A 115,343-nucleotide genomic window follows, 5' to 3' on the forward strand; every position below is an offset into this window, starting at 1 on the left:
GTCAGGCGTCCTGGCGCTTGAAGGTTCCGGATGTCATGAAAGGGTCGTTCAGGACAAAAGATGTCCTGAACGACCCTTTCATGACATTGAAGTGAGCGCCGGTCAGGCGTCCTGGCGCTTGACCAGATGCCGCCCGGCCCACCAGGCGATCTCCACCAGCACGATCCCCACCCCGGCACAGGCGAAGGCCGACAGCGTGTACGCGCTCACACTCGGGTCCAACGCGAAGAACTTCTGCGTGAACGGGATCAGGAACAGCGCGAGGGTCAGCACGACCATCCCGCCGATCAACAGGATCTTCCACCACCGGTACGGCCGTGCGACGATCCCGAGCACCCACAGCGCGATCGTGATGAGGGTGATCAGCGCCGTCGTCCCCGCCTGGATCTTGTCCAGTTCGGACTGCCCGGATCCCTTGTACACCAGCAGATAACTCACGAACGTCGCGGTGGCGATGACCAGCCCGGCCGGCACGGCCATCCGCATCACCCGGCCGACGAAACCGGTGCGGGCGCGTTCGTTGTTCGGCGCCAGCGAGAGCACGAAGGCGGGCAGGCCGATCGTGAACCACGCGGTGATCGTGATGTGCCGCGGCAGGAACGGGAACGGCACCTGCGCGATGCCGACCATCAGCGCCAGCAGCACCGAGTAGACCGTCTTGGTGAGGAACAGGTTCGAGACGCGCTCGATGTTGCCGATCACCCGCCGTCCCTCGGCGACGACGTGCGGCAGGGTGGCGAACTTGTCGTCCAGCAGCACGATCTGCGCGACCGCGCGGGTGGCCGGGCTGCCGGCGCCCATGGCGACGCCGATGTCCGCGTCCTTCAGCGCGAGGACGTCGTTCACGCCGTCGCCGGTCATCGCGACGGTGTGCCCCTTCGACTGCAGCGCACCGACCATCGCGCGTTTCTGCAGCGGCGTCACGCGGCCGAAGACGGCGCGATCCTCCACGGTGTCGGCCAGCTTTTCGGCGTCGTCCGGCAGTTTCCGCGCGTCGATGGGCTTGTCCGCGCCCGGCAGGTCCAAGGTGCCCGCGACGGCGCCCACCGAGATGGCGTTGTCACCGGAGATGACCTTGACCGCGACGTCCTGGTGCGCGAAGAAGTCCAAAGTGTCCTTCGCGTCTGGGCGGACTTTTTGCTCCAGCACCACGAGCGCGACCGGTTCGATGTCGCCGGGGCCCTCGGCCGCGTCGACGGCCCGTTCGGCACGGCCCAGCAACAGGACCCGCAGGCCGCGCGAACCGATCTTCTCGGCCTCCGCCCGGTGCTCGCCCTCGGGCAGGAGGACGTCGGCCGCGCCGAGCACCCAGTCGCCGTCGCCGCCGAAGGAGGCACCGCTCCACTTGCGCGCCGAGGAGAACGGCATCGTCGTGGTGACCCGCCAGCCCGGATCGGTCCGGTACGCCTCCGCGATCGCCTGGAGGCTCGCGTTCGGGCGGGGATCGGTGGCGGCGAGCGCGGCCAGCGCGTCGTCCACCGGGTGGCCCGGCGTGATCTCCCGGACCTCGGAAAGCCGCATCGCGTTCTCGGTGAGCGTGCCGGTCTTGTCCGCGCACACCACGTCGACCCGGGCGAGACCTTCGATCGCCGGGAGTTCCTGCACCAGGCACTGGCGCTTGCCCAGCCGGATGACGCCGACCGCCAGCGCGACACTGGTCATCAGCACCAGGCCCTCGGGCACCATGGGCACGAGCGCCGCGACCATGCCGCGCAGCGCGTCCGGCCACGCCTGATCGCCCGCGAGCTGGTTGTAGATGGTCAGCGCGCCCGCCGGGATGAGCAGGTACGTGATGAACTTGAGGATCTTGTCGATGCCTTGGCGCAGCTCCGACTTCACCAGGGTGAACTTGCTGGCCTCCGCGGCCAGCTTCGCCGCGTAGGACTCGTCGCCGATGATGTCCGCGCGGTACGTGCCGCTGCCCGCGACGACGAAGCTGCCGGAGAGCACCTTGTCACCGGGCTGCTTGACCACCGGATCGGATTCACCGGTCAGCAGCGACTCGTCGACCTCCAGTGCGTCGGCCGTCAGCGCCGGGCCGTCGACGACGATCTTGTCGCCCGGCCCCAGCTCGACGAGATCGCCGAGCACGACGTCTTCCGGGGCGATCTCGGTGCTCTGCCCGTCGCGGCGCACGGTCGGCTTCGCCTGCCCGACGATCGCGAGCCGTTCCAGTGTCCGTTTCGCCCGGAGCTCCTGGATGATGCCGACCGCGCTGTTGACGATGATCAGCCCGCCGAACAGCCCGTCGATGAAGTACCCCGTCGACAGGATGAGCACGAACAGCACGCCGTAGATCGCGTTGATCCGGGTGAAGACGTTCGCACGGATGATCTCGCCGGTGGTCCGGCTGGTCTTCGTCGAGACCGTGTTGGTCTGGCCCGCGGCCACCCGCTGGGCGACCTCTTCGCTGGTGAGCCCCCTCGAGGCGTCGGTCAGCAGGGCCGGCTGGTCGATTGCCATGCCCGCGACTCTATTCCGCCCGGCCCGCTCCCGCGTCAGCCTCGGGGACCATGTCGCCCCTTACTTCAGCATCTTTCGTGTTCGGGGTTGGTGCCGCCGTCGGTCGTGTCGACGCGCCACGATCCGCTCTCCAGCAGCAGCGGCAGCACCAACCGCCAGCGGATGCACCCCTCCGGCAGGTACACCGGCGCGTCTTCGACGTCCTGCGTGCTGGTGAAGGCGACGAGCACCCGGAGCGTGTTCGGCGAGCCCGGCTCGATGCGATAGACGAGGATGCTGCCGTCCCGAGTGGACTGGAAATCCTTCTTCCACTCCGCCGCGGTCTTGGTCTTGGCCCGCTCACGGCTGACCACCGAAGTCCACTTCGGATAGTCACGCTCGTTGATGGAGTCGAAATATCCCTGCAGCACCTGCCGGACGCTCTGGTACTGGGGATGCGCGAAGACGTCGGGGGTCACCTCGACGACCGGGGAACCTGGCTGCTGCTCCGGGGCGACCGACGTCGGCGACTCGCTGACGACCGGCTGGGTGGGCTCGGCCTCCGGACGCGTGTAGAGATCGCGTGCCAGCAACCCCACGCCGACGGTCAGGGAGATCACGACCACGAGGACGGGGATCAGCCACCGCTGGCGAGAGAGGGGGCGAGGCTGGGCGGTCACCCTGAAAGGTTAGCCGCCCGCCTCTTCCGTCATCACCGGCGTCTACCCGACCTGGTGCAGCCAGGTGACCGGGGCGCCGTCACCGGCGTGCCGGTACGGTTCGAGCGCTTCGTCCCAATTGGCGGCGAGGAGCTCGTCGAGCTTGTGCGCCAGCGATTCGCCGGAGCGGACCTTGCTCACCAGGGCGCGCAACTGGTCCTCGCCCACGACGATGTCGCCGTTGGCACTGGTCCTGCCGTGCCACAGGCCGAGGCCCGGAGCGAAACAGAACCTCTCGCCGTCGACCCCCGCACTGGGCTCTTCGGTGACTTCGAACCGGATCATCGGCCACGCCTTGAGCGCGGACGCCAGCTTTCCGCCGGTGCCCGAAGGCGCACGCCATCCACATTCGGCGCGGAGCTGTCCTGGACTGGCGGGCTGCGCCGTCCACTTCAACTCGACTCGGGCACCCAGGGTGCCCGAAATGGCCCACTCGACGTGCGGACACACCGCAGACGGCGACGAGTGGACGTACACCACGCCACGGGTGTTGCCACGGGTGCTCACTGCTGACCTCCGCTACTCGACGAGGGGCGTCTTCCCCTACGACCTCGCGAGCTGCGCTGGTCAGGTGGCTCGTGCCGCCTCCCGGTACGCGTGAGCACATTGTGCACCCCAACTGTGCTGTTTGGCCACATGAACACCACAAGTCGCACCTGATTGGGACGCGAGACTCCTGCGAAGGCCCTCTTCTTTCGGCTGAGCCGAAGAAAAGATCCCTTCACGCGGGTTAACCCGGGGACGGCAATTGTGCCCCCATGCCGTGAAGGCCTCCTTCCCTACTTTGAGGGTAGGGAAGGAGGCCTTCACGGACTTGGCTCAGCCCTGGGCGCCCAGGGACTTCGCCGCGGCGAAGGTGTCCACCAGACCGGTGCCCTTGTCGAAGCTCGACGTGTACGGCCCGGCCGCCACGTACGGCGAGCCGTCGGCGAACTTGTACGCGGTGCCCTTGATCGCGGCCTCGATTTCGGCGGGGCTGGCGTTCGGCGCGACCTGGAACAGCTGCGCGACGATCCCGGTGATCTGCGGCGCCGCCATCGAGGTCCCGCTGATCACGTTGTAGGTGGCGAGATCCAGGAGTCCCGGGCCGTTCTTCGGCTGGAGGCCCTGCGTGCAGATCGGCTGTGTCGGACGGCAGGACGACAGGATGTTCTCCCCCGGCGCGGAAACGTCGGGCCAGCTCGACTGGCTGCTCTTGAGACCGCGCGAGGAGAAGTCGGAGACCGTGCCGTCACGGGTTTCGGTCCCCTGATCGTTGAACGACGCCACCGAAAGCACGCCCGGCGTCTGGTCCTGCCCCGGCGGGTTGGAGAGGTTCGCCGAACCGTCGCCGCCGTCGTTCCCGTTCGCCCACACCGTGACGACGCCTTCCGCGGCGAGCGCGCGCTGCAGCTTCACCGTCGCCGAGTTCGGGTCGAAGGCGCCACCGCCGCTGGGACCGTAGGAGTTGTTGGTCACCTTGATCGGCGGGCACACCGACGCCGCGACACCCGCGCCGCAGGGCGCCTTGTGGTTCTCCAGCACCCAGTTCAGCGCCGCGTCCGTGCCGAGGACGAGCAGCGCGGCCCCGGTCGAGACCGAGACGATCTTCGAGCCCGGCGCCGAGCCGCCGACCTTGGTGCCGTCGGTCAGCGTCAGCCGGTTGCCCGCGGCGATGCCGGTGACGTGCGTGCCGTGGCCGCCCAGCGAGAGAGTGTCGGTGTCGACGGAGGTGGGGACGTCGACGATGCAGTTCGTCGCCGTGCCGTTGAGGCAGAGGCTCTTGAGGTTGCGTACCACCCGTGTCTTGCCGTCGGCGCCCTTGAAGGCCGGATGCGTCGGGTCGACCCCGGTGTCGATGATCGCGACGGAGACTCCCCTGCCGTCCACGGGAGCGCCACCGGCGTCCTTGAGCTGCGTTTGCGTCTGGAGGCTCCGCGTCGCCGTGGTGCCGGCGCTGCCGTGCGCCTTGAGCTTCTCGTTGCCTTCGACGTAGGTGACCCCGGCGGCGTTGCGCACCGCGCGCACCTGGTCGGCGGTGCCCCGGACGGCGACGACGCCGATCTTCCCGAACGACGTGATCTTCGTGAGCCCGGCCGAGCGGGCGGCGCGTTCGGCGGTGGCGACGTCGTCGGCGTGCACGAGCGCGGTCACCCCCGCGGTGCCGGTGACGGCCGAAAGGAGGCGGGCGAGCCCGGGGGCGACGGGTGCCGACGGTCCCGCGGCCTGCGCGGGGACCATCCCCGCGGCCGGGACGGCGAGCAGGGCGACGACGAGGGCGGCGCGTCGACGCCAGGGTCCAGATACGGCCATTGCGTTTCTCCTGGTGACAGGGGGCAAGGAACTGTCACCTACCAACGAGTACCACCCGGACGGGTGACGGTGCTCACGCGCATTACAACTTTTCGGAGCAACGTCACGGCGCCTACCTGGGACGTGTCTGTCCATTAGTCCGGATGGAGGCGCTAGTTTGTGCACCGAGACCGACGAGATGGGGAGGGGTTCGGTGCGACTCGTTCGCCTCGCTCAACAGCCGTCCCGGGTGGCCGAGGACGTCCGCGCCGCGCTGGCTTCACTCGGCCGGGGCAGCAACGTCGTCGGCGGGGTCGCCCTGATCGGCGCCAGCCCGGTCGAGGGGCGGCCCGTCGAAGCCGTCGTGGTCATGCCGAAGGGTGTCCTCATCGTCATCGGTGTCGACCTGCCGGACCCGGCCCTGAAACTCGAAGCCCCGCTCGGCGGACCGTGGAAGGCCGACGGCTGGCCGCTGGTCCACGGCGACACCTCGATCAACCCGGCCACGGACGCGCTCTCGCTGTCCGCCGCCTGCACGCACAAGATCGCGGACGTCGCCCCCGGCGCCGGGCCGATCGGCACGATCATCGCCGTCGGCCCCTACGTGGAGACGGTCGACCAGCCCGCCGCCGATCTCGCCGGTTCGGTCCGCGTCCTCTATCCGACGGCGACGACGATGCTCGCCGCGACGGTCTCCCTCGCCACCGCGCCCCGCCCCCGCTCGGTCCAGCAGGCGCGGGACCTGATCGCCGCGCTCGCCCCGGACGCGCCGCCGATGCCCGAGGAAATGTTGCTCGGGGAAGGGTTCAGCGCCTTCTCCGACGACGAGCCGACGGTGATCCGCGAGAACCCGCTCGTCGCGATCGCGCCGACGGTTCCGGTCCAGCATCCGGGGAAGGGGAAGAGACCGGCGAAACCGGCCGTGCCGCCCGCTCCTCCCGCCAAGCCCGCTCCGCCCGTTCAGCAGGCCGCTCCCGCGAAGCCCGCTCCCCCGGTCCGGCAGACCCCGCCGCCGGCGGCGGCCGCCGCTCCCTCGCCCGCCGAGCCCGCCCCGAAGCCTTCGCGCCAGTCCAAGACGGTGAAGTGGCTTCCGGTCGCCGCGATCGGTTTGCTCATCGTGTTGCTGGTGGCGGCCATCAGCGTGGCTTCCGGCGGTGACGACACCGCGTCCACGCAGACTCCGCCGCCGCCGACCGCGGCGACCAGTCCCCCGCCGCCGAGCAGCAGCGCGGTGGAGAACATCCAGTTCACCTCGCGGGCGTCGGCCGCGGACCAGAAATGCGCGTCCCACGCGTACGGCGACGTCCAGTCGAGCCTCCAGCAGACGAGTTGCTCGGCGGTGAAACGCGCCAGCTTCGCCAGTTCCATCGACGGCCGGGCCGCGGCGGTGACGATCGCCGTCGTGGAATTCCCGAACACCGCGCAGGCGAGCGCGTTCAAGGCCATCGCCGACAATCCCGGCGGTGGCGGCATCCTCGATCTCGCCACCGAGACCAACCAGTGGCAGGGCGAAGTTCCCGTGTTCGAAGGCGCCGCCTACCAGAGCAGCCTGGACGGGAAATCGGTCCGGTTGATCCAGGTCGTATGGCTGCCGGGACCGTCCACTCCGGACGATCCCGGCCTCGTCCGCGGCGCGAAGGCCGCGCTCGAACTGCCTGTGAACGGCTAGAGCCCGTACGCCTCCAGCAGGCGCAACCACACCTCGCTGATCGTGGGGAACGACGGGACCGCGTGCCACAGCCTCGGCAGCGGCACCTCCCCGACGATCGCGATCGTCGCCGAATGCAGGAGCTCGGCCACGTCCTGCCCGACGAAGGTCGCGCCGACCAGGACGTCGCGTTCGGTGTCGACGACGATGCGCGCCTTGCCCGCGTAACCGTCCGCGTGCAGCGACGAACCGGCCACCGCGATGTCGATGTCGACGACGCGATGCGGCTTGCCCTCCTCGGGTCCGGCGAGCCCGACCGAAGCGACCTCCGGGTCGGTGAACACGACCTGCGGGATGGCGTGGTGATCGGCGGTGGCGCTGTGCGCGCTCCACGCGGAGGAGTCGACGGGCTTGCCCGCCGCCTGCGCGGCCACCGAGTCGCCCGTGGCCCTGGCGGCGTACTTGCCCTGATGGGTCAGCGGCGCGCGGCCGGTCACGTCCCCGACGGCGAACAGCCAGTCACCGTCCACAGCGGACACACGGCCGTTGTCGTCGGTCGTGAGCGGCGCGCCCGCTTCGAGCCCCACCGTCTCCACGCCGAGCCCGTCGGTCGCCGGGCGGCGGCCGGTGGCGACGAGCAGCTCGTCGACGACCAACCGGTCGCCGCCCTTCAACGCCAGTTCCTTACCACCGTCCACAGCGGACACGGAGTCGAGTCCGGAGCCGGTGTGCACGGTGACGCCGGCTTCGCGAAGCCCCGCGATGACAGCGTCGCCCGCGAATTCCGGCAGCCGCGGCAAGGGCCGCTCGCCCGAGATGATCAAGTGGACTTCGGCGCCGAGCGTGGCGAAGGCCTGCGCCATTTCGACTCCGACGACCCCACCGCCGAGTACGCCGAGGCGGCGCGGGACCGCTTCCGCCGAGGTCGCCTCACGCGATCCCCACGGCGAAATCGTGTCCAGCCCGGGGATCGACGGCGTCCGCGGGACACTGCCCGTGGCGATGATCACGGCGTGCCGGGCGGTCAACTCGTCACCCCCGTCGACCGTGACCTTCCGCTCACCGGTGATCCGGCCGTGCCCGCGGATCGGGACGATCCCGGCTCCTTCGGCCCACTTGACCTGTCCGGTGTCGTCTCCCTTGCCGGTGAACCAGTCCCGGCGCGCGAACACCTCGGCCGGGTCGACCTTGTCGCCCACCGGGACACCGGGGACCCGTTTGGCGGCGGCGAGGAGGTTCCCCGGCCGCAGCAGCGCCTTGCTCGGAATGCAGGCCCAGTAAGAACATTCGCCGCCGAAGCGTTCGTGTTCGACGAGCGCGACCTGAAGGCCGCCTCGTGCCGCCCGTTCGGCGGCGACCTCGCCGACGGGGCCGCCTCCGATCACGATCACGTCAAAAGTCTGTGCTGACATGCATTCAGCGCACACCACCGCGCAGCTTCGCGCAACCTGCCGCTATCCTCGTGTCGCTGCGTGAGTCATAGCCGCGGGTCAGGTTTCACCGTGCCGGTTACGCAGTAGAACGATCGAGCGCGGGAGGTTTTTTCATGGCCAGGAACACTGCTGTGCATTTGCTGGACGATCTGACCGGCGAGGCGGCCGAGGAAACGGTCGCTTTCGGTTTGGACGGAATCGCTTACGACATCGACCTTTCGGCCGACAACGCCATCGCACTCCGGGAAATCCTGCGTGCCTATGTGGAGAACGGCCGCCGGATCGGCGGACGCAAACTGCGGCCGCGGGTCGTGCAGCGCCCCAAGGGCACGCGGGTGTCGAAGTCGACCCCGAAGACCGCGGCCACCGCGGCGAAGGCCGAAGCGAAGACGGCCGCGAAGCCGGGCCGCAAGCCCGCCGCCAAGGGTGTCGCCGGCCGCAAGCCCGCCGCCGCCAAGAAGGCCGCCGCTCCCAAGACGGAGGCCAAGGCTCCCGCCAAGACCACGGCGAAAGCCACCGCGGCCAAGGCCAAGACCACCCGCGGCGCGGCGGCGAAGACCACGGCGACCAAGGCTCCGGCCGGCCGCGCGAAGGCCGCGGCCGCGGCGAAGACCCCGGCCAAGACGACGGCGAAGGCCACCACCAAGACGACGGCCACGAAGGCCGCTCCGAAGGCAGCCGCCGCGAAGACGACCGCCGCCAAGGCCGCGCCGAAGGCCTCGGCAAAGGCTCCGGCGAAGAAGGCCGCCGAGCCGAAGAAGACCACGCGCGCCACTCGCAAGGTGCCCGCCGTCACTTTCTCGGCCACCGAAAAGTAATTCATCGAAAAGGCCCTTTCGCGATATCCGCGAAAGGGCCTTTTCGTTTTTCGGGCTCAGTTACGCTGAGCGCCCTCGGCGTGCCATTTCGGGTAGTGGTACCGCGTGTGCCGGAGCGAGCGGTGCCACTCCAGCTCCTCGTCCGAGGGCTTCCGGGTGGCGAGTTCACCCAGTTGCGCGGCCGCCGCCACGCGGACGGCGGCCGTGACGTCGGCAACACCTTTACGCAGGCCATGCTCGGCGAGCGACGCGACCCGGCTCCGATGCGAGTCGAGCGGACGGGGATCCGCGGGTGCCGCGGTGAGGTACCGGCCGACCCGTTCGGCGGCGGTCGAAACGAGCAGGGTGGAATGCGCGAGCAAGCCCGTTCTCGTCCGGAACACGGCGAAACCGCACAGCTTCGCGTCACCGACGAACAGACCTCGATCACCGAGCCGCGACGGCAGCCCGAGTTCGGCCACCGTCGCGGTCATCAGTTCCCCGAGTGCTTCGAGCGGTCTGTCCGACGGCCCCGGCAGGACGAGCGTGATGTTGAGATTGCCGGGATCGTGGAACACGGTGCCGCCACCGCTGGCCCGGCGCAGCACCGGGACGCCGTCGCTCGCGCAGACGTCGGCCTTGACCTCGCGTTCGATCTTCTGCCCCCGACCCACGACCACACAGTCGGTGTTGCGCCAGATCCACAGGACCGGCGCCTGGGGTGCGGCGCGCAGGAGGGCTTCGTCGAACGCGAGGTTGTCGGCCGGGTCGTCGAACGAGGCGACGACTTCCGAGGGACCGATCACAGTGCTTTGAGTTCCTCCACGATCTCGCCCACCGACGATTTGGCGTCGCCGAAGAGCATGCTTGTCTTCGCATCGTAGAAGAGCTCGTTGTCGATGCCGGCGAAGCCCGAGCTCATCCCGCGTTTGAGCACGATCACCGACCGGCTGTGGTTCACCTTGAGGATCGGCATCCCGTAGATGGGCGAGCCCGGATCGGTCTCCGCGGCCGGGTTCGTTACGTCGTTCGCGCCGATCACCAGCGCGACGTCGGTCTGGGCGAACTCGGAGTTGATCTCGTCCATTTCCTTGAGCTGCTCGTACGGGACGTCGGCCTCGGCGAGGAGCACGTTCATATGCCCCGGCATCCGGCCCGCCACCGGGTGGATGGCGTACGCGACCGTGATCCCCTTGGCCTCCAGCAACTTCGCCATCTCGCGGACGACGTGCTGCGCCTGCGCGACGGCCATCCCGTACCCGGGCACCACCACGACCTTGTTGGCGTACGCCATCTGGATCGCGGTGTCGGACGCGCTGGTGCTGCGGACCGGCCGGGCCTCGCCGGATCCGCCGCTCGCGACCGCCGTGCCGCCGCCGAACCCGCCGGCGACGATCGCCGGGATCGACCGGTTCATCGCCTTCGCCATCAGGTTCGTCAGGATGGAACCCGAGGCGCCGACGATCATGCCCGCCACGATCAACGCGGTGTTGTCGAGCGCGAGACCCATGGCCGCCGCCGACAAACCGGTGAGCGCGTTGAGCAACGAGATGACGACCGGCATGTCCGCGCCGCCGATCGGCAGCACGACCACCACGCCGAGGATGCCCGCCGCGACCAGCAGGCCGATCATCAGCAGTTCGGCGTCGCCGCCGCTCGCGATGACGACCGCGAGCACGATCGCGGCGATCAGAACCAGCGCGTTCACCGGCTGCTGCAGTTTGCCCAGGGTGATCGGGCGGCCGGAGATGAGTTCCTGCAGTTTCCCGAACGCGATGTTCGAGCCCCAGAAGGACACCGAGCCGACGATCGCGGCGAACAACGACGCGATCGCGACGTACGCAGGCTCGTGCGCGTAGCCCTCGGTGGTGCGGAACTCGACCCACGCGATGAGCGCGACCGCCCCGCCGCCGACGCCGTTGAACAGCGCCACCATCTGCGGCATCGCGGTCATCTTCACCTTGCGCGCGGACGGCACGCCGACGACGACACCGATCGCCACGCCGAGCGCGATGAGCAGCCAGTTGCCCATGCCCGGCGTCAGCAGCGTCGCGATCACCGCGATGCCCATGCCGACGGCGGCGATCCAGTTGCCGCGCACCGCGGTGCGCGGACCGGTCAGGCCCATGAGGCCGTAGATGAACAGGGCGAAGGAAATGATGTAGAGGACGGCGATGAAGGTCGTCACTTGTCACCACCGTCTTCCGGCTTCTTCGCCTTGAACATCGAGAGCATCCGGTCGGTGACGAGGAAGCCGCCGACCACGTTGATCGTGCCGAAGGCGATCGCGATCACCAGCAGGATCTTGTTCAGCACGCCGTCCACCCCGAGGCCGAGCACGATCAGCCCGCCGAGCAGGACGATGCCGTGGATGGCGTTGGTCCCCGACATGAGCGGGGTGTGCAGGGTGTTGGGCACCTTCGAAATGACGGTGAAACCCACGAATCCGGCGAGTACGAGGATCGCCAGGCTGCCTACGAGCATCACTCGCCTCCTTCTTCTTTTCCGGCGACGCAGGCCCCGGCGACGATCTCGTCGGAGAAGTCGAGCGCGAGCTTGCCTTCGGAGTCGACGAGCAGTTCCAGCAACTCGGTGACGTTGCGCGCGTAGAGCTCGCTGGAATGCGCGGGCATCTCCGCGGCGAGGTTGAGCGGCGAGCAGATCGTGACGTCGTGCTCGACGACCTCCTCGCCCGGCTTCGTCAGCTCGCAGTTGCCGCCGGACTCACCCGCGAGGTCGACCACGACCCCGCCGGCGGGCATCCCCTTCACCGCGTCGGCGGTGACGAGGACCGGCGCCTTGCGGCCGGGGACGAGCGCGGTGGTGATCACGGCGTCGAACTTCGTGATCGCCTCGGTGAGCCTGCGTTGCTGCTCGGCCTTTTCCTCGTCGGTCAGCTCGCGGGCGTACCCGCCTTCGCCGACCGCCTCGATGCCGAGGTCGAGGAATTTCGCGCCGAGCGACTTCACCTGCTCGCCGACCTCGGGCCGGACGTCGTATCCGGTGGTCTGCGCGCCGAGCCGTTTCGCCGTCGCCAACGCCTGCAACCCCGCGACCCCGGCGCCGAGCACGAGCACCTTGGCCGGTGGCACGGTTCCGGCGGCGGTGGTGAGCATCGGGAAGAACCGGGTGAGCTTCTCCGCGGCGAGGAGTACGGCGCGATAGCCCGCGACACTGCTCTGCGACGACAACGCGTCCATCGCCTGCGCGCGGGAGATCCGCGGGATCGCCTCGACGGCGAAGGCGCGGACGCCCGCCGCTTCGAGCGCGGCGATCCCCTCGGGATCACCCCTCGGATTCAGGAAGCCGATGAGGATGGTGCCCTGTTTGAGCTTCGCGACTTCGGCCGCGCTCGGAGGCGCCACCTTCACCACGATGTCGGCATCCCACGGATCGCCGATCACCGCGCCCGCCTGCTCGAAGGTCTCGTCGGCGAGCAGCGCGCCGTCGCCCGCGCCGGGCTCGACCACCACCCGCAGTCCGCGTCCGGAGACGCGCTCGATGAGTTTCGGTACCAGCGCGATGCGACGTTCACCTTGTCCGGTTTCCCGGACCACGCCGACCGTGAGCTGCTCGTTCTCTGCCGCCACAGGCGACCTCCTCGCTGGAGAGGACCACACGAACCCGCACTGTTTACCACGTCCGGCCGACAACTTTCCTGGCTGAACGTATCCGGACGGCATCTTTCCGTGACATCACTCATCACGATCGATCCAGCCATCGATCCAGGTGCGCGACGTCATATGCGCGCTATGGCAACGGTTTCCGCATCATGGAACGCTGCGCCAGTTCGGCACGCCCAGGAAGATCAGCCGCAGCCGCCGTTCGGCCGTGCGCACGATCTCGTCGTCACGCGAAGGTGTTTCGAGCAGCTCCAGCACCGTCGTGAGCATGGTCGTCACGATCAGGTCGGCGAGCAGATGCAGATCTTCGGTGCTCCAGTCGCGAAGGAAGTCGAAGCGCGCCAGGTCGACGGCGAGTTCGCTGACGAAGAGCTTGAGTTCGAAGCCGATCGCCTGCCGGACCGGGCCGGTGCCGCCGTAACGCTCCCTGGTCAGGAAGTGGAAATGGTCCTCGTGCGCCCGCACGTGCTCGCGCAGGATGCGCACCGACGAGCGGATCATGTCGTTGTACGCCGACGGCCTCGTGCGCGCGGAGCGGATCATCGTGCGCAGGGTGCGCATCGACTCCTCGACCAGCGCCACGCCGAGCTCGTCCATCGACGCGAAATGGCGGTAGAACGCCGTCGGCACGATGCCGGCCTGTTTCGCGACCTCCCGCAGGCTGAGCCCGGAGAACCCGCGCTCCGCGACCAGGTCGAGCGCCGCGTCCAGCAGTGCCTGCCGGGTGCGTTGCTTGCGTTCCTGCCGGGAAACGGGCTCGGTTGTCACGACGGACAGCGTAATCGCCTCCGCGCTATCACCCACGTCACATCGCCGTCCTCTCGCGTTGACAAGCGGGATCTTCACCACTTCACTATTCAGTGTACAAGCGTTCACTGAATTTGGGAGAAGTGATGACGGCACTGGTACCACGCAGGGCCAGGCGGCTGGCCTCGCTGGCCGAGGCCCTGCTCACGCCCCACGGCATGGACCGCTACCTCGAACTCGTCGACCCGATGCTGGTCCGCCGCGAGATCCGCGGCCAGGTCACCGGCGTCCGGCGGCAGACACCCGACACGGTCACGCTGACCATCCGGCCGAGCCGGGCCTGGCGCGGCCACCTCGCGGGCCAGTACGTGCGGGTGACCGTCGAGATCGACGGCGTCCGTCGCACCCGTTGCTACTCGCCCGCCGGTTCGGAGCACGACGGCACACTGGAACTGACCATCAAGGCCGACCCGCAGGGGCTCGTCTCGCGCCACCTGAACCGCACGGTCACCGTCGGTTCGGTGCTCGGACTGTCCACTGCGGACGGTGAGTTCACCCTGCCTTCGCCGAGGCCGCGGCGGATCCTGCTGCTGAGCGGCGGAAGCGGGATCACGCCCGTCCTGTCGATGCTGCGCACGCTGGCCGACGAGAAGTACGAGGGCGATCTCGCCTTCCTGCACTACTCCAACGGCGCCGAAGACGCCCTCTACCGCGCCGAACTCGCCGACCTCGCCCGCCGCCTTCCCGGCCTGCGGGTGGTACACGCGTTCACTCACGCGAAAACCGGCGGCGACCTGCACGGGTTCTTCTCGAAGGAGCACCTCGCGGAGGCCGCTCCGTGGTACCCCGACGCCGAGACCTTCCTGTGCGGCCCGAAGCCGCTGATGGACTCGGTCCGCGAGGTCTTCGAGGCCGACGGCCTCGGTGCACATCTGCACACCGAGGAGTTCACGCCGCCCGCGCTCACCTTCGACACCGAGAACGCCGAAGGGCAGGTGCGTTTCGCGCGGAGTGGCCGCGAGTTCGCCAACTCCGGGAAACCGTTGCTGGAGCAGGCCGAAGAGGCCGGGCTGAGCCCGGAACACGGCTGCCGTATGGGCATCTGCTTCTCCTGCACGCAGATCAAGACCTCCGGCTGCGTGCGCAACGCCAAGACCGGCGAGACCTCCAGCGAAGAGAACGAAGAGATCCAGCTCTGCATCTCCGTCCCGGTCGGGGACGTCGAGATCAACGCTTAGAAAGGAACGGGCCATGACCGGCTTGCAGGACAAGCTGACCCCGGCACAGGTCGAGGAGTTCGGCCGCGAGATGGACGCGATCCGGCAGCGGATCGTCGCCGACCTCGGGCAGGTGGACGTCGACTACATCCACAACGTCATCAAGACCCAGCGCGCGCTCGAGGTCGCCGGCCGCGGGCTGCTGTTCGCCGGCTTCTTCCCGCCCGCCTGGGTCGCCGGCGTCGCCGCGCTCTCGGTGGCGAAGATCCTCGACAACATGGAGATCGGCCACAACGTCATGCACGGCCAGTACGACTGGACGCGCGACCCGGCACTGAGCTCCCAGCAGTTCGAGTGGGACACCGTCGCGCCTTCGGAGAACTGGCGCCATTCCCACAACTACATCCACCACACCTACACCAACATCCTCGACAAGGACCGCGACATCGGTTACGGCATCCTGCGGATGGACCCGGCGCAGAAGTGGAACCCGTACTACCTCGGCAACCCGGTGTACGCGACGCTGCTCGCGCTGTTCTTCCAGTGGGGCGTCATGCTGCACGACCTCGAGGTCGACCGGGTCGCGAAGGGCGAACGCACCTGGGCCGAGAACAAGCCGGTGCTGCGGAAGATCGTGCGCAAGGCCGGGCGCCAGGTCGGCAAGGACTACGTGCTCTTCCCGCTGCTGACCGGTCCGCTCGCGCCGCTGACCTTCCTCGGCAACGCCACCGCGAACCTGACGCGCAACCTGTGGGCGTTCTCGATCATCTTCTGCGGGCACTTCCCCGCCGACGTCGAGAGCTTCACCGAGGAGGAGACCGAGAACGAGTCGCGCGGCCAGTGGTACCTGCGGCAGATCCTCGGCTCGGCGAACATCACCGGCGGCAAGCTCTTCCATATCATGACCGGGAACCTCTCGCACCAGATCGAGCACCACCTCTTCCCGGACATCCCGGCGCGCCGCTACCCGGAGATCGCGGGCGAGGTGCGGGCGATCTGCGAGAAGTACGGCCTGCCGTACAACACCGGTCCCCTGCACAAGCAGCTGTTCTCGGTGGCCAAGAAGATCGTGAAACTGGCCCTTCCGTGGAACGGCGAACCCCGGACTGCGGCTACCGTGGAGAGCGACAAGACCCTCCGAGCGGCTTAAGGTGTCTGACATGGTCGGTCAGTTCGAAAGCACCAAGGACGTGGTCCAAGAGGTCACCGAGTCCGCGGCCACCCATATCGGCAACATCGCGACGATCATCACCGGCGCGATCCGGGACATCGCCCGCGAGACCGGCGACTGGCTGACGGACGTCATCGAGATGCGTGAGGCGTCCCAGCGGGCGCAGGCGGACGAGAGCCGGGTCGTGAACGGCGATTCGGATTAGAGGTACCCACCGCGTCTGAGCCGGTCCCGAGTGCGTCGGGGTGGTCGTGAGTGGCGATTCGGGTTCTAACCCGAATCGCCACTCACGACCACCTGTACCGAGTCCCGGTATCGAGGGCCGCGAAGACTAGGGAAACCTGGATGGGCACGAGGCGGGTGGCCACGGCAAGCTGAAGCCGTGATCACCCGCCTCGCCCTGCCTGGACGCGTCCTCAGCGCGCAGCTGAACCGCGCGTACTGGGGCGAGCTGGTCTGGGTGATCATCGGCGCGCCGCTGACGCTGGCGTTCGTGGCGCTCGTGGCTGTCGGGCTGCTCCTCGGTGCGGGCCTGAGCCTGCTGACCATCGGGGTTCCGGTGCTCATCGGCGTCCTGGCGGGCGCGAGGCTGATCGGCATCGCCCACATCGGTCTGGCGCGCGCCCTGCTCGGGACGACGGTCACCCCACCCGCCCGGCCCGAACTGCGGCCGGGCCTCTGGAACGGCGTCAAAGGCAGGCTCGGGGATCCGCTCGGCTGGCGGTCGGTCGCCTATCTGGTGATCCGGCTGCCGCTGTCGTTGATCGAGTTCTTCCTGGTCGCGAGCCTGTTCGTGTACGCGGTGAGCACGCTGAGCTATCCGCTGTTCTGGTTCACCCTGAACGGCGAGGCCATGCCGACGTTCGACCTGCGCGTCGACACCTGGCCCCTCACCCTGCCGCTCGCCGTCACCGGGCTGGCCGTGTTGCTGGCGATGCCGTGGGTGGTCCGCGGTCTCACCGAGTTCGACCGGCTGCTGGTGCGCGGCGTCCTCGGCGCCGAGGACCTTTCGAAGCGGGTGCGCGACCTCGAACGCAGCCGCGCGACCGCGGTCGACGACGCGACGCGGCGGCTGCGCCGGATCGAACGCGACCTGCACGACGGCGCGCAGGCGCAGCTGGTCGCGCTGGCGATGAAGCTCGGCATCGCGAAGGACGAACTGGCGGGCGACGGCGACATCGAGCAGGTCACCGCCCTGATCACCGCCGCGCACGCCAACGCGAAACAGGCACTTGTCGAGCTTCGTGACCTCGCCCGCGGCATCCATCCCGCCGCGCTCGACGCCGGCCTCGACGTCGCGCTGTCCACTTTGGCCGCGGGCTCGGGCATCGACGCGCGGATCACCGTGGACCTGCCGAGCAGGCCGTCCCCGTCGATCGAGACCATCGCCTACTTCACCGTCGCGGAACTGCTGACGAATGCCGCCAAGCACACTTCCTCCGCGATCGAGGTCGACGTCGGTATCGTCGGCGACGACCTGCGGCTCGTGGTGCGCGACGGCGGTGAAGGCGGGGCCCGGCCGGTACGCGGCGGAGGGCTCGCCGGGATCGCCGAGCGGCTCGCGACGGTGGACGGCGGGCTCGACATCGACAGCCCTGTCGGAGGGCCTACGGTGATCAGCGCGGGAATACCATTACGGAAATAGGGGGCGGCGTGCGCGTCGTGATCGCGGAGGATTCGGCCATCCTCCGGGCGGGGCTCGTCGAACTGCTGAACCTTCGGGGGCACGAGGTCGTCGCGGCCGTCGCCGACGGAGACAGTCTGTGCGCAGCGGTTCGCGAACATCGGCCGGACGTGTCCATTGTGGATATCCGGATGCCGCCGACGCACACGGACGAAGGGTTGCGCGCGTCCATCGCGCTGCGCGCGGAGCTGCCGGGGTGCGCGATCCTGCTGTTCTCGCAGTACGTCGAGACGCAGTACGCGACGGAACTCCTGGCCGATCGCGCGGGCGGCGTCGGTTATCTGCTGAAGGACCGCGTCGCGGAGGTGTCGGACTTCCTCGACGCGCTTCGCCGGGTGGCCGAGGGTGAGACCGTGCTCGACCCGGAAGTGGTCAGCCAGCTGTTCACCGCCACCCGGAAGACGGACGCGCTCGCGGGGCTGACGCCGCGGGAGCGTGAGGTGCTGGGCCTGATGGCCGAGGGCCGGTCGAACTCGGCCATCGCGGCGGCGCTGTTCCTTTCGGCGGGCTCGGTGGAGAAGTACGTGTCGAGCATCTTCGGGAAGCTGGCGCTGCCACAGTCCGAAGGGGACAACCGGCGGGTTCTGGCCGTGCTGCGGTACTTGGAGTCCTAGACCAGGCTTTCCAGTTCCGCGACGACGTCGGCGAGGGGGCGCGTGGTGTCGATCTCGACGGTGGCCGACTCCCTCAGCAAAGGCTCGATCTCTTCGGTGTCGGCGATGATTCGCGCGCGCTCTTCGGGGGTTTTGCCGAAGGGATTGGTGCCGCGGGTCGCGACGCGGCCGAGGATGACGCCCAGCGGGGCACTGAGCAGGACGATGTGGTCGAAGCGCGGATAGAAGTCCTGCTGGTTCCAGACGGTCCCGGCGAGGAAGAGCGGCTCCCGGGAACGTTCGTGCTCGGTGATGAGGGCGTCGATGCGGCCGGGATGCCATTGAGGTTCCCCGCCCGGCTCCTCCGCGATCCAACCGCCGACGTCGGTGTCGACGGTGCGGAAACCTCTGTGGGACAAGGCTTCGAGGACTGTCGACTTACCGGTGCCGGACATACCGGTCACCAGGATCACTGTCACGTCGGCGAGTTTACTGCGCGAAAGGCCACTACCGCGGCTCCACCGGCACCCCGTCCAGCTCGGGCAGGCAAAGCTGCACCCACGCGACATCCCGCCAGGCCCCGTGCTTGTACCCGATCCGCCGGTACGTCCCCACCGGCTCGAAGCCCAGCGCGCGGTGCAGCCCGGCGCTCGCGTCGTTCGGCAGCACCATGCCCGCACAGAAGTTCCGGAAACCGCGCGACGTCAGCTCGTCCAGCAGCGCCTGATAGAGCGCGCGCCCGCCGCCGGTCCTCCGTCGGCCGAGCTCCAAATAGATACTGACCTCGCAAGACCAGCGATACGACGGCCGGCCGCTGAAGGGGCCTCCGTAGGCGTAGCCGACGACGCGACCTTCGTCGTCTTCGAGCACAAGCCAGGTATGCGATTTCTGCGCCTTGGCGATGCGTTCGGCCATCTCGTCCGGCTTGGGCGGCTCGGTCTCGAACGAGATCACCGTGTCGGTGACATACGGCGCGTAGATCTCCGCGCACGCCGTCGCGTCGGCTTCCGTCGCTTCCCTGATCACCATGGCGACCATAGTAGCCGAGGCTGCCACTATAGTGAGCAGCATGTCGGATCCCTTGTCCGCGTCGCTCGCCGCGACGCTCCAGGCCGCGAGACTCGATCAGAACCTTTCGGCCAACGCCCTCGCCGAATCCTCGGGTGTGTCCAGGGCGATGATCGGCAAGATCGAACGCGGCGAGGCGCAGCCGACGGCGGTCCTGCTCAGCAGGCTTTCCGCCGCGCTCGGCATGACGTTGTCCGAGCTGATCGCGCGCGCCGAACACGGTGACCGGCGGCTGGTGCGCGCCGCCGATCAGCCGACCTGGACCGACCCTGACACCGGGTACGTGCGCCGCGCGGTCTCGCCTTCGCTCGGCGGGCCGCTGGAGCTGGTCGAGGTCGTACTGCCCGCGGGCACCGAGGTCGCCTTCCCCGCCCACACCTACGTGCTAACCCATCACCAGATCTGGGTGCTCGACGGGCATCTGCGGTTCCGCGAGGGCGACGTCGAGCACGAACTCGACGCGGGCGATTGCCTGCAGCTCGGCACCCCGCAGCCCTGCGCCTACGTCAATCCGACCGGGGAACCGGTCCGATATCTGGTCGCGCTCGCCCGGCGCCACGCCTGATACTCGGACGATGCGGTCCCGGGCCCTCGCCTACGTCGCGGCGAAAGCACGCGGCGGGCATGAGCGCGGCTTGCCGGTGACGCTGCACTTCCATCCCGACAGATCCACAGTGGACGGACGTCCGATGCTCGACGCGATGGCCGAAGACGGCTTCTACCGCAATCAGTTCGAAACGGGGACGAGCAACGGCGGGCTCACCGCACGTCCCGGCGGAGACCGCTGGCACTGGGAGAGCCGGATGTTCGGTGGCGCCTACGACGACGCGCCCGCGGCCGAACGGCCGAAGTACGGCGCGTTGAACTTCCGCCACCGGCCGACCGGCGGCGCACCGAGATTCGGCTCCGCCCATTTCCGCATGGCCGCGCACACCCTCGGCAGGACGACGTTCTGCTATCCCGACAGCGTGTTGAATCCGGCGGATTTCGGCTACGGCACAAGGGTTTCCGCACTGATCGAGCTGGCGGCTCGTGACGACACCGATCTGCTCGACGACTACATCGAGGCGCACGTCCACGGCCCGGTCGACCTCACGACGGACGTCGAAGCGCTGGTTCTCGACCCGAGCCACCGCGGCACCGACGTGGAGAAGGCCGCTTCACGCCTCGGCTGTCCGGTCGAATGGCATCCGGGTTTCCGCCTGTCCACCGAGGAACTCCACCGGCACCCGGCGTACCGCGGCGCCGAATTCGTCGAACTCGGCCGGTCGCTGGCCGAAGACGGCCACCTCGACCCACGCGTCCTCGGCGAAGCCCGGCACGTCGACCCTCAAGCCCTCAAACGCGTCTGGCACTACGTCGCGCGCTTCGGGGCACTACCGTGAAGAGCATGTACTCCACGGAGATCGAGGTGCGCACCGGCAGCGTGGCCGTGGTGCACGACCTGACCAAGGACGCCGAGGCCTTCCTGCGCGACGCGGACGCCGAGGACGGGATCCTGCACGTCTTCGTCCCGCACGCGACGTCCGGGCTGGCGATCCTCGAGACCGGCGCCGGCAGCGACGAAGACCTGCTCACGGCGCTCGACGACCTGCTTCCCCGCGACGGCCGCTGGCGGCACCAGCACGGCAGTCCCGGTCACGGCCGTGACCACGTCCTGCCCGCGCTGCTGCCGCCGTTCGCGACGATCCCGGTGATCGGCGGGGTGATGACACTCGGCACCTGGCAGTCGGTCTGCCTAGTGGACACCAACCTGGACAACCCGGTCCGGCGTGTCCGCTTCAGCCTGCTGGAGGGCTGACCGGCCCGGCCACAGCGCGAGCACCAGTCCTGCCACGAGCAACCCGGCGAGCACCCACACCCCGGTCGCGACGTCCGGTGCGCCGGGCACGCCCTGCAACAGGCTCCGGAGCCCTTCCGCCGCGAACCGGAACGGCGTCCACGACCACAGCACCGCGCGGTATGCGGGGTTCAGCAGTTCCGGTACCTGGCCCGCGACCGCGGGCGCGATCAGGTACAGCGGGCCGAGGATCGCCATCGCCCGCACCCCCAGCAACCTCAGCAGCCCGGTCTGCAGGGCGGCGAATCCGGTGGAGGCCAGGAAAAGGAAACCGAGGACGTCCCAGCCGAGCGGGAGCGCGGAGTCCCACAGTTTCAGGAACCCGGCCAGCACGGCGGTGACCAGCACACCCGCCGAAACGATCTGCGTGAGACGCGCGGCGGCTCCCGCGTCCCGGCCGATCCGCCGTCCGGCCAGCACCAGCACGGCGCCCGCGATCAGGCAGCCGACCCACGCCAGCGCGCTGAGTGCGAGCGGCGCGACCCGGCCGGCCGCGCTCGCCGGATGGAGCGTTTCGATCTTCGACGTCCCGCCGAGCGCCTGCGCGGCGCCGGTCAGCGCCTGCTGCGCGATCTGCGTCCCGGACGGGTTCACCGCCCCGGAGAGCACGACCGTCGACGGAAGTTCGAGGACGCCGTAGACCTCCTTGTCCTCCAGCAGTTTCCGGGCTTCCTCGGGTGAGGTCACCCGCCACGAAACCTGGCCTCCGCCATGGGAGGCGATCCCGTTCGCGGCCGCCTGGAGCGGTCCCGGGGGCGCGGCCACGGCGAGAGGCAGACCGTCGGGAGCGACGGTGGCCTGCGCTCCGAAGGTGAGAAAGCCGAGTACGGCGGCGACCAGCGCACCGGCCACAGCGGCTAGCAAGGCGAAGGCCCCGGCGGGGCGACGGTTCGGCATGACCGTCCTCCATTTATTCGTCACTTGTTGAATTAGCTGCCAAGGTAGGCCTCGGCCGCGAAGAAGTCAACAGACGTTGAATAAGCTCACCGGTACCGTCGATCGCGTGACTACTCCGCATCGGCTCGTGCTGTGGGACATCGACCAGACCCTCGTGGACCTGCGCGGCGTGGGCGCCGCCTGGTACACGACCGCGCTCGCCGAGGTCGCCGGCGTCGAACTGCGGGCCTTGCCGAATTTCGGCGGCCGCACCGAACGCGCCATCAGCGCGGACATCCTGACCTCGCACGGCGTCGAGCCCACCGAGGAGAACGTGCGCAAGCTGTGGCTCGCGCTGATCGCGGTCTCGGAAAGCCACGCCCCGACCCTGTCTTCGAGCGGCCGGGCGCTCCCCGGCGCCAAAGACGCGCTGAACGCCTTCGCCACGCACGGTGGCATCGTCCAGACACTGGTCACCGGGAATCTGCCGGAGATCTCCGTGCACAAGCTGACCGCGTTCGATCTGCACGAGCACGTCGACTTCGAGATCGGCGGCTACGGCTCGCTCTCGGCGCATCGGCCCGATCTGGTGCCCGCCGCCGTCGGCCACGCCTCGGCGAAACACGGCACCGAGTTCGCGCCCGAGTCGGTCGTGGTCATCGGCGACACCCCGGACGACGTGCGTGCGGCGCTCGACAACGGCGCCGTCGCGGTGGCCGTGGCGACGGGGCAGTTCAGCGCCGAGGAACTGGCCGACGCGGGCGCGCACACCGTGCTCGGCGACCTGTCCGACCTGGTAGCGGTACGTGCGGCCGTGCTCGGGGGCGCCAACTAAGCTCGTTTCATGGCATACCCAGGCGGCGGCAACGGCTGGCCGGAGCAGCAACCGCAGCAGCCCTATCAGCAGTACCCACCGCAGCAGGGATACCCGCAGGATCCCCAGCAGCAGTACCAGGGTTACCAGCAGCAGGGGTTCCAGCAGTTCCCGCAGCAGACGTACCAGGGTTTCGCGCCGGAGCCGCCGAAGGGCGGCAAGAAGGGCCTGTGGATCGGCCTCGGCGCGCTCGTGCTGGTCATCGCCGTCGGCGCCACGCTCTTCTTCGTCCTGCGTGACGGCGAAGAGCCGCAACCCCAGGCGGCACCGCCGTCCTCCTCCGCGCCCGCGCCGCCGCCGTCGTCGTCCTCGGCGACGAAACCGCCGTCGACGAGCAGCGGCGCGCCGAAAGACAACAAAGTGCCCTCGACGACGCCCGGCTGGCAGGGGATCCTGTCGGTCAAGGACAAAACCGCCTACGACCTGCCCGCGTCGGGCTGGGAGACCGAGCCGGGCCAGATCGTCGGCTACAACGAGGGCGAATTCAAGATGGTCATCCACGAGGCGTCGACGTACAAACTCGGCGCCTGCCCGGAGGTCCGCGGGTCGAACCGCGGTGTCGTCGGCTTCGCCACCGCGGACCAGATCCCGGTCGAGAACGCCGCCCGTGGCGCCGTCCGGCTCTGGATCCAGGCCGCCACCGGCAAGCCCGAAGTCCCGCTGCCCGACATCACGCAGGTGCCGATCGCGGGCGGCTCGATCCAGGCGGTCAGCTCGACGGGGACGTTCACCCCGGCCGAAACCGAGGAATGCCGCGCCCCGAGCGTGAAGGTCACCTCCGCCGCGTTCAAATCCGGCGACCAGACCATCTGCTTCGTCATGGCCATCGACCAGGGCACCCCGGACGCGCTGACCGAGCCGGACGCCCAGAAGATCCTCGCGAGTCTGAGGCCTCAGCAATGACCGGCCCCGGTGAGCGGATCGACGAANNTTCGTCGATCCGCTCACCGGGCAACCGCTCGAAACCGAAGCCGAACAGACGATGCCGCTCCCGGTCGTCCGGGACACCGTTCCGCCGCGCCGCCGCCTGCGTCTCAGGCCGACGCTGGGAATCCTCGGGCTGGTACTCGTCCTCGCCGTCGGCACCACCGCCACGTATCAGGCCAAGACCGCGCCGCCGCCGTCCGCCCACGATCTCGTCCTGCCCGACCCCGTGCCCGTCACCCGGATCGAGCCGGTGATCGCGGGCTGGCAACCGGTGCTGTCCGACGATCACCCGCTCGTCTACGACGTCCCGCCGGACTGGAAGCTCGAAGAGCCCGACGTCGCCATCGGCTACGAAACCCCGTCCGGCGACCTCCTCACCTTGCAGGGCGTCGCGCGGTACCGGCACGCCTTCTGTCCCGGCTCCGATCTCTCGGCGCGCGCGATGGCGGGGTTCACCACCATCGACGAGGGCGAGGTCGGCGGCCTCGCCCAGGCCGCCGAGGAGACGACGATCCGCTGGGCCGAAGCGGCGTACGGACACGGCCCGAAGACGGAGATCGGCAAGGCAGGGCCGGTGCCCGTCCTGGACGGCGGGACGACCGCCACCGCCGTGACCACCACCGTCGTCCCCGCCCCGGACGGGCCGTGCCCGGCGCCTTCGGTCGCGATCACCGCGATCGCCCTCCCGCTGCGCGCGCTGCCCGGATCGGGCCGCTACCACGTCCTTCTGGTACTGGCGGACCAGGGGATCCCCGGTGCGATAGCCAGCAGCGTCGTCCTCAAGATGGGTGAGAGCATCCGTCGCGAGTAGCACTCCCCTAAGGGAAATATGGGTCCCGTGCCGGATGTGTCCAGGCACCTCCCGCCCTTAATTTGAATTCCATGCCAAAAGGGGGAAGCGGGACGGCCGCGCCGGGCCGGATGCGCAAGATCACCACGGTGCTGAGGCACCGGCTGCCTTTCACGAGCCTCGTCACGTTGACCATGCTCGCGCTCGCCTTGGCCACGGGCGCGCTCTGGTCGGCGGCCGAGGACCGCGCGGTGTACCCGTACATCGCGTATGGGCTGCCGTCGCTCGAAACAGGCCGGTGGTGGACCTTGTTCACCGGACCGCTGTTCGCGGTCGTCCCGCTGTACTACCTGCCGATGGTGCTCAGCTTCGCGTTGTTCGCCGGGTTCGCGGAATGGCGGCTCGGCACGCGCCGGGCGATGACCGTCGCCATCGGCGGCCAGTTCGTCAGCGTGCTGGTGGCGGTCCAGTTCCTGGCCCTGAGCCGCAATTCCGGCTGGGAATGGGCGGAACGCGTCGCGGGCAGCCTCGACGTCGGGTTCTCCGGCGGCGCGCTCGCCGCGGTCGCGGTCGCCAGCGCCACCCTGCGCCCGCCATGGCGTCTGCGCCTGCGCGCCGGGCTGTGCGTCTACGCCGGCGTCGCGATCATCTTCGTCGGCACGCTGGCCGACCTCGTGCATTTCTTCGCCCTCGTCCTCGCGCTGCCGTTCGGGCGGAAGTTCGTCGGTGCCAAGGAATCCTCGCGCGAACGGCGGCCGAGCCTGCGCGAGTGGCGGTTCTACGTGATGGCCGGTCTGCTGGTGCTGACGGTCGCCGAACTGGTGATGTCCTTCGTGCCGGGCAACGGTCCCTTCGGTTCGTCCGAAGAACTTTCGCTGTCCACCTGGGAAGTCGTCGTCCTGTGCCTGATCGTGGTGCCGATCATGAACGGCCTGCGCAAGGGCAGCCAGGTCGCCTGGTGGTGCGCGATGATCCTGACGTCGTTCGTCATCCTCCAGGTGATGGTCTACGGCGGGGTGCTGACGCTCGCGGAGATCTTCGGCGAGGACGCCGGAGTGGTGGACCCGCCGCTGTTCTTCGTGGACAACCTGCTGTGGACGGTCGAATTCGCGCTGCTGGTCTCCTCGCGCGGCGCTTTCCGCGTGCCGTCGCGGCGGAAGCGCCGCCGTCTCGGCCGGATGGGCAACCCCGCGCTGGCGCGCACGCTTCTCAGCCGTCACGGTGGAAGCACACTTTCGTGGATGACGACCTGGCCGCAGAACTCGTACTTCGTGGCCGCGGACGGCAAGTCCTACCTCGCCTACCGGCGCCACGCCGGGGTGGCCATCGCCCTCGGCGACCCGATCGCCCCGGACGGCGCCGCCGACCGGACGATCGCCGAGTTCATCGCGATGTGCGAGAACACCGGTCTCGTCCCGTGTCTGTTCTCCGCCACCGGCGACACCACCGCCAAGACCGAAGAGCTCGGCTGGAAGCAGGTCCAGGTCGCCGAAGACACCCTGATCGAGCTGGAAACGCTGGAATTCCGCGGCAAGCGCTGGCAGGACGTGCGGACCGCGCTCAACCGCGCCAAGAAGGACGGCATCGAGTTCCGGCTCGTCCGGCTGGCCGACCAGCCGCGCGCGGTGATCTCCCAGGTCCGCGCGATCTCCGAGGAGTGGATCGGCGACAAGGGCATGCCGGAAATGGGCTTCACCCTCGGCGGCGTCGACGAGGCGATGGATCCCGAGACCCGGGTCGGTCTCGCGGTGGACGCCGACGGCGTGGTCCACGGCGTGACGTCGTGGCTGCCGGTGTACACCGGTGCGGGCGCGATCGGCGGCTGGACGCTCGACGTCATGCGCAAACGCGCGGACGGTTTCCGTCCGTCGATGGAGTTTCTGATCGCGTCGTCGTGCCTGGCCTTCCGCGAAGAAGGCGCGAAGTTCGTTTCGCTGTCCGGCGCTCCCCTGGCGAGCTCCGGCGAACCGGCGCACGCCGTCGAGCGGGTGCTCGACGCGCTCGGCACGATGATGGAGCCGTTCTACGGCTTCCGTTCACTGCACGCGTTCAAGGCGAAGTTCCAGCCGCGCCACGTGCCGCTGTACCTCGCGTTCCGCGACGAGGCGGATCTGCCGCGGATCGGGATCGCGCTCGGCCGGGCGTACCTGCCGAACACCGGCCTGCTGCGGCTGGCGAAGCTCGCGAGGTCGGGCAAGAAGCCTCAGCGCAGGGTCGAAGGCGGCGGCGTGATGGTCTTGCGGTCGGCTTCCGGGACACCCCGGTAGGTCTTGAGGATCTTCAGGATCAGCTCCCGATCCGCTCCGCCCGGCGCGTCCTGGCCCGAATAGACGGCCAGGGCCGCCGAGGCTTCGCCGAGCTGGGGCGCGATCACGCCGACCAAGGCGCGGTGGGCGCCGCACGCTCCCGGCGGGGTGACGACCTCCGCGAGGACGATGCTCGCGGGGACCTTCTTGCCGGTACCGAGCGTGAACTCGGTCGTCTGGGGCGGTTCCGCGGTGATCTTGGCCGTCAGCGGGCCGTTCTCGGGGTTGTAGGCGCTGACGGCGAGGTCGTCGGCCGCCTTCTTCGCCGCGGCGGCGGGGTCGGCGAGCTTGATGTTCGCCACGCCACTGCCGCCGAGCCTGCTTCGCTTCTCCTGCGGGCAATAGCCTTCCCCGACGAAGGCGCTGGCGACCATGGTGATGCCCGGGACCTGGGTGCCCTTCTCCCAGCCGTGGATCGTGCCGGGTTTCGGCGTCCAGTTCGGCGGGACGTCGTAGGCGTAGACGCCGTCCTTCCCGGCCACCGACTGCCAGCCCGCGGTCACCGGCGGCGCGACGACCCGAGGCGAAGGCGTGTAGACGATCGGGGCCCTGGTCGTGGGCGCGCTGCTCTCCGACGACCGGTCACCGTTGTTCGCGAGCGCGGCCACCGCGATGACGCCGATCGTCGCGAAGAAGCCGTACATGGCCCTTCGCCCGCTCCGCGACATCGGCTGCTTCGCGGGCTTCTCCGGCTCTGGCTCAGGCGCCGGGGTCTCGGACGCGGGCGTGTAGCCGGACGAGTCCGAGGGCTGATAGCCCCCGAACCCGTCCAGCGCCGCGTTGTCCTCGTAGCCCGGGGAGTCCCCGCGCTTTTTGCCGAACATTACGAACGGACGAGCTTGACCAGGTGCTCCACGACCGCGTCGACGGCGATCTCCTCGCGGTCGCCGGTGCGGCGGTCCTTGACCTCGACGACCCCGTTCGCCAGGCCGCGCCCGACGACGAGGATCGTCGGCACACCGACGAGTTCGGCGTCCGCGAACTTCACGCCCGGGGTGGCCTTGCGGTCGTCGAGGACGACCTCGATCCCGGCGGCGTCCAGTTCGGCGGCGAGCTTCTCCGCACCGGCGGCGACCGTCTCGTCCTTGCCCGCGATGACGACGTGCACGTCGAACGGCGAGACCTCGCGCGGCCAGACGATGCCGAGGTCGTCGTGGTTCTGCTCGGCGAGCACGCCGACCAGCCGTGAGACGCCGACACCGTACGAACCCATCGTGATGCGGATGGGCTTGGAGTCGGGGCCCAGCGCGTCGAGCTCGAACGCGTCCGCGTACTTGCGGCCCAGCTGGAAGATGTGCCCGATCTCGATACCGCGCGCGGCGACCAGGGTGCCCTTGCCGTCGGGCGACGCGTCGCCCTCGCGGACCTCGGCGGCCTCGATCGTGCCGTCACCGGTGAAGTCGCGGCCCGCGACCAGGTCGACCACGTGGTGGTCGCGCTCGTCGGCGCCGGTGACCCAGGCGGTGCCGTCGACGACACGGGGGTCGAGCAGGTAGCGGACACCGTTGTCCTTCAGCGCCTTCGGGCCGATGTAGCCCTTGACGAGGAAGGGGTTCTTCGCGAAGTCGGCCTCGTCGAGCAGCTCGAACTCGGCGGGCTCGAGCGACGCTTCGAGACGCTTCGGGTCGACCTCGCGGTCGCCGGGGAGGCCGATGGCCAGCAGCTCCCACTCCTTCGCGCCCGGCTGGCGGGTCTTCACCAGGACGTTCTTGAGCGTGTCCGCGGCGGTGAAGGTGCGGCCGAGATCGGCGTTGTTGAGGAACGCGACCAGGGACTCGATGGTCGGGGTGTCCGGCGTGTGGTGGACCTTCGCCTCGGGCAGGCCCTCGATCGGCTTCGCCTCGGGAGCGGGCGTGGTGACCGCTTCGACGTTGGCCGCGTAACCCGATTCGGTGCTGCGGACGTAGGTGTCCTCACCCGTCTCGGCGACGGCGAGGAACTCCTCGGAGGCCGAGCCGCCCATCGCGCCGGAGGTCGCCTTCACGACGACGTACTCGATGCCGAGCCGGTCGAACAGCTTGGTGTAGGCCTGGCGGTGCAGCTCGTACGACTTGCTCAGGCCCTCGTCGTCGAGGTCGAAGGAGTAGGAGTCCTTCATGACGAACTCGCGCCCGCGCAGGATGCCGGCGCGGGGGCGCGCCTCGTCGCGGTACTTCGTCTGGATTTGGTACAGGACGACCGGGTAGTCCTTGTACGAGCTGTATTCACCCTTCACGGTGAGCGCGAAGAGCTCTTCGTGCGTCGGGCCGAGGAGATAGTCCGCGCCCTTGCGGTCCTTGAGGCGGAACAGGGCGTCGCCGTACTCGGTCCAACGGCCGGTGGCCTCGTAAGGCTCCTTCGGCAGCAGCGCGGGGAACTGGATCTCCTGCGCGCCGATCGCGTTCATCTCGTCGCGGACGACGTTCTCGATCCGGCGCAGCACCCGCAGGCCCAGCGGCAGCCAGGAGTAGCCACCCGGGGCCACCCGGCGGACGTAGCCGGCGCGTACCAGGAGCCGGTGGCTCGGTACCTCGGCGTCCGCCGGATCCTCACGCAGGGTGCGAAGGAACAACGACGACATCCTGGTGATCACTTCTGGGCTCCTCGCTGGAATTACGTGCTTAGACGTTCTGCGCAGCGTAGTCACCCCGCCCCGGGCCGGTTCAACCGGTTATCGCGGGCGCCCGGTTTTGTCGGTGGGCGCCGCTAGCGTGCCGTCATGGGCATCGAACTGGGCATGATCACGATCGACTGCGCGGATCCGCGCGGGCTCGCGGCGTTCTGGACGAAGGCGCTGGAGGTCGAGGTGGATCAGGACCACGGCGGCGAGTTCCTGATCCTGCACGCCAAGAAGGAGAACGGGCCGGTGTTCGCCTTCCAGCGGGTGCCGGAGGAGCGGGCCGGCAAGAACCGGGTCCACGTGGACTTCGGGACCGACGACATGGAGAAGGAGGTGGGACGCCTGATCGGACTGGGCGCGAAGAAGCTCGACGAGCACAAGATGCCGGGTTTCGCCTGGACGGTGCTGGCCGATCCCGTCGGCAACGAATTCTGCGTCGCGACCCACGAGGGCTGACGGAGGTCGCGATGGCCAGAATGGCGGCATGACGGAGCGAGCCATCCTGCCCTGGTCCGACATCGAGCTGCCCGAAGGGCTGAGCGCGCGGCTCTACGACGGCTTGGGCCCGCTGCCGGACGAGGGTCTCGATGACGTCGAGGTCTACGTGCTGCCGTACGACACCGGCGCCGAGCCGATGAAGCTGCTCTCCCGGCTTCCGTCGTTGAAGCTCGTGCAGTCGTTGTCGGCCGGGGTGGAGAAGCTGATCCCGCTGGTGCCGGCGGGTGTGAAGCTGGCCAACGGCCGCGGCCTGCACGACCTGAGCGTGGCCGAGCACGCGCTGGCGCTGATCCACGCTTCGCAGCGGGATCTGCCGCGCTGGTTCGCGCAGCAGGCGACGGCGTCGTGGGATCGCGAGCACACGCGCTCGCTCGCCGACAGCCGGGTGCTGCTGGTCGGCCACGGCTCGATCGGCCAGGCCGTCGAGCGGCAGCTGGTCGCGGCCGAGGCGATCGTGACCAGGGTGGCGAGCACGGCCCGGCCCGCGGAGCGGGTGCACGGCGTCGGCGAGCTGGCCGAGCTGCTGCCGTCCGCCGACATCGTGGTGCTGATCCTGCCCGAAACGCCCGCGACGATGGGTCTGTTCGGCGCCGCGGAACTCGCCGCGCTGCCGGACGGCGCGCTGGTGGTGAACGTCGGGCGGGGCTCGGCGATCGACACCTCGGCGCTCACGGCCGAGACCGTCTCCGGGCGGTTGCGCGCCGCGCTCGACGTCGTCGACCCGGAACCGCTGCCCGCCGGGCATCCGCTGTGGAGTTCGCCGGGCGTGATCATCACGCCGCATATCGCGGGCGGGTCGGCGTCGTTCTACCCGCGCGCGAAGCGGCTGGTCGCCGAGCAGCTGCGCCGATACGCCGCCGGGGAAGAGCCGCTGAACCTCGTGAGTGGTTAGAAACCGCCCCGCAGTGCCGCCACCCGCGCTCGAAGCGTTGCGAAAGCCACTTTCGCAACGTTGAAGGTTGCGAAAGTGGCTTTCGCAACGTGATCGGTGCCCCGATGCCTCGCCAGATCCGGGGCGGTAAGGCGAACAGAGCGCCAAGTCGCGAAGGGGCCTTTCGCCGCATCGGACGCAGTGAAAGCTCCCTTCAGCCCAGCTGACGACCACGGATTGCTCGGGTCGAGGAGCTTGATCAAGGTCCAGAACCGCCGCCGAGCCGCTCACGAGCCGCCCAGGCGCTACTGCCAGTGGGTCCGGTAAGCGAGCCACTCCCGCATCGCACCCGCGAGACGGCGCTGCGCCGCACGCACCCCCGTCGTCGCGGGCGGTTCCGGCAACCGGCAAGCGCGTTCGGCGTGCCCGGCCAGTGCGACACCGAAAGCGGTGACCGCCCAGACCGGGATACCGGTCAGCACCGGGCGGCGCCGGAGCAGCCGGTCGACGTCGGCGGGCTCGTGCCCGGCGTCGAGCAGGTACGGGACGAGCGCGACCAGATCGAGCCAGCCCGCGCCCCTCGCCGGATAGCGCCAGTTCGTGACGAGCACCCGGCCCGGCCCGGTCCGCACCAGGTATTCGGGCTGGATGTCGTTGTGCAGCAACGTGTCCCCGGCCGACCAGGGATGCCACGACGTCTCCAGCTGGACGAGCCGGTCGAGATTGCGGACGGCCCATTCGTCGAGGTCGCCGGGGCGTTCCTTCGCGAGTTCGTGCCAGCCGCGCAGGAGCGGGCCGAGATCGTCGAGCGCGTCCGGCACGTCGGGCAGCGGGCACGGGGTGAGCGTGCGCCCGAGCGCGCCGAAGGTGGCCAGCACCGCGGAGAGGTCCGGCGATCCTGGGCGCAGGTTCGGCCTGGTGCCGTCGAAGTCGGCGAACACGAGCACCAGCCATTCACCGTCCACAAAGGACAGTAGCTTCGGCGTCGGCGCTTCCGGGGGAAGCCGTCGCGCGATGGCGGCCTCCGTCCGGTAGCCGCCCGCGCGCGGGCTGCCCGCCGGGATCGCCTTCAGGAAGACCCAGCGGTGACCGCGTTCGAGTTCGAGCCGCGCCGAGACACCGCCGTCGAATTCCGGGGTCTGCCACAACGAACGACGGACCATCGACCCGAGCTCACGCTCGACGGCGTCACGCGTCGCCGAGGGGAGGTCGTGCCAGCCGAGGCGTGCGGAAACCGGCAACGCCCTACCACCCCCAGCGATCTCTCCGAGAAGATCGACTGTACCGAAATCCACCCTTTCGGGTGGCAACCGGTCAGGTCGGAACGGGCTTCACGTACCCGGCCCAGCGCTGGAACTCGCTGAACCCGACCCGTTCGTAAACCCCGAGAGCGCGGTGCGTGTTGTCCTGGTCGACGTTGAGCGAAGCCCGCTGGAAACCCTTGGCCTTGGCCTGGACGAGCGTGTGCCCGAGCAGCGCACCCGCGATCCCGCGCCCGCGAAGGCTCGCGTCGGTCGCGACGTGGCTGACGTACAGATCCTTCACGCCGGTGGCCGCCGTATCGGAGGCGAAGTGGGCGCTCAGCACCATCGCGACCACCCGGTCCCTGTCCGGGCTCAGCAGCAGGAACGACAGGTGCGGCTGGAAGTCCTTCGCACCGACGACCAGATGCCGCCAGGCCTCCGGGGACTGCTCCGTGCTCCCCCAATGGTCGGCGAAGGTCTCGTTACGGGACCGCAGCGTGAGGGCTTCGTACTTCTGCTCGTACGCGACGAGCGGGAACTCCTCGGGCAGCGGTTTCGCCGGCGGGATCGAGCCGAGGTCGGCTCGCATGTCGACGAACCACCGGGCGTGCGCGTACCCGCCCTTCACGAGTACCTCGGAGAGCCAGCGCTGTTTGGTGTTGGCCGCGGCGTGCAGTTCCAGTGGCACGTCCGGATGGGACTTCGCGTGGAGTTCCTTGCCCGCTTCCTCGAACCAGCCGATGAGGTGCGCGGCGATCGCGTCGTCCCGGTGAGCGGGGTGGACGAGCGTCTCGACCCGCATCATGTGCACCGGATCCGCCGCGTCGCGCTTGCGGAGCAGACCGTAGGCGACCAGCGTGTCGCCGTCCCACGCGCTCGTGGACGCGGTCGGCAGGTCGACGGTCGGCGTACCGATCTCTTCGGCGAGATCCTCCGCGCTGTAGTGCTCCTCGATCGGCTCGACACGCTCCGCCTCGGCGAAGGTCTCGGCCAGTCGCGGCATGTCGTCCATGGTCAGCGGGCGCCAGGTCAGGCTCATGCGGACGAGGCTAAGCCCGCGCCTCGGGGTGACGCACCCCATTTAGTTACGCTTCCGTGGTGCTCGTGCTCCTCCCCCCTTCCGAGACCAAGGCCGCCGGCGGCACCGGCGCGCCGCTGGACCTCGACGCGCTGTCGTTCCCGGAACTGAACCCGGTCCGGGCAAAGCTGGCCGACGCGCTGGCAGAGCTGGCGGGTGACGTCCCGGCCAGTGTCGCCGCGCTCGGTATCACGCCGCGGCAGGCCGACGAGGTCGCGCGCAACGCCGAACTGTGGACCTCGCCCACGATGCCCGCGCTGCGCCGCTACACCGGAGTCCTTTACGACGCGCTCGACGTGAAGTCCTTCACCAAGGCGACGCTGGCGAAAGCCGAGAAGCGCCTCGCCGTCGCTTCGGCACTGTTCGGAGTGGTCGCGGCCACCGACCCGATCCCCGCGTACCGGCTTTCCGGCGGCAACGCCCTGCCGTCGCTGGGGACCGTCCGCAGCGTGTGGAAACCGATCCTCGAACCGGTGCTCCAGGGCATCGACGGTCTCGTCGTCGACCTGCGTTCCGGCACCTACTCGGCGCTGGCGAAGCTCCGCCCGGACGCGGTGACCGTGCGCGTCGTGACCGAGGACGCGAAGGGCAACCGGACCACGGTGAGTCACTTCAACAAGGCGTACAAGGGACGGCTGGCGGCCGAGCTGGTGAAGTCCCGCAGCGAACCGTCCACTGTGGAACAACTGATGCGCGTGCTGTCGAAGGCCGGTCTCGACGTCGAACGCACCGGTGACCACAGTATCGAGCTGCTGACCGGCGACGGAGCGCATTAGTTCCGTACCCCTACGGGCTTCTTCCTCGGTTGTTCCTCCAGGCGCGGATGCGGAAAGTGATTTCCAGCCACCTGGAAAGGAACCACCGTGAACAGAAGACAACGGCTACTGGGGATCGCCACCGCCACCCTCGGCTGCCTCTCGGTCCTCCTGCCCGCTCCGGCGGCCGCCGCGAACCTGCCCGCCGTCACCCCGACTGATCAAGCGGTCGTCCCCGGTGGACTGCACACGAACTCCATCGGCGGCACCCCCGCCTCGGTCAAGGACCACCCGTTCATCATCGCGGGCCTGCGCGAGGGCGGGACGCGACCGCAGGGGCAGACCTGCACGGGCTCGGTCGTCGCGCCGCGCAAGATCCTGATCGCCGCGCACTGCAAGGACGCGGCCGGTGAGAAGTCGTTCCTCTACGGGCTCGACGACCTGAACGCCGGTGGCGGAACGCGGATCGGCGTCGTCAGCTACGAAAAGCACCCGAAGTACGTCAACTTCGACCAGGGCTACGACGTCGCGGTGGTCACCACCGACGCCGACATCCCGGTGCCGGGCGGCCAGTACGCGAAGGTCGCGACGTCGGCCGACACGGGCCTGAACCAGCCGGGCAAGTCCGGGCTGGGCCTCGGTTACGGCAAGAAGGACCACAACGACGACACCCGCAACGTCGAACTGCACAAATTCACCCTGCCGATCGTGCAGGGCAGCAACTGCAACGGCGTCGGCGCGGGCTTCAAAGACGCCACGATGATCTGCAGCGGCTACAGCGACGGCCGCGTCACGATCCTTCCGGGTGACAGCGGCGGGCCGCTCATCGTGGACGGCAAGATCGTCGGCGTCGCGTCGTGGAGCCGTAGCGACTTCAAGTGGTACAGCGTGTACGGCAGGCTCAACAACGAGATGGGCGACTGGGTCAAGCAGCAGATCGGCGAGCCGCAGAACCCGGAGAAGTTCTCGCTCGGGGTGACGCCCTCCTCGCTCAAGGTCGAGCCTGGCAAGTACGTTTCGGCCACGGTGACCAGCAAGCCGGGCAAGAACGGCGCGGAGAAGGTGGACCTCAGCGCATCGGGGCTCCCGGAAGGTGCGACGGCGACGTTCCAGCCCTCGTCCATCACCTCGGGTGAATCCGCGAAGGTGAGCATCGAGGTTCCGGCCGGGACGGCCGAAAAGGATTACGCGGTCACGATCTCGGGCAAGGGAACCACCGACACCGCGACCACGAACCTGACCCTGACCGTCGGCGACGGCGCGCCGCAGCCCGGTGACCTGAAGGTGGGCTTGAGCCCCACCAGCGGAACCTCGCAACCCGGTTTCTTCAGCAACGTCATGGTTTCCGCCACCGGAGGCACGGGCACGATCACGCTGTCGGCGTCCGGGCAGGGGTTGCCGTTCGCCCCGTTCTTCAACCCGAAGACGATCTCGAGCGGCGGCAGTTCGACCATGCAGGTCGTCGCGCCCTTCCAACGGGGCACGTATCCGGTGACCGTCACCGCGACGGACTCGACGGGCAAGACCGCCACCGCCACCTACACCCTCACCGTCCAGTAGCGAGTGTCATGAAAGGGTCGTTCAGGACATGTTTCGTCCTGAACGACCCTTTCATGACGTTTCAGGATCGGGCCAGCACCGCCATCGCGGCGTTGTGCCCGGGAATACCCGAGACGCCACCGCCCCGCACGGCCCCGGCGCCGCAGAGCAGCACCCGCTCGTGTGCCGTCTCGACGCCCCAAAGCCCGACCTGAGCGTCGTCCACGGCATAGGGCCACGAGAGATCCCGATGGAAGATGTGTCCCGCGGGCAGCCCCAGCTCGGCTTCGAGATCCAGCGGCGTTTTCGCCTCGACGCACAACCGGCCGTCCGGCGCGCGCAGCACACAGTCCTCGATCGGCTCGGCCAGTACACTGTCCAAAGAGGACAAAGTCGCGCGCAAAGCCTCGTCACGCGCGGCATCGTTGCGCCCCTCGAACAGGCGGGCGGGCATGTGCAGCCCGAACAACGTCAGCGTCTGCACTCCGGCGGCCTGTTCGGCCGGGCCGAGGATCGACGGGTCGGTCAGCGAGTGACAGTAGATCTCGCACGGCGGCAACGACGGGATCCGGCCCGCGGCGGCCTCGTCGTAGGCCGTCGCCAACTGCTCGTAGCCCTCGTTGACGTGGAACGTCCCACCGAAGGCCTCCCGCGGATCGACACCCGAATCGCGCAACCGCGGCAATCGTGACAGCACCATGTTCACCTTGAGCTGCGCGCCTTCCGGTGCTTCCGGCGACTCCTCTCCCAGCAGCCGCGCGAGCGTCCGCGGCGCGACGTTGGCCAGCACGTGCCCGCCACGCACTACGAACTCGTCGTCGCCGCGCCGGTAGCGCACTGTGCCACCGGGGTCGATCGACGACACTTCGGCGCCGGTCGTCAGCCGTGCCCCGGCGGAAGACGCGGCCGACGCGAGCGCCCCGGTCACCGCGCCCATCCCGCCCACCGGCACGTCCCAGTCGCCGGTCCCGTTGCCGATCACGTGGTAGAGCAGGCAAAGGTTCTGCCGGAAATCACCGGCTCCGGCGAAGGTGCCGATCAGCGCGTCGGTCAGGACGACGCCGCGCACGGTGTCGTCGCCGAACATCCCGGTGAGCGTTTCCGAGATCGGCCGTTCGAACAGCGCGTACCACGCCTGGCGCTCGATTCCCGAGCGCAGCTCCTCCTTGGAGACCAGCGGCTCGGTCAGAGTGGGGAAAGTCCGTTTCGCGACCTGGGACGTCATCGCGTAGAACCGTTGCCACGCCTCGAAGTCCTTTGTGGACCCGGTGAGCGCGGAGAACGACGCCGCGGTCCGGCCGTCGTCGCCCGTGTCGACAAGGAGACCGCCGTCGCCGACCGGGGTGTACGACGACATCCGCCGCCGCCGGAGATCGACGCCGAGCCCGAGCTCCGCGACGATCTTGCGGGGCAGCAGGCTCACCAGGTACGAGTACCGCGACAGCCGGACGTCGACGCCGGGGAACGCCCGGAAGGAGACCGCCGCGCCGCCGACCTCGTCGCGCCGTTCCAGCACGAGCACCGAGCGGCCGGCCCTGGCCAGGTAGGCCGCGGCCACCAGTCCGTTGTGCCCGCCTCCGACGATCACGGCATCGTAGGACTCCATCAAGCCTCCCAGCGAAAACGACAGTGCGCCGCGGCCATCGTGACCGCGGCGCACCACCGTTCGCAAGGACTCAGAAGGTGATGGAGAAACCTTCGATCGTCCCGGTGTCGAACCGGTAGACGTCACGGACCCGCAGTTTCCAGGTCCCGTTCGCCGGTTCGGACGAGGCGTTCACCGTGTACGACGTGTGCACGCCGCTCGCCTCGCCGATCCCTCCCGCCTGCTTGAGGCCGAACACCGCACCGCTCGGCCCGATCAGGTCGATCGCCAGGTCACCGGTGTAAGTGTGCGCGATGTCGACCTTGACCGGCAGCGTCGCCGACGCCTTGCCGTCGCAGCCTTCCTGCGTCACCGAACTGGTCACCGCGTCACCCGCGTCCGGAATGGACACCGGTGTCGTGTTGGATTTGGCCCCGCACGTCGGGGTGGGGCCACCGCCGCCGATGAACGACACGTTCAGCAGCTTGTTGACCGTGCCGGACGGCAGTCCCTTGAGCACGCCGTCGGAGGCGTTGTTCACCAGCGCGTCCCGCGTCTGCTGCGCGGTGGCGCCGGAATTCGCGGCGAGGTACAGCGCCGCCGCCCCGGCCACGTGCGGCGTGGCCATCGACGTCCCGCTCATGTTCGCCGAACCACCGTTGGACGTGGACAGCGACGTGATGTTGCTGCCAGGGGCGAAGATGTCCACGCACGAACTGTGATTGGAGAACGAGGACTTGTTGTCGCTGCTGTCCGAGGCGCCGACCGTGATCGCCTCGGGAATCCGAGCGGGGCTGACGTTGCAGGCGTTCTGGTTCTCGTTGCCCGCCGCCACCACGTAGACGAAGCCCGCCGCGATGGACTTCTTGATGACGTCGTCGCCGAGCCCGACCTGGTCCATCCGCAGGCTCAGGTTCGCCACCGCCGGTTTGGTGCCGTTCGCGGTGATCCATTCGGCCGCGTCGACGATGGCGGAGTCGGGACCGTTGCCCGAACAGTCGTTGCCGAGCACCTTCAGCCCGACCAACTTGACCTTCTTGGCCACGCCGTAGGTCTTGCTGCCGATGGTGCCCGCCGTGTGACTGCCGTGCCCGTTGCAGTCCTTCCCGTTGCCGCCCACGAAGTCCTTGCCGATGGACGCGCGCCCCTCGTACTCCGGGTTCTCCGGGTTGATCCCGGTGTCGAGGTCGTACGCGGTGACGCCCTCGCCCGTGTTCGGATAGGTGAAGCTCTTGTCCAGCGGCAGATTCTTCTGGTCGACGCGGTCGAGGCCCCAGGTCGGATTGGTCTGCGTACCGACGGCACGCGCGGTGCCGTCCTGGTAGACCGCCTTGACCGCCGGGTCGGCCGCGAGCCGCCTGGCCTGCTGCTCGGACATGCCCTTGACGGAGAACCCGCGGAGCACGTTCCTGTACGCCGACCGGACTTCGCCGCCGTAGCGGCCGGTCAGCGCGGCCGAGGACTGCTCGACCGCCATGGTGCCGACATCGTGGAGCACGACGATGTACTGGTCGCCGTAGTGCTGCTTCGCCTGCACGACAACGCCTTCCGCCGGAGCGGCGATGGCGTTGCCCGCGGCGAGCGCGGCCAGCGCGGTGGCCGCGACGGCCACCACACCGGCCCGCACGCCGCGCCGCATCAGAGGCCCGTCACGTTCAGCAGCTTGTTGGTCGAACCGGTGCCCGGGCTCTTCACGACACCGCTGGTGGCGGCGTTGGCGAGACCGGAGGCGACGGCGGCCGGAGTGGCCGACGGGTTCGAGGTCAGATAGATCGCGGCCGCGCCGGCGACGTGCGGCGTCGCCATCGAGGTACCGCTCATCTGCTGGGTGCCGCCACCGTTGCGCAGGGAGGTGATGCTGGTGCCCGGCGCGAAGATGTCGGTGCAGCTGCCGTAGTTCGAGAACGAGGACCGGCGGTCGTCGCTCTGGGTGGCGTTGACGGTGATGGCCTCACGCACCCGGGCCGGGCTGGTGCCACAGGCGTCCGTGTTGGAATTACCGGAGGCCACGGTGTTCGTGATGCCCGCCGCGACCGCGCGGCGCACGGCGGAGTCCACCCCGGAGTCGGCCGGGCCACCGAGGCTCATGGTGAGCACCGACGGGCCCTTGGCGTTCTTCACGACCCAGTCGATCCCGGAGATGATCTGCGAGTACTGGCCGCTGCCCTGGCAGTTCAGCACGCGGACCGAGACGATCTTGGCACCCTTGGCCACGCCGTAGGTGGCGCTGCCGACCGTGCCGGCGACGTGCGTGCCGTGCCCCTGGCAGTCGCGGGCGTCGCTGTCGTTGTCGATGAAGTCGTACCCGCTGGTCGCGCGGCCGCCGAATTCGGACTGGCGGTAGTCGACCCCGGTGTCGAGGACGTAGACCGTCGCCCCGGAACCGGTGTTCGGGTAGGTGTACTTCCTGTCCAGCGGCAGGTTCTTCTGGTCGATCCGGTCCAGGCCCCAGGTCGGGTTGGTCTGGGTGCCGAGCAGATGCGCGACCGCGTCCTGCTGGACGAAGTCGACGTTCGGGTCGGCGGCGAGGCGTTTGGCCTGCGCCTCGGTCATCTTCGCCGAGAAGCCGTTCAGCGCGGCGGTGTAGGTCGCCTTCACCTGGCCGCCGTATTTGGCCGCGAGGCCCGCGTCGCCGCTCTTGAGCGAGACGATGTACCCGTCCGTGACGGCCCCCGGCACACCGGCACCGCGGATCTGTCCCTCGGCGGCCGCGGCCGGTCCGGCGAAGGCCACGGTGGCCGCCGCGCAGGCCCCGGCCAGCACCGCACCCGCGATCCGGTGACGTCGAAGTTCTCCACGCATTTCCTGAGCTCCGTTCACTCGAACAGGTGGTTCGCACCGGCGAAGGTCCTGGCCGGCGCCGTGACGTGCAGTCACGCTGAAATCACTTTCGGGTGGCGGGACCTGCGCGAACAAGCGAGGCAACGGTCCGTAGGACTACGTATCTAATGGCGAAACACACCGTCCCTACGAAAGTCGGGTGACCGTCCGAGCGGGTTCCGTGATCATCGGAACCGCGCTTAAGCTGCGTTCACTCGAACGGTGTGGTTCGTGAAGCGGGGGTGACCCGGCATGGTGATCGGTGGCTGCCGACGCAGGACGAGTTCGCCGGTACTCGTCGGCCGTGAGGCGGAATTACGCGAGCTTCTCGACGGCGCGTTGCGCTCGCCGTCGGTGATCATGCTCGAAGGCGAAGCGGGGGTGGGCAAGACCCGGCTCGCCACCGAGTTGCTGTCCTGTGCCGAATTGGCCGGGCGGCCGGTCCTCACCGCGACCTGCCAGCCGCTGCGTGAGCCTTTTCCGTACGGCGTGGTCTTCGACGCGCTGAAGGACGTCCGCCCGGCGCGTGAGCTCAACCCGGTGACCGGTGTCCTCGCGCCCTACCTGCCCGAGCTCGCGGCCTTCCTGCCTCCGCCGCCACCGCGCCCGGCCGACCCGAGGACCGAACGGCACCAGCTCTTCCGCGCCGTCCGGGAACTGCTCGGCTCGCTGGGCCCGCACGTCCTGCTCGTCGAAGACCTCCACTGGGCGGACGACGGTTCCCGCCGCCTGCTGCGATTCCTGATGACCGAGCCGCCCGCCGGCCTGACGCTCCTGCTCACCTACCGTCGCGAAGAGACTCCCGGCGGCATCCCGCTCGGCAGTGCCTACCGGCCGGCACCCGGTACGGCGCACGCGCTCGTCACCCTCCGGCCGTTGGACCGCGACGGCGTCCAGGCACTGGTTTCCGCACTGCTCGGCGAAACGAGCGTCTCCGCGGAGTTCGCCGCGCGACTGCACGAGCGGACCGCAGGGATCCCGTTCGTGGTCGAGGAGATGGTGCACGCGATCGGCGGCGTCGAAGGCGCGGTGCACGCCGACGGCGCGACCGCGCGGCGTCTGCTCGACACGGTCGAAGTCCCGGCGCTGCTCCGGGAAGCGACGGTCGAACGCCTGATGGCGCTGCCACCCGCCGCCCGCCGGATCACCGAGGCCGCCGCCGTCCTCGGCACACCGTCCACTTCGGACCTGCTGGCCGCCGCGGCCGCGCTCACCCCGGAACGAGCGCGCCGCGCGCTCGTCCTCGCGCTCGAACGCAATGTCCTCGTGGAATCCGGCGAAGGCACGTACGGCTTCCGGCACGCGTTCGCCCGGCAAGCCGCGTACCTCACCATCCCCGGGCCCGATCGCCAGGAACTGCACCGGCGGGCCGCACGGCTGCTGCGCGACCGCCTTCCCCAGTCCCTGGTGCGGCTGGCCGAACACTGCCGGAAGGCGGGCGACCGGGCCGGTGCCCTGAAGTACGGCGAAGCCGCCGCGGATCAGGCGTCGACGGTCGGCGATCTCGCCACCGCGACCGATCTGCTCCGCACCCTGCTCGACGAACCGGGCCTTCAACCGTCCGATGTGGACAGGCTCGCGGTCAAGTTCAGCTCGGTGGCGTGCAACGGGCTCGCGCAGACCGAAGTCGTCCCGGCGCTGGAACGGCTGCTCACCGACGGCAGGCTGTCCGGCCGCCTGAGCGGCGAGGTCCGGCTCGGCCTCGGGCTCCTGCTGGTGCGCCAGGCAGGCGGGCTGGAGGCGGCGAGGACCGAGATCGAGATCGCCGTCAACGACCTCTCCGACCGGCCCGATCTGGCGGGCCGCGGGATGGGCGTCCTCGCCCAGCCCTGGGTAGGCGCGACCCCGCTGCGGGAGCACCGGCGCTGGATGGACCGGGTGGACGAGCTCATCGACCGGGCCACCGACCGGCGGCTGAAGATCATCCTGCTGGCCAACAACGCAGCGTCACGGCTGCACATCGGGGACGCGCGCGGCTGGGACATGCTGGACCGGGCGCCCACCACCGTCGGGTCCGCGGACGAACAACGGCATCTGGCGCGGCTGCACTGCAACAGCGCCGACGCCTGCGCCTGGACCGGTCACCACCGGCGGGCGAGGAGCCTGCTGCGCAGCGGGATGCAGCTCGCCGCCGACTGCGGGGCGCCGTACGTCGTCAGCACCGCCCGCGCGACCGCCGTCCACACCGACTGGCTCACCGGGAACTGGGACGGCCTCGCCGAACGGGCGGACGCGCTGATCGACGAGTACCGCGACCTCCTGCCGGTGACCAGCGAACTGTGCCTGGTGCTGGGCCTGCTCGCCGCCGCCCGCGGCGAATGGGACGAGGCCGCGGCCCGGTTCGCCGGTACCGCGGCCGATCAGCCCGAGAACGCGTTCACCCCGGTCGCGATCGCCGCGCACGCCGGGATGTCGGGGATGCTGCTCGCGCAGGACCTCGGCGAGGCCGCGGTGACACAGGCCGAGAAGGGACTGGAACTCCTGCGCGCCAAGGGTGTCTGGGCCTGGGGTGCCGATCTGGTGATGGCCGCCGTCGACGCCTATTGCGCCGCTGGGCGGGACGCCGAGGCACAAGCGCTGACCGACGAGTTCGAACGCGAGGTCGGCGGCCTCGACGCACCGTCGACCCGGGCCGCGCTTGCCGCGAACCGCGGGCTCGTCGCGGCGTCGCGGGGCGACCACGCGGAGGCGATCGAGGCCTTCGAGCAGGCGCGGACCCGGTTCGAGGCACTCCCCGCGCCCTATCACGCGGCGCTGGTCGCCGAACGGGGCGCGCGCTGCCGCCTGGCCCGCAACGAGGACGTCGCCGAGACTTTCGCGGCGCTCGCGGAGACCTTCGACCATCTCGGCGCCACGCGGGACGCCGCGCGCTGCCGCCACGCCTTCCGGTCGACCGGCGCCGTCGCCCCGTCGCGGCGCGGCCGCCGGGGTTACGGCGACGAGCTGTCCCCGCGCGAGCGCGACGTCGCCCGGCTGCTGGCCGCCGGGCACACCAACCGGGAGATCGCCGAGGTGCTGTTCCTGTCCCGGCGCACGGTGGAACAGCACGTCGCGAGTGTGCTGCGGAAGCTGAAGGTGCGGTCGCGGAGTGAGCTGGCGGGATTGCGGTCGGCCTAGCCGCTTGCCGGAAGTCCGTGAAGGCCTCCTTCACTACCTTCAGGGTAGGCAAGGAGGCCTTCACGGACCTCGGAATCGCCACCCTCAGCCCAGCAACACCACCAGCCCCAGCAGTCACAGCCGCCGCGCGTGAAGGCCCCCTTCCCTCAGCTGAGCCGAGGAAACTCGACCTTCACGTACTTGCCACAACCGGAATTAAATCGGTTGCGTGGCCCGAAGGGGTCGGGGATGATCGTCCGCGATCCGGCAGGGAGCCGGTGGATGCGACTGGGAGGTGCCTCGTGCTGATGACTGTCCGGGGCCTTGGCCGCCCCCATCCACTCGCCCCTCGCGGCTGAGCGCGGAGCCACGACGCTCGCCCGGTGGGGCATCCCTGATCTAGGAGAACCCACCAGTGCGCAAGCACGATCTCGAAGAGTCTTACGAACAACGTCCTCGCCGCACCCGTCGTGCCCGTTTCGACGACGAACCCGAACCCACCCGAGGCGGACGGCTCACCGAAGCCGAACGTGTCCGCCTCGCCCGGTTGCGGGAGGACGCCTACACCGAGACCGCCATCCCCGACGGTGCCGACCGCTGGAGCACCTGGGGAGAAGCGGAGCAAGGACCGCTGCCGCGCCCGGACTGGGTGATCACCGAGCTGGCCGCGGTCGACACCGAACTCGGCATCCTCAAAACCGGCAAGGAGGCGGACGTCCATCTCGTCCGGCGCAACCTGCCCGGCACCGAAGGCACCGTGCTCGCCGCCAAGCGGTATCGCAGCGGCGAGCACCGGCTGTTCCATCGTGACGCCGGCTATCTCGAAGGCAGGCGGATGCGGCGTTCGCGGGAGATGCGGGCGATGGAGTCGCGCAGCAGCTTCGGCCGCAACCTGATCGCCGAACAATGGGCCGTGGCCGAGTTCGGCGCGCTGAGCAGGCTCTGGTCGGTCGGCGCACCCGTGCCGTACCCGGTGCAGCGCGACGGCACCGAACTGCTGCTGGAATTCCTCGGCGAGGGCGAGACGGCCGCGCCGCGGCTGGCACAGGTCCGGCCGGAGCCCGACCAGTTGCGGGAACTGTGGTTCCAGACCTCGGCGATGCTGGAACTGCTGGCGTCGCAGGGGCTCGCGCACGGTGACCTCTCGGCGTACAACCTGCTCGTGCACCACGACCGGATCATGGTGATCGACCTCCCCCAGGTGGTCGACATCGTGGCCAATCCCGGCGGGCTGGAGTTCCTCGCGCGTGACGTGCGGAACATCGCGACGTGGTTCCACTCGCGCGGATTGCCGGAGCGGCTCACGGCGGTGCCGGAACTGATCGAGGAGTTGCAGGAGATCGCCGGGCTCCGCTGACCGTCCACAGTGTCTCGAAGGGGTCTTTCCCGGCACGATCACGCCGGGGAAGACCCCGCGGTGGAGACCCTGCCCACAATCGGTCCCTCCAGTTGGGAGGCCGGATAACGGTCCGGTACAGTAGTCACAGACCGCAACCGGCGGCGTGGATGAGTTGGTGTCCGTCGCCTCCAAAGCCAACCGAATGGCTCGCGGTATCCGTATCAATCCATTGGCGCGCGGTGTCACGCAGACGCGGTGTGCCGGGTTCGTCCCTGTGAACGCCCATCTGTGCACACCATCTTGCCCTGCCTGCGTGCGGGCAGCCCGGGCCTCCTTGCGACGTGCCACGTCCGAGAGGCATTTGTGACAGTCACGTTCAACTCCGGCCACGTCTCACCGTCGGCGCGTCAGCACCGCAAGCCGCGCACCCGCCCCGCGGGTGACGCGATGCTGCGCGAAGACGCCGTCGAGACGGTCAAGGCGAAGACCTGGGCGGAACTCGGCCTCCCCGACCCGCTGCTGCGGGCGCTGGCCGACGCCGGTATCACCTCCCCGTTCCCGATCCAGTCGGCGACCATCCCGGACGCGCTCGCCGGTCGTGACGTGCTCGGCCGCGCCCAGACCGGTTCCGGCAAGACCCTGGCCTTCGGCCTCGCGATGCTGACCCGGCTCAACGGCGGCCGCGCCCGGCCGAAGCACCCCCGCGCGCTGATCCTGGTCCCGACCCGCGAGCTGGCCATGCAGGTGGCCGACTCGCTGACCCCGCTGGCCAAGGCCCTCGGCCTGTGGTGCCGCACCGCCGTCGGCGGGATGGCCTTCACCCGCCAGGCCGACGCGCTTTCCCGCGGCGTCGACCTGCTGATCGCCACCCCCGGCCGGCTGTCGGACCACGTCCGCCAGGGCACCGCGTCGCTGTCCGACGTCAACTTCGTCGCTCTCGACGAGGCCGACCAGATGGCCGACATGGGCTTCATGCCGCAGGTCCGCGAGATCCTCGACCTGACCCCGGCCCGCGGCCAGCGCCTGCTGTTCTCGGCCACCCTCGACGGTGACGTCGACCGGCTGGTCCGCGCGTACCTGACCGACCCGGTCACGCACTCGGTCGCCCCGTCGACCGCGAGCGTCACCACCATGGACCACCACGTGTTCCAGGTGTCGCACCAGGACAAGCAGGACATCATCACCGAGATCGGCGCCCGTGAGGGCCGTACGATCATGTTCGTCCGCACCAAGCACCACGTGGACCGCCTGACCGAGCGTCTGCGCGAGAAGGGCGTCCACGCGGCCGCCCTGCACGGCGGCAAGACCCAGGGCCAGCGCAACCGCGTCCTCGCGGACTTCAAGGAGGGCTACGCGCCCGTCCTCGTCGCCACGGACGTCGCCGCGCGCGGTATCCACGTCGACGACATCTCGCTGGTGCTGCACGTCGACCCGGCCGCCGACCACAAGGACTACCTGCACCGCGCCGGCCGCACCGCGCGCGCCGGGGCGTCCGGTGTCGTGGTCACGCTGGTCACCCACGACCAGCGCCGCATGGTGCGCCGGATGACCGACCGCGCCGGCGTCCGCGCCGAGCAGACCACCATCCGCCCGGGTGACGCCGAGCTCGCCCGCATCACCGGTGCGAAGCAGCCCAGCGGCGAGCCGGTCGTGGAGCGCCGTCGTGAGTCCCCGCGTCGTGGCGGCGGCCGCGGCTACCAGGGTTCGCGCGAGGGTCACGGTCACCGCGAAGGCGGCCGCCCCGGTGGCTTCCGCGGCCGCCCGCGTCGTGGCGAGGGCGGTGGCGGCAACGGCCGTCCGCAGCGTCCGGGCGGACGCCCGCGTCGCAGCTACGACAGCTGAAGTGACTGAAGCCGGTTCCTCCGGCGGCTAGTGCCATGAACGGTCCGTTCCTTGCAANNCGGACCGTTCATTGCGTTCGGAGTGGGGACCACCACGTCCATCGGGAAACGGCGGATGGGAGACTGCGGGACGTGACTTCTCCCGGCCCCGCCTCCCAGAACCTCCCGCCCGACCAGGTCTTCGACTGGCTCGACGTGGAGGCTGAGAAGCGGGCCGAGGCCGGGCTGGTGCGCAAGCTGCGCATCCGGCAGGCGCAGGAGCCGGAGCTGGACCTCGCCGGAAACGACTACCTCGGGCTCGCCAGGGACAAGCGCGTCGCCGGTGCGGCGGCCGCAGCCGCGTTGCGCTGGGGCGCGGGGGCGACCGGCTCTCGGCTCGTCACCGGCACCACCGAAGTCCACGCCGAACTCGAACACGAACTCGCCCGCTTCTGCGGGACGCAGGCCGCGCTGGTCTTCTCCTCCGGGTTCACCGCGAACCTCGGCGCCGTCACGGCCCTGTCCGGCGCGGATTCCGCGATCGTCACGGACAAGTACATCCACGCCTCGCTGATCGAGGGCTGCCGCCTGTCCCGGTCGGACATCGCCGCCGTCGCGCACAGCGAGCCGAACGCCTTCAAGCACGCGCTGGCGACCCGACGTAAACCGCGTGCCCTCGTCGTCACCGATTCCGTGTTCTCCGTCGACGGCGACATCGCCCCCTTGGAGCAGCTCGCCGGTGTCTGCCGGGAGCACGGCGCGTCGCTGCTCGTCGACGACGCGCACGGCTTCGGCGTCCTTGGCGAGGGTGGCCGCGGTGCCGTCCACGCGGCGGGGCTCTCCGGCGCACCGGACGTCGTCACCACGATCACGCTGTCGAAATCCCTTGGGGCACAAGGCGGAGCGGTGCTCGGGCCACGTCGCGTGATCAGGCACCTCGTGGACACCGCGCGCAGTTTCATCTTCGACACCGGGCTCGCGCCCGCCAGTGCCGCCGCCGCGCTCGCCGCCCTCACCGCGCTGAAGGCCGAGCCGGAGCTGGCCACCAAGGTCACCGAAGCCGCGGGAAACCTTGCGATGCAACTGAAATCGGCCGGTTTCCGGGTCGGTCTCCCGGACGCCGCGGTGATCTCGGTGCAGGCGCCGTCGCCGGAGGCCGCCGTCGCGTGGGCGGCCGCCTGCGCGGATCAGGGTGTGCGCGTCGGCTGCTTCCGGCCGCCGTCCGTGCCCGACGGCATCTCCCGCCTGCGCCTGACCGCGCGGGCCGACCTCACCGAGGCCGACGTGGACCGCGCGGTCGGGGTGATCACGGCTGCGGCGCCTCCCGGCGCCACATCGTGAGGTGCGGGATCCCGTCTTCCATGAACTCCTCGCCCTCGACGACGAAGCCGTACTTGGCGTAGAACTTCGTCGCGTACGTCTGCGCGTCGAGGACGCACGGCGCGTCCCCGATCCCCGCGAGGGCGGTCTCCATCAGCCGTCCCGCGAGCCCCTTGCCGCGTGAGCGGACGGCCGTGCACACCCGGCCGATGCGGAAGGTGCCGCCGGCGTCCTGCAACACCCGCAGATACGAGTCGACGGCGACGGAACCGCCGATCCAGAGGTGCCGCGTGCCGGGCAGGAGGTCGCGTCCGTCGATCTCGTGATAGGCGCAGTCCTGCTCGACGACGAACACGTCCACGCGCAGGCGGAGGATGCCGTGCAGCTGCGCGGCGGTGATCTCGTCACCGGCGACGGACAGCGGGAACGACGAGGTCTCGATGATCGGGGTGTCGGTGCTCACGTCCACTTGTTAGCACATCGGGCGTGCAGAAGGCACCGATCAGCCGATCAGGCCCCGGTTCTTCTGCTGGGAGATCTCGTTCGCGAAGTGGGATACGCGGGTGTACACGCCGGGTTTGCCCGCCTTCGCGCAGCCTTCACCGAACGACACGATCCCGATCAGCGTGTCGCCGACCATGAGCGGTCCGCCCGAGTCGCCCTGGCAAGCGTCGACACCGCCTTCGGGGTAGCCCGCGCACACCATGTCGCTCGGGTCGTAGCCCGAGTACGCGGTGCGGCAGGTCTTGTCGCTGACCACCGGGACGACCGCGCTGCGCAGGTATTCCGATCGCGCGCCGCCGTCGGCGACCCGGCCCCAGCCGAGGACAGTCGCCTTCGTGCCTTCCTCGTACAGGTCGGCGTTGCCGTTGTCCGCAACCTTCGCGGGCCGGTACGGCAGCTGACCGCTGACCGTCATCACCGCGATGTCGTCGCCCTTGCCGGGATCGCCGCTGTAGTCGGGGCTGACCCAGATTTTCGAGACACGCAGCTCGACGCCGTCCCGCGAACGCTTGTTGTCCCGCCCGGCCACCACCCGGACGTCGGCGCGTTTGACCGCGACCGCGCAGTGCGCCGCCGTCGCGACCGTCGTGGAGCTGACGATCACCGCGCCGCAGTACTGGTTGCCGCTCCGGTCGGCCAGGTAGACCGCGTACGGGTACTGCGAGACCGAAGCCTTGCCACCGCCCACGATCCGCGGCTGGGCGGCCTGCTCCGGGCCGCTCACCGCGCTGTCGTCCGCCGACGCGCTGTTGACCGCGACCGGCACCATCACCGCCGTCGCGAGGACCGCTCCGACCGCGAGCAGCAGCGTGCGACGTGACTTCTTGGGCATGTTCTGTCCCTTCACCGGGGCGTACGTACGGTCAAACCCTGGGAAGTCATTCGACTCCAGCGCGTACACAAGCGATCGCGAATACCCTAATCGGAGAAAGCCCGATGCGGTGTCACTGAAACGGGTGGAACTGTGCTCACCGAACGCATCTGTCATCCTGGACGTCGTGCGGGCTACGGCGACGGTTCTGGCGGCTGCGGCCCTTTTGCTCTCCTCGTGTTCGAGCCCCGTGCCGCCCGGCCCCGTCCCCTCCCGTCCCGCGGAAACCTCTTCCGCCGCAACGACTCCGGCCACGTCGGCCCCGCCGCCGGCACCGGTCTGGCAGGTCGGCGCGAAGCCGCTTCCCTTGCGCCGTGACGGTTTCGGGCGGATCCTCCCGACTCCTCCCGTGCTGGCGAACCGTTCCCTGCCGACCACCGACCTGCTTCCCCCGCCCGCCGGGAACCGGTTCGCGGGCACGGTGAATCCCGTCCCCGCCGAGGTTCTCGCGCGCAGCACCTGGCAGGCGGGGTGCCCGGTCACGGCGGGCGAACTGCGTTATCTCACGTTGTCGTTCTGGGGTTTCGACGGCCGCGCGCACACCGGGGAAATGCTCGTGAACGCGTCGGTCTCGAACGCCGTCGTCACCGTGTTCGGGCGGTTGTTCGCCGCGAAGTTCCCGATCGAGGAAATGCGCGTGACCGCTCCCGCCGAGCTCACCGCTCCCCCGACGGGTGACGGGAACAACACCACGGCCTTCGTCTGCCGTCCGGCCCGCGGCCTGACGAACTGGTCGGCGCACGCCTACGGCCTCGCGATCGACGTCGACCCGTTCTGCAACCCGTACACCAAAGGCGACGTCGTCGTGCCCGAGCTCGCGTCGGCGTACCTCGACCGGGGAAACCGGCGGCCGGGGATGATCACCGCCGGAGACCCGACGGTGGCCGCCTTCGCCGCGATCGGCTGGACCTGGGGCGGCTCCTGGACGACGCCGACGGACCGGATGCACTTCAGCTCCACCGGCCGCTAGCCCGGGAACAACCGGCCGCCGTGACAAGTTGGCTAGAGTCGGAACCACCCCCGCTCCCGCCGCAAAGGAAGACAGCGTGCCCCACTACGACCTGGTGATCGTCGGTACCGGATCGGGCAACTCGATCCTCGACCCGCGTTTCGCGGACTGGAACACGGCGATCGTGGAGAAGGGCACGTTCGGCGGCACCTGCCTGAACGTGGGCTGCATCCCGACGAAGATGTTCGTGCACGCCGCCAACGTCGCGGCCACCCCCGCCACGTCGTCGAAGTTCGGCGTCGACGAGGAGCTGACCGGGGTCCGCTGGCGCGACGTGCGCGACCGGATCTTCGGCCGGATCGACCCGATCGCCGAGGGCGGACGCGAATACCGCGTCGGGCACGAGGACAACAAGAACGTCACCGTGTACGAGGGCGAAGGCCGCTTCACCGGGCACAAGGAGCTGCGGGTCAGCTACCCCGACGGCCGCCCCGCCGAGACGATCACCGCCGACAAGTTCGTGCTCGCCGCCGGCGGGCGGCCGGTGATCCCGGACATCCCCGGCCTCGCCGACACCGGCTACCACACCTCCGACACGGTGATGCGGCTCGACGAGCTGCCGTCGAGCATCGTGATCCTCGGCGGCGGGTACATCGCGGCCGAGTTCGCGCACGTCTTCGCCTCGTTCGGGGTGAACGTGACCGTGGTCAACCGCTCCGGCGCGCTGCTGCGTTCCGAGGACGACGACGTCAGCGCCCGGTTCACCGAGCTGGCCGCGCAGCGGTTCGACGTCCGGCTCGACCGCAAGACCGTCCGCGCGCGCAAGACCGCGTCGGGTGTCGCGCTGGACCTCGAAGGCCCGCAGGGCGCCGAGACCGTCGAGGCCGACGTGCTGCTGGTCGCGACCGGCCGCACGCCGAACTCCGACCTCCTGGACGTCGCCGCCACCGGTGTGACCACGGGCGAGCGCGGGCACGTCGTGGTCGACGAGTACCAGCAGACCGTGGTCGACGGGATCTACGCGCTCGGCGACATCTCGTCGGTCTTCGAGCTGAAGCACGTCGCGAACCACGAGCAGCGCGTGGTGCAGCACAACCTGCTGCACCCGGACGAGCGGATCGAAGCCGACCACCGGTTCGTCCCGCACGCGGTGTTCACCTCGCCGCAGGTCGCCTCCGTCGGGCTGACCGAACGCGAGGCGCGCGAGCGTGGCGTGTCGTACGTGACGTCGCATCAGGACTACGCCGGTATCGCCTACGGCTGGGCGATGGAGGACACCACCGGCTTCGCGAAGCTGCTCGCCGACCCCGCCACCGGGCAGCTGCTGGGCGCGCACATCATCGGCCCGCAGGCGTCTTCGGTGATCCAGCCGCTGATCCAGGCGATGAGCTTCGGGCTCGACGCGAAGAGCATGGCGCGCGGGCAGTACTGGATCCACCCGGCGATGCCGGAACTGGTCGAGAACGCGCTGCTGAACCTGCCCCTGGACTGACCCGCCGCATTTAGTCCTCTGAACGCGTTCGCAGACGACGGCGGCAGACCGTTCGTGGCCGCTCAGTGAGCACGTCGCGAAAGCCACTTTCGCAACGTTGAAGGTTGCGAAAGTGGCTTTCACAACCCTGCCGCCCTTGCCGTCCCCGGCATTCAGTCCTCTAAATGCGTTCTCAGACGACGCGGTCGCAGGAGCGGGCCCCGTTCCGCGCCGCGAGCGCGCTCACCGCGTTCATCTCGGTGTCCGAGGCACCCATCAAGGCGGCCGAGCGGGCCCCATCCCCTGAAAACCGCTCGGCTGCCTCGACGTAGCGGCGGATCGCCACCAAGAACTCCTCCCGCGCCGTCGCCGCCCCTCCCGGCACCGCGCGGACCCCCGTCGCCCCCTTGAGGACGTCCTTGGCGTCGTCCACCTTCACCGCGACGTAGTGCTGCCACTTGCGCAGCTCCGTCGCGGTCTCCCCCTCCGGATCCGGCCAGTAGCGCTGGATCTCGGCGCCACTGTCCTTCCACACCTGCACGCACACCCGGTCCACGGCGCGGTAGAACTCCAGCGACGAGATCGCCGCGGGCGTCCGCTCCGGCACCACGGCGACGCACACCGCGGCGAAACACGCCAGCGCCGTCCCGTACGCCAGTCCCTCGACCACGCCGACCCCCAGAACCGAGTTTTTGAACAGGTTCAACTCACTCAGGCTATGGCTCCGCCCCGGGACGGGTCAAGAAGTTTTTTGAACGCGTTCAGACGAACCGGCGACGGCCCGCGAAGGCACCGAAGGTCATCTGCGCGGCGAAGACCGCGAGCATCATGATCCAGGGCACGGTCCAACCGTGCGTGAGATCGTGAAGCAGCCCGAAGAGGAACGGCCCGACGGCCGCCATCAGGTAACCGATGCCCTGCGCCATCCCCGACAGCCGCGCGGTGTCCTCGCCGGTGCGCGCCCGCAGCGCGATCACCGTCAGCGCGAGCGAGAACACGCTCATCCCGAGCCCGATGAGGAGGCACCAGAGCAGCGGCGAGGCGGCGGGCGCGACCATCATGCCGACCATGCCGACGAAGCCGGGAACGCCCAGCCCGACGATCCACGGGCTCTGGCTCTTGTGCCGGGCGGCCATCGGCGCCACGACGAGACTGATCGGGACGGCGATGAGCGAGATCAGCCCGAGCAGCAGCCCGGAATCCCCCTTGCTCACCCCCGCGTCGATCATCACCTCCGGCAGCCAGCCCATCACGACGTAGGCCAAAAAGGCCTGAGTGCCGAAGAAAAGCGTGACCATCCACGCAAGGGGGCTACGCAGGAGCGAACGCCCGCTACCCTGCTTGCCTGCCTCGGCAACGGGCGCACGTCCCGCACCGCGGGCTGCGAGAATCCAGACGAGGAGTGCGAGCACCGCCAGTACCGACCAGGCGCCGAGACCTTGGCGCCAGCCGCCGAACGCGTTCTCCAAGGGAGGGGTGAGCGCGGACCCCAGGGCGCCCCCGCCCTGCAGAGCGGCGGTGTACACGCCGGTCATCATGCCGACACGTGCCGGGAAGGAGTCCTTGATGACGACCGGGATCAGTACGTTCGCCAAGGCGATTCCCGCCGTGGCGACCAGGGTTCCCCCTAGCACGACGTACGGTCCGTCGATCACGCGCAGCACCAGGCCGACGGCCAGCACCGAAAGCGCGGACGCGATGGCCGCGCCGATCCCGAATCGGCGGGCCAGCAGCGGTGCGGCGAGGCCGGCGGCGGCGAAACAGAGGCCGGGGAGCGTGGTGAGCACGCCTGCCCAGGTCGCCGTGGCGCCGAGGTCGTCGCGCATCTCGCCGAGCATGGGGCCGATGCTGGTGATCGCGGGCCGCAGATTGAGTGCCACCAGGATCACCGCGACACCGAGCAGGACACCACCGGTGATCACTCCCGGCCGCCACTCCGTTTCGATCGAGCCTTCGAGTTCAAGGCTTTCGTCGAACGGGGCCACGGATTCTCGAGAGTCGACACGCACGTCGGCTAGTATCACATACATAGGATGATTGGATGAAGGGACAACGCTGTGCCATTGGCCACCACGCGCCGTGCCGGCCTGGTCGATCAGGTCATCGAGCAGCTGCGTGACGCCGTCACGCAGGGAGAATGGCCCATCGGTCAGCGGATTCCGACGGAACCCGAGCTGGCCGGGCAACTCGGCGTCGGGCGCAACACCGTCCGCGAGGCCGTTCGCGCGCTCGCGCACACGGGGCTGCTCGAGGTCCGCCAGGGCGACGGAACCTACGTGCGGGCGACGAGCGAGGTCTCGGGCGCCATCCGGCGGCTCTGCGGGTCCGAACTGCGCGAGGTGCTGCAGGTGCGGCGCATCCTCGAGGTCGAGGGCGCCCGGCTCGCGGCCGTGTCGCGGACCGAGGAGGAGGTCGTCGAGCTGCGGTCCCTGCTCGAACGCCGCAACGCCGAGCTGCGCGACGGCCATTGGGAGGACTTCGCCCGCCTCGACGCGGAGTTCCACTTCGCCGTCGTCCAAAGTGGACATAACACCCTGCTGACCGAGATGTACCGCGGGCTCACCGAGGTGATCACGGCCAGCGTGGCCGCCACGTCGAACGTGACGCCGGGCCGGGAGTACCTCCCGGAGATAGGGCACGAAGGCCTCGCCGAGGCCATCGCCGACCGCGACGCCGACCGGGCCGCCACCGAGGCGTGCGGTTTCCTGGACGAACTCCTGGCCAGGGTGGAGCAGGACGAGAGCTGACCCTTCAGCGCGTGAAGGCCCCTTTCNNGAAAGGGGCCTTCACGCGCTGCGAGCCGCTTAGGGCAGGGTCAGGATCTCGGCGCCGTCCTCGGTCACCACGAGGGTGTGCTCGAACTGGGCCGTCCACTTCTTGTCCTTGGTGGTGACGGTCCAGTCGTCGGCCCAGATGTCGTAGTCGATGGTGCCGAGGGTGATCATCGGCTCGATCGTGAAGGTCATGCCCTGCTCGATCACCGTCTCGACGGACGGCTCCTCGTAGTGCAGGACGGTCGGCGCGGTGTGGAACGCCGGCCCGACACCATGTCCGGTGAAGTCCCGCACGACCCCGTAGCCGAACCGCTTCGCGTAGGACTCGATGACCCGGCCGATGACGTTGAGCTGCCTGCCGGGGCGGACGGCCTTGATGGCGCGCATGGTCGCCTCACGCGTGCGCTCGACCAGCAGCCGCGCCTCCTCCGAGACGTCACCCGCCAGGAACGTCGCGTTGGTGTCGCCGTGGACGCCGCCGATGAACGCGGTGACGTCGATGTTGCAGATGTCGCCGTCCTCGATCACCGTCGAATCCGGGATGCCGTGGCAGATCACCTCGTTGAGCGAGGTGCAGCACGACTTCGGGAACGCGCGGTAGCCGAGCGTCGAGGGGTACGCGTGGTTGTCCAGGAGGAACTCGTGGATCACCTTGTCGATGTCGTCGGTGGTCGCGCCGGGTTTGACGGCCTTGCCACCCTCCTCCAGCGCCTGCGCCGCGATCCGGCTCGCGACCCGCATCGCCTCGATCACCTCGGGTGTGCGGACCCCGTTGCCCGTGTCGCGTTTCGGTGCCGGCCGGTCGACGTACTCGGGACGGGCGATGCTTGCGGGGACGACTCGCCGCGGCGTCTGGACGCCGGGCTTCAAGGGGGATCGAACGGACATGAGCCCAGCCTACGACCTGGCGGCTAACCGAGCCCCGCCAGGAAGCGCTGGGCGGCCTCGACCGCGGGCCTGGACGTCCCCGCGTCGGTCGTCAGCACCGCGAAGGCCAGGTCCCCGGTGTAGCCGACGAACCAGCCGTGCGAATGCGTGCCGTCGCCGAACTGGGCCGTCCCGGTCTTGCCCCGGACGTCCGGCAAGGGCTTGAGCAGTGTCGCCGTGCCGTCGGTGACGACCTCGCGCATCATCCCGCGCAGCGCGTCGAGCACCTCCGGCTTGATCGGTTTGCCGAGCCCGGACGAGGTGGTGGCCATCCCCCGCACCAGCGTCGGCACCGGGACCTTGCCCGACTGGACCGTGGCGGTGGCGACCGCCAGGCCGAACGGGCTCGCCACGACGGTCCCCTGGCCGAACCCGTTCTCCGCGCGCTGCGCGACGGTGTTCGCCGGCGGCGACGAACCGGTGATCGTGGTCAGGCCGGGGATGACGAAGTCGGCGCCGATGCCGAGATCGCGTGCGGCGTCGGTCAGCGCGGCGGGAGGCAGGTCTGTCGAGAGCTTCGCGAACGTCGTGTTGCAGGACTTGGCGAACGCCGTGGAGAGCGGGACCACGCCGAGGGCGAACTTGCCCTCGTTCGGCACCGTCCGGTTCTCGAAGGTGGCCGTGCCGGGGCAATCCACCGGGCTGTCCGCCCGCACCGTGCCCGCGGACAGCGCCGCGACGGCGGTGGCCATCTTGAACGTGGAGCCCGGCGGGAAACGGCCGGTGAGCGCGATCGCGCCCTGCGGGTCCGCCGTGGCGTTCTGCGCCACCGCCAGCAGTTCGCCGGTCGACGGCTGGATCGCGACCAGCGCGGACGGCGTCGGGACCGGGGCGAGCGCCCGCTCCGCCGCCCCCTGCGCCTTCACGCTGAGCGTGCTGACGACCGCGGGCGCCGGTTTGGGGTGTTCGGAGTGCAGGTCGACGATCTCGCCACCGCCCGTGTCGAGCGTGACGACGCGCCAGCCCGCCGAGCCCTCCACCTGGTCCTCGACGAGCGACCGGAGCGCGGGCAGCACCTGCTTGCCGAAGTTCTTGTCGTCCGGCAGCAGCCTTTCCTGCTGGCTGAACCGGACCCCGGGCAGGTCGTAGATCTCGGGTTTCACCTCTTGGTAGCTGTTCGCCCGCAGGCTCACCACCGGATAGCCGGAGCCGGGTTTGAGCGCCTTCACGCCGTCGCGGATCGACTGGCCGGTCACCGACGCCTCGAACCGGTTGAGCGCCGCGCCGAGTTTGTCGGTGACGGCCACCAGGTCGCCCGCCTTCGCCGGGTCGAGCACGACGCTGACGACCGTCTGCGGGCGCAGCAACGGCACCCCGTCGCGGTCCAGCACCGGCGCCAGATCCGGCGGGTCCGCCTTCAGCGCGATGCTCTGCTGCGCGGCCAGCTGCGGATGGAGCGCGGTGGGCAGCCAGCGCACCTTCCAGCCGTCCTGCGTGGAATGGACCTGAGCGTCGGCCTTGTAGGTCCAGACCCGGCCGCGCGGCAGGTTCCAGGTGAGCTGATAGGTCGCCGTCCCGTTGTCCGCGCCGGACGCGTGCCGGACCTGCTTGTCCACGATCTTGATCGACTCGGGGGAAAGCGCCTTCCGCGCCATCTCCAGCGACTCGTGCGCGGCGTCGGGCGAATCGGTGAAGGAGGCCGCGGCGGCGACGTCACCGGACGAGAGCCCGCCGAGGAAACCCGTGATGGCGTCTTCGGGCCCGGAATCGGCGAAGAGCCCGCACCCGGCGGCCGAGAGGCCCACCATCCCCGCGAGCACGACGACGGCGACACGACGACCTGCAGGCATGCCCCGGATCCTGCCAGCCCGGGCACCTTCCACCCGGATGCAACGCCGATCTAGAACAGAACCGTCGCGTACTGCCCGACCTGCTGGAAGCCGATCTTGCGATAGGCGGCGAGCGCCGGGCTGTTGTAGGCGTTGACGTACAGGCTGGCCGTGCGGCCCATCCCGCGGACGAGCCTGGTCACCACGGACGCCGTCCCGGCGGTGCCGAGACCGCCGCCGCGGCGTTCCGGATGCACCCAGACCCCCTGGATCTGGCCGACTGTGGAGGACATCGCGCCGATCTCGGCCTTGAAGACGACCTCGCCGTCTTCGAACCGCGCGAACGCCCGGCCGCCGGCGATCAGCTCCGCGACGCGGGCGCGATATCCGGCGCCACCGTCACCGTTGCGGGGGTCGACGCCGACCTCCTCGACGAACATGGCGATCGCGGCCGGGAGATAGCGGTCGAGCTCCTCCGGGCGCACCGCGCGGACCAGCGGATCGGCGGCGACGGACGGAATCCCGTCGAGCGCGAGCAACGGCTGGTCGTGCCGGACCTCCCTGGCGGGGCCCCATTCCGGCTCGAGCTCGTCCCACAGCCCCAGCACCTGCTCGGCCGGGCCGACCAGCGACGAGCAGCTCCGCTGACGGCGCAGGGCACGATCGGCGAAGGAACGCAGAGCGGAGGCGTTGCCGCGCAACGGGATCAGGTTCGGCCCGGAGAAGCACAGCCCTTGGAGCCTGCCCGCCCGCACCGGACGGGAATCGGCGGCCCAGAGCTCGCCACCGAGCCGCCAGGGGTCGAGACCCGCCGTCTCCACCCTGGCACTGACCATGCAGCTGCCGACCGGGTCTGTGGCGAGCGCGGCACGGACCGCGGGATAGTCCCGATCATCGAGCAGCCGTGCACCTGCAAGCCGCAACACCACTCCAGAGTGCCAGATCAGCGGCGTAAACGGAACGCAAGCTTGACGACACGCTGAGAGAACTTCGGCAGGTCGGGGCCACCAGATGCAAGGAACGGTCCTTTCCTCGCAAAATTTGCGAGGAAAGGACCGTTCCTAGCGTGGTCTCGACCAGTCAGCCGACCGTGACGGTGGGCTCTCCCTCACCGATCGTCTGGCCCGACTCCTCGGCGATCCGCATGGCCTCTTCGATCAGCGTCTCGACGATCGCGTGCTCCGGCACGGTCTTGATGACCTCGCCCTTGACGAAGATCTGGCCCTTGCCGTTACCCGACGCGACACCGAGGTCGGCCTCGCGCGCTTCGCCGGGGCCGTTGACGACGCAGCCCATGACCGCGACGCGCAGCGGGACCTCCATGCCCTCGAGCCCGGCGGTGACCTGCTCGGCGAGCGTGTAGACGTCCACCTGCGCGCGGCCGCACGAGGGGCAGGAGACGATCTCGAGCTTGCGCTCCTTGAGGTTCAGCGACTGCAGGATCTGGATCCCGACCTTGACCTCTTCCACCGGCGGCGCCGACAGCGAAACGCGGATCGTGTCGCCGATGCCCTGTCGCAGCAGCGCGCCGAACGCGACGGCCGACTTGATGGTGCCCTGGAACGCCGGGCCGGCCTCGGTGACCCCGAGGTGCAGCGGGTAGTCGCACTGCTCGGCGAGGATCTCGTACGCGCGCACCATGACCACCGGATCGTTGTGCTTCACGGAGATCTTCACGTCGTAGAAGTCGTGCTCGGCGAACAGCGACGCCTCCCACAGCGCGGACTCGGCCAGCGCCTCCGGGGTCGCCTTGCCGTACTTGTCCATGATCCGCTTGTCCAGCGAACCCGCGTTGACGCCGATCCGGATCGGGGTGCCGTGGTCCTTCGCGGCCTTCGCGATCTCCTTGACCTGGTCGTCGAACTTGCGGATGTTGCCCGGGTTCACCCGGACCGCCGCGCAGCCCGCCTCGATCGCGGCGAAGACGTACTTCGGCTGGAAGTGGATGTCGGCGATCACCGGGATCTGCGACTTCTTCGCGATCGCGGGCAGCGCCTCGGCGTCGTCGGCCGAAGGGCACGCGACGCGCACGATGTCACAGCCCGCAGCGGTGAGCTCGGCGATCTGCTGCAGCGTCGCGTTGACGTCGGAAGTGAGCGTGGTGGTCATCGACTGCACCGAAATCGGGTGCTCGCTGCCGACGCCCACCGGCCCGACCTGCAGCTGTCGGGTCTTGCGACGCTCGGAGAGGACGGGAGGAGGAAGCGCTGGCATACCAAGAGCGACAGTCACGCCGTCAAGCGTACCTACCCCGATCGGCGGACATCCACGACGTCAGCCGTCACGGTGAGCAGCGTTACCTGGGCAGCCCAATGATGCTGACAGCGCGCTCCGTCGCCACCCTCCCGCGTCACTGGAACAGCTTGACCGGGTTCACGATGTCGGCGGTGACGGTGAGCAGAGTCACCGCGCCGCCGATGAAGACGAGCACCATCGTGACCGCGGACAGCTTCGTGTAGTCGACCGGTCCGCCCGCCGCCTTACCTCGCAGCTTTCGGATCCAGTCACGGACCCGCTCGTACCAGACGACCGCGATGTGCCCGCCGTCGAGCGGGAGCAGCGGCAGCAGGTTGAACACGCCGATGAAGAAGTTCAGGCTCGCCAGCAGGAGCACGAAGATCTCCCACAGGCCGCGCTCTGCGGCCTCGCCACCGATCCGGCTGGCGCCGACGACGCTGACCGGAGTGTTCGGGTCGCGCTCGCCGCCGAAGATGGACTCCACCACCGCGGGGATCCGCGAGGGGAATTCGATCAGCCGCTTGCCGGTCTCGGCGAACATCGTGCCGGTGAAGTCGAGTGTCGCCCCTACCGCGTCGACCGGGCCGTAGGTCGCCACCAGCGTCTTCGGGACCGGCGAGGCGCCGATCATGCCGACTTCCTTGACCGTGGTCTTGTCGGAAAGCAGGCGCTGCACGCGGGGCACGTCGACGGTCAAGTTCACCCGCTGCCCACCACGCTCGACCACGAACGGCGTCGGGCCGCCGGCGACCTGGACGGCCGCGAGCACGTCGGTCCAGGTCGGCGTCGGCTTGCCGGCGACAGACACGATCTTGTCACCGGATTGGATCCCGGCGGTCTTCGCGGGGGTCGGCGCGCCCGCCGGGCAGGTCGTGTCGTTGAGCTGCTCCAGGGTGGTGGCCGAACGGGCGCAGGCGGTGGCGCTGATCACCGGCTCGGTCGGGGCGTTCGCCGCTTCCGGGTTCGGCAGGCCCATGGTGACGGCCATCAGGTACAGGATGACGAAACCGAGGATGAAGTGCATCGCCGAACCCGCCGACATGACGACGGTGCGCTTCCAGGTCTTGAAGCGCCACATCGCGCGCTTCGACTCTTCCGGGGTGACCTCGTCGAGCGCGGTCATGCCCGCGATGTCGCAGAACCCGCCGAGCGGGATCCACTTCACGCCGTACTCGGTCTCACCGCGGCGGAAGGAGAAGATCGTCGGCCCGAAGCCGATGAAGTAGCGCCGGACCTTCATGCCGAAGGCCTTGGCCGCCCACATGTGACCGGCTTCGTGCAGGGCGACGGACAGGCAGATACCCAGCGCGAACAGCACGATCCCGAGAATGAACCAGAGCACGCGCTACTTCCCCTTACCGATCAGCGCACCGGCACGCGCGCGAGCCCAGCGCTCGGCAGCTAGTACGTCATCCACGTCGCGAGGTTCACGACGCCATTCGTCGGCGGCTTCCACCACCTGGGCAATAGTGTCCACAATCGAGGTGAAGCCGGTGTTCTGTGCCAGGAAGGCGGCCACCAGCTCCTCGTTCGCCGCGTTGTAGACCGCCGGGACGCAACCGCCCACGGTCCCGGCGTGCCTCGCCAGCTCGACGGCCGGGAACGCCTCGTTGTCCAACGGCTCGAAAGTCCAGCTCGCGGGCTTGTCCCAGACGCACGCGGCCGCGGCGCCGGGTACGCGATCCGGCCAGTGCAGCGCCAGCGCGATCGGCAGCCGCATGTCGGGCGGGCTGGCCTGGGCGATCGTCGAACCGTCCACGAAGGTCACCATCGAGTGGATGATCGACTGCGGGTGGACGACCACGTCGATGCGGTCGGTCTCGATGTCGAACAGGAGCTTCGCCTCGATCAGCTCCAGTCCCTTGTTGACCAAAGTGGACGAATTGATCGTGATGAGCGGGCCCATGGACCAGGTCGGATGCGCCATCGCCTGCTCGACTGTGACGTCGGCCAACTCCGCGCGCTTACGCCCGCGGAACGGCCCGCCGGAGGCGGTGAGCACCAGCCGGGCGACCTCGGACTCTCGGCCGGCGCGCAGGGCCTGCGCGATCGCGGAGTGCTCGGAGTCCACCGGGACGATCTGGCCCGGCTTGGCCGCGGCCAGCACGAGCGGCCCGCCCGCGATCAGCGACTCCTTGTTGGCCAGCGCCAGCGTGGCGCCGGTGGCGAGCGCGCGCAGGGTCGGCGGGAGCCCCTGGGAGCCGGGGAGCGCGTTGAGCACGACGTCGACGGGGGTGGCGTCGATCATCTCGACGACCGCGTCGGCCCCGGCGAAGATGCGCGGGAGCTTGAAGTCGCCGCTGGAGTAGCCGCGCTTCTGCGCCTCGGCGTACAACGCGAGCTGGAGGTCTTCCACGGCCGTCGGCCTGCTGATGGCGACGGCGTCGACCTGGTGCGCCAGGGCCTGCGCGGCCAGCGCGGCGGGGTCGGAGCCGCCCGCGGCGATCCCGGCGACCCGGAACAGCTCCGGGTTGCGGGCCGCGACGTCGAGGGCCTGGGCGCCGACCGATCCGGTCGAACCGAGCACGAGCACACTTCGCGAGGTAGTCATCGGGGCTCATTGTCGCTTGGGGCCCGTCGGGCGCGTGCAGCCAGGTGTGGGATCATTCGCGGGCAAGCGAACCATCGGGTTTTGAGGAGTTGATCGTGGCGAGCAAAGCGGTCGAAAAGCGCGGCCGGGTGGGCGTCGACACCGTCGACCCGCGCGACGAGCCGTCGGCCGAGTGGGGCTGGCACGGTTCCTTCCCGAAGGCGACGCGGATCGCGGGCTGGCTGAGTGCGATCATCCTGCTGGTGATGCTGTACGGCAACCACCACGGCTGGACCGAGAACCTGTGGCTGATCGGCCTGTCGCTGCTGATGATGTTCGGGCTGGTGCTCGACATCCGCAAGCAGCGCACGGCCTGGCGCAAGTAGGTCCTTCACGGCTCAATGGCCCTTGTCCACCTTCGTGGGCAGGGGCCATTCGCCGTTCTGGGCCCACAGCTCGTTGACGATCTTGACCGCGTCACCGGCCTCGACCCCGTAGCGATGCCGGTACTTCGCGGCCGGCCGCTGGACGACCGCGGCGACCTCCCCGATGGCGACGTTGTTCCAAGTGCCGTTCGGGTAGAACTGCCGCATCACGGCGAGGAACCGGCCGGTCGCCCACACCGGGTCGGTGCGCTGTTCGAAGGAGCCCCAGCTCGCGCGCTGCTGGAAGAGCCCGACCGAGTCGCCGAGGCCGCCGTCGAGGTTGGCGATACTCGATTCGACGATCACCGTCGCGATCGCGATGGCCGCCGCGCGATCGTTGAGCCCCGATCTCTGCACGGTCTCGACGATCACTCTGGCGCACGAGGTGTTGTACGGGTTCATGTAGCCGCGCATCTTGGTGGCGAGCTGCTGGTTGAGGCTTTGGGCGGAGTCGGTGTCGTCGGCGGACGCGCCCGCCTGGGCGCACGGCAGGGCGATGTGTTCGACCTGGTCGGGCCGGATCTCGGTGGGCGGGAGCAGGACGAGGGAGAAGGCGAGGTACGCGGCGGTGAGTGAGCTCAGCATATGCGGTGACCGTTCGGTGCAGGTGGTCGTGAGTGGCGATTCGTGTTCTAACCCGAATCGCCACTCACGACCACCTGGACGGCACCCCCGCGTGAACGGCTACCCGACGACCATCCTTTTGGGTTAGGTTCCCCCTCATGAAGCTGCGCTGGGGTGTCACCGCTGTCGTTTCCGCTCTCGCCGCCGTGCTCCTGCCCGGCGTCGCCACCGCCGCGCCCGCCACGGCGTCCTTGCCGATCGTGCGCTGCGAGTTCACGCCGACACCGGAAAACCCCGCGGCCCGCCCGGTCCTGCGGCCTCTCCCCTTCGCGTTCACCCGCGGCACCGTCGACGTCACGTTCCGCTTCAACTACGGCCCGGTGACCGTGCGCCTGAACCGCGCCGGCGCTGCCCCGTGCGCCGTCCACAACCTGGCGAGCCTGGCCCTGCAGCGCTTCTACGACCGCAGCCAGTGCTGGCGCCTGACGAACTCCTCGCGCCTCGGCGTCATGCAGTGCGGCGACATCTACGAAGCCGAGAAGGGCGGGCCGGGCTACAAGTTCGCGGACGAGGTCGACGGCACCGAGACCTACGAACGCGGCACCATCGCCATGGGCAACCAGGGCCCCGGCACGAACGGCAGCGAGTTCTTCATCGTGCACTCGTTCGCGAACATCCCGAAGAACTATTCGGTGATGGGCAAGGTCGTGCGGGGCATGGAGGTGCTGGACCGGATCGTGGCGAACGGCATCATCCCGACGGATCCGAACGGGCCTCAGGACGGACTGCCCGCGAAGCCGGTGAAGATCCAGAAGGCGACCGTCGGTTTCTGACCGGAGCGCCCAAAAGACACAAAATCGTAGGCCGTTCGGCCGAACCCATTTTTTGTTCACCGATTCATGTGACGAAAACCTCCCGCCAAGCGATGCTGATCATGTTGGCCTTGAGGGGGGGTTCTGGCATGCACCTGCTTGCGTTGGGTCCGCTCGCGCTGCACGGAGACCACGGCGAGGTCGCGGTCGGCGGGCCGAAACCCAAGGCGTTGCTCACGGCTCTGGTGATACACGCACGCCAAGTCGTGTCGGTCGAGCAATTGATCGCGTTGGTCTGGGACGACGTTCCGCCGCAATCAGCCACCGCCCTCATCCACAATTACGTCTCGATCCTTCGCCGCTCTTTCGCCGCCGTGGGCGGACAAGACGTCTTGACCACCCGCACACCGGGTTACCTCCTGAACATCGCAGCCGAGGAAACGGACCTCGGAAGATTCGCGCGACATCTCGAATCGGCTCGTCAGGCGAAACAGCTGCGGCAATTCGACACGGCCGTCCAGTCATACGAGCGAGCACTGAGCCTGTGGCGAGGGCCTGCGCTCGGTGGAGTCGACTCCCGTTTCGCCCGGAGCCATGCCGCAAGGCTCGATGAAGATCGCTTGCGTGCCGACGAAGGGCTCGCCGGTTGCCTCCTCGCCGTCGGCAGAGCCGAAGAAGCGGCATCCCGGCTCACCCGTACCGTCGCCGAGAACCCACTCCACGAGGAGGCACGCGGGCTCCTGATGCATTCGCTGTACGAATGCGGCAGGCAAGCCGACGCGCTCGCCGTGTATCAGGACGGCCGACGGCACCTGATGGACGAGCTCGGCGTCGAGCCGGGCGAACGACTGCGGCGGCTGCAGCGGGAAATCCTGGCAGGTGCACTGCAACCACTCTCGCCCAAGCCCCGGACGCCGCCGTCGAACCCCGCTCGGGAAACGACCATCGAGGAATCGAAGGGAAACCGGACGTCTACCGGCTCGTCCTCCGCTCCCTGCCAGCTGCCACCGGATATCAGCGATTTCACCGGTCGTTCGGCGTCGGTCGACGCGCTGCTCCGGCTCGGCGCCCCGGATCCGGCGAGCGGTCGCACGGCCACGCCGATCGCAGTGGTGTCCGGCTTCGGTGGAGCCGGAAAATCGACGCTGGGAATCCACGCCGCCCACCTGCTTCGCGAGAGTTACCCGGACGGGCAGCTATTCGCCGATCTTCGAGGAAGAGACCACGAACTCGACGCACACGAGGTCCTCAGGCGGTTCTTGGTCGCGCTTGGTGTGGCGGCCGCCGATCTACCGGACAGCCTCGACGAGCGGGCAGAACTTTACCGATGGAAGGTTTCCGGGCGTCGCTTGGTGATTCTCCTCGACAACGCTCGCAGTGAACTCCAGGTCCGCAGCCTGCTACCCGGCAACTCCCAATGTCTGGTGATCGTCACGAGTCGCTCACGGCTGACCGGCCTCGAAGGTGCCGAGTCCATCGAGCTCGATTTCCTGGGCGACGACGACGGTGTCGCGATGTTCAGCCGGATCATCGGTGAGGAAAGGGCATCGGCCGATGCTCCGGCGACCCGGTCGATCGTGACCCTGTGCGGCGGCGTCCCCCTGGCCATCAGGACGGCCGCCGCGAAGATGCTGGCACGTCCACACTGGCCGCTCTCCGCACTCGCGTCCCGGTTGTCCAACGAACGTCGGCGCTTGGACGAACTGGCCGTGGGTGATCTGGCGATCAGGTCCAGCCTCGGACTCAACTACAGCGAGCTGAACTCCCCTCAACGGCGGGTCTTTCATCTGCTGGCCCTGCTCGACCTGCCCGATTTCGGTGCTTGGCTGGCGGCACCGCTGATCGAGACATCCATCGAAGACGCCGAAGAGATCGTCGAGCAGCTAGTCGACCTTCGGCTGCTCGAAGTGGTCGGGCTGGACACATTGGGCAGAGTCCGCTACAGGTTTCACGACCTGGTGCGGCTATTCGGCGCCGAACGTGCGGTCGAGGCCGAGCCACACGAGCTCGTCGTCACGGCTGTGACCAGAATGCTTCTCACCTGGATGGGCCTTGTCGAAGTCGCCGCGCGACAGCTTCCGCGAGTGACACTCGGTTTGAGGCCTCGTATCGACGTGCAAAGCGTGCTCGACCCGCGGCTCGCGGTCGTCGCGGAAACCCGCCCGACCGAGTGGTTCGGTTCAGAGACCGGCACCGTGGTCCGTGTCCTCGAACGAGCCCACGAATTCGGCATCGACGAAGCGACCACGACGTTCGTCGCGTCGCTGCTGTCGTCGCCGTTCGCCGCGCGCAACGAGTTCGATGGCTGGCAGAGGGTGAACGAAGTCGCGCTCGCTTCCGCGCGTTCATCGGGCCGGAAACAAGCCGAAGCCGTCGTGCTGGCCGGGGCCGGGCAACTGTTCTACGAGAAGGACGACTTCGCGGCGGCTCTGGAACACTTCGGCCAGGCGGGGGACCTGGCGGAAGCGGTCGGCGACGTCGAGACCCTCGCCATCACCTTGGCCGGAACCGGCACTGTTCATCGTGACAGAGCCGAGTTCGACCTCGCGGTGCGTGATCTCACCAAGGCCGCGGCATTGGCACAAGAAGTCGGCGCGACCGACGTCCTCGCGGCCGTCCGCTACGGGCTCGGCGCGATCCATTGCGATTGCGGAAGGTTCGATCGAGCGGCCGGATACTTCGACAGTTGCGTGGAGCTCTACCGGGTCTTGCAGGACAAGCGTGGGGAAGCCCTGTCGATCCGAGGATTGAGCCTGTGCCGTCGTGCGCGAGGCGATCTTCACGAGGCTGTCGACTTGAGCCGAACGGCCGAAGAGCTGTTGGTGGAGGCCGGCGACGATCTCGGTGCCATCTACGCGCGGCAGTCGTTCGTCAAAGCGGCGATCCGACAAGGAGCGAAGTGCGGCCTCGATGAACTGCTCGAAGCCAACTTGTCAGGCTGTGTCCAGCACGGTGACAGGTTCGGCGTGGCACTGATGACGCGGACCGCCGGCGAACTCGCGTTGGCGACAGGCGATCAGGAAAGTGCCCGGGCGCTGCTCGCCGAGGCGCTCGTGCAGTGGACCGAACTGGGGCTGCCACTGTGGCAGGCCCGAACACTGCGCGACCTCGCCGCGGCGGAAGCCGGCACACCGGGACAAGCCGACGAGCATTGGCGAAACGCGCTCGCTCTTTTCTCGACCACCGGGGCCCGCGAACTGACCGAATTGGCAGGCGAAACGCCTCAGACCTGGCAGGCGCGTGCCCGACGGCCCTACCGCGAGGCCGCTTATAGGAATCTTATAGCTCCTCCACAGCTTCCTGAGGGCGCCGTGTAGGTCTCTTGGAGGTCTACCGGCGACTATTTCCATGTGACACAGGAGAAGTCGAAGCAGACGGCATCGGACTCTCTCTTTTCAACCGCACACAGGACCGCTTCGCCGATAGTTATCGGGCACCGCACCAATCGGGATCAGGTCATCGAACGAGCCAAGAGCTGGCTCGATCCCCCCGTTCCCTACAGTCAAGAGAAGCTGCACGAAAACAAGTACGGAATCTATCGGACGGACTGCTCCGGTTTCGTTTCGATGGCATGGGGGATTCCTGGAGCACCTTCGAACAAACATGGCGGCCTGGACACGATCGGACTGGCCCAAGTCGGATTTGAAGTCGCCAAACGCCGGCTGAGAGCCGGAGACGCACTGCTCTGCATCGAAGGCACGAGGCTGACTAGACACGTCACCCTCTTCGCCGACTGGGCGGATCGAAGGTGCTCGACCTATTGGGCGTTCGAGCAGTGCGGCGGTACCGGAACAGTGTACCGGCGCGTCGTTTATCCCTACGAAAAAGCAGCTTTCCGATACATGCCGTTCAGATACTCGTTGATCGAGAATTGAGGATTGGTCTTGAGCTACCGAAGAAGAGAAAAGAGTCGTATCCTACGGACGATCACGGCGGCCACCATCGCGGCGACCATGGCATGCCTGTCGATCCCGGCCGCCGCGACAGCGGTTGAGCACGCGGCCCCCGCCGGCTTTGTCGACACACCGAACGCGACACCCGAACAACGCGGCATCGGAACAGCCACGGTGACCGCGGCGGACGTGGCCGCGAGCGCGACCATCTCCCGCAGCGAAGTGCTGCGGCGCGCCCGTAGCTGGGTCGACGTGAACGTCAAATACACCCAATACAACCACTACTCGAACCAGTACGGCGATTACCGCATGGACTGCTCCGGGTTCATCTCCATGGCGTGGGGACTGCAGCCGTCAGGCATGGCCGCCCCCACCACCAGATCACTTCCGAGTTACGGCACATTGCTCAACAGCTTGGACGATCTGTTGCCCGGTGATGCCATCAACGACTTCGACAGCCATGTGGTGCTCTTCGTGAGCTGGGCCGACGCCGGCCACACCGTCGCGAATGTGTACGAGCAGACTTCGTACGGCGGGCCCGCCGGCCCTGACCCGGGTGCCATCGCGAGTCAGTATTCGCGGACGAAGCTGATCAACAACGGATATCGACCGCTTCGCTACAACGGGATCGGAGCCGGCTCCGAGTCCGGACGCGATTTCACCGGTGACGGGCGCGCGGACCTGATGGCGATCGATTCCGGCAACAGCCTCATCCGGTTCAACGGCGATGGCGCCGGACACGTCACCTGGGGCGGCGCCGCTTGGAACGGCGCGCACTGGGCGGGTTACCGCGAACTCACCGTCGGTGACTTCAACAACGACGGCCGGGCCGACGTGATCGGCATCGACCCAGGAAACAGCCTCATCTTCTTCCCCGGCGACGGCGCCGGGAACGTCACCTGGGGCGGAGGCGCCTGGAACGGCGCCCACTGGGCCGGCTACCGGGAGCTCACCGCGGGCGACTTCAACGGCGACGGCCGCACCGACATCGCGGGCATCGATCCGGGCAACAACCTCGTCGTCTTCAACGGTGACGGGGCCGGGCATGTGACCTGGGGTGGTGCCGCCTGGAACGGCGCTCACTGGGCCGGCTACCGCGAACTCGTCGCCGGTGACTTCAACAACGACGGCCGCACCGACATCGTCGGGATCGACGCGGGTAACAACCTCATCCGGTTCAACGGCGATGGAGCCGGACACGTCACCTGGGGCGGCGGTGCCTGGAACGGCGCACATTGGGCCGGCTACCGCGAACTCGTCGCCGGTGACTTCAACAACGACGGCCGCACCGACGTGATCGGCATCGACCCAGGAAACAGCCTCATCTTCTTCCCCGGCGACGGCGCCGGGCAGGTGAGCTGGGGCGGCGGAGCGTGGAACGGCGCCCACTGGGCCGGCTACCGCGAACTCGCCTGATCCCGCACCCCGAACCTTCATCGAAAGGAAGACCATGCGTCTCAAAACGGCGCTCAGAAGTCGCCGTCTCCTGGTGACCGCGGTCCTGGCGGGCCTGTTCGCTACGTCCGTCTCCGAAGTGGCCCTCGCCGACGAGAACGAACGGCTCGCCCTCCTCGCCAGTGCGACGACCGCCCCTTGCGCCCCAGCGGGGGTCACCCCCGCGGACGAGGCCCTGTCCGCGAAGGTGCGTCCACAGATCAGCTGGTTCTCGGCCTACAACGCCTCCTGCGCACGGGCGATCGTCCGGCAGACGAAGGCCCGTGGCCTGAATCTCCGGGCGGCGAACATCGCGATCACCACGGCGATCACCGAGACCCACCTGAACAACTACGACCAGGCTGTCGATCACGACAGTCTCGGCCTGTTCCAGCAACGACCGAGCCAAGGCTGGGGCACGCCGGCCGAGCTGATCGATCCGGTGTACGCCACCAATGCCTTCCTGAACGCGATGCTGCGGAACTATCCCGACAATTCGTGGCAAAGCGGTGACATCGCGAACATTTGCCAGCGGGTTCAACGTTCAGCATTCCCGGACGGGTCGAACTACCGGGCCAATGTCGCCCAAGCCGCAGTGATCGCGGACGCGGTGTGGGGCTCCTCCGGTTCGGGACGCGACTTCACCGGTGACGGGCGGGCGGACCTGATGGCGATCGATTCCGGCAACAGCCTCATCCGGTTCAACGGGGACGGCGCCGGACATGTGAACTGGGGCGGTGCCGCCTGGAACGGCGCTCACTGGGCGGGTTACCGCGAGCTCACCGTCGGTGACTTCAACAACGACGGCCGCGCCGACGTGATCGGCATCGACCCAGGAAACAGCCTCATCTTCTTCCCCGGTGACGGGGCGGGAAACGTCACGTGGGGCGGAGCTGCCTGGAACGGTGCCCATTGGGCCGGCTACCGGGAAATCACTGCCGGTGACTTCAACGGCGACGGCCGCACCGACCTCATCGGTATCGACCCCGGAAACAACCTCGTCGTCTTCAACGGGGACGGCGCGGGCCACGTGGTCTGGGGTGGTGCCGCCTGGAACGGCGCTCACTGGGCGGGTTACCGCGAACTCGTCGCCGGTGACTTCAACGGCGACGGCCGCACCGACCTCATCGGTATCGACCCAGGAAACAGTCTCATCTTCTTCCCCGGTGACGGCGCCGGGCACGTGAACTGGGGCGGCGGAGCGTGGAACGGAGCCCACTGGGCCGGCTACCGCGAACTCGTCGCGGGCGATTTCAACAACGACGGCCGCGCCGACGTGATCGGCATCGACCCAGGAAACAGCCTCATCTTCTTCCCCGGTGACGGCGCCGGGCACGTGAACTGGGGCGGCGGAGCGTGGAACGGGGCCCACTGGGCCGGCTACCGCGAACTCGCCTAGGCAAGCCGGGGGCCGGAAGACGATTCGGCCCCCGGCTCAGGCGCGTCCTCGCCCCTCATCCCAGATTTTGGGAAGGGCGAGGCCGCGTCTTTTCGCTGCCAGAGGAGCCTGGCGTTCTTCATCGAGCGGTCTTCGGGTACGAGCCGAACCTCACCCTTGTGCGGGTCCGGTAGTCTGGTCGCCAAGGTCGAGAGGCGCTGCAACGGACCGCGGGGTCCGCCACGCTCGGCCCCGGACTTCACCGCAAGGGCGCCTCCCACGACATGGGAGGAGCGCTGGATGGAAACGACCGCCCTGCGAAAGCTGCTGGATGAGCGCATCGTGGTGCTCGACGGCGCGTGGGGGTCGATGCTCCAGAACGCCGGCCTCAAACCCGAGGACTACCGCACCGAGCGGTTCCAGGATCACCCTCGTGACATCACCGGCGACCCCGACCTGCTGAACATCACCCGGCCGGATGTCGTCCTCGACATCCACCGCCAGTATCTGGACGCCGGCGCGGACATCACGACGACGAACACGTTCACCGCCACCACCATCGGCCAGGCGGACTACGGGCTCGAGCATCTCGCGTACGAGATGAACCTCCGCGGCGCCCAGATCGCGCGCGAGGCGGCGGACGCGGCGGGCGGGAAGTTCGTCGCCGGGTCGGTCGGGCCGCTGAACGTCACGTTGTCGCTGTCGCCCAAGGTCGAGGACCCGGCGTTCCGCGCGGTGACCTTCGACGAGGTGTACGCCGCGTACGCCGACCAGATCAAGGCGCTCGCCGAGGGCGGCGTGGACCTGCTGCTCATCGAGACGATCTTCGACACCCTCAACTGCAAGGCCGCGATCGCCGCGGCCCGTGACGTCGCGCCGCATCTGCCGCTGTGGATCTCGGTGACGATCGTCGACCTGAGCGGCCGGACGCTGTCCGGGCAGACGGTCGAGGCCTTCTGGAGCTCCATCGAGCACGCGGATCCGCTGCTCGTCGGCGTCAACTGTTCGCTGGGCGCCGAGGAGATGCGCCCGCACATCGCCGAGCTGTCGCGCCTCGCGGGCACGTACACGGCCTGTCACCCCAACGCCGGCCTGCCGAACGCGTTCGGCGGGTACGACCAGACGCCCGAGGAGACCGGCGGGCTGCTCGGCGACTTCGCCACGGCCGGGATGGTCAACGTCGTCGGCGGCTGCTGCGGTACGACGCCCGCGCACATCAAGGAGATCGCCGACGCCGTCCGGGGGATGGCGCCGCGGACCGTCCCGGATCCGAAGGCGCACACCCGGTTCAGCGGGCTCGAGCCGTTCGAGATCGGCAAGGACACCGGGTTCGTCATGATCGGCGAGCGGACCAACGTCACCGGATCCGCCAAGTTCCGCAAGCTGATCGAGGCCGACGACCACCAGGCCGCCGTCGACGTCGCGCTGGAGCAGGTCCGCGGCGGGGCGAACCTGCTGGACGTCAACATGGACGCCGACCTGCTCGACAGCGAAAAGGCGATGACCACGTTCCTGAACCTCATCGCCACCGAACCCGAGGTCGCCCGCCTGCCGATCATGATCGACAGCTCGCGCTGGACGGTCCTCGAAGCCGGACTGAAATGCGTGCAGGGCAAGGGAGTCGTCAACTCCATCAGTCTCAAGGAGGGCGAGGAGCAGTTCCTCCAGCAGGCCCGCCGCATCCGCGACTACGGCGCCGGCGTGGTCGTGATGGCCTTCGACGAGGAGGGCCAGGCCGACACCGCCGACCGCAAGGTCGAGATCTGCGCCCGCGCCTACGACCTGCTGACCCAGCAAGCGGGTTTCGCCGCCGAGGACATCATCTTCGACCCGAACGTGCTCGCCGTCGCCACCGGTATCTCCGAGCACAACGGATACGCCAAGGCGTTCATCGACGCGCTGCCGCGGATCAAGGAACGCTGTCCCGGCGTGCACATCAGCGGCGGTATCTCGAACCTCTCGTTCTCCTTCCGCGGCAACAACGTCGTGCGCGAGGCGATGCACTCGGCCTTCCTGCTGCACGCCGTGCGCGCGGGGCTGGACATGGGCATCGTCAACGCCGGGCAGCTCGCGGTCTACGAGGACATTCCCAAAGATCTGCTCGAGCTGGTCGAGGACGTGCTCTTCGACCGCCGCGAGGACGCCACCGACAGGCTGGTCACGTTCGCGGAAACGGTCAGTGGCAAGGGAACCAAGCGCACGGTCGACCTCTCCTGGCGGGAGGGCCCGGTCGAGGAGCGCCTCAGCCACGCGCTGGTGCACGGCATCGTCGACTACATCGAAGAGGACACCGAGGAAGCGCGCCAGAAGCTGCCGAGGCCGCTCGAGGTCATCGAAGGCCCCCTGATGGACGGCATGAAGATCGTCGGCGATCTGTTCGGGTCCGGGAAGATGTTCCTGCCGCAGGTGGTCAAGAGCGCGCGCGTGATGAAGCGGTCGGTGGCCTACCTCGAGCCGTTCATGGAGGCCGAGAAGGAGAAGGCGCGCCTCGAAGGCCGGGTCGAAACCCGCCAGGGCAACGGAAAGGTCGTCCTGGCGACGGTCAAGGGTGACGTGCACGACATCGGCAAGAACATCGTCGGCGTCGTCCTCGGCTGCAACAACTACGAGGTGATCGACCTCGGCGTGATGGTCCCGGCTTCGGTCATCCTCGACACGGCCGTCTCCGAGGGTGCCGACGCCATCGGGCTTTCCGGCCTGATCACGCCGTCGCTGGACGAAATGGTCAACGTCGCCGCCGAAATGGAGCGGCGCGGGCTGAAGCTGCCGTTGCTGATCGGCGGCGCGACCACCTCACGCCAGCACACCGCGGTCCGCATCGCGCCGGCGTACGAACACACGACCGTGCACGTCCTCGACGCCTCCCGTGTCGTCGGCGTGGTCGGCGACCTGCTCGACGCGGATCGCGCCGAGATACTCGACAAGAAGAACCGCGAGGACCAGGAAGAGCTGCGCGTGCAGCACGCGAACAAGCAGCGCACGCCGTTGCTGACGGTCGAGCAGGCCAGGGCCAACCCGGAGAAGGTGTCCTTCGACGACATCCCGACGCCCGCGTTCACCGGCGTCCGGTACGTCTCGCCGTCGCTCACCGAGCTGCGCGAAATGATCGACTGGACCTTCCTGTTCCTGGCCTGGGAGCTGAAGGGCAAGTACCCGGCGATCCTGGACAACCCGGTGGCGCGTGAGCTGTTCGACGACGCGAACACCCTGCTGGACCAGATCATCGCGGAGGAGCGGTTCCAGGCCAAGGGCGCGTACGCGTTCTGGCCCGCGCACTCCGAGGGCGACGACATCGTCCTCGAGTCGGGCCTCAAGTTCCCGATGCTGCGCCAGCAGACCAAGAAACCGCTGTCGCGGCCCAACCGCTGCCTGGCGGACTACATCGCGCCGGCGGGTGCCGGCGACCACCTCGGTGGCTTCGCGGTCACCATCCTCGGCGCCGAGGACTTCGCCGCCGAGTTCGAGGCCAAGCAGGACGACTACCGCGCCATCATGGTGAAGGCGCTCGCGGACCGGCTCGCCGAAGCGTTCGCCGAGCATCTGCACCTCCAGGCGCGGCGGGACTGGTTCGAGCCGGACGCCGATCCGAAGCTGGAAGACCTGCACGCCGAGAAGTTCCGCGGTATCCGCCCGGCACTGGGTTACCCGGCGAGCCCGGATCACAGCGAGAAGCAGGAGCTGTTCGACCTGCTCGACGCGGGCAGCTTCGGCATGGGGCTGACGGAGTCGTTCGCGATGACGCCGGCGGCGAGTGTCAGCGGCCTGATCTTCGCCCACCCCGCTTCGCGGTACTTCACCGTCGGACGGCTGGGCAAGGACCAGATCGAGGACTACGCGGTCCGTCGCGGCCTGGAACTGTCCACTGTGGAACAGTGGCTCCGCCCGAACCTCGCCTACGACCCCGAATGACACAATGACCGCGTGACTGCCGAGGGCTCGGACTTCCTGCAGCTGGACATCGGGGACGCCCCGCCGGGGCGCCGGTCGGACTGGCTGGCGTCGCGGTTGCGGCACGCCATCTCCGACGGCCGCCTGCCGGTCGGCAGCAGGCTGCCCGCGACCAGGGCGCTGGCCGCGGACCTGCGGGTCTCCCGCGGCGTGGTCACCGAGGCCTACCAGCGGCTGGTCGAAGACGGTCACGTCGCCGGACGCGGCCGCGCGGGCACGGTGGTCGTCGCGGCGCCGGCGCGGACGAAGGAGCAGGCGCCGCCCGGTCCCCCGGCCGCGGGCACGATCTTCCGGCCCGCGCCCGGGATCGGCGTCTTCGACTCGCTGCGGTCGACCCCGGCGCGGATCGACCTGTCCCCCGGCGTGCCGGATCTGACGGCGTTCCCGCGGACCGCCTGGTTACGCGCGGAACGCACCGTGCTCAACGACCTCTCGGCCGCGGCCTTCGGCTACGGCGACCCGCGCGGCGCGCCCGCGTTGCGGCTGGCCATCGCGCACTGGATCGCCCGCACCAGGGGCATCACCGCCGACGCCGACGACGTGCTGATCGTCGCCGGTGTCGCGCAGGGACTCGGTTTGCTGGCGCAGGTGCTGCACGACAACGGGATCTCCGAGATCGCCATCGAAGATCCGAGTTCGCTGGGCGCGCGGCAGCATCTGCACGACCGGCGGCTGGCGACACCGCCGATCCGGGTCGACGAAGACGGGATCGACGTCGACGAGCTCGTACGCAGCGGCGCGCCCGCCGTGCTGCTCACACCCGCGCACCAGTTCCCGACCGGTGTCGTGCTCGGCGGGGAACGCCGTCGCGAGCTCATGCGCTGGGCCGCGGACGGCGGCTTGATCATCGAGGACGACTACGACGCCGAGCACCGCTACGACCGCCCGCCGGTCCCCGCGCTGCGCTCGATGCTCGCCGAGCAGGTCTGTTACGCGGGCAGTGTGTCGAAGTGGCTCGCGCCCGCGCTCCGGGTCGGCTGGATGCTGGTGCCGACGCGGTACCGGGACGAGGTGGTCGCGGCCAAACGGTTCGCCGACCTCGGCAACGCCGTGCTCCCGCAGCTGGTGCTCGCGCATCTCATGGAGTCCGGCGAGATGGAACGGCAGCTGCGGTTCGTGCGCAAGCGGCATCGCCGCCGCCGGGACGCGATGATCGACGCGCTCCGGACGCATCTCCCGGGCGCCGTGGTGCACGGAGCCGCCGCCGGACTGCATCTGACGATCACCTTCGACGGCGAGTTCTCCGATCTCGACTTCGCCGCCGCCGCGCTGGAGCAAGGGGTGAAGGTACAGCCGCTGTCGTGGCATTGTCAGCGGCCGATGAATCCGGGCCTCGTGCTCGGCTACGGGGCGAGCCCGGCGACCGATATCGCCGAGGGCATCGCCACCCTCGGCAAGATCAGGCGCTAGCCACCGAACTGCCCGAGGAAAGCCAGGAGCACGGCCGGGTCTTCGACGTGGGCGTTGTGGCCCAGGCCGGGAAGTTCGACGGAAGCCTCGTTGAGCGCACGAAGCTGTTCGGGGCGGCTCATGGGGTCGTGCTCACCGGCGGCGAGGGCGACCGGGCAGCACGCCGCGCCGAGCAGTCCGGGCAGGTCGGGAGCGCCGACGGCGAACGCGCGGGGATCCAGGGCCAGCCGCCAGCCGCCCTCGGTTTCGACGATGCCGTCGGGGTCCGCTTCGGCCAAACCGGTCAACCCGGCGATCTTGAGGAAGGCTCGCTCGGCGTCCTCGCGGGCCGGGAACACCCTGGGCGGTTTCGCCGCCATGTCGGCGGCCTTCGCGAGGTCGGACTCGCTCCATTCGACCTTGACGCCCACCGCGAGCAGCCCGTCGACCCGGAGCCCGAACCACCCGCTGGCCAGCGCGAGCCCGACCACCCCGCCCAGGGAGTGGCCGATCACCAGCAGCGGACCGCGTTCCGGGAGCGCGTCGGCGACCGCCGCCGCCAGGCCGCCGAAGGAGTAATGCGTCGAGTGCGGTGAAGCCCCGTGCCCGGGGAGGTCGGGCGCCAGCCAGCGGTAGCCGGGTTGCAGCATCAGACCTTCCCAGACCGCGCCCGTCGCGCCGAGGCCGTGCAGCAGGAGCACGGCGGGGCCTTCGGTTCCGGCGGTACGCATCTTCAGCTTGTCCACCGGACGGATCTTTCCTCAGGTCCCGGTGCGCGGGCTAGTGTCGACGCCGTGATCACCGATCCGGACGTATACACCCGAGGCGTGCCGTACGAGCACCTCGCGGCGCTGCGCCGGGAGTCGCCGGTCGTGCGCGTGGACGATTTCTGGGCGGTGCTGCGGCATTCGGACGTCAAGCACGTGCTGAAGAACCCGAAGCAGTTCTCGTCGCACCTCGGCGGGACACAGATCCGGGATCCGGCGACCGAGCAGGACCTCGGTTACGTCCGCCGCATGATGCTCAACATGGATCCGCCCGAGCACGCCCGGCTGCGCGGCCTGCTCACCAAGGCGTTCACGCCGCGCGCGGTCGGCAGGCTGACCGAGCGGATCCAGGGCTGGGCAAGGGAACTGGTCGAGGGAGCCCGCAAGGACGGCGAGTGCGACTTCGCCACCCTCGCCGCGGATCTCCCGTTGCTGACGCTCGCCGAGGTCTTCGGGATCCCCGAACAGGACCGGCGGTTGATGTACGACTGGAGCAATCGCGTGATCGGCTACCAGGACGCCGACTACGCGGTGAGCGCGACCGTCGAGGCGGACGACGTCACCGATCTCGCGCGGGCGGCGCTGGCGGTGCGGCCGGTTCCCGGGCCGGACGGCGCGATGCCCGATCCGCGCACGCGGGCCGGGATGCCGGATCTCTACGCGTACGCCACCGCGCTCGGCGAGTACAAGCGGCGGCATCCCGGCGACGACGTGATGAGCAACCTGATGGGTCACGTGGAAGACGGCGGACGGGTCTCGATCGCGGAGTTCGAGAACCTGTTCTGGCTGTTTTCCGTGGCGGGCAACGAAACCCTGCGCAACGGCATCCCCGGCGGGATGTTGTCGTTGCTGTCGCATCCGGATCAGTACCGGCGCCTGCTGGCCGACCGTTCACTGCTTCCCGTTGCGGTGGAAGAGATGTTGCGCTTCTGGACGCCGGTCATGCACTTCCGCCGGACCGCGACCGAGGACGTCGTCCTGTCCGATGTGGACATCCGCGCGGGCGAGAAGGTGGTCGTCTGGTTCTCCGCCGCGAATCGCGACGAGTCCGTCTTCGAAGACCCGGACCGCTTCGACATCGGCCGCACGCCCAACGATCACCTGACCTTCGGGCACGGTCCGCATTTCTGCCTCGGCGCCCAGCTGGCGCGGGTGCAGCTGCGCGCGATGTTCGAAGCGGTCCTGGATCTGCTTGGCGAGGCCGAACTGGCCGGTGAGCCGGTGCGCTTGCGGTCGAACTTCCAGAACGGGCTGAAATCCCTGCCGATCCGCTGGTAGCGCGGTGCCCCTTCCCGCCCCCGAGCGCGGGAAGGGGCACCGCACCCCCTGGTCACTCGGCGGCGGCGTACTCCGGTTCGGCGATGGCGGAGCGGGCTTCGGCCTTACGCAGGCCGACGACTCCGGACAGCGCCACCAGGACACTGACCACGGCGATGCCGGTGACGACGGTCAGCGCGGGCGCCAGACCGTTCAGCAGCGCGGCCGGACCGGTGGCGCCGCCCGAGTTGCCGGTCAGGACCGCGGTCACCACGGCGAGCCCGATCGCGCCGCCGACCTGGATCGACGTGTTCAGCAGCCCGCCGGCGAGCCCCTGCTCGTCGTCGGAGATGCCGTTGGTCGCCTGGATGTTCAGCGACGAGAAGGCCAGCATGAAGCCGATGCCCAGCAGGATCATGCTCGGCAGAACCGAACCTGCGTAGCTGGAGCTCTCGTCGATCCGCAGGAACAGCGCGTACCCGATGACGTGGGCGACGACACCGGCGAGGATCGTGCGCGGGGTGCCGAGCCGGTCGATGAGCGGCTCGATCCGAGGCGAACCGAAGGCCACGATCAGCGCGGCCGGCAGGAACCCGAGCGCGGTCTGCAGCGCGGACCAGTGCAGCACGTTCTGCAGGTACAGCATGACCACGAACTGGAAACCGATGTAGGCGCCGAAGAACGTCGCGCCACCGAGGTTGGCGCGGGCCAGTGGGCCGGAGCGCAGGATGCCGAGCCGGAGCAGCGGGTGCTTGCTGCGCTTCTCGATGAACACGAAGGTGGCGAGCAGGGCGAGCGCGAGGGCGAACGAGATCAGCGTCCGCGGCGCGGCCCAGCCGATCTCCGGCGCTTCGACCACGGCGAAGACCAGCAGGAGCGAACCGGCGGCACCGGTGATCGCGCCCGGGAAGTCGTAGCCCCCGCCCGTCTGCGGCTCGTAGGACGGGATCAGCTTGATCGCGGCGACCAGCGCGGCGATCGCGATCGGCACCGGCAGCAAGAACGTCCAGCGCCAGCCCACCTCGGTGAGCAGACCGGAGAAGACGAGGCCCGCGGAGTAACCGCTGGCACCGAAGACGGCGAAGATGCTGATCGCCCGGTTGCGGGCAGGACCTTCGTGGAAGGTCGTGGTGATGATGGACAACGCGGCCGGTGCGGTGAACGCGGCGGCCAAGCCCTTGATGAAGCGGGTGGCGATCAGCAGCGCGCCGTCGTCGACGAGGCCGCCGAGCAGGGAGGCGAGCGCGAAGACCGCGACGGCGACGAGGAAGACCCGGCGCCTGCCGAGCAGGTCGGCGGTGCGGCCGCCGAGAAGCAGCAGGCCGCCGTACCCGAGCACGTAGGCGCTGATGATCCACTGCAGGGCACCGGTGGAGAGGCCGATGTCGGCCTGGATGGACGGGAGGGCGACGGCGACCATCGACACGTCGAGCGCGTCGAGACCGACGACAACGGACACAGTGAGCAGGACACCCCAGAGGCGCGCGTCCCACCTTGTCGAGCTGGTGGACAGCTGCACGGAAGAACTCATGATCCGTACAGTACATGCACACGCATCTAATGCAAGTGCATTTAATGACTTTGCATAAAATTCATGTGCATGCTATCTTGGGCCGCGTGAGCGACGTCGCCGAAGAAGACCTGCTGCGGGAGTGGCACGACCTGTCCGCCCGCCATGCGGCGGTCTTCGGTCGGCTGGAGTGCCGCCTTCAGGAACGCCACGGGCTCGGTGTCACCGAGTTCGAAGCCCTCGAACGCCTGGTCACCTGCGTGGTCGGCAAATGCCGCGCGGCCGACCTGACCGAGGTCGTGCACCTGAGCCAGAGCGCCACTTCACGGCTCGTCGCCCGTCTCGAGCGCGAGGGCCTCGTCCAGCGCGCGCTCTGCGAATCGGACCGGCGCGGGATCTTCGTCGTCGTGACCGACGAGGGGCGTCGCCGCTACGAAGAGGCGAAGCCGACGCACCGGGCGACGCTCGAAGAGACCCTCACCGTCGACGCCTGACTCCTCGTGGTGGCGTGTCGCCAGAGCGGCACCGAGCCCGGCCACAGCCGACGTCGCGAAAGCCACTTTCGCAACGTTGAAGGTTGCGAAAGTGGCTTTCGCAACCCCGCAGCGATGGCCGAGCCCTACCGACCTAACCGTCCTTGCTACTCACGAGGCGATCGCGGTCAGCCTCGGGCCAGCTCCTCGCGCACCGCGGGGACGACCTCGTTCCCCCAGCGGCCGAGCGCGCTGTCGGTGGAGGTTCCGTCCTCGACCGGGAAGTAGATGAACCCCGCCGCGCCGTGGTCGCGCACCGCCGACACCAGTTCCCCGACCCACTGCTCCGGTGAACCACCGATCCAGCGCCCGTCGGCGTCACGCGGGGACGCCACCGGGTTTTCCGTTATGCGGCCGGGGAAGTTGTAGATGGTCGCGATCTCACCGGGGTCCCGGCCGGCGTCGACGGCCGCCTGGTCGATCACCGGACGCGACTCGGCGAACCGAGGGCTGAGCCAGTCGGCGGCATGCCCCGGGATCCAGCCGTCGGCCAGTTTTCCGGTCACCGCGAGGGATTTGGGCCCGACCGCGCCCGTCCAGACCGGCGGCGCGGCCGCGGCCGCCGGCACCAGGCCGTCGACGGAGTAGAACTCACCCTCGAACGTCACCGGCGCCCCGCCTCCGGAAAGCGCCTTGACCAGGGTGATCGCCTCGCCCATCGCCCGGACCGCTTCGGCGGGCGTGCGGTGCTCCACCCCGAGTTTGGCGATCTCCTTCCAAAGCCCGCCCGCACCGATCCCCAACGCGACACGACCGCCCGACAACGCCGAAAGCGACGTGATCGTCCTCGCCAGCATCGGCGCGGGACGGCTCGGCAGGTTGGTGACGTTGACGGCGGCTGTCACGCGCGAAGTCCTGCCGAGGATCACGCCCAACGCCGCGTAGGCGTCCAGCCGGTCGGCGAAGTACGGATGATCGGACAAGCTGACGAGGTCGAGTCCCGCGCGGTCGGCCTGCTCGGCGTGCCGCAGAAGCTCGTCGACCTCGCCGACGCCGGTTTCGAGGCCGAATCCGAACAGTGCCATCGCCACTCCTTAAGTTCGTAGTACGCACTATTTGTATCACGAACTAGTTGTTGCCCGCATCGGGCAGTCGTCCGTCGTGTCGGCGGCGTCGCGGCGCTCGTCAGGCGCCCGAACCCGTCCGATGTGAACCGAACTGTTCTTCCCCGCGTCGGTCTGCGGTCATCTCGGCGGTGTTCGGTGTCGGAGAGCGATCCGCCGAGCGCCGAGGAGACCACCGATGCCCGTGAACCGCCGGGACCTGTTGCGAGGCGCCGCCACCGCCGGTGCGCTGGGGCTGGCCTGGCCGTTGAGTTCGCGGATGACGGTCGCGCAGGCCGAGGAGGCCGCCGTCGCGCTGGGCGCGACCTGGGACGAGGCGCCGTTCACGCTCGGCGTCGCGTCCGGCGACCCGGTGCCGTACGGCGTGGCGCTCTGGACCAGGCTCGCGCCGAAGCCGATGGAGTTCGAGCAGCCGCTGGACGACACCGTCGAGGTCGGCTGGGAGGTGGCGACCGACCGCGGGTTCCGCCGCCGCGTGGCGCGCGGGACGACGGCCGCCACCGCCGGGCTCGGGCACAGCGTGCACGTCCCGGTGTCCGGGCTGGAGCCGGGCGCGCAGTACTACTACCGCTTCCACGCGCTCGGCAAGGTCAGCCGGGTCGGCCGCACCCGCACCGCGCCGGTCGGGCCGGTCCGGCGGGTGCGGTTCGCCTCGGCGAACTGCCAGGCGTTCCACGACGGGTTCTACGCGGCGCACGCCGGGATCGCGCGGGAGGACCTCGATTTCGTCGTCCACCTCGGTGACTACGTCTACGAGCACGGTCAGGTCGGCGGCAACCCGCTGCGCGACCACGAAGGTCCCGAGGTGCTGACCCTGCCGGCGTACCGGCGGCGGCACGCGCTCTACAAATCCGACCCCTCGCTGCGGGACGCCCACGCGGCCCATCCCTGGTTCATCACCTGGGACGATCACGAGGTCGTCAACGACTACAGCGGCACCACCCCATCGCTGCGGGCGCGGCGCTCGGCGGCGTACCAGGCCTGGTTCGAGCACATGCCGGTGCGCCCGGACCACCCCTCGACGCCGAGGATCCACCGGCAGCGCCGCTGGGGCGACCTCCTCGATCTGTCCATTTTGGACTTGCGACAATACCGGTCGGCACAGAACCTGCCCGACGGCACGATCCTCGGCGCGGACCAGAAGGCGTGGCTCAAGGACCAGGTGACCGGCGCGGGCGAGGCCTGGCACTGCTGGGTGAACTCGATCATGCTGAGCCAGCTGGCGAAGCCCGGCGGCGGCTACATGTTCACGGACCAGTGGGACGGCTTCCTCGCCGAACGCAAAGAGGTGCTGACCCACGTGGCACAGAGCGGCCTCGAAGATCTCGTGGTGATCACCGGCGACTGGCATTCCGCGTTCGTCGACGACATCCGCCCGGACTTCGCGGACCCCGCCACCCCGGTGATCGGCACGGAGTTCACCGCGCATTCGATCAGCTCCGGCGCCTACTCCCCCGAGTGGAACGCCACGAACGGGCCGAAGATGGGCGCGGCGAACCCGCACCTCAAGTACTTCGAAGGCGACCGGTACGGCTACGACGTCTACGAGGTCACCCCACGCCGCTGGAGCACGCACATGCGGGTGATCGGCGACCGGCGCGACCCGCGTTCCCCGGTGAGCACCCTGACGACGTTCCACGTCGACCGCGGCAGGCCCGGGTCCTATGAGGACCGCTCCACCAGCACGTCCCCGGCGCAGTACCGGCGACGCTAGGCCAAAAGGGGAGCCGGGAACTCAGAAGAGGGGCGGGCGACGCCCTTTCGGAGCAGCGCGGTTCACCGCACGCGTTCTCGTTTCACCTGCCCGATGAATTCACGACAATTCTTCCGTGCAGCTAATCTGGCCTTTCCACTGGGCACCAGACGCGGGAGAAACAATGAAGAAGAAAATCGCCGCTTTAGCCATGGCCGCCTTTTCGGCGGCCGGATTCCTGGCCGCCTCGCCGGCCGCCGCGGCGACCGAAGGCCAGTTCCCGCCCTACGGATGCGACAGCAATCGCTACGGAATCCTCTTCGGCGAGGGCATTTCGATGACCTGCTTCTCCCTGCCGAGACACTCGGAAACGTACCGGGTGGTCGCCCACTGCGCGTCCGGATCCTCCTTTTGGTACACCGTCGGACATTGGGTACCGATCGGTTTCGGCCCGTCGACCGCGGAATGTCACGGCGCCCTGCTTTCGAGCGCCTACGTGGCCGGATATCACGTAGACGACTTCTAATATCCGAATGAAACGATGTTGATCTTGGCGGCGCCTTTCAGCGTCCGCTCCCGGCTGGTCCCCACCGGCCCACTTCCGCGGTGAGCCACCGGTGCAGGGAGAAGGCCAGTTCGACCGGCGCGTCGTACTGGATCAAATGCCCCGCGCCGGGAATGACGTCGAGGAGGGCACCCGGAATCGCGCCGGCGAGCTGTTCCGCGCGATCCACCGGGATCCACGTGTCGTCCGCTCCCCAGATCACCTTCACCGGCAACGCCAGTTCCGGATAGCGGTCCTGGATCTCGTCGGTGTACCGGACGTCCGCTTCGGCGATCTGCCGGTAGAAGGCGCGTTGGCCCTCCTCGTCCAGCCAAGGCCCGGTCAGCGTGGCCAGTTGCGCGTCGGTGAGACCACGATGGGAGGCCGTCCCGATGTAGGACTCGAGCGCACCCTTGTGCACCGTCGGAGGCTGCGCCTGGAAAACCTCGGCGTTCTCGGCGACGAGCCGGAAGAACTCGGACCCCCACGGCCGCAGCGCGACGACGTCCACCAGCGCGAGCGAGGCGTATTCCGCACCGTGCAACAGATTCGCGCGCAACGAAACGGCTCCGCCGTAGTCGTGGGCGATCACGTGCGGGGCGGTCAGCCCCCAATACGTGAGCAGGTCGGCGAAAAGCTCGCCCTGCGTGCCGAGATCGACGGCGTGGCCGGGATCCTTCGACGAACCGCCGTATCCGGGCATGTCCCAGACGTGGACGGCGAACTCCTCGCTGAGCGCTCGCGCGAAAGGCGCCCACAGTTGTGCCGACCACGGTGTCCCGTGGCACAGCACGACCGGGGCGCCTTCGCCGAGGCGCTCCCACGCCACCGAACGGCCACGCCACTCGAACGTCCGCGACAACTCCAGCTCGCCGAAACCCATGATCGCGATGGTAGTGGCGGCCGCCCGGTCAGTCGGGCAATTGCAGTTCCGTATGCCGTTTGGACAGCATCTCCGCCAGTTCCCGGAGCTTGACGTTCATGTTCTGCGACGTGTGCCGCAGCACTTCGAACGCCTCCGCGGCGTCGATCCCGCGCCGCGCCATCAGGATGCCTTTGGCCTGCCCGATCGCGTCCCTGCTGTCCAGCGCCTGCTGGAGCTGCTCCTCCTGGAGCTGACCGCGCGTGACCGCGTGCGTCGTCGCCAAAGCCAGCGACGCGTGTGTCGCCAGCAGCAACAGCACGTCTCGGTCGGCCCTGGCGATGCCGTGCGGACGGCGCGAGTAGACGTTCAGCGCGCCGGAAACCTGTGAACTCGACGCTTCCGGCAGCAAGGCCGTCGAGACCAGCGAGTGGAACCCGAGCGCCGCGGCGGCGGGGCCGAAACGCGGCCACCGGGCGTCTTCCGCGAGGTTGTCGCTGAAGGCCGCCGCCGGCCCGGAAACCCGCGCCGCTTCGACGCAGGCACCCTCTCCGTACTGATACTGCAGCTGGTCCAGTTCGCCGGCGATCTCGTCGGTCGCCATCGGCGTGTGGAATCCCCCGTCGGGGTCGAGGAGGGTGACGCTGACCAGATCCGCACCCGGCACCAGGTCACGCGTCGCGAAGACCACTCGTTCGAGTACCGCGGCGATCGAACCGGAATCCAGCAACGCCCTGGTCAGGGACACGAACTGGTTGACCAGTGGCCCGGCGAGGAGCCGGGCTCCGTTTTCAGAGGTCACCGGCAGTTCGCCGTCGCCGACATCCTCGACGAATCGGTTCTTGTCCCGCTGCCAGTCGATTTCATCGTCCAAAGCCCGCCTCTCCCACTTCTGCACATCGGCGTGATGCACCACGGGAGCCACCGGCGGGAACCGGCGCCGAGCGCGCACCATCAACCGCCGCAACCAACCCGGTTACCGGCGGATCGGCGCTAACTTCTCAACGCTCAGAACCGCTTTCGGAAAACGACCTTAGCCGAATGCGATCACCCCGCCTACCGCGACCCACGTTCGGCCCGCCCCGGATCGTCTCTTCCGGCCGCGCCGTGGACGAACCGCTCGGCCACCTGGCGTAACGCGACGTCCTCCCGGCGATGTTTCATCCGGGGCCCCGGTTGGTATCCGGGCGCCGTATCGCCGAGAAACCCGGGGGTGGTCACTGTGTCCTCGCTCCACGACGAGGAGCAGCGACGGATCGTCGCGGCCTGCTTCGCGCGCACCGGGCTCACGGTGGAGCAGCTGTGGCTGAGGTACTTCGCGCTCGGCGGTGACGTCAGCGAAGTCGAACTGGAAGCGTTCCTGCAGGGGCTGCTTCCCCTGCCCAGGATCCAGCGGGACATGGTGGCCCACGCGGTCAACGAGCGCCTCGACGAGATCTCCGGCGCACGACGGGCCCCGTACAGCCGCGAGACCGGCGACGACATCCGCCCTCGCGGCCCCTTGGCCGCACTGGTGGAACTCCTCGACGGTGCCCGCCGGGTCCCCCCGGAGCGGCTGCCCGAGGTCATCGCCGCGGCGGGGCGCGCGCTGGACCTCCGGATAGCCGTGTATCTCGCGGACTACGACCAGCACCGGCTCGTCCCGTTCCCCGATCAGCCGCCCGGACGGGTACCGCTGGCCATCGAAGGCAGCACCGCCGGGCAGGCGTACCGGAACGCGGGCACCATGCTGGCCGAAGACTCCACCGGGCAGCGCCTGTGGACCACGCTGCTGGACGGCGACGAGCGCATGGGCGTGCTCGAGGTCGAAGCGGGTGCGAACACCGACCTCGACGACCCCGCGCTGCGCACGCAGTGCCACTGGCTTGCGTCGCTGTCCGGCCACCTCATCGCCGCCGCGATGCGCTACGGCGACGGTCTCGACATGACGCGCCGCAGCCGACGGCGTGATCCCACCGCCGAGTTGCTCTGGCAGCACCTACCGCCGTTGACCGCGGCGACACGCGACGTCGTGGTGGCAGGCGGTGTCGAGCCGGCCTACGACGTTCGCAGCGTCACCTTCGACTACGCCCTCTCCGAAACGACAGCGTGGCTGGCGATCTTCGACGCGGGCCGCGACACCGGGTCCGCCGGTCTGACGGTGTCGGCGGCACTCGCGGCCTACCGGTCCGCCCGCCGCGAAGGCCAGGGCCTGCACGGCCAGGAAAGCGCTGTCGACAAAGCGCTTTCGGCGCAGTTCGGGGCCGGCGCGAAGGTCCGTGGCACCCTGGCCGAAGTGGACCTCGCGCACGGGCGCCTGCGCCACCTCGAAGCGGGCGGCGAAGCACCGCTCGTGCTCGGCAGCGACCCGGGACCGGCCACAGTGGACAGTGCGCCGCGATCGCCATTCGGCGCCGGGACGCCCGGCCGTGTCTCGACGACCCGCCTCCGGCCCGGTGATCTCCTCGCCCTGCACACCGAGGGCCTCACGGAAGCGCGGTCGGCCGACGGCGCGCGGTTCTCGCTCGCCGGATGCCTGGACTCCACCGCCGGACACGTACCGCCCGAAATCGCCCGTCGTGTGTTGCAGGCGGCGAAATCCCACTGCCACAACGCTTTCGCCAGTGACGCCGGCCTGCTGCTCGCTTACTGGCCGGGAACGCCGTGAAGCGGCTCAGCCGCTGAAATCGACGTCTTCGGTCATCACCGTCCCTCCCTTACGGCCGGGCGCGGCCTGATACCGCCAGTACAGATTCGTGTGCGCGATGACCAGTTCCGGCGCGATTCCGCCCCACTCGCTCTTGTCCACCGTCGTATGCGCGTCGCCGACCAGCGTCGCGTCGTACCCGCGGACGATGGCGCCGTGCAGCGTGGAACGGATGCAGGCGTCGGTCTCGGCACCGACGACCACGAGCCGTCCGACACCACGTTCGGCCAGCACCTTCTCCAGATCGGTGTCCTCGAACGAGTCGCCGTAGGACTTTTCGACGACCGGCTCGGTGTCCTCCTGGTCCAGCTCGCCGACGATGCGCCACTCCTCGCTGCCTCGCACGAGCTCCTCGTCGGAATGCTGCACCCATACGACCGGGACGCCTTCCCGCCGTGCCCTGCCGACGAGACCGCCGATCTTCGCGACCACGGCGTCGCGCTCGTAGCCGTCTTCGACGACGGCGTTCTGGACGTCGACGACCAGGAGCGCGGTGTTCGGCCGGTTGTCGAGAGTGGTCATGACGGGTATCCCTCCAGGTCAGGCTGCTGAGGGAGACCCTAGACCGGAGCACCGACAAGAACCGGCGATCAAGCTCCCGGAACGGCCAGCGCCTTCGCGTTGCGCCGGACATCGGACCACGCGCCGTCGCCGCACAGTCCGCAGGACGGGCCGAAGAATTCCGCGCGAGCCCGCTCGTCACCGGAAAGCCAGAACCGGAACCACGCTGTGATCGCGCCGCGGAACCCGCCTCCGTCGCCGACCGGCGTGAAGTGGGTCGCCCCGCCGAGTTCGCCGTAGATCGCGGGGACCTGGTCCGCGAGGCGGTATCGCGGGACGACCAGCAACGCGGGGATGACGATGGTGTCGAACTGACCGCCGAGGAAGAACGAAGGGCCCTTGAGCGCCGTGGCGGAGCCCTGCGGTCCCGGCTCGATCGGGATCGTGGTGGTGACACGCGAGTCGGCTCCGGCGACGATCGCCCCACCGCCGCCCTGGGAATGGCCGGTGGCGCCGATGTGCGCGGTGTCGATCTTCCCCTCGTAGCGGCTGCCGGGACGGGAGTTCTCGGCGATCAAGGTCGTGGCACCGGCCAGCATTTCCTGCCCCGAACCCGCGTTCGGGGTGTCGGCCGCCGCGACGACGAACCCGTGGGAGGCCAGGTGCCGCAGCAGGCCGTCATAGATCTTCGGGTTCGCACCGGTCCCGTTCCCCCACAGGATCACCGGGTGCCTCTCCAGCCGCGAAGGCCGGTACACGGTGTGGGCGCTGTCGAGGGCTTCGACGGTCACCGCGTAGGGGCCCGGTTCGCTCCACCGGGTGTCGATGCCGGTCGCGGCCGACGCGGCGGGCGCGAGGCCGACGGTGGCGAGCGCGACCATGCCGGCGATCAGTGTCCGTGTGCGCAGTCTCCCCATGGCGGCCACCGTCCCGTTCCGCCAGGGCCCCGTTGCCCACGGCGTTCCTTCCCAGGGTGTCGGTACGGTCACCGTACGTCCATGGGGCCGATCACAAGACCGGGTGGACGAGTCTTGTGATCGGCCACAAACCTGAGGTCAGCCGACGAGCTGCCACAGATAGCTCGGGCTCTTCACCGGCGCGACGGCGTTCTTCTTCCAGAGGTACTTCACCTTGCAGGGCGGGACGATCCGGTACTTCTGCACGGTGAAGGAACGGCCTTCCTTGTACTGCTGCAGCCGCAACGTCTTCCCCGCGGGCACGGTCGCGGCATAGGACCAGGAATCGGCCTTCGAGTAACTCGCGCCGACGCTCACCGCCAGCGAGACACTCGCCTTCGCGAAGATGACGCCCGCCTCGGCGCTGGTCGTGCCGGTGATGGACGCGTTGACCGAGGAGGTCGTCGTCTTGTTGTACGTGATCGTGCCCGGCCCGCGCAGGTAATCGCTGCGCAGGTTGGTCTTCATCCAGGCCTTGGCACCGTTCGAGATCTTGTAGTCGGGCGGGTCGTTGACCTCGGGACAGGGCTGGATCGCGAGCGACGAGGGCCCCGCCCCGAGCGCCGCGGGCGCCACGCACAGCGCGCAACCGAGAAGAACAGAAGCGGCCACCGACCGGAAACGCATCGCGAACCTCCCGTTGTCGATCATGACCGAACGGTAATACGGCTCCTGGTGACGGCGGCCAAATCCAACCTGTTCGAGTTACGCCCGACTGTCCACTGTGGTCCTCACCCGAACGTCGAAAGCCCGTCCAGCAACCTGCCGACGTCTTCCGCGCTGGTGTACGGTGCCAGCCCGACCCGGAGTGCCGGGTCCTCCAGCTTCAAGGCCGCGAAAACCTCGTAGGCGTAGAAGGATCCCGCCGGCGCGACGACGTTCCTTTCGGCGAGAAGCCGTTGCGCCTCGCGCTCGCGGCCGCCGAGACTCATCAGGACGGTCGGAGTCCGGTCCGCCGCCTTGCAGTGGACGGTGACGGCGTCGCCCAGTCCGTTCTCCAGCCTGGTGCGCAACGCGCTTTCGTGCTCGTGCAACGAGTTCATCGAATGCGCGAGCCGTGCTCGCCGTGATCCGCCCGGTCCGGGGTCCAGCGCGGCGAGGAAGTCCACCGCAGCCGTGGCGCCCGCGAGCATCTCGTAGGGCAGCGTGCCGAATTCGAACCGCTCGGGCACGGTGTCGGGCGACGGCACGAGCTTGTCCGGCTCGACGGTTTCGAGCAGGGCGGGCGACGCGCCGAGCACTCCGCAGTGCGGGCCGAGGAACTTGTACGGCGAGCAGACGAAGAAGTCCGCTCCGAGCGCGGGCACGTCCACCAGTTCGTGGGCGGCGTAGTGCACTCCGTCCACGAACACCAGCGCCCCGGCGTCGTGGGCGAGATCGGCGATCCGGCGGATCGGCGGTTCGGTGCCGAGGACGTTCGAGGCCGCCGTGACCGCGACCAGCTTCGTCCGTTCGGTGAGGACCAGGGAATCGAGGTCGAGTTCCGTGGTTTCGGGGTCGATGTCGAGCCAGCGGACGGTCATCCCGGCTCGCTCGGCCGCCTGGACCCACGGCCGGACATTGGCGTCGTGATCGAGCCGGCTGACGACGATCTCGTCTCCCTCGCGCCAGTTTTTGGCCAGATGCCGGGAAAAATCGTACGTCAGCTGGGTGGCGCTGCGGCCGTGGACGACACCTTCGGCAGGTACGCCGAGGAAGTCCGCGTAGGCGTCGCGGAACCCCGAGACGGCGTTCTCCGCGTTGAGTTCGGACGGGCTGACCTTGCCGCGGTTCGACAACGGACCGGTCAGCGTCCCGGCGATGGCGTCGGCGACGGGCCGGGGTGTCTGAGTACCCGCGGGCCCGTCGAAGAAGGCGGTTCCGTCGGCGAGGGAAGGGAAGTGGAGCCGGAGGGCGGCGACATCGATGGCCATGTCCCCGACTCTGACATCCGGCGAGGCACGCGTAAACGCTTCGTGGCCGGAACTTCCTCCGGCCACGAAGCGTCTCGGACTCAGTACAACGTCAACCGGTACGCGCCGGACTGCGCGGTGCCGGCGAACAGATACCGGCCGTCCGCGCTGACCGCCAGGGAGAGCACCCTGGGATCGGGCAGCGCGCCGGGCACGGGCGACCAGGTGCGGCCGAAGTCGGTGCTGCGCAGCACCCCGCCACCGGTCGCGTTGCTCGCGAACCACACCCGGAAGTCGAACGGATGCGGCAGGATCCGGCTGATCTCACGGGGATCTTCGCCGTCGAAGACCCGGCGGAACGTCTTGCCGCCGTCCTCGCTCAGGTGGATACCCGCGCCGCCCACGAGCATGCGCCCGCCACCCCATCGGCTGATCGAGATCGAGCTGACCGGGTCGCTCGTGACGTGAGTCCAGGTCTTGCCGCCGTCGTCCGACCGGGACAGGCCGTCGGTGTCCCCGCCCCAGACGCGGTCCGGGTTCCACGGATCACCGGCGAACGCGATGAAGCCGTTGTCGACCGCGAGCTTTTCCCAGGTCTTCCCGGCATCGTCGCTGCGGTAGAGCACGTAGCCGGTCGGTGCGAAGGCCGAGACGAGCACCCGGTCCGGGTCTGCCGGGTGGACGAAGATCGTCCTCGGGAGGCCTTCCTTCGCCTTCGCCGCGAACTGCCAGGTCCGCCCGCCGTCACCGCTGCGGAGCACGTCGAGCGAGAACCCGTTGCGGGTGACCTGCCAGACGACGTCCGGACGGCTCGGCGAGACGGACAGGCGCGCGTCCTCGTGCAGCCGGTCGGTCGGGTGCGACTGCCAGACGCGGTCCGCCGCAGCGACCTTGCCACGCGGGAGCGGGGTGTTGTAGATCTCCTGCACACCCGCCGCGACTACGCTCTCGCGCAGCAGGTTCCCGGTGGTCACGAGGTCGCGGATGGATTCGCCCGGGACACCGACCTGCCGGTAGCCCCGCTTGCCCTCGTCCGCGTACACCCCGCGGTAGAGCGAGGAGATCAGCGTGGTGGCGGGTTTGCCCGGGCCGGCGGGGAGATCGATCATGTCGCTGACGCCTTCGCCCGCGGCGGGTACCGGTTTGCGGGTCCAGGTGCGGCCGAAGTCCGCGGTGACGTCTATGTCGTTATACGTCGACACGTAGAGCCGTCCGCCGAGGAAGCGCGGTTCGCGCAGGGTCTGCTCGCCGGGATCGCGGCGCAGCACCGTCCAGGTCTTGCCACCGTCGGTGGAGCCGTGCAGTTCGGGGCCGACCGTGACCACGAATCGCTTGCCGTCCGAAGCGACCTGGTTGATCTCACCGTTGGTCCGGTAGACGAGTTCGGCCTGCGGTTCCTTGCCGCTGACCCCGCGGACCACCCACAGCGCGTACTCCGGGTAGACCGTCGCGAGGTAGGCGTCGTCGCCGACCATCGTGAGTTTGAGCGCGCCGACCGGTGCGGCGTTGCCCTCGCGCGGCCAGGTCCTCGGCACGTCGTTCCAGTGCTCGCCGCCGTCGGTGCTGACGCTCAGCGAATCCATGTTCTGCACCACGACGACCCGGCCCGTCGGGTCCGTGGCCATGCCGAACGCGCCGTCGGGGTACCACTCGCGCAGGGTCTCCCAGGTCTGGCCGCGGTCGGTGGTCCGCACCAGCACGCCGCGCCATTCACCGAGGAAGCCCGCCGGTTTGTTGCCCACCGCGAGCATCCGGTCGGGGTTCGCCGGATCGACGAAGAATCCCTGGATGGAGGTGTCTTGCGGCAGTCCGCGACGCACGCTCCACGAGGCTCCGCGGTCGCCGGAGAGCCACAGGGCGGGCGGGCTCGGCTGCATCATCGCCAGCCCGGCGGGCGAAGCGGCGAGCAGCCCGCCGACGCTGTTCGGACCGATCGGTTCCCAGCCGCCACGCGGTTGCCCGGTCGCGTTGACGTCGGCGGGCGGTGACTGGGGTTCGGCGGTGGCCACCGACGTCGCCCCGGTGGTGCCGAGAACCGTCAGCAGCCCGAGAACGAACATGCGTTTGGTGATCGATCTCAGTTTCATGCCGGAGATCTTGGCGCAAGTTCCGGAAAAGAGATAGAGGATTCGTCGGATCTTTGCCTGACGATAACCCCTTCCCATCTTCACTATGCCTTGTCAAGACTTGACTTACCGGAAACTCATCGGATGACTATCGCGATCAGTGCGGCGACGAGCAGCGCGAGGTACGCGATCGCGTGCGCGCGGTCCGGGATCCGGCCGACCACCCGGCGGGTCACGGCGATGGTCGGCAGCGACCCGCACAGCAGCGCGCCCGCGGCCACCAGGTCGACGTAGCCGAGATGAGCGGTGCCCGAAGCCGTGCCCGTCGCCGCGAAGGCGTAGACGGCCGTGCCGATCACCGCCACGGGGAGGCTCAGCGGGTTCGCCAGCGCGGTCGCGTCGGCCATCGGCAGTCCCTTACGGCGCATGAGCGGCACGGTGAGGACGCTGCCCCCGACGCCGAGAAAGCTCGCCACGGCACCGATCCCGGTCCCGCCCGCGGTGGTGGTGATCCCGCCGAGCGCACGCGGCCGGTCCTCGTCCCGCCTGCTCACGAAACCCTTCCGGACGACGCTGTCGGCGATGGTCAGCGCGAGGTAGGCGACGAAGAGCCAGCGCAGGACGCTCTCGCCGGCCATGGTGGCGGCGAAGGAACCGAGCACGGCACCCAAGCCGATGAAGACGATGAGCGGCCACAGATAGTCACGGCGGAGCCGCCCCGCCCGCCACTGGGCGAGGGTCGCGCTCCCGGCGTTGACCACCATCACCGCGGTCGACGTGGCCACCGCCACGTGCATCGCGTGTTCCGGCTCGGCGAGCGCGAAGGCGTACACGACGGGCACGGTGATGAATCCGCCGCCGAATCCGAAAAGGACGGTGGTGACGCCGCTCAGGCAACCGAACCCGAGGAGCACCGAGATCTCGATCAGCACTCCCTCGACGGTAGGCCTCACCGGCACGGCGGGCATTCGAAAGGGCGCCAGTTTCTTTCGCGGATCGGACAGCCGGCGTAGCCTCGGCGGGGTGCGCGACATCCCCATCGACAAGGTCGACCACCTCGACCGCGCGGTGGTGGCGATCCGCACCGATTACCCACCGGGGCACCGGATCCTCCCGCATCGGCACCGGCGGGCGCAGTTCCTCTACAGCGCGACCGGATCGATGCGGGTCGAAACGGGCGACGGCACGTGGACCATCCCGACCCGGCGCGCGGTGCTCGTCCCGCCGGAGACCGTCCACCAGGTGTTCACGACGAACGTGAGCACCCGAAGCCTGTACATCGAGCCGAAGGCGGTGCCGTGGTTCCCGCGCCGCTGCCAGGTCGTCGAAGTGTCCGCGTTGCTCCGGGAGCTCCTGAACGAGGCCGTCGGCGTGCCGGATCTGTACGCCGCCCGGGGAAGGGACGCCGCGGTCATCGGCCTGACCCTGCACGAGATCCGCCGTTCCGCCCCGGTCCGCCTCGACCTCCCACTGCCTAAGCACGAACGGCTGCGCGCCCTGTGCGAGTCCTTTTTGGACGCTCCGGACATCCACGCCCCCGCGAGCGAGTGGGCGAAACGGCTGCACGTGAGCGAGCGGACGGTGAACCGGCTCTTCACCGCGGAGACCGGGATAGGGTTCGCCCGATGGCGGCAGCGGGCCTGCGTCCTGCATTCCCTGTCACTGCTGTCGGACGGCCTGCCCATCGCCGCGATCGCCGCTTCGCTCGGGTACGAGAGCCCCGCCGCGTTCTCGACGATGTTCACCCGGCTTCTCGGCACCTCGCCGAGGGACTATCGCGCCGCGTCCACGCTCTGAACGTCGGTGTCTCAAAGTGAGACACGACACCCCTCCCCCGGTTCCGCCGCCGCCCCTACCTTTCGGTCAAGCCCAGGCGGACAAAGGAGTTCATCGCATGAGCAAGAACGTACTCGTCACCGGTGCGGCACGAGGAATCGGAAAGGGGATCGCGCTCCGGCTCGCCGCCGACGGACACGACGTCGCGGTCAACGACGTCACCGCCAACGAGGCGGAACTCGAGGCCGTCGCCAAGGAGATCCGCGAAACGGGACGACGCTCGGCGGCGATCACCGCGGACGTCTCCGACCCGGCGTCCGTCACCGCCATGGTCGGCGAAACCGCCGCCGCCCTGGGTTCCCTCGACGTCATGGTCGCGAACGCGGGGATCGCGCAGGTTCTGCCGTTGCTCGAAGTGACCCCCGAGGACTGGGACCGGATGATGGCCGTCAACGCGCGCGGCATGTTCCTCTGTTACCAGGCTGCGGCGAAGCAGATGATCGAACAGGGGAACGGCGGGAAGATCATCGGCGCGGCGTCGATCGTCGCCCACCGTCCGTTCGCCTTGCTGGGCCACTATTCCGCGTCGAAATGGGCGGTGCGCGGGCTGACCCAGGCCGCCGCGATGGAATGGGCGCGGCACGGGATCACCGTCAACGCGTACTGCCCCGGCATCGTCGGAACCGCCATGTGGGACCTCATCGACGAGAAACTCGCGGAATCGGAAGGAATCCGGAAGGGACAGGCGATCGAGAAGTACTCCAACCTGATCCATCTCGGGCGGGTCTCCGTTCCCGAGGACGTGGCGGCGTACGTTTCATACCTCGCTTCGCCGGATTCCGACTACATGACCGGCCAGTCGGTGATGATCGACGGCGGCATCCAGTTCGCCTGACGGCGCTCACCCACGCTGCGCTCGTGCCGCCCCGACGCAGTACACACCGAAGGCCGCGACCCCCACGGCCACCACGAGGAGCAGCACCGTGCCGAACGGCTGGGCGGCCAAGGTGCGCAGGGCGGCGTCGAGCCCGCCGGAACGGGACGGATCATGCGTCAGCGCCGCGTACCCGACCAGCACCGCGACCACGCCGAAGACGAAACCCCTTGCCACATAACCGATCCTGCCCAACCTGTCCACCCATCGCCGCGTCCCCGACGGGAGCTTCGCGAGGTCGATGTCCTGCACGAAGGTCCGGCGTATCCCCTTCACCACCGAGCCCACCGCGACGCCGAACACGACGACGGCCACCACGGTCACCAGGAACGGGCCGGCGGGCAACCCGAGCAGCCACGCGGTGAACTCCTGCTGTTTCTGGTCGCCGCTGCCCTGCTCTCCCGCTCCCAAGGCGACCTTGGCCGCGTACACGCCCAGCGAGATCCCCACCAGGCAGCGCACTCCGGACGTCACCCGCTTGACGGTGCGAGTGCGCTGCTTGTCGATCCAGGTGTAGCCGACCGCGGCCAGCAATCCCTGCCACAGGCCGTAGGCCACCAGCCCGGCCGCCAGTACCCACAACAGCACCCCGCCCACCGGCGTCGAACCGACTTCGGCGATCGCGCCGCGTCCGTCGGCCTCCTGGCCGCCACCGCCGACGGCGACGCGCACCGCCAGGTACCCGATGAGCAGATACACCAGGCCGTAGCAGCCCATCCCGATCCGTCCGAACACCTGGACGGCCTTGTTGTGACGCACCTGTCTCGCCTTGGTCGTGGACATCCGGTCCACCTCCTCTTCCTCGAGTGTCGCGGCCGGCGGTGAACACCGCCGCGTGACTGGTCCGTCCGGCCCAGCGCGAGGAGGGAACTCGGCGATCGGCTAAGCGGACAGCCAGTCCTCGGTGCCGCGATGCCTGCCGAGCCCGACGGCGTCGAACTCGTCGAAGTGGTCACCCTTGAGCACGCCCAGCCGCCGAAGCGCCTGGGAGATCGGGCTGCCATCAGCCGGGTGGGGTTCGTCTTCGCCGACGTGCAGCGGGCCGAGGACGGTCTCGCCGCGCTCCCACACCTGCGCGGACTGCGTCCCGGTGCCACCGAAGTATTCGGCTTCGACGTACGCCACGGCTCCGTGCGCGGAGCACGCGGCGAGCGGCCCGGTGTCGAACCGCGTCTCGGTCACCGGCATCAGCGACAGGTTCTGCCCGAGCGACACGAGCGTTGCGCCTTCGAACGCATCGAGCAATCGGCTCCGCGCGGGCTCGGCGACGATCACGGCTTGCAGGCAATACATGCCCGCATCCTGCCATTTCGCCGTCCCGCGAAGATTTTCCGCCGTCGATGTCTATCCGCGCCGGCCGCGTTCGTAGCCAGGGTGAGAGACGAACTCACCGAAGGAGCATCATGATCGCGACCTACACGTTCGACGTCTTTTCCAGCCTCGACGGCTTCGGCTCCCACACCGGCGATTGGGGCGGCTACTGGGGCAAGCAGGGCCCCGAATTCCTCGAACACCGCCTCGCCCTGTACTCCCAGGAGCAGCGGATGGTCTTCGGCGCCACCACGTTCCGGACGAACCTGGAGATGCTCAACGCGGAGGTCCCGGACGTCGAGGCGCTCGATCCGTGGGTCTCCCGGCTGAAGCACCTGCCGGCGACGGTCGTCTCGACCACGCTGCGGGAGCCGCTCGACTGGCCGGACGCGACCGTCGTGAGCGGGGACGCGGTCGACGTCGTCGCCCGGCTCAAGGAAAAGTCCGAAGTGCCGCTGCGCTCGCACGGGAGCCTGTCGATGAACCGGGCACTGATGGCCGCCGGTCTGGTGGATCGCGTGCAGGTGACGGTTTTCCCGGTGATCACCGGAAGGACCGGGGCAGGTCCGATCTTCCTGGGTGCGGCCGACTTCGACCTGGAACTGCTCGAGAGCCGGACGTTCGACGGACGCATCCAGGAGCTCGTCTACCGGCCCACTCGGCACGAAACGAGCTGACCATCCACAAAGGACGGTCGCGTCGATCCCGCCTACGCGGTGATCGACGCGGCCGGCGTCCCGAGCCAGGGCGCCAGCAGGGCTTCGAGGTCGGCGTCCGACAGCGCGTACGGTCCGCCGTGGAACTCGTGCCACCGCGAAGCGTCCCGCGCCGCGGTGTACTCCACCTCGAACGCCCGCATCAGGACGTACATGAAGGTCACCGAGCTGAACCGCTCACCGAGCAACGTCCTGGCCTCGCGCGCGACACCGGTCGCGCCATGGCCGAGCACGTCCGCGAGCTTCAGCTCCTCCGCAGCCGGATCCAGCAGGCTGGGGGCATACATCACGACAAAATCTCCATCACTGAAAGGAAGAACTCAGTTCTCGGCGGCGAGCTGACCGCACGCCGCCGCGATCTCCTGACCACGCGTGTCACGCACCGTGCACGCCACACCGCCCGCGTTCACCAGCCGGACGAATTCCCGCTCCACCGGCTTCGGCGAGGCGTCCCACTTGCTTCCCGGCGTCGGGTTCAGCGGGATCACGTTCACGTGCACCAGCTGGCCCAAGTGCTGCCGAAGCCGCTTCGCCAGCAGCTCGGCACGCCAAGGCTGGTCGTTGACGTCCCGGATCAGCGCGTACTCGATCGACACGCGGCGGCCGGAGGTGTCCGCGTAGTACCGAGCGGCGGACAGGACCTCGTCCACCGACCAGCGCTCGTTCACCGGCACCAGCGTGTCCCGCAGTTCGTCGTCCGGCGTGTGCAGGGAAACCGCCAGGCGCACCTGCATCTTCTCGTCCGCCAGCTTCCGGATCGCCGGCGCGAGCCCCACCGTCGACACGGTCACCGAACGCTGACCGATCCCGAGCCCCTCCGGCGAGGGATCGGTGATCCGCCGGACCGCCGCCACCACCCGCTTGTAGTTCGCGAGCGGCTCGCCCATCCCCATGAAGACGATGTTCGACAGACGGCCGGGGCCGCCGGGCATCAGCCCGTCGCGCATCACGGCGGCGGCGGAGCGGACCTGGTCGACGATCTCCGCGGTCGACAGGTTCCGGTCGAGGCCGCCCTGCCCGGTCGCGCAGAAGGGGCACGCCATGCCGCAGCCCGCCTGGCTCGAGATGCACAGGGTCGCGCGGTCCGGGTAGCGCATCAGCACGCTCTCCAGCAGCGTCCCGTCGTGCGCGCGCCACAAGGTCTTGCGGGTGGTCCCGTCGTCGCAGGCGAGCGCCTTGATCTCGGTGAGCAGCGTCGGCATCAGATCGCCGACGAGCTTCTCCCGCGACGCCGCCGGGATGTCGGTCATCTCCTCCGGGTCCACCGTGAGCCGCGAGAAGTAGTGGTTCGAAAGCTGTTTCGCGCGGAACGGCTTCTCACCCAGCTCGGCGACGGCCGCGGCCCGCTCGGCGGCGGTGAGATCGGCGAGATGGCGCGGCGGGAGGCCGCGCTTGGGCGCGTCGAAGACGAGAGGGAGGGCAGTCATAGCTCACTCAGTGTCCCATGTCCACCTTTCGCACACCCGCGCCGCCCCGGATCACTGTTCCCCGGATCACGCCGACACAAGGCACTGAGACCCAACTCACGCGAACAGAGTTGCCGAGCGACCGTTTCCGATATATCGTGAACGAGTCGGAACATTACGAAGAGAGGATGCACATCATGCGACGACGACCTTTCCCTCCAGAACACGGCCGGCCCGCCTTCGGACCTTGGGCTCGCGGCGGCTTCGGCGACTTCCCGCCGGGGCCGGGCGGACCGGGCCACGGGCACCGGCACGGCCGTCGCGGTGGCCCTGGCGGACGGCGCGGCAAACGCGGTGACGTCCGCGCCGCGACCCTGGCGCTGCTTTCCGAGCAGCCGAGGCACGGCTACGAGATCATCCGCGAGATCGGCGAGCGCAGCGGCGGCTTCTGGAAGCCGAGCCCCGGCTCGGTCTACCCGACGCTGCAAATGCTGGCCGACGAAGGCCTGGTGATCAGCAAGGACGAGAACGGCAAGAAGCTGTTCGAGCTCACCGAATCCGGCCGTGCCGCGGCCGAACAGCAGGACGCCGTCCCGCCGTGGGAGCAGATCGCCCACGACGTCGACCCGGTCGAGGTGAACCTGCGCAAGGCGGGCGCGACCCTGGCCGCGGCGGTCGCGCAGGTCATGCACGCCGGCAGCGAAAGCCAGCAGGCCCGCACCGTCGACGTGCTCAACGAAGCACGCCGGACGATCTACGGCATCCTCGGCGAGGCCGAGGACACGGAGTGATTCGGTACGACGAGGCCGGTGGGCTTGGTGCGCGTATGCACGCGATAGCCCACCGGCAGCGTCACCCGCTGCTCCCCGGCACTTGACGAAACCTCGTTGAGCCGCCGGACCTCCGCGATCGCCTTCGCCGCGACCGGAGCGCTGAACTCGATCTTCAGCACCGCCTCCATCGCGGCGGCGTCTTCGAACAGCCACCGCGTCATCACCTTGCGGCAGTCGAATCCCTGACGGGCGAAGAACTTCTCGACGCCGGGCGGGTCGTAATGCGGGAGGTCCATGCGCATCCAGCGTCCGTAGGGCTCACTCGTCACATCGAGATCCACGATCATCATCAGCCCACCCGGGCGCAACACCCGCTCCGCTTCGCGAAGGCCGGGTTCACAACCGGGGCCGAAGAAGTACGCGGTGCGCGCGTGGACGACGTCGAAAGCCGCGTCCGGCAAGGGAAGCCGCTGCGCACGGCCTTGCCGCACCTCTACGTTCGCCAGCCGCGCCACGCGGTTCCGCGCGTCACGGACGAGCGGCTCATGGGGCTCGATGCCGACCACCGACCGCGCCGTCGCGGCGAACCGCGGCAGGTGGAACCCGTCACCGCAGCCGATGTCGAGGACGTCCGCCCCGGACCAATCGCGAGCCCCGGCGAGCACGCGCCAGATCTCGTCGTCGACGTCCTGCGCGCGGTTCTCGACCTCGTAGGCCTTCTGGTAGTACCAGATGTTCGGGCTCGGCAGCACCTCCTCGCCGCCACGGCGGGCGGAGGAGAGGGCTCGGGGAAACCAGCGCACGGAAGCTCCAACGAAGGGACACCGGGCCGGGTTCCGGGGTATCCGGGTCGAAATCTTTAACGGAAACAATGCGGTCAGCGACTAGACTTTACTCCCACCGGTAAGGGAGAACCGCATGTCGCTTGGCTCGGCCGCCCACACTTCCGTCATACCTTCGGGAATCCCGTGCTGGATCGAGCTCGCGTGCAGAGACGAAGCGGCCGTACAAGCCTTCTACGGCGGGCTTTTCGACTGGGAGTTCACCGTTCAGCGTGATCCGGCGACGCCGACCGGCCGGTACTCGATCGCGACGCTGAACGGCGTCCCGACCGGTGGTCTGTACCGCGCGGGCGCGGAGGGGCCGTCCGGCTGGAGCGTCCACATCTCGGTGCAGCAGGCGGCCGCCGCCGCCGAATGGGTGGACAGTCTCGGTGGCCGGGTCACGCTCGGGCCGATGGCGATCCCCCATCGCGGCAACATCGTGCACGCCGTCGACGCGTGCGGCGCGCATGTCGTCTTCTGGGAGCCGCCCGCCACCTGGGAGTTCGCGACGGGGGTGCCGAACACCTTCAGCGGCGCGGACCTCAACACCCACGACGGCGCGGCGGCGGATCACTTCTACTGCCGCCTCTTCAACTACACCAGCCACCAGATCGGCGACGGCGCGTCGCTCGACTACGCCGAATGGCTCATCGAGCACGAACCGGTGCTGTACCGGTACGTGATGGGCTCGGAATACCGGCCGGACACTCCCCCGCACTGGATGGTCTACCTCGCCCTCGATCCGGCGCGCGGTGCGGACGCCGCGGCCGGGCAGGCGCTGATGCTCGGCGGCGCCGTCGTGGTCCAGCCCTACGACACCCCGTACGGCCGGATGGCGATCCTCGCCGACCCGGACGGTTCCGTCTTCGCGGTGATCGACCACTCCCGGGCCGTCGAAGGCTGGGGCACCGCCGAAGTCGACGATCCGTACGACGACTAGCCGGGGCGACGAGGCCGCCCCGGCTCTTCGGTCAGAGGCCGGCCCAGAAACCGCAGTCGTGCACGGCCCCGAGATCGACCGGGCCGATCACGCCCGGCGCCAGCGACTGCGTCCGCGGCGAGGGACGCCATTTCGGCAGTTCTTCGCCGTTCGGATCACCGGTGCGCGCGAACGCGGTCCAATACCGGATCATTTGCGCCGCGAGGTCCCGCTGGGCGGGCGTCAATTCGACCGGAAACCCGGTTAAATCAGACAAATAAGCCAATTCAGCTCCGTGGGAAGCGCCGGGACGCATTCCGGGAGGAGCCGGGAAAAGCGGCGGAGCGTTCCGATCGGCGAACTCGTAACCGAAGGTCCGCATGCGCTGACGCAGCAACCGCTCCGTCCCCACCTGCGGGCAACCCCAGATCCGGTCGGTCATCGCGTCCGCGAACGCCATCGCCGGGCCGCCGTGCTTCGCCGACGGATACCGGGCCTCGACGAGCGGCGCCTTCTCCCCGAACGCCGTCCGCAGCAGGCCCCGGTAATGCTCCTCGGTGAACGGATGGCCGGGGAACAAGGCGACGAAAAGCCTCGCCTCGTCCCTGGTCACCCCGGTCAGCACCGGCACACGGGCGAAATGTCCCGCCTTCAGCGCCTCGGCCGGATGCTCCGGTAGCAGGCCGGTGCCGAACGCGGGCGTCGAGAACGGCTGACTCACCAGATCCTTGACCGGGAGCCGCCGGAGACAGGCGACGTCGGCGCAGCCGAGCTTCTTCGTCGCGTCGGCACCCATCGCCTCGACGTCCGCGCGGGGCAGGTACGGCGAACCCGCGGGCACGCCGGGGAAGAACCCGCCGTCGGGCCAGGTCAGGGTGCACGGACCGCTCTGGATGATCGCGCGGTGGAACAGCCCCGCCGCCGACGGCGAGGTCAGCTGGGCGCAGGTGCTCATCGCACCGGCGGATTCACCGAACAGCGTGACATTCCGCGGATCTCCGCCGAAGGCGCGCGCGTTGCGCTGCACCCAGCGAAGCGCGGCCTGCTGGTCTTGGAGGCCGAACACGCCGGAGTCGCGTCCCAGCTCCGGATGCCCGAAGAAACCGAAGACTCCGAGCCGGTAGTTCACGGTCACCACGACGACGTCCCCGCCGAGGGCCATGCGCTTGAAGTCGTAGTCGCTGCCCGCCCCGGAGGTGAAGCTGCCACCGTGCACCCAGACCAGCACCGGACGCGGCTTGCGCGCCGTCTTGGCCGGGCTGATCACGTTGAGCTACAGGCAATCCTCGGCCTCGCTCGGCGGGGAACCGAGCCCAGCGCCCTGGGCGCATCGAGGCCCCGGTCTGCTCGCGTCCCGCACGGCGGTCCACGGTTCGGGTTTCCGCGGCGGCGACCAGCGCAGGTCGCCGACCGGGGGCGCGGCGAACGGGATGCCTTGGAAACTCCGGTATCCGTCGGCGCTCACACCACGCACGGGACCGGAATCCGTGCGGACGACCGGGCTTTCGCCCGCCTCCGCCACGGTCGTCGTCAGGGCGCCGAGCGTCACCACGCTCAGTGCCATGGCCAGAATTCGCTTACTCATCCGTCGAGTTCGCATATTCCGACCTTGGCCCAGTGTTCCGGGCTTGTCACACGGGTTCGGCTAAACGGGGACGAACGCCGAAAGCAGCAACCACGAGACGACGGCCGACGGGAGCAGAGAGTCGAGCCGGTCCATCAAGCCGCCGTGCCCCGGCAGCATGTTCCCCATGTCCTTGACGCCGAGGTCGCGTTTGATCAGCGACTCGACGAGATCGCCCAGTGTCGCCGTGCAGACGATCGCCGCACCGAAGAGCACACCCTGCCAGGCATGGCCGTCGAGCAGGAGGCTCAAGGTCAGCGCGCCGGCGACCACACCGGCCACGAGGGAACCGGCGAAACCTTCCCAGGTCTTCTTCGGGCTGATGGTGGGCGCCATCGGATGCTTGCCGCCCAGCACACCGGCGATGTAACCACCGGTGTCCGAGGCGACGACACCGATCATGAACGCCAGCACCCGGCCGACACCGTCGTCCGGCGGGACGAGCATGGCGGCGAAAGCGCCGAAAAGCGGGATGTACGCGGCGGCGAAGACCGACGCGCTGATGTCGCGCAGATACCCGTCCGCGCCGCCGGGCAACCGCCACAGCAGGCAGACGAGCACCGTCAGCACGAACGCCGTCAACGCGCCTTCGCGGCCGTACGGCCACGCGAGCCAGATCATCGCCTGACCGCCGACGAGCACCGGGACCAGCGCGATCCGGATACCCGCCGCGCGCTTCAGTGCCCCGGCCAGCTCGATCGTGCCGACCGCGATGGCGATCGCGATGATGCCGATGAACAGAAAGCGCACGGTGAGCAGGGACGTGACGATCGCCGCGCCCAGCAGCAGCCCGACCCCGATCGCGGCGGGCAGGTTACGGCCGGCGCGGGAAACCTTCTGCACCGGTTCCGGCTTCTCCGCCGGAACCGGTTCCGGGGCGTCCACCCGGTCCTCGCGTTCCTCGCTCACCTGGCTCATCAGACCTCGAGTAGCTCGGCTTCCTTGTGTTTCACCAGCTCGTCCACCTTGTGGGTGTAGGTGTCGGTGAGGTTCTGGAGTTCCTTCTCGGCGTGGACGACCTCGTCCTCGCCGGCCTCGCCGTCCTTCTTGATCCGGTCGAGTTCTTCCTTGGCCTTACGGCGGACGCTGCGGATCGAGACGCGGGCGTCTTCGCCCTTGGCCTTGGCGACCTTCACCATCTCCTTGCGGCGCTCTTCGGTGAGCTGCGGGATGACGATACGGATCACGTTGCCGTCGTTGCTCGGGTTCACGCCGAGGTCGGACTCGCGGATCGCCTTCTCGATGGCGTTCAGCTGGGTCTGGTCGTAGGGCTTGATCAACGCCATCCGGGCCTCCGGCACGTTGACGCTCGCCATCTGGTTCAGCGGGGTCGGCGCGCCGTAGTACTCGACGACAATGCGCGAGAACATCCCGGGGTGGGCCCGGCCGGTGCGTACCGACGACAGGTCCTCCTTGGCGACGGACACCGCTTTTTCCATCTTCTCCTCGGCGTCGAGGAGGGTCTCGTCGATCACGGCAACTCCCGTTGTTGTGTATGCGTACCGATTACGGAGATCAGAGCAGGACTACGCGGGCACCCCGTCGGCGGGGGTGTCGACCAGGGTGCCGATCCGTTCACCGCTGACCGCACGGGCGATGTTCCCCTCGGTGAGCAGATTGAACACGATGATCGGCATGTTGTTGTCCATGCACAGGCTGAACGCGGTGGCGTCGGCGACCTTGAGGTCCCGTTCCAGCACCTCGCGGTGGCTGATCTCGTGGAACATCTCGGCGGTCGGGTCGCTCTTCGGGTCCGCGGTGTAGACGCCGTCGACGGCCTTCGCCATCAAGACGGCTTCGCAGCCGAGTTCGAGCGCGCGCTGCGCGGCGGCGGTGTCCGTCGAGAAGTACGGCATGCCGACCCCGGCGCCGAAGATGACGACGCGGCCCTTCTCCAGATGACGCTCGGCACGACGCGGGATGTACGGCTCGGCGACCTGTCCCATGGTGATGGCGGTCTGCACCCGGGTGGGCAGGCCCTCCTTCTCCAGGAAGTCCTGCAGCGCCAGGCAGTTCATGACGGTGCCGAGCATCGCCATGTAGTCCGCGCGGTCGCGGTCCATGCCGCGCTGCGACAGTTCCGCGCCGCGGAAGTAGTTGCCGCCACCGATCACGACGGCGATCTGCACGCCCGTCCGCGCGACGTCGGCGATCTGCTGGGCGACCGAGTGCACCACATCCGGATCAACCCCGATGGAACCGCCGCCGAACATCTCGCCGCCCAGTTTCAGCAGCACCCGCCGGTATCCGCCTTCGACCCGGACACCCATGTCGCCCTCCCTAATGCTCTGAAACCCGACTGTGCCTCGTCCCCGATGGACGGAGACGGGGCACAGTGGTGATTCTTGTGTTCCGCGCCTGGATCAGGCCTGGCCGACCTCGAACCGGGCGAACCGGCTCACGGTCACGCCGGCCTCGTCGAGCAGGGCCTTGACGGTCTTCTTGTTGTCCTTGACCGACGGCTGCTCGAGCAGGACGTTGTCCTTGTAGTAGGCGTTGACCTTGCCCTCGATGATCTTGGGCATGGCCTGCTCCGGCTTGCCCTCTTCGCGGGCGGTCGCCTCGGCGACGCGACGCTCGTTCTCGACGACCTCGGCCGGGACCTCGTCACGGGTGAGGTACTTCGCCTTGAGCGCGGCGACCTGCATGGCGGCGCCACGGGCGGCCTCCGCGGCCTCCTCGCCCTCACCGGTGTACTCGATGAGCACGCCGACGGCGGGCGGGAGGTCGGCACCGCGACGGTGCAGGTACGTGGTGGTGGTGCCCTCGTAAGCGGCGACACGGCGCAGCTCGAGCTTCTCACCGATGCGGGCGGCCAGCTCCTGGACCTGCTCCTCGACGGTCTTGCCGTCGAGCGAGGCGGCCTTCAGCTTCTCGACGTCGCTGGTCTTCTCGGCCTTCGCGACCTCGACGATCTTCGCGGCGAGGGCCTGGAAGTCCTCGTTCTTCGCGACGAAGTCGGTCTCGGAGTCGAGCTCGATCAGCACGCCGCCGTCACCGGCGACGAGGCCCTCGGCGGTGGCGCGCTCGGCGCGCTTGCCGACGTCCTTGGCGCCCTTGATGCGCAGGAACTCGACGGCCTTGTCGAAGTCGCCGTCGTTCTCCTCCAGCGCCTTCTTGCAGTTCATCATGCCGGAGCCGGTGAGCTCCCGGAGACGCTTCACGTCTGCGGCGGTGTAGTTCGCCATCGTGGGTGTGTCCGTCCTTTTTCAGGTACGAGAAAGTCTTTTGGGGAATTCACTCGTGGGGCCGCCCGGAGGCGGCCCCACGAGCGGGTGGATCAGGAGGAGGCGGTGGCCTGCTCGGCCGGGGCCTCGGTGGCCGCGTCGGTCGCCGCGGCGGCTTCCTTGGCGTCCGCGGCGGCTTCCTTGGCGTCCGCGGCGGCGGTCTCGGAGCCGGCCAGCAGCTCCTTCTCCCACTCGGCCAGCGGCTCGTCCGTGGCGACGCCGGCCTCGGGCTTGGCGTCGGCGGAGGAACCGTTGCGGCTGGAGCGGGCCATCAGACCGGCGGCGGCGGCCTCGGCCACGACCTTGGTCAGCAGCGCGGCCGAACGGATCGCGTCGTCGTTACCCGGGATCGGGTAGTCGACCTCGTCCGGGTCGCAGTTGGTGTCCAGGATCGCGACGACCGGGATGTTCAGCTTGCGAGCCTCGCCGACGGCGATGTGCTCCTTCTTCGTGTCGACGATCCACACGATGCTCGGCACCTTGGCCATGTCGCGGATACCGCCGAGGGTCTTCTCGAGCTTGTCCTTCTCACGGGTGAGCGTGAGGATCTCGCGCTTGGTCAGGCCGGCGAAACCGCCGGTCTGCTCCTGCGACTCGAGCTCCTTCAGGCGGAGGAGGCGCTTGTGCACCGTCTGGAAGTTGGTCAGCATGCCGCCGAGCCAGCGCTGGTTCACGTAGGGCATGCCCACGCGCGAGGCCTCGGAGGCGATGGCTTCCTGAGCCTGCTTCTTCGTGCCGACGAACATGATGGTGCCGCCGTGCGCGACGGTTTCCTTGATGAACTCGTACGCACGGTCGATGTACGTCAGCGTCTGCTGCAGGTCGATGATGTAGATGCCGTTGCGCTCGGTGAAGATGTAGCGCTTCATCTTCGGGTTCCACCGACGGGTCTGGTGCCCGAAGTGCACGCCGCTGTCGAGCAGCTGCTTCATGGTGACGACGGCCATTGCCGGAATCAACCTCTTCTGTGTCGTGCGCGCCCGGCTCCGCCGGAACGCGCTTGCTCGGTTCGTCGCTCTCGGCCGGGTGGCCGATCGCCCTGGTGCCGATGCTCGGGCCCGGACCCTGTGGCGAAGTGACCTCAAGGACCGCCGGGCCGTGTGCCCCCGCCTGTCCTGACCCTCCGTGAGGAGATCGGCCATCGGGAGCGCGCACGTGCACGCGAAGTCAGTCCGCTGCCGCGGACCGCGCAAAAGAGTCTACTCCCTGTCGCCACCGGGTACCGCACCGGCAGCCCCTGATGAGAGGGGTTGTCCACAACCGCCTCGGTTATCCACAGATTCCCTCGGCGCGCCCCGCACGCCACGCCGGTCCCCCAGCCTGGAACACATGACCATGACGACCTGTTCCCGCCCTGTCACCAGGCACTCCTTCGCTCTCGACCGCACCGGCGGGAGACACCGCCGCCCCGGGCGTCCTCGGCGCCTTCCCCGCCTCGCGATCCTCGCGACCCTGCTCGCGATCTTCGCGTCGGCGGCGATGCCGGGCACGGCCAGAGGCGCGCCCTCCCCGCAAGGGCGCCTCTCCTGGCCGCTCTCGCCGGCACCGAGCGTCACCAGGTACTTCGAGCCGCCCTCGACTCCGTACGGCCCCGGTCATCGGGGCGTCGACCTCGCCGCCGCACCGGGCACGAACGTGCTCGCGGCCGCCGAAGGTGTGGTGATGTTCGCCGGGCAGGTGGCGGGCCGCGGCGTGGTGTCGATCGACCACGAGGGAGGCCTTCGCACGACCTACCAACCGCTCGCCCCGACGGTCACCGCGGGTGATCAGGTCTACCGGGGGCAAGTGCTCGGGACGCTCGCGGCGGGCCACCCCGGCTGCCCGGAGCCGGCGTGCCTGCATTTCGGCGTCCGGCGGGGCGAGGAGTACGTCGATCCGCTCGCGTTGATCGGCGAGCCGTCCGAGATCCGGCTCAAACCGTGGGAAGGAGACTGAATGACCGGAACGACTCGGGCAGCCGAGCAGTGTCCGGCGCCTGCGGCGTCTCGGGCGAGGGGGTGCGATGCCCGTCGTCCGCGGAACCGCCACGTGCCCCTCTCCGCCACGCAAGGTGCCGTGATCCGCGTGTCCTGGTGGACGACACGCGTGATCGGACAGCGCACACGCGTGACTGGAGGCCGAACACACGTGATTGGGGAGCGAACACTCGTGATTGGAGGCGGAACTCGCCGCGGCGCCTGGGTGCTAGGCCTGCTCGACCAGTTTGGCGCGCAGCCGCATGACGGCACGGGTGTGCAGCTGGCTGACCCGTGACTCGGTGACGCCGAGGACCTTGCCGATCTCGGCGAGGGTCAGGCTCTCGAAGTAGTAGAGACCGACGACGATCCGGTCGCGTTCGGTCAGCTGCGCGATGGCCTGCGCCAGCTGGCGGCGGTTGTCCTGGTCGACCAGGACGGCCACCGGGTCGACGGCGCCGTCGTCGGGCAGGGTGTCGACCAGCGAGCCGCTGTCCTTGCCCGCGGCGACGAGGTCTTCCAGCGCGATGACACTGGTCAGCTGCATCTGCCCGTAGAACTCGCGCAGGTCGTCGACGCTGATTTCGAGCTCGGCCGCGAGTTCGGCGTCGGTCGGCGTGCGGTTCAGCCGGGCGCCGAGGCGTTCCAGTGCGCGCTCGGCCTCGCGGGCCTTGCTGCGGACCGCCCGGGGGACCCAGTCCTGGGAACGGAGATCGTCGAGGATCGCGCCCCGGATGCGCTGCATGGCGTAGGTCTCGAACCGCAGGCCCCTGGCGGGTTCGAACTTCTCGATCGCGTCGACCAGGCCGAAGATCCCGGACTGGATCAGGTCGCCGACGTCGACGTGGGTCGGCAGCCCGGTACCGACGCGGCCCGCGACGTACTTGACGAGCGGGGCGTAGTGCAGCACGAGCCGGTCGCGCACGACCTGGTCCGGCGACTCGGTGAACTCCCGCCACAGCGCCTGGATCCCGGCGTCCACCTCGTAGCCGGTCCGTGCTTCGGGTGCGACGGCAGGACCGTCCCCGCCGGGACGATGTTTCCCGGCGGCTTCGGTGACATGTGGGTCGGCGGTCATCGGACCGCCGTTCTCAGCATGCGACTCAGCGTGGTCTCCGTGCTCGTGCGGATGCGCGTGCGCCGCCGGTGCGGGCCGCCGGGTCACCTGCCGAGTCCTCCCCGGCATCATCGGGCCCGGGGGTGCGCGCGGTCGTGGATCGCCTTCAGCCGATCGACGGTCACATGAGTGTAGAGCTGCGTGGTAGCCAGCGTAGCGTGACCAAGCAGTTCCTGAACGCTTCGAAGATCAGCGCCGCCTTCGAGCAGATGAGTGGCCGCGGAATGCCTCAGGCCGTGCGGCCCCATGTCGTTCGCGCCCGGCACCGAACCGACGGCTTCGTGGACGATCCGCCGGGCCGCCCTCGGATCGAGCCTGCCTCCCCGCGCCCCCAGGAAGAGCGCCGCTTTCCCCGGCTCCTTCGTTTCGACGGCGAGCTTCCCCCTGCCCTCGTCCAGCCAAGCCCGCAGAGCCGTTTCGGCGGGGACGCCGAACGGCACGACACGTTCCTTGCCGCCCTTGCCCAGCACGAGCACGACCCGGCGGGAGAAGTCGACGTCGCCCACATCCAGCCCGCACAGTTCCGAGACCCGCACGCCGGTCGCATAGAGCAGTTCCACGATGGCACTGTCCCGCAAAGCCACCGGGTCGCGCTGTTCGGCACCGGCGACTGAGAAGCGCATGACGTCGCTCGCCTGCTCCGCACGGAGGACCCCGGGGAGCTTGCGGTGCGTGCGAGGCGCCACCAGCCGTCCGCCCGGATCCGAGGCGAGCGCCCCGCCCCGGTGGGCCCACGCGGTGAAGGTGCGTGCCGCCGCGGCGCGCCTCGCCAGTGTCGTGCGGCTGGCCCCCTCCTCGCGTTGCCGGGCGAGCCAGCCGCGCAAGGTCCCGATGTCGAGATCCTCGAACCGGCCGCCGTTCCCGTCCACGAAGCCCATCAGCGACACGATGTCGCCGAGGTAGGCACGCACGGTGTGCGTGGACAGCCCGCGTTCCAGCGAAAGGTGCCGCTCGTAGTCGTCGATCAGCTTCCGGACAGGCTCCGGCAGCGCGGCACGGGCGGCGCGCAGATCGGGTCTGCGGGCGCGTTTCCCCGTGCCGTGGGGACCTTCGGTCGACGGCATGCCGATCACGCTGCGCGATGTACGGCGGATGGTCAAGTATCGCCGCACCCTGTTGCGGTGTCCGTGGTCGGATCGTGCCGGGATGGCGTCTCAGGTGTAGGCCAGTCAGGTCTTGGCGGTCCGTCTTCGCCACCCTGTGTCACTCCTTTCCGCGAAACCGTCGAGCTCCAGTTCGGGAAGCAGCGAGCGGACGCGATCGACCGGGACGCCCGACTCGGCCGCCAGCCGTTCCTCGGGTCTCGCCGACCGTTCGGACAGCGCGTCGTGCACTCGCAGCGCCTCCGGACCGAGCCGATCGGTGCGGCGGCGCGGTTTCGACGGATCCGCGCCCGGCGCGCCGAGGCGTCCGGCGGTCTCGAGGATCTCGTCGACCGAGGTCACCAGCGTGGCCTCGCCTTCGCGGATCAACGCGTGGCAGCCGGCGGACATCCCCGACGAGACCGGCCCCGGCATGGCCATCACGACCTTGCCCAAGGCTCCGGCCGTACTCGCGGTGTTCCGCGCGCCGCTGCGCCGACCTGCTTCGACCACGACGGTGCCTTCCGTGAGCGCCGCGATGAGCCTGTTCCGGACGAGGAACCGATGCCTCGCGGGCGAAGTGCCCGGCGGGTACTCGCTGACCACCGCGCCGACCTTCCCGATGCTGCGCAACAAGGTCGCGTGCTGCGCCGGGTATCCGACATCCGCTCCGCAGCCGAGCAGGGCAACCGTCGTCCCGTCCGCGCTCAACGCGCCCCGGTGGGCCGCGCCGTCGATCCCGTACGCCGCTCCCGAGAACACCGGGATCCCGCGGCTCGCGAGGTGATAGCCCAGCTCGGCCGCGTTGTGCTCGCCGTACCCGGTCGCCGCGCGGGCGCCGACGATCGCGATCGCCTGGTCGACGGCCTCGTCGAGCCTGGCCGGACCACGGACCCACAGCGCCAGCGGAGGTGCCACACCGGAAACTCCCCTGCGCTGCGCCACGGCCATCGAAAGCAACGGCCAAGCCGGCCATTCGCCTTCCGTGTCAAGTCCGGGCGTGTTGCCCAGACTTGACACGGAAGACAACGAGTACCACCGCTGCATAGAGAATTCAGGACAGCTGCCTAGTCCGACAAGAACTTCCAGGCAGCCAGGCTGAGCGTCACGGTCGCGACGAATGCCGCACCCGCTACAGACAGCATGGTGATCTGGTCCGCCTTGGCCAACCAGAACACGATGGCGCATCCTCCGGCGACAAGCGCCGCGCCGATGAAGATGATCGCCAGCCAAAGCGGGCGATTGGAGGGAACAGGGGGCTCTGACATGGGACTTTGTCCCTCTCGTGATCGACGAGGGAACGCGCTACCGTCCAAGGTGGGCCCTCGACGGAGTTCGCTCCTTCGTGAGTTCGAGGCCTGGCCGGGGACTCCTACCTCCCCGGCCAGGCCGAATTCATGTAGCGTTCGAGCCGTTGGGCTCGCGCTTCAGATCCTGCCACTCAGCAAAAGCCCTGGTCAAACGGCTATGTCGACGTTAGCACTGGATCGGTGAAGCTGTTTTACTGTAGATAGCAAGCGCTATTGCAGGATTCGCTGTGCCGCACGACTGTAGTGTTCGTGCTACTGTGCTGGAAAGGGAAGGGAACCTCCTAGGTACCCCCCGTACCCCATAGAAACTCCAGATGACCCGTTGCTCCAGCACAAAGGTCGACCAGTTATGCCGATCACCGAAGAACACGCCGACGCGCTCCGCCTCTTGTCAGCCGCAGCCGAGAGGTCTAAGCGCAAGAACGTGGCGTTCGCGCGTTCCTTCGTCGCGGACCTCGACCCGATGCCAGGGGCAACATCGTCCACACCGCTGAGCAGCCTGATCCAGGGCGGCAGAGGCGGCAAAGTGCGGCTCAGGCTGTATTTGCTATTAACGATGATGGCAACGCGAGCCCCTTTCGATATTAAGCAATTGAGAACGTCTCAAACATTGGCTCGAACTCTCGAATTGCCAAAAAGAGAGGGTCTGCGTCGCATTACAAGCAATCTGAACTGGCTAGCAGCAAACAAGTATATAAGCATAAAGCGAGACCCCAGCGCCCCAGTATCAGTTCAACTGCTGGATCCAATCGGCAACGGAAAACTGTTGCCGGATGCCCGAAAGGTCAAGCCTTACATAACCATCCCAATCGAGTTCTGGTCGAATGGATGGCTGCTCGATCTGTCCCCCAGGGCGATCGCCGTGCTGTTCGCCCTCGCTGATCGTCTCGGCGGTTCAGACAAGCCCCTGTATCTACTCAAGGACAGGAGGGCAAGCTACGGCTTTTCTCATGACACTTGGACTCGAGGCACGGCCGAACTGGAGGACCACGGCCTCCTCACCTTGAAGCGCGTTCCCCAAGGGAACGATTTCGACTACATGAGAATGCGAACCGCCTACTGGATCGAATGGAAACGACTGAACACCCCATCCGAAGCATCTGGCGGCGAAGCTGATACCAATCCAGCTCCGATGATTAATTTTCCCAATTCGCTTTAAAGTCAACGCTCTGGACTTGTATCCGGGTTTGAGACAGACAACTTGCCCCGTTTTCATCACTTCCATGCAGCAGCCGCAGGCCGGGCGAGGAGTCGATGGCCCGCCGAGAACACGCTGCTCAACATCCGGGGCGGTGGGCACGGGTATTTCGCTCGCTCGTGACGGTTGCGTGGAGTTAAATGTGCGACTAACGGAGCAACGACGTGAATGGTGGGGACGATGAGGGCGACTGACTTCTTCCTTGAGGCGGAGGCCGGATTCGACTTCGAGGGTGATTTTATCCGCCCGGAGCTGAACGAGGACCTGATCAAGGCGCTGCGCGCAGGCCCGCTCGAGGATGTCGCCGACGTATCCGCCGCCATCGGACTGCTTGATCTCGTCCATGACGAGCTAGAGAGCTATGGCACCGACGGTTCCCAGGACCTGAACGATCCCCAGATCGAGCTGGCAATCAGGACCTTGGAGACCGTGACGGCTCGGGCCGGTGTTCCACTGGAGGTTCCGTTCAGGGACTTCACGAGATTCCGGAACTACTGGAGCCGAAACGGCGCGCACGGGTCCTGGCAAGCGCGTCGAGACATCCTGGACGAGCTGTTCGAACCGGCGCGAGCCAAGCTGGCCCAGGTCGAGGCTCGTCCACTCGATGCCCGGCTGCCGGCCGAGTCACTCAAGGACCTGAAGGACCCGTCCGCGATCCTGGAGCACCTCCAGCGAATCCAGCGGGCGATCGTTACCGATCCGGCGCAGGTCATCGGCAGCGCGAAGGAACTCATCGAAAGCACCGCGAAGGTGGTGTTGACCGAGCTGCGCCTGCCGGTCAACGACAAGGCCGACGTGCCCGCCCTGGTGAAAGACGCCCAGGGCGCCTTGGGCCTTCACCCGAGTTCCCAGGCGCCCGGCCCCGACGGCAGCGACGCGGTGAAGAAAATCTTGGGGTCGGTCACCGGCGTCGCGATCGGCGTGGCCGAACTGCGCAACCGCCATGGAACCGGGCATGGTGCTGCCGGCCAACGCGTCGGCCTTGGTGTCCGGCACGCGCATCTCGCGGTAAACGCCGCCGTCACCTGGTGCCAGCTCATGCTCGACACACTCGCAGACAAGCAAGCACCCTGGCGACGGAACGCGCCGTGACGGGGTCCGGTCGCCAACCAGTGAGAGCGATGACAGCATGTCGAAGTCGAAGAAGCCCGCCCCGGACATCGTCGTATGGAGGGGAGGGCTCCGCTGGGTCGAGGGAGCCCAGATGCAGGCAGATCGTTTCGAGACTGTCTTTTTTGAGCTACAAACAGCTCTGGAACACGCGAGGCAGCGCGCGCTTCTCAACGATGGCAGCACCACCAGCAATTCATGGGTGAAACAGAGCGACAAGGACTACAAGTTCTTTGATCCGCGGCGCCCCGTGAAAGTTCCCACTCCGGCACTCTGGATGCAAGCGATGACGGAACTCGACTTGCTGATTGTTGCCGTTCGGAACGTTCTTCGCGCCCAGGTCCGGCTCCCGGAGCAGCTGAAGACCTCGATGACGGACGACGACGTGCTGGAGCTACTGCGCAACGTCGCCGAACACTGGGACGAGGATGATGGCCCCTCCATCAGGACGCTCACGGAAGCACACCCCGAAGTGCTGGTGCATGGCATTACTTTCACAAACAAAGAGATTTGGATCGGCGGAAGGGTTCCCCTATCGCGCATTCGAGCATGGCTGCCTCGCGTGCATCACGCCCTCGTTTTATCCATTGAATCCATAGGCGAATCAGTGCTCGACGACATGGCGTCTCTGATAACAGGAGACGACACGTTGAGTTGGCCCCCTGACCGTCTCCGGTACCGCTACTGGAGCCTGCCCGTGGTCGACGAAAAGGACTGGCCGACGACAGAGATGCCGCCGGAGATGGCGCACCTGATCCAGGAACGGTTCCGAAACCTTCGCGAGCGCGACGTAGCCGACTAGACACGGCGACGCGCTCGACGTAGTCAAAGCTTCCGCAGTTCAAAGCTATATTCGCGCGAAATTCTCGATACTACGGCGGAACCCGGGGCCTAGTGCTGGCTACTCAGGTCGCTGGGCGGTGAAGTGACCGGACGTTGTCGGGCGCGGCGGCGCTTGCTCGGAGCTGCTGGTTCTCGACCTCCAGGACGTGGACGACTCGGGCGAACCGTTCGTTGCCTGCTTTGAGGTCGTCACGCTCCTGGGTGATTTTCGCCAGCTTCTCTCGCAGTGTGTCGTTTTCGCGATGAAGGTCCTCAGCGAAGGCAGGCCGGGTGTTCTGGGCCTTGACCAGTGCGTTGAACAGGTCCTTGAGGCCGGTGTGCTTGTGGGTCAACTTGTTGCGTAGCAGTCCGGCCTCCGCGGCAAGGGACTTGATCGTCAGCTTGCCGTCCGACCGGAGCGGGACTCCGGCGAGCAACCGGATCATCGCGTCGGTGATCGCGGTGATCTCTTCCGCGTCGGCCGTGCCGCGGCCCCCGGCGGCGGTGGCTGCCTGGGCGAGCAGCTGGCCGATGCCGGTGGCGATCTGAGCTACGGGTCCGGATTTAGGTTCGAGGTCGGTCACTGGGGTGGCTCCGGGGACGGGGTGGGCTTGCTGTGTTCATGTTGGTCGATGATCTTGAGTAGCTTCTGGCGGCGTTGCTCGTGGCGTTGCTGGATGGGGTGGGGGTGCAGACCGGTGTTGATCTCGTCTTGGAGGGCGGCTGCTTCGCGGCGGGCGCGTTCGATGTGGGTGTCTGTGCGGGCGATGTTGCCGCAGGCGGTGTTGCAGCGGTCGAAGGTCGGGGTGCCGGTGCGGCGGCTGGGGTTGCCGCGGTGGGGGTCGCAGAGTGCCTTGAGCGGGTTGTGGTTGCAGGCCAGCAGCGCGTCGTCGTGGTCGAATACCCGTAGTCGCGGGTTGTTCAGCAACGCGCGGTGTTGCCGGGCGGTGAGGTGGCTGCCCTGGAAGGTGGCGGTGAACTCGGCGGCGCCTGCCTGGTAGCGCTCGGCGGCGGGGCCGCTGACGTGTTCGCCGTCGCGCAGGCGCTCGGCGGCGTGAGTCAGGGTGTCAGCCAGGGTGCGAGCTCGTTCGAGATCGAGGATCTCCGTCATGTCCATGCCTGCGCGGGATCCGTATGCCTCACTCATGGTCAGTTGCAAGTGTCCGTATTGGACTCCGAGGGCGACGCGGCCGCCGGGGAGTCTGTTGATGAACCAGCCGACGGTCTGACGGAGTCGAGATAGGACAATCGCTCCGGCCGGGTCGGCTGGGATGAGTTCGTGGTCGCGTTCGTGCTGGTGTGCGAGTTCGTTGGCGAGGGTGACGAACCGTTCGATCCGGGCGGTCGCGGCGACGGGGGGCAAACTCTGGCCCCGCCAGGCAGCTTTCTCGGAAGGCCCGCCAGTGTCGAGCGGGAACAAGAGATCACCCGGATTGGTGAGC

General features: G+C 68.8%; 104 protein-coding genes and 2 pseudogenes (1 of these 106 only partly in view). 47 read left to right on the plus strand and 59 right to left on the minus strand.

Features of this window, described 5'->3' with window-relative positions; translation table 11 throughout:
• Positions 1–102 precede the first annotated feature (102 nt).
• The 4 genes from AVR91_RS08435 to AVR91_RS08450 all read right to left on the minus strand — a co-directional run bounded on the left by AVR91_RS08435 (position 103) and on the right by AVR91_RS08450 (position 5,453).
• Complete coding sequence (locus AVR91_RS08435; RefSeq protein WP_211282676.1) at positions 103–2,463, minus strand: cation-translocating P-type ATPase; 2,361 nt, start codon at positions 2,461–2,463, stop codon at positions 103–105.
• Positions 2,464–2,528: 65 nt separating this feature from the next.
• Positions 2,529–3,122: a hypothetical protein gene (locus tag AVR91_RS08440; protein WP_063273134.1), complete on the minus strand. Its 594-nt coding sequence runs from the start codon at positions 3,120–3,122 to the stop codon at positions 2,529–2,531.
• 42 nt (positions 3,123–3,164) lie between these two features.
• Complete coding sequence (locus AVR91_RS08445; protein ID WP_016336127.1) at positions 3,165–3,668, minus strand: DUF3145 domain-containing protein; 504 nt, start codon at positions 3,666–3,668, stop codon at positions 3,165–3,167.
• A 312-nt stretch (positions 3,669–3,980) separates the two neighbouring features.
• Positions 3,981–5,453: a S8 family serine peptidase gene (locus AVR91_RS08450; protein ID WP_063273133.1), complete on the minus strand. Its 1,473-nt coding sequence runs from the start codon at positions 5,451–5,453 to the stop codon at positions 3,981–3,983.
• 193 nt (positions 5,454–5,646) lie between these two features.
• On the opposite strand from AVR91_RS08450, the gene AVR91_RS08455 reads away from it, so the two are divergent.
• A complete protein-coding gene (locus AVR91_RS08455; protein ID WP_063273142.1) occupies positions 5,647–7,101 on the plus strand; it encodes a hypothetical protein in 1,455 nt (484 codons plus the stop codon).
• Here AVR91_RS08455 and AVR91_RS08460 read toward each other — a convergent pair.
• A complete protein-coding gene (locus AVR91_RS08460; RefSeq protein ID WP_063273132.1) occupies positions 7,098–8,471 on the minus strand; it encodes a dihydrolipoyl dehydrogenase family protein in 1,374 nt (457 codons plus the stop codon). The two genes, AVR91_RS08455 and AVR91_RS08460, sit on opposite strands and share 4 nt — an antisense overlap.
• Positions 8,472–8,626: 155 nt before the next feature.
• Between AVR91_RS08460 and AVR91_RS08465 the strand changes: the two genes are divergently transcribed.
• Positions 8,627–9,331 carry an Lsr2 dimerization domain-containing protein gene (locus AVR91_RS08465; protein ID WP_076857293.1) on the plus strand — a complete coding sequence of 235 codons (705 nt, stop codon included), beginning with the start codon at positions 8,627–8,629 and terminating at the stop codon, positions 9,329–9,331.
• A gap of 56 nt (positions 9,332–9,387) precedes the next feature.
• On the opposite strand, the gene AVR91_RS08470 is transcribed toward AVR91_RS08465, so the two are convergent.
• From AVR91_RS08470 to AVR91_RS08490, 5 genes are all read right to left on the minus strand, one after another.
• Positions 9,388–10,116, minus strand: a complete 729-nt coding sequence (locus tag AVR91_RS08470; RefSeq protein WP_063273130.1) for a lipoate--protein ligase family protein — start codon at positions 10,114–10,116, stop codon at positions 9,388–9,390.
• A complete protein-coding gene (locus AVR91_RS08475; protein ID WP_016336133.1) occupies positions 10,113–11,498 on the minus strand; it encodes an NAD(P)(+) transhydrogenase (Re/Si-specific) subunit beta in 1,386 nt (461 codons plus the stop codon). The genes AVR91_RS08470 and AVR91_RS08475 overlap by 4 nt, the downstream gene beginning before the upstream one ends.
• Complete coding sequence (locus tag AVR91_RS08480; RefSeq protein WP_007032801.1) at positions 11,495–11,794, minus strand: NAD(P) transhydrogenase subunit alpha; 300 nt, start codon at positions 11,792–11,794, stop codon at positions 11,495–11,497. The genes AVR91_RS08475 and AVR91_RS08480 overlap by 4 nt, the downstream gene beginning before the upstream one ends.
• Positions 11,794–12,900, minus strand: a complete 1,107-nt coding sequence (locus tag AVR91_RS08485) for a Re/Si-specific NAD(P)(+) transhydrogenase subunit alpha (RefSeq protein WP_063273129.1) — start codon at positions 12,898–12,900, stop codon at positions 11,794–11,796. The genes AVR91_RS08480 and AVR91_RS08485 overlap by 1 nt, the downstream gene beginning before the upstream one ends.
• Before the next feature lie 180 nt (positions 12,901–13,080).
• Positions 13,081–13,737 (minus strand): TetR family transcriptional regulator, encoded by a 657-nt coding sequence (locus AVR91_RS08490; protein WP_016336136.1) that lies wholly within the window; start codon positions 13,735–13,737, stop codon positions 13,081–13,083.
• Positions 13,738–13,826: 89 nt separating this feature from the next.
• Here AVR91_RS08490 and AVR91_RS08495 point away from each other — a divergent pair, with 89 nt between their 5' ends.
• The 5 genes from AVR91_RS08495 to AVR91_RS08515 all read left to right on the plus strand — a co-directional run bounded on the left by AVR91_RS08495 (position 13,827) and on the right by AVR91_RS08515 (position 18,366).
• Complete coding sequence (locus tag AVR91_RS08495; protein ID WP_063273128.1) at positions 13,827–14,918, plus strand: ferredoxin reductase; 1,092 nt, start codon at positions 13,827–13,829, stop codon at positions 14,916–14,918.
• 13 nt (positions 14,919–14,931) lie between these two features.
• Positions 14,932–16,047 carry a fatty acid desaturase family protein gene (locus tag AVR91_RS08500; RefSeq protein ID WP_063273127.1) on the plus strand — a complete coding sequence of 372 codons (1,116 nt, stop codon included), beginning with the start codon at positions 14,932–14,934 and terminating at the stop codon, positions 16,045–16,047.
• Positions 16,048–16,057: 10 nt separating this feature from the next.
• On the plus strand, positions 16,058–16,273 hold the full coding sequence (locus AVR91_RS08505; RefSeq protein ID WP_063273126.1) for a hypothetical protein: 216 nt from the start codon (positions 16,058–16,060) through the stop codon (positions 16,271–16,273).
• Between the two features lie 177 nt (positions 16,274–16,450).
• Positions 16,451–17,713: a sensor histidine kinase gene (locus tag AVR91_RS08510; protein ID WP_063273125.1), complete on the plus strand. Its 1,263-nt coding sequence runs from the start codon at positions 16,451–16,453 to the stop codon at positions 17,711–17,713.
• Positions 17,714–17,721: 8 nt separating this feature from the next.
• Positions 17,722–18,366, plus strand: a complete 645-nt coding sequence (locus AVR91_RS08515) for a response regulator transcription factor (protein ID WP_037342386.1) — start codon at positions 17,722–17,724, stop codon at positions 18,364–18,366.
• Here AVR91_RS08515 and AVR91_RS08520 read toward each other — a convergent pair.
• Both AVR91_RS08520 and AVR91_RS08525 read right to left on the minus strand, forming a co-directional pair.
• Complete coding sequence (locus AVR91_RS08520; protein WP_228709158.1) at positions 18,363–18,824, minus strand: AAA family ATPase; 462 nt, start codon at positions 18,822–18,824, stop codon at positions 18,363–18,365. The two genes, AVR91_RS08515 and AVR91_RS08520, sit on opposite strands and share 4 nt — an antisense overlap.
• 28 nt (positions 18,825–18,852) lie before the next feature.
• Entirely contained in the window at positions 18,853–19,383 is a 531-nt protein-coding gene (locus AVR91_RS08525) for a GNAT family N-acetyltransferase (RefSeq protein ID WP_063273124.1), read from the minus strand.
• 31 nt (positions 19,384–19,414) lie between these two features.
• Here AVR91_RS08525 and AVR91_RS08530 point away from each other — a divergent pair, with 31 nt between their 5' ends.
• Genes AVR91_RS08530 through AVR91_RS08540 form a run of 3 tightly spaced genes read left to right on the plus strand, consistent with a single transcriptional unit; the run spans position 19,415 to position 21,214 of the window.
• Positions 19,415–19,978: a helix-turn-helix domain-containing protein gene (locus AVR91_RS08530; protein ID WP_063273123.1), complete on the plus strand. Its 564-nt coding sequence runs from the start codon at positions 19,415–19,417 to the stop codon at positions 19,976–19,978.
• 10 nt (positions 19,979–19,988) lie between these two features.
• Entirely contained in the window at positions 19,989–20,798 is an 810-nt protein-coding gene (locus tag AVR91_RS08535; protein ID WP_211282678.1) for a DUF3626 domain-containing protein, read from the plus strand.
• Positions 20,799–20,803: 5 nt separating this feature from the next.
• Positions 20,804–21,214, plus strand: coding sequence for a secondary thiamine-phosphate synthase enzyme YjbQ (locus tag AVR91_RS08540; RefSeq protein WP_043848289.1), 411 nt, complete (start codon positions 20,804–20,806; stop codon positions 21,212–21,214).
• Here AVR91_RS08540 and AVR91_RS08545 read toward each other — a convergent pair.
• Entirely contained in the window at positions 21,152–22,150 is a 999-nt protein-coding gene (locus tag AVR91_RS08545) for an ABC transporter permease (protein ID WP_063273122.1), read from the minus strand. The genes AVR91_RS08540 and AVR91_RS08545 overlap by 63 nt on opposite strands.
• Positions 22,151–22,277: 127 nt before the next feature.
• Here AVR91_RS08545 and AVR91_RS08550 point away from each other — a divergent pair, with 127 nt between their 5' ends.
• From AVR91_RS08550 to AVR91_RS08565, 4 genes are all read left to right on the plus strand, one after another.
• The gene (locus AVR91_RS08550) at positions 22,278–22,964 is read left to right on the plus strand and encodes an HAD hydrolase-like protein (RefSeq protein WP_016336147.1); all 687 of its coding nucleotides are present in this window, start codon (positions 22,278–22,280) and stop codon (positions 22,962–22,964) included.
• 9 nt (positions 22,965–22,973) lie between these two features.
• Positions 22,974–23,906, plus strand: a complete 933-nt coding sequence (locus tag AVR91_RS08555) for a hypothetical protein (protein WP_063273121.1) — start codon at positions 22,974–22,976, stop codon at positions 23,904–23,906.
• A gap of 79 nt (positions 23,907–23,985) precedes the next feature.
• Complete coding sequence (locus AVR91_RS08560; RefSeq protein WP_228709159.1) at positions 23,986–24,741, plus strand: hypothetical protein; 756 nt, start codon at positions 23,986–23,988, stop codon at positions 24,739–24,741.
• A gap of 71 nt (positions 24,742–24,812) precedes the next feature.
• Complete coding sequence (locus tag AVR91_RS08565; RefSeq protein WP_143253934.1) at positions 24,813–26,987, plus strand: bifunctional lysylphosphatidylglycerol flippase/synthetase MprF; 2,175 nt, start codon at positions 24,813–24,815, stop codon at positions 26,985–26,987.
• On the opposite strand, the gene AVR91_RS08570 is transcribed toward AVR91_RS08565, so the two are convergent.
• Together AVR91_RS08570 and AVR91_RS08575 are read right to left on the minus strand one after the other, a co-directional pair.
• Positions 26,924–27,850 carry a hypothetical protein gene (locus AVR91_RS08570; protein WP_063273119.1) on the minus strand — a complete coding sequence of 309 codons (927 nt, stop codon included), beginning with the start codon at positions 27,848–27,850 and terminating at the stop codon, positions 26,924–26,926. The two genes, AVR91_RS08565 and AVR91_RS08570, sit on opposite strands and share 64 nt — an antisense overlap.
• Positions 27,850–29,598 carry a proline--tRNA ligase gene (locus AVR91_RS08575; protein ID WP_063273118.1) on the minus strand — a complete coding sequence of 583 codons (1,749 nt, stop codon included), beginning with the start codon at positions 29,596–29,598 and terminating at the stop codon, positions 27,850–27,852. Before AVR91_RS08575 ends, AVR91_RS08570 begins: the two co-directional genes overlap by 1 nt.
• 126 nt (positions 29,599–29,724) lie before the next feature.
• On the opposite strand from AVR91_RS08575, the gene AVR91_RS08580 reads away from it, so the two are divergent.
• Complete coding sequence (locus AVR91_RS08580) at positions 29,725–30,081, plus strand: VOC family protein (protein WP_063273117.1); 357 nt, start codon at positions 29,725–29,727, stop codon at positions 30,079–30,081.
• A 28-nt stretch (positions 30,082–30,109) separates the two neighbouring features.
• Positions 30,110–31,015, plus strand: coding sequence for a 2-hydroxyacid dehydrogenase (locus tag AVR91_RS08585; protein ID WP_063273116.1), 906 nt, complete (start codon positions 30,110–30,112; stop codon positions 31,013–31,015).
• A gap of 284 nt (positions 31,016–31,299) precedes the next feature.
• Here AVR91_RS08585 and AVR91_RS08590 read toward each other — a convergent pair whose 3' ends face one another.
• Together AVR91_RS08590 and AVR91_RS08595 are read right to left on the minus strand one after the other, a co-directional pair.
• Complete coding sequence (locus tag AVR91_RS08590; protein WP_063273115.1) at positions 31,300–32,235, minus strand: phosphotransferase family protein; 936 nt, start codon at positions 32,233–32,235, stop codon at positions 31,300–31,302.
• A 73-nt stretch (positions 32,236–32,308) separates the two neighbouring features.
• Positions 32,309–33,277, minus strand: coding sequence for a GNAT family N-acetyltransferase (locus tag AVR91_RS08595; RefSeq protein ID WP_063273114.1), 969 nt, complete (start codon positions 33,275–33,277; stop codon positions 32,309–32,311).
• Between the two features lie 59 nt (positions 33,278–33,336).
• On the opposite strand from AVR91_RS08595, the gene yaaA reads away from it, so the two are divergent.
• Both yaaA and AVR91_RS08605 read left to right on the plus strand, forming a co-directional pair.
• Complete coding sequence (yaaA, locus tag AVR91_RS08600) at positions 33,337–34,092, plus strand: peroxide stress protein YaaA (RefSeq protein ID WP_063273138.1); 756 nt, start codon at positions 33,337–33,339, stop codon at positions 34,090–34,092.
• Between the two features lie 87 nt (positions 34,093–34,179).
• Positions 34,180–35,631, plus strand: a complete 1,452-nt coding sequence (locus AVR91_RS08605) for a trypsin-like serine protease (protein ID WP_063273113.1) — start codon at positions 34,180–34,182, stop codon at positions 35,629–35,631.
• A gap of 61 nt (positions 35,632–35,692) precedes the next feature.
• Here AVR91_RS08605 and AVR91_RS08610 read toward each other — a convergent pair whose 3' ends face one another.
• The 3 genes from AVR91_RS08610 to AVR91_RS08620 all read right to left on the minus strand — a co-directional run bounded on the left by AVR91_RS08610 (position 35,693) and on the right by AVR91_RS08620 (position 39,997).
• On the minus strand, positions 35,693–37,216 hold the full coding sequence (locus AVR91_RS08610) for a phytoene desaturase family protein (protein ID WP_063273112.1): 1,524 nt from the start codon (positions 37,214–37,216) through the stop codon (positions 35,693–35,695).
• A gap of 70 nt (positions 37,217–37,286) precedes the next feature.
• Entirely contained in the window at positions 37,287–38,834 is a 1,548-nt protein-coding gene (locus AVR91_RS08615; RefSeq protein ID WP_063273111.1) for a S8 family serine peptidase, read from the minus strand.
• Complete coding sequence (locus AVR91_RS08620) at positions 38,834–39,997, minus strand: S8 family peptidase (protein WP_063273110.1); 1,164 nt, start codon at positions 39,995–39,997, stop codon at positions 38,834–38,836. The genes AVR91_RS08615 and AVR91_RS08620 overlap by 1 nt, the downstream gene beginning before the upstream one ends.
• 270 nt (positions 39,998–40,267) lie before the next feature.
• Here AVR91_RS08620 and AVR91_RS08625 point away from each other — a divergent pair, with 270 nt between their 5' ends.
• The 4 genes from AVR91_RS08625 to AVR91_RS08640 all read left to right on the plus strand — a co-directional run bounded on the left by AVR91_RS08625 (position 40,268) and on the right by AVR91_RS08640 (position 47,611).
• The gene (locus AVR91_RS08625; RefSeq protein ID WP_063273109.1) at positions 40,268–43,132 is read left to right on the plus strand and encodes an ATP-binding protein; all 2,865 of its coding nucleotides are present in this window, start codon (positions 40,268–40,270) and stop codon (positions 43,130–43,132) included.
• A 394-nt stretch (positions 43,133–43,526) separates the two neighbouring features.
• On the plus strand, positions 43,527–44,468 hold the full coding sequence (locus AVR91_RS08630) for a serine protein kinase RIO (protein WP_063270789.1): 942 nt from the start codon (positions 43,527–43,529) through the stop codon (positions 44,466–44,468).
• Positions 44,469–44,813: 345 nt separating this feature from the next.
• On the plus strand, positions 44,814–46,292 hold the full coding sequence (locus AVR91_RS08635) for a DEAD/DEAH box helicase (RefSeq protein ID WP_063270788.1): 1,479 nt from the start codon (positions 44,814–44,816) through the stop codon (positions 46,290–46,292).
• A gap of 131 nt (positions 46,293–46,423) precedes the next feature.
• Positions 46,424–47,611 carry an 8-amino-7-oxononanoate synthase gene (locus tag AVR91_RS08640; protein WP_063270787.1) on the plus strand — a complete coding sequence of 396 codons (1,188 nt, stop codon included), beginning with the start codon at positions 46,424–46,426 and terminating at the stop codon, positions 47,609–47,611.
• Here the strand turns inward: AVR91_RS08640 and AVR91_RS08645 are convergent.
• Positions 47,577–48,059 carry a GNAT family N-acetyltransferase gene (locus AVR91_RS08645; protein WP_063270786.1) on the minus strand — a complete coding sequence of 161 codons (483 nt, stop codon included), beginning with the start codon at positions 48,057–48,059 and terminating at the stop codon, positions 47,577–47,579. The two genes, AVR91_RS08640 and AVR91_RS08645, sit on opposite strands and share 35 nt — an antisense overlap.
• 33 nt (positions 48,060–48,092) lie before the next feature.
• Entirely contained in the window at positions 48,093–48,926 is an 834-nt protein-coding gene (locus AVR91_RS08650) for a S1 family peptidase (RefSeq protein ID WP_063270793.1), read from the minus strand.
• 346 nt (positions 48,927–49,272) lie between these two features.
• Here AVR91_RS08650 and AVR91_RS08655 point away from each other — a divergent pair, with 346 nt between their 5' ends.
• Together AVR91_RS08655 and AVR91_RS08660 are read left to right on the plus strand one after the other, a co-directional pair.
• A complete protein-coding gene (locus tag AVR91_RS08655; RefSeq protein ID WP_063270785.1) occupies positions 49,273–49,935 on the plus strand; it encodes a M15 family metallopeptidase in 663 nt (220 codons plus the stop codon).
• Positions 49,936–50,011: 76 nt separating this feature from the next.
• A complete protein-coding gene (locus AVR91_RS08660) occupies positions 50,012–51,406 on the plus strand; it encodes a mycothione reductase (RefSeq protein WP_063270784.1) in 1,395 nt (464 codons plus the stop codon).
• Positions 51,407–51,578: 172 nt separating this feature from the next.
• On the opposite strand, the gene AVR91_RS08665 is transcribed toward AVR91_RS08660, so the two are convergent.
• Together AVR91_RS08665 and AVR91_RS08670 are read right to left on the minus strand one after the other, a co-directional pair.
• Positions 51,579–52,091 (minus strand): hypothetical protein, encoded by a 513-nt coding sequence (locus tag AVR91_RS08665; protein ID WP_228709160.1) that lies wholly within the window; start codon positions 52,089–52,091, stop codon positions 51,579–51,581.
• A 55-nt stretch (positions 52,092–52,146) separates the two neighbouring features.
• Positions 52,147–53,394, minus strand: coding sequence for a CynX/NimT family MFS transporter (locus AVR91_RS08670; protein WP_052120832.1), 1,248 nt, complete (start codon positions 53,392–53,394; stop codon positions 52,147–52,149).
• 48 nt (positions 53,395–53,442) lie between these two features.
• On the opposite strand from AVR91_RS08670, the gene AVR91_RS08675 reads away from it, so the two are divergent.
• Positions 53,443–54,132 carry a FadR/GntR family transcriptional regulator gene (locus AVR91_RS08675; protein WP_063270783.1) on the plus strand — a complete coding sequence of 230 codons (690 nt, stop codon included), beginning with the start codon at positions 53,443–53,445 and terminating at the stop codon, positions 54,130–54,132.
• A gap of 57 nt (positions 54,133–54,189) precedes the next feature.
• Here AVR91_RS08675 and map read toward each other — a convergent pair whose 3' ends face one another.
• From map to dxr, 6 genes are all read right to left on the minus strand, one after another.
• Complete coding sequence (map, locus tag AVR91_RS08680; protein WP_063270782.1) at positions 54,190–55,047, minus strand: type I methionyl aminopeptidase; 858 nt, start codon at positions 55,045–55,047, stop codon at positions 54,190–54,192.
• A gap of 23 nt (positions 55,048–55,070) precedes the next feature.
• Positions 55,071–56,876, minus strand: coding sequence for a penicillin-binding transpeptidase domain-containing protein (locus AVR91_RS08685; protein ID WP_063270781.1), 1,806 nt, complete (start codon positions 56,874–56,876; stop codon positions 55,071–55,073).
• A gap of 50 nt (positions 56,877–56,926) precedes the next feature.
• Positions 56,927–57,781, minus strand: coding sequence for a GNAT family N-acetyltransferase (locus AVR91_RS08690; protein ID WP_043848294.1), 855 nt, complete (start codon positions 57,779–57,781; stop codon positions 56,927–56,929).
• Between the two features lie 154 nt (positions 57,782–57,935).
• Complete coding sequence (gene ispG / locus AVR91_RS08695) at positions 57,936–59,087, minus strand: flavodoxin-dependent (E)-4-hydroxy-3-methylbut-2-enyl-diphosphate synthase (RefSeq protein WP_073849032.1); 1,152 nt, start codon at positions 59,085–59,087, stop codon at positions 57,936–57,938.
• 118 nt (positions 59,088–59,205) lie between these two features.
• Positions 59,206–60,435: a M50 family metallopeptidase gene (locus AVR91_RS08700; protein ID WP_063270780.1), complete on the minus strand. Its 1,230-nt coding sequence runs from the start codon at positions 60,433–60,435 to the stop codon at positions 59,206–59,208.
• 3 nt (positions 60,436–60,438) lie between these two features.
• Positions 60,439–61,644 carry a 1-deoxy-D-xylulose-5-phosphate reductoisomerase gene (dxr, locus tag AVR91_RS08705; protein ID WP_063270779.1) on the minus strand — a complete coding sequence of 402 codons (1,206 nt, stop codon included), beginning with the start codon at positions 61,642–61,644 and terminating at the stop codon, positions 60,439–60,441.
• 95 nt (positions 61,645–61,739) lie between these two features.
• Here dxr and AVR91_RS08710 point away from each other — a divergent pair, with 95 nt between their 5' ends.
• The gene (locus tag AVR91_RS08710) at positions 61,740–62,009 is read left to right on the plus strand and encodes a DUF2631 domain-containing protein (RefSeq protein WP_037342353.1); all 270 of its coding nucleotides are present in this window, start codon (positions 61,740–61,742) and stop codon (positions 62,007–62,009) included.
• Positions 62,010–62,021: 12 nt separating this feature from the next.
• On the opposite strand, the gene AVR91_RS08715 is transcribed toward AVR91_RS08710, so the two are convergent.
• Complete coding sequence (locus AVR91_RS08715) at positions 62,022–62,633, minus strand: hypothetical protein (RefSeq protein ID WP_063270778.1); 612 nt, start codon at positions 62,631–62,633, stop codon at positions 62,022–62,024.
• A gap of 137 nt (positions 62,634–62,770) precedes the next feature.
• Between AVR91_RS08715 and AVR91_RS08720 the strand changes: the two genes are divergently transcribed.
• The 7 genes from AVR91_RS08720 (at position 62,771) to pdxR (ending at position 75,487) form a co-directional block, all read left to right on the plus strand.
• On the plus strand, positions 62,771–63,445 hold the full coding sequence (locus tag AVR91_RS08720) for a peptidylprolyl isomerase (protein WP_063270777.1): 675 nt from the start codon (positions 62,771–62,773) through the stop codon (positions 63,443–63,445).
• A gap of 92 nt (positions 63,446–63,537) precedes the next feature.
• Positions 63,538–66,741: an AfsR/SARP family transcriptional regulator gene (locus AVR91_RS08725; RefSeq protein ID WP_083737459.1), complete on the plus strand. Its 3,204-nt coding sequence runs from the start codon at positions 63,538–63,540 to the stop codon at positions 66,739–66,741.
• Between the two features lie 33 nt (positions 66,742–66,774).
• Positions 66,775–67,299, plus strand: a complete 525-nt coding sequence (locus AVR91_RS42750) for an NlpC/P60 family protein (RefSeq protein ID WP_143253935.1) — start codon at positions 66,775–66,777, stop codon at positions 67,297–67,299.
• 192 nt (positions 67,300–67,491) lie between these two features.
• Positions 67,492–68,733 carry an FG-GAP repeat domain-containing protein gene (locus AVR91_RS08730; protein ID WP_076857295.1) on the plus strand — a complete coding sequence of 414 codons (1,242 nt, stop codon included), beginning with the start codon at positions 67,492–67,494 and terminating at the stop codon, positions 68,731–68,733.
• Positions 68,734–68,767: 34 nt separating this feature from the next.
• The gene (locus tag AVR91_RS08735; protein ID WP_063270774.1) at positions 68,768–70,150 is read left to right on the plus strand and encodes an FG-GAP repeat domain-containing protein; all 1,383 of its coding nucleotides are present in this window, start codon (positions 68,768–68,770) and stop codon (positions 70,148–70,150) included.
• 279 nt (positions 70,151–70,429) lie between these two features.
• Complete coding sequence (gene metH / locus AVR91_RS08740) at positions 70,430–74,038, plus strand: methionine synthase (protein WP_063270773.1); 3,609 nt, start codon at positions 70,430–70,432, stop codon at positions 74,036–74,038.
• A gap of 12 nt (positions 74,039–74,050) precedes the next feature.
• The gene (gene pdxR, locus AVR91_RS08745) at positions 74,051–75,487 is read left to right on the plus strand and encodes a MocR-like pyridoxine biosynthesis transcription factor PdxR (protein ID WP_063270772.1); all 1,437 of its coding nucleotides are present in this window, start codon (positions 74,051–74,053) and stop codon (positions 75,485–75,487) included.
• On the opposite strand, the gene AVR91_RS08750 is transcribed toward pdxR, so the two are convergent.
• Positions 75,484–76,212: an alpha/beta fold hydrolase gene (locus AVR91_RS08750; RefSeq protein WP_063270771.1), complete on the minus strand. Its 729-nt coding sequence runs from the start codon at positions 76,210–76,212 to the stop codon at positions 75,484–75,486. The genes pdxR and AVR91_RS08750 overlap by 4 nt on opposite strands.
• A gap of 48 nt (positions 76,213–76,260) precedes the next feature.
• Here AVR91_RS08750 and AVR91_RS08755 point away from each other — a divergent pair, with 48 nt between their 5' ends.
• Positions 76,261–77,511, plus strand: a complete 1,251-nt coding sequence (locus AVR91_RS08755; RefSeq protein WP_063270770.1) for a cytochrome P450 — start codon at positions 76,261–76,263, stop codon at positions 77,509–77,511.
• Between the two features lie 52 nt (positions 77,512–77,563).
• Here AVR91_RS08755 and AVR91_RS08760 read toward each other — a convergent pair whose 3' ends face one another.
• Positions 77,564–79,021, minus strand: a complete 1,458-nt coding sequence (locus AVR91_RS08760) for an MFS transporter (RefSeq protein WP_063270769.1) — start codon at positions 79,019–79,021, stop codon at positions 77,564–77,566.
• An 86-nt stretch (positions 79,022–79,107) separates the two neighbouring features.
• On the opposite strand from AVR91_RS08760, the gene AVR91_RS08765 reads away from it, so the two are divergent.
• Entirely contained in the window at positions 79,108–79,494 is a 387-nt protein-coding gene (locus AVR91_RS08765; RefSeq protein ID WP_063270791.1) for a MarR family winged helix-turn-helix transcriptional regulator, read from the plus strand.
• A 167-nt stretch (positions 79,495–79,661) separates the two neighbouring features.
• On the opposite strand, the gene AVR91_RS08770 is transcribed toward AVR91_RS08765, so the two are convergent.
• Complete coding sequence (locus AVR91_RS08770; protein ID WP_063270768.1) at positions 79,662–80,558, minus strand: LLM class flavin-dependent oxidoreductase; 897 nt, start codon at positions 80,556–80,558, stop codon at positions 79,662–79,664.
• Positions 80,559–80,775: 217 nt separating this feature from the next.
• On the opposite strand from AVR91_RS08770, the gene AVR91_RS08775 reads away from it, so the two are divergent.
• Together AVR91_RS08775 and AVR91_RS08780 are read left to right on the plus strand one after the other, a co-directional pair.
• Complete coding sequence (locus AVR91_RS08775) at positions 80,776–82,311, plus strand: alkaline phosphatase D family protein (protein WP_063270767.1); 1,536 nt, start codon at positions 80,776–80,778, stop codon at positions 82,309–82,311.
• 163 nt (positions 82,312–82,474) lie between these two features.
• Positions 82,475–82,816 (plus strand): hypothetical protein, encoded by a 342-nt coding sequence (locus AVR91_RS08780; protein WP_043848297.1) that lies wholly within the window; start codon positions 82,475–82,477, stop codon positions 82,814–82,816.
• A gap of 37 nt (positions 82,817–82,853) precedes the next feature.
• Here AVR91_RS08780 and AVR91_RS08785 read toward each other — a convergent pair whose 3' ends face one another.
• Together AVR91_RS08785 and AVR91_RS08790 are read right to left on the minus strand one after the other, a co-directional pair.
• On the minus strand, positions 82,854–83,717 hold the full coding sequence (locus AVR91_RS08785; protein WP_063270766.1) for an alpha/beta fold hydrolase: 864 nt from the start codon (positions 83,715–83,717) through the stop codon (positions 82,854–82,856).
• 28 nt (positions 83,718–83,745) lie between these two features.
• The gene (locus tag AVR91_RS08790) at positions 83,746–84,570 is read right to left on the minus strand and encodes a GAF and ANTAR domain-containing protein (RefSeq protein WP_076153726.1); all 825 of its coding nucleotides are present in this window, start codon (positions 84,568–84,570) and stop codon (positions 83,746–83,748) included.
• 339 nt (positions 84,571–84,909) lie between these two features.
• Between AVR91_RS08790 and AVR91_RS08795 the strand changes: the two genes are divergently transcribed.
• Entirely contained in the window at positions 84,910–86,343 is a 1,434-nt protein-coding gene (locus tag AVR91_RS08795; protein ID WP_083737461.1) for a PP2C family protein-serine/threonine phosphatase, read from the plus strand.
• Between the two features lie 6 nt (positions 86,344–86,349).
• Here the strand turns inward: AVR91_RS08795 and AVR91_RS08800 are convergent, their stop codons facing one another.
• The 6 genes from AVR91_RS08800 to AVR91_RS08825 form a co-directional block, all read right to left on the minus strand.
• Positions 86,350–86,904 (minus strand): isochorismatase family protein, encoded by a 555-nt coding sequence (locus AVR91_RS08800; RefSeq protein ID WP_063270764.1) that lies wholly within the window; start codon positions 86,902–86,904, stop codon positions 86,350–86,352.
• 68 nt (positions 86,905–86,972) lie between these two features.
• Positions 86,973–87,800, minus strand: a complete 828-nt coding sequence (locus AVR91_RS08805; protein ID WP_063270763.1) for a poly(ethylene terephthalate) hydrolase family protein — start codon at positions 87,798–87,800, stop codon at positions 86,973–86,975.
• 138 nt (positions 87,801–87,938) lie between these two features.
• Positions 87,939–88,490 carry a hypothetical protein gene (locus tag AVR91_RS08810; protein ID WP_063270762.1) on the minus strand — a complete coding sequence of 184 codons (552 nt, stop codon included), beginning with the start codon at positions 88,488–88,490 and terminating at the stop codon, positions 87,939–87,941.
• An 80-nt stretch (positions 88,491–88,570) separates the two neighbouring features.
• Complete coding sequence (locus tag AVR91_RS08815) at positions 88,571–89,752, minus strand: cysteine desulfurase-like protein (RefSeq protein WP_063270761.1); 1,182 nt, start codon at positions 89,750–89,752, stop codon at positions 88,571–88,573.
• A gap of 80 nt (positions 89,753–89,832) precedes the next feature.
• On the minus strand, positions 89,833–91,818 hold the full coding sequence (locus AVR91_RS08820) for an exo-alpha-sialidase (RefSeq protein ID WP_063270760.1): 1,986 nt from the start codon (positions 91,816–91,818) through the stop codon (positions 89,833–89,835).
• A 116-nt stretch (positions 91,819–91,934) separates the two neighbouring features.
• A complete protein-coding gene (locus tag AVR91_RS08825) occupies positions 91,935–92,729 on the minus strand; it encodes a sulfite exporter TauE/SafE family protein (RefSeq protein WP_063270759.1) in 795 nt (264 codons plus the stop codon).
• 91 nt (positions 92,730–92,820) lie between these two features.
• On the opposite strand from AVR91_RS08825, the gene AVR91_RS08830 reads away from it, so the two are divergent.
• Entirely contained in the window at positions 92,821–93,594 is a 774-nt protein-coding gene (locus tag AVR91_RS08830; RefSeq protein ID WP_063270758.1) for an AraC family transcriptional regulator, read from the plus strand.
• Positions 93,595–93,691: 97 nt separating this feature from the next.
• Positions 93,692–94,468, plus strand: coding sequence for an acetoin reductase (locus AVR91_RS08835; RefSeq protein WP_063270757.1), 777 nt, complete (start codon positions 93,692–93,694; stop codon positions 94,466–94,468).
• Positions 94,469–94,474: 6 nt separating this feature from the next.
• On the opposite strand, the gene AVR91_RS08840 is transcribed toward AVR91_RS08835, so the two are convergent.
• Both AVR91_RS08840 and AVR91_RS08845 read right to left on the minus strand, forming a co-directional pair.
• The gene (locus tag AVR91_RS08840; protein WP_083737483.1) at positions 94,475–95,290 is read right to left on the minus strand and encodes a DUF1206 domain-containing protein; all 816 of its coding nucleotides are present in this window, start codon (positions 95,288–95,290) and stop codon (positions 94,475–94,477) included.
• Between the two features lie 99 nt (positions 95,291–95,389).
• On the minus strand, positions 95,390–95,800 hold the full coding sequence (locus tag AVR91_RS08845) for a hypothetical protein (RefSeq protein ID WP_063270755.1): 411 nt from the start codon (positions 95,798–95,800) through the stop codon (positions 95,390–95,392).
• A gap of 110 nt (positions 95,801–95,910) precedes the next feature.
• Here AVR91_RS08845 and AVR91_RS08850 point away from each other — a divergent pair, with 110 nt between their 5' ends.
• The gene (locus AVR91_RS08850) at positions 95,911–96,495 is read left to right on the plus strand and encodes a dihydrofolate reductase family protein (protein WP_063270754.1); all 585 of its coding nucleotides are present in this window, start codon (positions 95,911–95,913) and stop codon (positions 96,493–96,495) included.
• A 32-nt stretch (positions 96,496–96,527) separates the two neighbouring features.
• Here the strand turns inward: AVR91_RS08850 and AVR91_RS08855 are convergent, their stop codons facing one another.
• Both AVR91_RS08855 and rlmN read right to left on the minus strand, forming a co-directional pair.
• A complete protein-coding gene (locus AVR91_RS08855) occupies positions 96,528–96,821 on the minus strand; it encodes a hypothetical protein (RefSeq protein WP_046199848.1) in 294 nt (97 codons plus the stop codon).
• A gap of 33 nt (positions 96,822–96,854) precedes the next feature.
• Positions 96,855–97,961, minus strand: coding sequence for a 23S rRNA (adenine(2503)-C(2))-methyltransferase RlmN (rlmN, locus tag AVR91_RS08860; RefSeq protein ID WP_063271571.1), 1,107 nt, complete (start codon positions 97,959–97,961; stop codon positions 96,855–96,857).
• A gap of 176 nt (positions 97,962–98,137) precedes the next feature.
• On the opposite strand from rlmN, the gene AVR91_RS08865 reads away from it, so the two are divergent.
• Entirely contained in the window at positions 98,138–98,731 is a 594-nt protein-coding gene (locus tag AVR91_RS08865; RefSeq protein ID WP_063271577.1) for a PadR family transcriptional regulator, read from the plus strand.
• Here the strand turns inward: AVR91_RS08865 and AVR91_RS08870 are convergent.
• A complete protein-coding gene (locus tag AVR91_RS08870; RefSeq protein WP_063271570.1) occupies positions 98,695–99,516 on the minus strand; it encodes a class I SAM-dependent methyltransferase in 822 nt (273 codons plus the stop codon). The two genes, AVR91_RS08865 and AVR91_RS08870, sit on opposite strands and share 37 nt — an antisense overlap.
• Positions 99,517–99,631: 115 nt before the next feature.
• On the opposite strand from AVR91_RS08870, the gene AVR91_RS08875 reads away from it, so the two are divergent.
• Entirely contained in the window at positions 99,632–100,477 is an 846-nt protein-coding gene (locus AVR91_RS08875; RefSeq protein WP_063271569.1) for a VOC family protein, read from the plus strand.
• A 31-nt stretch (positions 100,478–100,508) separates the two neighbouring features.
• Here AVR91_RS08875 and AVR91_RS08880 read toward each other — a convergent pair.
• The 6 genes and pseudogenes from AVR91_RS08880 to rpsB all read right to left on the minus strand — a co-directional run bounded on the left by AVR91_RS08880 (position 100,509) and on the right by rpsB (position 106,254).
• Positions 100,509–102,020: pseudogene (locus tag AVR91_RS08880) on the minus strand (carboxylesterase/lipase family protein).
• An 81-nt stretch (positions 102,021–102,101) separates the two neighbouring features.
• A complete protein-coding gene (locus AVR91_RS08885) occupies positions 102,102–102,998 on the minus strand; it encodes a phosphatidate cytidylyltransferase (RefSeq protein ID WP_063271568.1) in 897 nt (298 codons plus the stop codon).
• On the minus strand, positions 102,998–103,555 hold the full coding sequence (frr, locus tag AVR91_RS08890; protein WP_007032883.1) for a ribosome recycling factor: 558 nt from the start codon (positions 103,553–103,555) through the stop codon (positions 102,998–103,000). Before frr ends, AVR91_RS08885 begins: the two co-directional genes overlap by 1 nt.
• 51 nt (positions 103,556–103,606) lie before the next feature.
• Complete coding sequence (gene pyrH / locus AVR91_RS08895; protein ID WP_005154669.1) at positions 103,607–104,350, minus strand: UMP kinase; 744 nt, start codon at positions 104,348–104,350, stop codon at positions 103,607–103,609.
• 93 nt (positions 104,351–104,443) lie between these two features.
• Entirely contained in the window at positions 104,444–105,268 is an 825-nt protein-coding gene (tsf, locus tag AVR91_RS08900; protein ID WP_016336221.1) for a translation elongation factor Ts, read from the minus strand.
• 92 nt (positions 105,269–105,360) lie between these two features.
• Positions 105,361–106,254: a 30S ribosomal protein S2 gene (rpsB, locus tag AVR91_RS08905; RefSeq protein ID WP_063271567.1), complete on the minus strand. Its 894-nt coding sequence runs from the start codon at positions 106,252–106,254 to the stop codon at positions 105,361–105,363.
• Positions 106,255–106,636: 382 nt separating this feature from the next.
• Here rpsB and AVR91_RS08910 point away from each other — a divergent pair, with 382 nt between their 5' ends.
• Positions 106,637–107,242: a murein hydrolase activator EnvC family protein gene (locus tag AVR91_RS08910; RefSeq protein WP_063271566.1), complete on the plus strand. Its 606-nt coding sequence runs from the start codon at positions 106,637–106,639 to the stop codon at positions 107,240–107,242.
• Positions 107,243–107,491: 249 nt separating this feature from the next.
• On the opposite strand, the gene AVR91_RS08915 is transcribed toward AVR91_RS08910, so the two are convergent.
• The 4 genes and pseudogenes from AVR91_RS08915 to AVR91_RS08930 form a co-directional block, all read right to left on the minus strand.
• Positions 107,492–108,427 carry a FliA/WhiG family RNA polymerase sigma factor gene (locus AVR91_RS08915; protein WP_063271565.1) on the minus strand — a complete coding sequence of 312 codons (936 nt, stop codon included), beginning with the start codon at positions 108,425–108,427 and terminating at the stop codon, positions 107,492–107,494.
• A gap of 20 nt (positions 108,428–108,447) precedes the next feature.
• Positions 108,448–109,443, minus strand: coding sequence for a tyrosine recombinase XerC (locus AVR91_RS08920; protein ID WP_063271576.1), 996 nt, complete (start codon positions 109,441–109,443; stop codon positions 108,448–108,450).
• Between the two features lie 105 nt (positions 109,444–109,548).
• Positions 109,549–110,445 (minus strand): annotated as a pseudogene (dprA, locus tag AVR91_RS08925) (DNA-processing protein DprA); the annotation flags it as partial.
• Between the two features lie 83 nt (positions 110,446–110,528).
• Positions 110,529–110,729: a hypothetical protein gene (locus AVR91_RS08930; RefSeq protein WP_063271564.1), complete on the minus strand. Its 201-nt coding sequence runs from the start codon at positions 110,727–110,729 to the stop codon at positions 110,529–110,531.
• A gap of 391 nt (positions 110,730–111,120) precedes the next feature.
• Between AVR91_RS08930 and AVR91_RS42755 the strand changes: the two genes are divergently transcribed.
• The 3 genes from AVR91_RS42755 (at position 111,121) to AVR91_RS08940 (ending at position 113,881) form a co-directional block, all read left to right on the plus strand.
• Complete coding sequence (locus tag AVR91_RS42755; RefSeq protein WP_143253936.1) at positions 111,121–111,930, plus strand: hypothetical protein; 810 nt, start codon at positions 111,121–111,123, stop codon at positions 111,928–111,930.
• A 219-nt stretch (positions 111,931–112,149) separates the two neighbouring features.
• The gene (locus AVR91_RS08935; RefSeq protein WP_228709161.1) at positions 112,150–113,061 is read left to right on the plus strand and encodes an abortive infection family protein; all 912 of its coding nucleotides are present in this window, start codon (positions 112,150–112,152) and stop codon (positions 113,059–113,061) included.
• Between the two features lie 112 nt (positions 113,062–113,173).
• On the plus strand, positions 113,174–113,881 hold the full coding sequence (locus tag AVR91_RS08940; protein WP_143253937.1) for a hypothetical protein: 708 nt from the start codon (positions 113,174–113,176) through the stop codon (positions 113,879–113,881).
• Positions 113,882–113,984: 103 nt separating this feature from the next.
• On the opposite strand, the gene AVR91_RS08945 is transcribed toward AVR91_RS08940, so the two are convergent.
• Together AVR91_RS08945 and AVR91_RS08950 are read right to left on the minus strand one after the other, a co-directional pair.
• Entirely contained in the window at positions 113,985–114,485 is a 501-nt protein-coding gene (locus tag AVR91_RS08945) for a hypothetical protein (RefSeq protein WP_228709162.1), read from the minus strand.
• On the minus strand, positions 114,482–115,343 hold the end of the coding sequence (locus AVR91_RS08950) for a hypothetical protein (RefSeq protein ID WP_063271561.1). Its footprint extends 1,304 nt past the window's final position; only the last 862 of its 2,166 coding nucleotides appear in the window; its start codon lies beyond the right edge, outside the window — the gene reads right to left on this strand; it ends in the stop codon at positions 114,482–114,484. The genes AVR91_RS08945 and AVR91_RS08950 overlap by 4 nt, the downstream gene beginning before the upstream one ends.

The sequence above is a fragment of the Amycolatopsis keratiniphila subsp. keratiniphila genome, from assembly GCF_001620365.2.
In the GTDB taxonomy this organism is placed as follows: Bacteria; Actinomycetota; Actinomycetes; order Mycobacteriales; family Pseudonocardiaceae; genus Amycolatopsis; species Amycolatopsis keratiniphila.

Coding starts and splice junctions, on each gene's coding strand:
- AVR91_RS08760 (WP_063270769.1), bottom strand. CDS start 79,021: ATGAGTTCTTCCGTGCAGCTGTCCACCAGCTCGACAAGGTGGGACGCG.
- AVR91_RS08685 (WP_063270781.1), bottom strand. CDS start 56,876: ATGCCTGCAGGTCGTCGTGTCGCCGTCGTCGTGCTCGCGGGGATGGTG.
- AVR91_RS08785 (WP_063270766.1), bottom strand. CDS start 83,717: ATGGGTTTCGGCGAGCTGGAGTTGTCGCGGACGTTCGAGTGGCGTGGC.
- pyrH (WP_005154669.1), bottom strand. CDS start 104,350: ATGGGTGTCCGGGTCGAAGGCGGATACCGGCGGGTGCTGCTGAAACTG.
- AVR91_RS08930 (WP_063271564.1), bottom strand. CDS start 110,729: ATGTCAGAGCCCCCTGTTCCCTCCAATCGCCCGCTTTGGCTGGCGATC.
- AVR91_RS08775 (WP_063270767.1), top strand. CDS start 80,776: ATGCCCGTGAACCGCCGGGACCTGTTGCGAGGCGCCGCCACCGCCGGT.
- AVR91_RS08735 (WP_063270774.1), top strand. CDS start 68,768: ATGCGTCTCAAAACGGCGCTCAGAAGTCGCCGTCTCCTGGTGACCGCG.
- AVR91_RS08560 (WP_228709159.1), top strand. CDS start 23,986: ATGCCGCTCCCGGTCGTCCGGGACACCGTTCCGCCGCGCCGCCGCCTG.
- AVR91_RS08610 (WP_063273112.1), bottom strand. CDS start 37,216: ATGGAGTCCTACGATGCCGTGATCGTCGGAGGCGGGCACAACGGACTG.
- AVR91_RS08850 (WP_063270754.1), top strand. CDS start 95,911: ATGATCGCGACCTACACGTTCGACGTCTTTTCCAGCCTCGACGGCTTC.
- metH (WP_063270773.1), top strand. CDS start 70,430: ATGGAAACGACCGCCCTGCGAAAGCTGCTGGATGAGCGCATCGTGGTG.
- rlmN (WP_063271571.1), bottom strand. CDS start 97,961: ATGACTGCCCTCCCTCTCGTCTTCGACGCGCCCAAGCGCGGCCTCCCG.
- AVR91_RS08855 (WP_046199848.1), bottom strand. CDS start 96,821: ATGTATGCCCCCAGCCTGCTGGATCCGGCTGCGGAGGAGCTGAAGCTC.
- AVR91_RS08585 (WP_063273116.1), top strand. CDS start 30,110: ATGACGGAGCGAGCCATCCTGCCCTGGTCCGACATCGAGCTGCCCGAA.
- map (WP_063270782.1), bottom strand. CDS start 55,047: ATGTCCGTTCGATCCCCCTTGAAGCCCGGCGTCCAGACGCCGCGGCGA.
- AVR91_RS08500 (WP_063273127.1), top strand. CDS start 14,932: ATGACCGGCTTGCAGGACAAGCTGACCCCGGCACAGGTCGAGGAGTTC.
- AVR91_RS08530 (WP_063273123.1), top strand. CDS start 19,415: ATGTCGGATCCCTTGTCCGCGTCGCTCGCCGCGACGCTCCAGGCCGCG.
- AVR91_RS08845 (WP_063270755.1), bottom strand. CDS start 95,800: ATGTATTGCCTGCAAGCCGTGATCGTCGCCGAGCCCGCGCGGAGCCGA.
- AVR91_RS08835 (WP_063270757.1), top strand. CDS start 93,692: ATGAGCAAGAACGTACTCGTCACCGGTGCGGCACGAGGAATCGGAAAG.
- AVR91_RS08720 (WP_063270777.1), top strand. CDS start 62,771: ATGAAGCTGCGCTGGGGTGTCACCGCTGTCGTTTCCGCTCTCGCCGCC.
- AVR91_RS08535 (WP_211282678.1), top strand. CDS start 19,989: ATGCGGTCCCGGGCCCTCGCCTACGTCGCGGCGAAAGCACGCGGCGGG.
- AVR91_RS08935 (WP_228709161.1), top strand. CDS start 112,150: ATGAGGGCGACTGACTTCTTCCTTGAGGCGGAGGCCGGATTCGACTTC.
- AVR91_RS08770 (WP_063270768.1), bottom strand. CDS start 80,558: ATGGCACTGTTCGGATTCGGCCTCGAAACCGGCGTCGGCGAGGTCGAC.
- AVR91_RS08940 (WP_143253937.1), top strand. CDS start 113,174: ATGCAGGCAGATCGTTTCGAGACTGTCTTTTTTGAGCTACAAACAGCT.
- AVR91_RS08555 (WP_063273121.1), top strand. CDS start 22,974: ATGGCATACCCAGGCGGCGGCAACGGCTGGCCGGAGCAGCAACCGCAG.
- AVR91_RS08865 (WP_063271577.1), top strand. CDS start 98,138: ATGCGACGACGACCTTTCCCTCCAGAACACGGCCGGCCCGCCTTCGGA.
- AVR91_RS08545 (WP_063273122.1), bottom strand. CDS start 22,150: ATGCCGAACCGTCGCCCCGCCGGGGCCTTCGCCTTGCTAGCCGCTGTG.
- AVR91_RS08435 (WP_211282676.1), bottom strand. CDS start 2,463: ATGGCAATCGACCAGCCGGCCCTGCTGACCGACGCCTCGAGGGGGCTC.
- AVR91_RS08820 (WP_063270760.1), bottom strand. CDS start 91,818: ATGAAACTGAGATCGATCACCAAACGCATGTTCGTTCTCGGGCTGCTG.
- AVR91_RS08725 (WP_083737459.1), top strand. CDS start 63,538: ATGCTGATCATGTTGGCCTTGAGGGGGGGTTCTGGCATGCACCTGCTT.
- AVR91_RS08565 (WP_143253934.1), top strand. CDS start 24,813: ATGCCAAAAGGGGGAAGCGGGACGGCCGCGCCGGGCCGGATGCGCAAG.
- AVR91_RS08780 (WP_043848297.1), top strand. CDS start 82,475: ATGAAGAAGAAAATCGCCGCTTTAGCCATGGCCGCCTTTTCGGCGGCC.
- AVR91_RS08715 (WP_063270778.1), bottom strand. CDS start 62,633: ATGCTGAGCTCACTCACCGCCGCGTACCTCGCCTTCTCCCTCGTCCTG.
- AVR91_RS08450 (WP_063273133.1), bottom strand. CDS start 5,453: ATGGCCGTATCTGGACCCTGGCGTCGACGCGCCGCCCTCGTCGTCGCC.
- AVR91_RS08815 (WP_063270761.1), bottom strand. CDS start 89,752: ATGGCCATCGATGTCGCCGCCCTCCGGCTCCACTTCCCTTCCCTCGCC.
- AVR91_RS08805 (WP_063270763.1), bottom strand. CDS start 87,800: ATGGGGAGACTGCGCACACGGACACTGATCGCCGGCATGGTCGCGCTC.
- AVR91_RS08910 (WP_063271566.1), top strand. CDS start 106,637: ATGACCATGACGACCTGTTCCCGCCCTGTCACCAGGCACTCCTTCGCT.
- AVR91_RS08580 (WP_063273117.1), top strand. CDS start 29,725: ATGGGCATCGAACTGGGCATGATCACGATCGACTGCGCGGATCCGCGC.
- tsf (WP_016336221.1), bottom strand. CDS start 105,268: ATGGCGAACTACACCGCCGCAGACGTGAAGCGTCTCCGGGAGCTCACC.
- AVR91_RS42755 (WP_143253936.1), top strand. CDS start 111,121: ATGCCGATCACCGAAGAACACGCCGACGCGCTCCGCCTCTTGTCAGCC.
- AVR91_RS08650 (WP_063270793.1), bottom strand. CDS start 48,926: ATGCCCAAGAAGTCACGTCGCACGCTGCTGCTCGCGGTCGGAGCGGTC.
- rpsB (WP_063271567.1), bottom strand. CDS start 106,254: ATGGCCGTCGTCACCATGAAGCAGCTGCTCGACAGCGGCGTGCACTTC.
- AVR91_RS08875 (WP_063271569.1), top strand. CDS start 99,632: ATGTCGCTTGGCTCGGCCGCCCACACTTCCGTCATACCTTCGGGAATC.
- AVR91_RS08615 (WP_063273111.1), bottom strand. CDS start 38,834: ATGCGGCGCGGCGTGCGGGCCGGTGTGGTGGCCGTCGCGGCCACCGCG.
- AVR91_RS08570 (WP_063273119.1), bottom strand. CDS start 27,850: ATGTTCGGCAAAAAGCGCGGGGACTCCCCGGGCTACGAGGACAACGCG.
- AVR91_RS08885 (WP_063271568.1), bottom strand. CDS start 102,998: ATGAGCCAGGTGAGCGAGGAACGCGAGGACCGGGTGGACGCCCCGGAA.
- AVR91_RS08540 (WP_043848289.1), top strand. CDS start 20,804: ATGTACTCCACGGAGATCGAGGTGCGCACCGGCAGCGTGGCCGTGGTG.
- AVR91_RS08810 (WP_063270762.1), bottom strand. CDS start 88,490: ATGATCGACAACGGGAGGTTCGCGATGCGTTTCCGGTCGGTGGCCGCT.
- AVR91_RS08800 (WP_063270764.1), bottom strand. CDS start 86,904: ATGACCACTCTCGACAACCGGCCGAACACCGCGCTCCTGGTCGTCGAC.
- AVR91_RS08525 (WP_063273124.1), bottom strand. CDS start 19,383: ATGGTCGCCATGGTGATCAGGGAAGCGACGGAAGCCGACGCGACGGCG.
- AVR91_RS08920 (WP_063271576.1), bottom strand. CDS start 109,443: ATGCCGTCGACCGAAGGTCCCCACGGCACGGGGAAACGCGCCCGCAGA.
- AVR91_RS08840 (WP_083737483.1), bottom strand. CDS start 95,290: ATGTCCACGACCAAGGCGAGACAGGTGCGTCACAACAAGGCCGTCCAG.
- AVR91_RS08480 (WP_007032801.1), bottom strand. CDS start 11,794: ATGCTCGTAGGCAGCCTGGCGATCCTCGTACTCGCCGGATTCGTGGGT.
- dxr (WP_063270779.1), bottom strand. CDS start 61,644: ATGACTACCTCGCGAAGTGTGCTCGTGCTCGGTTCGACCGGATCGGTC.
- AVR91_RS08465 (WP_076857293.1), top strand. CDS start 8,627: ATGGCCAGGAACACTGCTGTGCATTTGCTGGACGATCTGACCGGCGAG.
- AVR91_RS08620 (WP_063273110.1), bottom strand. CDS start 39,997: ATGCGTGGAGAACTTCGACGTCACCGGATCGCGGGTGCGGTGCTGGCC.
- AVR91_RS08505 (WP_063273126.1), top strand. CDS start 16,058: ATGGTCGGTCAGTTCGAAAGCACCAAGGACGTGGTCCAAGAGGTCACC.
- AVR91_RS08625 (WP_063273109.1), top strand. CDS start 40,268: ATGGTGATCGGTGGCTGCCGACGCAGGACGAGTTCGCCGGTACTCGTC.
- AVR91_RS08495 (WP_063273128.1), top strand. CDS start 13,827: ATGACGGCACTGGTACCACGCAGGGCCAGGCGGCTGGCCTCGCTGGCC.
- AVR91_RS08595 (WP_063273114.1), bottom strand. CDS start 33,277: ATGAGCCTGACCTGGCGCCCGCTGACCATGGACGACATGCCGCGACTG.